The organism is Pseudomonas baltica (genome assembly GCF_031880315.1).
GTDB lineage: Bacteria > Pseudomonadota > Gammaproteobacteria > Pseudomonadales > Pseudomonadaceae > Aquipseudomonas.
The window spans coordinates 1,377,882-1,493,224 of the sequence record NZ_CP134771.1 but is presented as its reverse complement, the minus strand read 5'-3'; the positions used below and the strand labels follow the sequence as shown (position 1 = coordinate 1,493,224).

Here is a 115,343-nt window from a genome sequence, read left to right as displayed (position 1 = left end):
CTCGACCACGGTGACGTGAAACTGCCGCGGCAGACAGATGATCGCCATCATGGCGACGCCGCTCTGCACCACCATCGAGGGCCAATTGATCGTCTCTTGCCAGTAGGTCGCCAGGCGTGGGGTCAGCATGGACTGAGTGACAAGATCGCCAAAGCCATCGTACAGGCCGTAGGTGACGAAGACCCCCACAGCGATGAAGGCTATCAGCTTGATGATGGCTTCGAACGCGACGGCCAGCATCATGCCGCGGTGGTGTTCGGTGACGTCCAGCGAACGCGTGCCGAAGGCGATGGTAAACAGCGCCAGCACCAGCGACACCACCATGGCGGTGTCTTGCACGTGGATGCCGGCAGCGTCGGGGCCTTCGCCGATCAGCAGGTTGATCCCCAGGACGATGCCTTTGAGTTGCAGGGCGATATAGGGCAGCACACCCACCAGGCAGATCAGCGCCACGGCCACCGCCAGGGCGTTGGACTTGCCATAGCGCGCAGCGATGAAATCGGCAATGGAGGTGATGTTTTCCTGTTTGCTGATCAGCACCATTTTTTGCAGCACCCAGGGTGCCAGCAACATCAGCAACAAGGGGCCCAGGTAGATCGGCAGGAATGACCAGAGCTGCTCGGCGGCCTGGCCGACGGCGCCGAAAAATGTCCAGCTCGAGCAATACACGGCCAACGACAGGCTGTACACCCAGGCCCGCACACGCGGGCGCAGCGGTGCACGGCGACGGTCACCGTAAGAGGCAATGGCAAGCATGACGGCCATATAGACCAGGGCGGCCGCAGCAATCAGCCCGCTGGACAGTGACATCGATCGGCTCCAGATCATGACGAAATGCAGGAGCGCTACCCTATGTAAGGGGGCTTGCTCCCGAGAGGTCCAGCCTGACACGCCCCTCAATGGCAGAGCCGGCCCCTCGGGAGCGAGCCCCCTCACCATAGGGATCCGTGTCATTTGCGCGCTCGCAGTCTGCCATGCAGCCCGCTTTTAGTCAGCGCCGACCAAGGTCGAAAGGCTGCTGTCGACCAGGCTTTGGACATGTTCCGTGGTGGCGGGCGCTTCGGCGAACAGCAGGCGAAAGAGGATCGGCGCGACGATCAGGTCGAGCAGCCGATCCGCATCGGGGGCGACCTCGTCACGGGCCCGGGCGCGGTCGATGATCGCCTGCAGCTGGCCGCGCAAGATGGTCGTGCAATAGCCCGAGCTGCAACTGCTGACGATGTCGCGGGCCATGTTGCGGCCGGGTTCGGAGTTCATCTCGTCAAGATACTGTTCGGCCCAGGCCAGCAGATCACCGCGCAGCGAGCCGGTGTCGAGCGGGCCGCTGTCCGGTTGCAGGCGCGACACCGCGACGTCGGCCAGCAAGGCGGTGAGGTCGCCCCAGCGCCGATAGATGGTCGACGGCGTGACCCCCGCGCGTGCGGCGATTTGCGGCACGGTGATGGATGCGCGATCCTGCTCGACGAGCAGTGCGCGCACGGCCGCGTGGATCGATTCCTGTACACGGGCACTGCGGCCCCCCGTGCGAATACCTTCTTTAATAGCCATGGCGTGACCTTAACACAAAGCGTTTGCTTTAAGCTCGGGAGGGGTACAGACTCCTTTAACGCAAAAATGTAGCTTTAACGGGAGGGCCTGCACATGTCCGCTGATTCCACTGCTTCATCTTCGACGACAGCGCCCCGCGGGTTTGCCGATCGTACGGCGCTGGTCTATCTGTCGTTCATTCTGGTGAGCTTTCTGGCGGCGTCCAGCGCGCCGACGCCGCTGTACCATTTGTATCAGGAAGCCTGGGGATTTTCCTCCGCGACCTTGACGTTGATATTCGCGGTATACGCCTTCAGCCTGCTGCTGGCATTGCTTACCGTAGGGTCGCTGTCCGACTACCTCGGCCGGCGGCCCGTGTTGTTGCTGGCGTTGCTCCTGGAAATTCCGGCGATGCTGCTGTTCATCTACGCCGATAGCGTTGCCTGGTTGATCGCGGCGCGCCTGCTGCAAGGGTTCGCTACCGGCATGGCCACCAGCGTGCTGGGTGCGGCCTTGATCGATTATCACCGCGACAAGGGGCCCTTGATCAACAGCCTGTCGCCCTTGATCGGCATGGCGGTGGGTGCCTTCGGCACCAGCGTGCTGCTGCAATATGCGCCGTGGCCGTTGCAGTTGTCCTACATTGCCATGCTCGGCTGCTTCGTGGTGCAGGTGCTGCTGCTCTGGCGCCTGCGCGAAAGCGTCAGCCCGCAACCTGGCGCGCTGGCTTCGTTGCGTCCGGCGCTGAGTGTGCCGCCGCAGGCGCGCCAGGCCTTGCTGCGGATGCTGCCGGTGGATGTCGCCACCTGGTCGCTGGGCGGGTTCTTTCTGTCCCTGGCGCCGTCATTGGTGCGCGCTGTCACCGGCTCGACCTCCAATCTGCTCGGCGGCGCTCTGGTGGCCACCATGACGCTCAGCGGTGCGCTGGCCATCGCGGTGATGCGCCATGGTTCGGCGCAACGCAGCCTGGTGTTGGGTGCGAGTTTTCTGGCCGCAGGTGCGGCGCTGATCCTGCTGGCCATGCACAGTGGCGGGGTGTTGCTGTTCTTTATTGGCACGGTGGTAGCGGGCGCCGGTTTCGGCAGCGGTTTTCTGGGCTCGGTGCGCAGTGTCATGCCCTTGGCCCTGGCCCATGAACGGGCAGGGCTGATGGCGACCTTTTATGTCTTGAGCTACCTGGCGTTCTGCCTGCCGGCCCTGTGCGCGGGCTTTGCCGTGCAGCATTTCGGCCTGATCGCTACCAGCGACGGTTATGCCATCGGCCTGATCTGCCTGTGCCTGCTGGCCTTGATCGGTCTGTGGCGCAAGCCGGCAGCCGCTGCGCTCGCGCAATGATTGCGATGCGGTGATGCGGCGTTTGTTGTGGCTTTTTGTGGACATCGGCAATCCAATCGATAAGGCTAAGTCGCATTTGGCCTTATTCGGCCGACCTTCGGCGCCACATAGGTACAGGGACGATGAGCCAGTCGCAATTCAGTCTGTTGGGCAAGCGGCGTTTTCTGCCGTTTTTCGTGACGCAATCGCTGGGCGCGTTCAACGATAACGTCTTCAAGCAATCGCTGATCCTCGCCATTCTCTACAAGCTCAACATCGACGGAGACCGCTCCATTTGGGTCAATCTGTGCGCGATGCTGTTCATCCTGCCGTTCTTTCTGTTTTCGGCGCTGGCCGGCCAGGTGGGCGAGAAATACCCCAAGGACCAGTTGATTCGGGTGATCAAGCTCGCCGAAATCGTGATCATGGCGGTGGGCGCCACGGGGTTCATGTTCAACCATCTGTGGATGATGCTTCTGGCGCTGTTCGCCATGGGCACCCACTCGGCGCTGTTCGGGCCGGTCAAGTATTCGATCCTGCCGCAGGCGTTACGACCCGAAGAGCTGGTCGGCGGCAACGGCCTGGTGGAAATGGGCACCTTCCTGGCGATTCTGGCCGGCACCATCAGTGCCGGCGTGATCATGTCCAATTCCCACTACGAGCCTATCGTCGGCGTGGCCATCGTCGCCATCGCCGCGCTGGGGTACCTGGCCAGCCGCGGGATTCCGCGCACGGCGGCGTCAACGCCCGGCATGCAGATCAAGTGGAACATTTTCACCCAGACCGCCGCTACCTTGCGCATGGGGCTGGGGCAGACCAAGGCGGTGTCGCGCTCGATCGTCGGCAACTCGTGGTTCTGGTTCGTCGGGGCCATCTACCTGACCCAGATTCCTGAGTATGCCAAGCAGTGGATGGATGGCGACGAAACCGTGGTGACCTTGATCCTCACGGTATTTTCGGTCGGCATCGCCCTGGGCTCGATGCTTTGCGAGCGGCTGTCCGGGCGCAAGGTGGAGATCGGCCTGGTGCCGTTCGGCGCCTTCGGCCTGACCTTCTTCGGACTGCTGCTGTGGTGGCACTCGGGCGGCTTCCCGCCTGGCGATACGGCCTTGGGCTGGACACAGGTCCTGGCGATCGGCCAGGCCTGGTGGGTGTTGTTCGATATCCTCGGCCTGGGGGTGTTCGGTGGCTTCTATATCGTGCCGCTGTATGCACTGATTCAGTCGCGAACCCCCGAGCATGAACGGGCGCGGGTGATTGCCGCCAACAACATTCTCAACGCGCTGTTCATGGTGGTGTCGGCGATTGTCTCGATCGTGCTGTTGAGCGTGGTCAAGCTGTCGATCCCGCAGCTGTTTCTTGTGGTGTCGTTGCTCAACGTGCTGGTCAGCGTGTACATCTTCCGCATCGTGCCGGAATTCACCATGCGCTTTTTGATCTGGCTGCTCGGGCATTCGATGTACCGGGTAGAGCACCGCGGCCTCGAACTGATTCCGGAGGAGGGCGCGGCGCTGCTGGTGTGCAACCATGTGTCGTTCGTCGATGCATTGCTGATCAGTGGTGCGGTGCGGCGGCCGATTCGCTTCGTGATGTATTACAAGATCTACCGGCTGCCGGTGCTCAACTTCATCTTCCGCACCGCCGGAGCAATCCCGATTGCCGGGCGCAGTGAGGACCTGGCGGTTTACGAGCAGGCGTTTGCGCGTATCCAGGCGTACCTGGCGCAGGGCGAACTGGTGTGCATCTTCCCTGAGGGCAAGCTGACGGCCGACGGCGAAATCAATGAGTTCAAGGGTGGCGTCACCACCATTCTCAAGTCCAGCCCGGTGCCGGTGATCCCCATGGCGCTGCAAGGGCTGTGGGGCAGTTTTTTCAGTCGCGACCCCAACAAGGGCGTGTTCCGTCGGCTGTGGTCGCATGTAACGGTGGTCGCGGGGCAGCCGGCGGCGGCCGATGCGCTGCTGCCCGGGCGCTTGCGCGAACAGGTACAGGTGCTGCGCGGCGACCTTCGCTAGCGACGCGCTCACAGCGTGATTCAGCGCTCCAAGAAAGCCCGCTCGGTGCGCGCCGCCATGATGAAATCATTGCGGTGCAGCCCCTTGATCGAATGGGTCCACCAGGTCACGGTGACCTTGCCCCACTCGGTCAGCAGCGCCGGGTGGTGATCTTCGGCTTCGGCCAGTTCGCCCACGGCATTGGCAAATTCCAGTGCCTGGCGAAAATTCTCGAAGCTGAAGCTCTTTTCCAGTTGTTCGATACCGTATCGATTCTCTACCTGCCAGCCGGGGAGCTGACGTAGCAGGGCGGGCGACTGGGCGGCGTCGACGCGGGGGGAGTCGGTGCGGCAGGGTTCGCATCGGGCTTTGTCGAGGGTCGTCATCGGGCACTCCTGAGTGGTTGAGGTCGGCGTTGCCGACGAACGGTAGATCCATTGACCGACGATCACCGTAACGGACGAGCGGTCTATTTTGTCATCTATTCTTTACACGGTTCCCCGCATTCGCCCATCGCTCAATGCGTGCCTCATGACAATAAGGATTGGCCATGCGAATCAAGGTTCATTGCCAGAATCGAATCGGCATTCTGCGCGACATCCTCGACCTGCTGATTGCGCAGGATATCCAGGTGTCGCGTACCGAAGTCGCAGGCAATAACAACGACGTGCTGTACCTGCGCTGCCCGCAACTGACGCGCGACGGTTTGCAGGCGATATCTGCAGCGTTATCGGCTGTGGCGGGTGTGATCAGCTTGCGTAGCGTGCACCTGATGCCCAGCGAGCGCCAGCGTACCGAACTTGACACCCTGCTGGGCGCGCTGCGCGACCCGGTGCTGTCCATCGATCGCGACGGTGCCATCGTCGCCGCCAATCGTGCTGCGGTGCAAATGCTCGAAGTGCCTGTCGATCAACTGCATGGCCTGGAGCTGTCGCACTACACCGATGCTGCGCACTTGCCGGACCTGCTTGGCGCCAACGCCTCGGCGGTTCAGGGGCTGCGGATGAACGTCTGCGGTGACGCCTATCTGGCCGATATCGCCCCGCTGGACGCACCGGTCGCCGAGGAAGACAGCCTGGCCGGTGCGGTGCTGACCCTGCACCGTGCCGATCACGTGGGCGAGGGCATCTATCAGGTGCGCAAACGCGAGCTACATGGTTTCGACAGTATCTTTCACAGCTCGCGGGCCCTGACGGCGGTGGTCGAAGCGGCGCAGCGCATGGCCACGGTCGATGCACCGCTGCTGATCAGTGGCGAGCCCGGCACCGGCAAGAAACTCCTCGCCCGCGCCTGCCATTTCCTCAGTCCGCGGGCCCAGGCACCCTTCATGGTGCTCAACTGCGCCGATTTGTCGGAGCCGATGATCGACACCGAGCTGTTCGGCTACGGCCCGGCGGCGTTCGAGGGCGCGCGCAGCGATGGCCGCCTCGGGCTGTTGGAACTGGCGGCCGGCGGCAGCCTGTTGATTGACGGCGTCGGGGCGTTGAGCCCGCGCCTGCAGGCCAAATTGCTCAGCTATCTGCAGCAGGGCTGGTTCTGCCGGGTCGGCAGCGAGGAGCAGGTGGCGCTGGATGTTCGCATTATCTGTTCGACCCAGATCGATCTGGCCGCCAGCAGCGAGCTTGGCGAATTCAGCCAGGAGCTGCACCGGCGCCTCAGCGTGTTGACGCTTGATATTCCGCCCTTGCGCGACTGCATGGACGGCCTCGGCGAGCTGGAGCGGCATTTTCTGGCTCAGGCGAGCCATCAGATCGGCTGCCCGCTGCCGACGTTGTTGCCTAGCGCGCAAGACCGGTTGCGGCTCTATCACTGGCCAGGCAATGTGCGCCAGCTCGAAGACGTGCTGTTCCAGGCAGTGGCCTTGAGCGCAGGGCGCTTGATCCGCGCCGAGCATTTGCGCCTGGCGGATTTCGGCGAGCAACCGCCGCTCGGCGAGTTTTCCCTGGATGGCGACCTGGGCGAAATCGTCGGGCGCTTCGAAAAGGCCGTGCTCGAACGCCTGTATCGCGATTTCGGCACCAGTCGCTCGTTGGGCAAACGCCTGGGGGTTTCCCATACCACCATCGCCAACAAACTGCGGGCCTATGGCGTCAGCGAAGGGCATTGAACGCATTGGCCGCGGTGAACCTTTTACGCGCCCATCCCTCGCATGAATAATTGGCTACCCTTGTTTTACTACCATTGTCGAATGGCCTTTAGCGGGGATCCGGCTTACAACACGGCCATACAAAAACAACGATTGTGCTGAGGAACCTTATGATGAGTGCGGCTTCCCTTTATCCGGTTCGCCCCGACGTAGCGGCTAGTACCTTGACGGACGAAGCGACCTACAAGGCGATGTATCAGCAGTCGGTGATCAACCCCGACGGTTTCTGGCGCGAACAGGCCCAGCGTCTCGACTGGATCAAGCCCTTTACCACGGTCAAACAGACGTCCTTCGACGATCACCATGTCGATATCAAGTGGTTTGCCGACGGGACGCTCAACGTTTCCCATAATTGCCTGGACCGGCACCTCGCCGAGCGCGGCGATCAGATAGCGATCATCTGGGAGGGCGATGACCCTTCGGAACACCGCAACATCACCTACCGCGAGCTGCACGAGCAAGTCTGCAAGTTCGCCAACGCCCTGCGCGGTCAGGACGTGCACCGCGGCGACGTCGTGACTATCTACATGCCGATGATTCCCGAGGCCGTGGTGGCGATGCTGGCCTGCACGCGCATCGGCGCCATTCACTCCGTGGTATTCGGCGGCTTCTCGCCCGAGGCCCTGGCCGGGCGCATCAGCGACTGCCAGTCCAAGGTGGTGATCACCGCCGACGAAGGCCTGCGTGGCGGCAAGCGCACGGCGCTGAAGGCTAACGTCGACCTGGCGCTGACCAACCCCGACACCAAAAGTGTGCAGAAGATCATCGTCTGCAAGCGTACTGGCGGCGACATCGCCTGGCACCAGCATCGTGACATCTGGTACGAAGACCTGATGAAGGTCGCTTCCAGTCATTGCCTGCCCAAGGAGATGGGCGCCGAAGAGCCGCTGTTCATCCTTTACACCTCCGGGTCCACCGGCAAGCCAAAAGGCGTGCTGCACACCACTGGGGGCTATCTGGTGTATGCCGCGCTGACCCACGAGCGGGTGTTCGACTACAAGCCTGGCGACATCTATTGGTGCACCGCCGATGTGGGCTGGGTCACTGGCCACAGCTACATCGTCTACGGGCCGCTGGCAAACGGCGCCACCACCTTGCTGTTCGAAGGCGTGCCCAACTACCCGGACATCACACGGCTGTCGAAAATCATCGACAAGCACAAGGTCAACATCCTCTACACCGCCCCTACGGCGATCCGCGCCATGATGGCGGAGGGCACCAAGGCGGTCGAAGGTGCAGACGGTTCGAGCCTGCGCCTGCTCGGCTCAGTGGGTGAGCCCATCAACCCCGAGGCCTGGAACTGGTACTACAACACCATCGGCAAGCAGCATTGCCCGATCGTCGACACCTGGTGGCAGACCGAAACCGGCGGCATTCTCATCAGCCCGCTGCCGGGTGCAACAGGCCTCAAGCCGGGCTCGGCGACCAAGCCGTTCTTCGGCGTGGTGCCGGCGCTGGTCGACAACCTGGGTAACATCATCGAAGGCGCCAACGAAGGCAATCTGGTGATCCTCGACTCCTGGCCGGGTCAGTCGCGCACGCTGTATGGCGATCACGACCGTTTCGTCGACACCTATTTCAAGACCTTCCGCGGCATGTACTTCACCGGCGACGGTGCGCGGCGCGATGAGGATGGCTACTACTGGATCACCGGGCGGGTCGACGACGTGCTCAACGTGTCCGGGCACCGCATGGGCACGGCCGAGATCGAAAGCGCCATGGTCGCCCATCCGAAAGTGGCCGAGGCGGCGGTGGTGGGCGTGCCCCATGACCTGAAAGGCCAGGGCATTTATGTCTACGTCACTCTCAACGGCGGCGAAGAGCCCAGCGAGGCCTTACGCCTCGAACTGAAGAACTGGGTGCGTAAGGAGATCGGTCCGATCGCTTCGCCGGATGTCATCCAGTGGGCGCCGGGCCTGCCCAAGACCCGTTCGGGCAAGATCATGCGCCGTATCTTGCGCAAGATAGCCACCGGGGAATACGACGCGCTCGGCGATATCTCCACCTTGGCCGATCCGGGGGTGGTACAGCACCTGATCGAGACGCACAGGACCATGAAAGTCGCTTGACTTCGGTCCCAGTGGGAGCGGGCTCTGCCCACGAAGCCTTTGATTCGCGTTGTTGCGACTGCGGTCTTCGCGGGCATGCGCCGCTCCCACTGGGTTTTTGGTGATTTCAGAATATCCGTTTTTAGTCAACTCCCGCTCGGCGCCAACTTGGTGCATCTATAACTACTTGTCGCATTGAAGAAATATCGGCCGGCCATCGGTCGTTAAAATGCGCGTCAATTGTCGACCCTGATCGACCACCGATTTCATTCTTTGTCGTATCCCCTCGCATACTGGGTTCGCCCCCATTCTGCTTTTTACTGCCCGCTTTCGTTGGAGTCTTCACCTATGAAGAAGCTCGCCCTGTTTGGTGCCCTGGCATTGTCCGTGCTGTCGATGTCGGCCTTCGCCGATGAAAAACCGCTGAAGATCGGTATCGAGGCTGCTTATCCTCCGTTTGCGTCCAAGGCTCCGGATGGCAGCATCGTCGGCTTCGACTACGACATCGGCAACGCCCTGTGCGCCGAGATGAAGGTCAAGTGCACTTGGGTCGAGCAACCGTTCGATGGCCTGATCCCGGCGCTCAAAGTGCGCAAGATCGACGCCATCCTGTCGTCCATGTCGATCACCGACGAGCGCAAGCAATCGGTGGACTTCACCAACAAGTACTACAACACCCCGGCGCGCCTGGTGATGAAGCAGGGCACCACGGTCAGCGACAGCATGGCCGAGCTCAAGGGCAAGGTCATCGGCGTGCAGCGTGGTTCGATCCACGAACGTTTCGCCACCGAAGTGCTGCAGCCGCTGGGTGTCGAGGTCAAGCCCTACAGCTCGCAGAACGAAATCTACCTGGACGTCAGCGCCGGTCGCCTCGACGGTACCCTGGCTGACGCCACGCTGCTGCAGGACGGTTTCCTCAACACCGACGCCGGCAAAGGCTACGCTTTCACCGGTCCGGCGTTCACCGACGCCAAGTACTTCGGTGACGGCATCGGCATCGCTGTGCGCAAAGGCGACCAGGCTGACCTCGACCGCTTGAACGCTGCCATCACCGCGATCCGCGCCAACGGCACCTACAAGAAGATCCAGGACAAGTACTTCGACTTCGATATCTACGGGCAATAACCATATCGCATGCAGGCCCCCTCGCTACAGGGGCTGTAATGGTGTGCGCTGCGGGCTTTGGCGTGGTGCACGCCATTGTTCGTTTTGCTGAAGAACATTCTGCTGGAGAACATTTCGATGACCAATGGCTTTTGCCTGTGCTGAGCGGTTACGGTGCCGTCATTCTCGACGGAGCATGGCTGACGCTGGAGCTGGCTTTGTGTTCGATGGCGCTGGCCATCGCCCTGGGGCTGATCAGCGTCGCCATGCGCCTGTCGCCGGTGCGCTGGGTGGCATGGTTGGGCGACCTGTATTCGACGGTGATCCGCGGCATCCCCGACCTGGTGTTGATACTGCTGATCTTCTACGGCGGCCAGGTGCTGCTCAATACCGTCGCGCCGCTGTTGGGGCATGACGACTACATCGACCTCGATCCGCTGGTGTCGGGCATCTTCACCTTGGGTTTCATTTTTGGCGCCTACCTGTCCGAGACCTTCCGCGGCGCGTTCATGGCCATCCCCAAGGGCCAGGCCGAAGCGGGTATCGCCTATGGCATGAGTCGGCTGAAGGTGTTCTTCCGGGTGCTGGTGCCGCAGATGATTCGCCTGGCGATCCCGGGGTTCACCAATAACTGGCTGGTGCTTACCAAGGCTACGGCGCTGGTGTCGGTAGTCGGCCTGCAAGACATGATGTTCAAGGCCAAGCAGGCCGGTGACGCTACCGGCAAGCCCTTTACCTTCTACCTTGCCGTGGCGGGCATGTACCTGGTGCTGACCAGCGTGTCGCTGCTGGTGCTGCGCTGGGTCGAGCGCCGCTATTCGGTGGGCGTGCGGATGGCCGATCTGTGAGGGGGTTGCTGTGATATTCGATTACCACGTGGTCTGGGCCAACCTGCCACTGTACTTCTGGGGCATGCTCGAAACCCTCAAGCTGCTGGGCATTTCGCTGTTTTTCGGCTTGCTGGCGGCCTTGCCGCTGGCGCTGATGCGGGTCTCGAAGAACCGCCTGATCAACTGGCCGGCGTGGTTCTACACCTACGTGATCCGCGGCACGCCGATGCTGGTGCAGTTGTTTCTGATCTACTACGGTCTGTCGCAGTTTGCCGCCGTGCGCGAGAGCCTGTTCTGGCCGCTGCTCAAGAGCGCGACCTTCTGCGCCTGCCTGGCGTTTGCGATCAATACCAGTGCCTACACCGCCGAGATCATTGCAGGCAGCCTGCGCGCCACGCCGCCGGGCGAGATCGAGGCCGCCCGCGCCATGGGCATGTCGCCGCGCCAGCTGTATCGGCGCATCCTGCTGCCCTCGGCCTTGCGCCGGGCGCTGCCGCAATACAGCAACGAGGTAATCATGATGCTGCAGACCACCAGTCTGGCGTCCATCGTTACCCTTATGGATATCACCGGTGCTGCGCAGACGGTCTACGCCAAGTATTACTTCCCGTTCGAGGCGTACATCACCGCCGGGGCGTTCTATCTGTGCCTGACCTTCATCCTTGTCCGCCTGTTCAAGCGCGCCGAGCGCCGCTGGCTGGGCTACATGGCGCCGCGTCACTGAGCCTTTTTCGTCACAGGCGCCCGAGCGCCGATTGAGACCGCTGAATATGTACAAACTCGAAGTCCAGGACCTGCACAAACGCTACGGCAGCCACGAGGTGCTCAAAGGCGTGTCGCTGGCCGCCAAGGCCGGCGATGTCATCAGCATCATCGGCTCCAGCGGTTCGGGCAAGAGTACTTTCCTGCGCTGCATCAACCTGCTTGAGCAACCCCATGCCGGGCGTATCCTGCTCAATGACGAAGAGCTGGCGCTGGTGCCTGGCAAGGACGGCGCGCTGCGGGCTGCCGACCCCAAGCAGCTGCAACGCTTGCGTTCGCGGCTGGCCATGGTGTTCCAGCATTTCAACCTGTGGTCGCACATGACCGCCCTCGAAAACGTCATTGAAGTGCCGATGCACGTGCTCGGCATGAGCAAGCGCGAGGCGCTCGAAAAGGCCGAGCATTATCTCGCCAAGGTTGGCGTCGGGCACCGCAAGGATGCCTATCCCGGCCACATGTCCGGTGGCGAGCAGCAGCGGGTGGCGATCGCCCGGGCGCTGGCGGTGGAACCCGAGGTGATGCTGTTCGACGAGCCCACTTCAGCGCTCGATCCCGAGCTGGTCGGCGACGTACTCAAGGTCATGAAAGGCCTGGCCCTGGAAGGCCGGACCATGGTGGTGGTCACGCACGAGATGGGCTTTGCTCGAGAAGTGTCCAATCAGCTGATTTTTCTCCATCAGGGCCGTATCGAGGAGCAGGGCGATCCACGTCAGGTGTTGAGCAATCCGCAGTCCGAACGTTTGCAGCAGTTTCTATCCGGCAGCCTCAAATAGGCCGGATCGAGCATTGATACAGTTCGCCGCTGCCACCGGGCGAAGAAACAAGGCATGCTGCGTACCTCGCGGTTTGACCGGATGGATTTCCAGGGTGCCCAGGCATCCGGTCAGCGACATTGAACAGGTTTCGGACCGTATCCCATGACAGCCCAACGAATTGGTTTTCTGATCTGGCCCAGCGCCAAGGCCCTGACTTTGGCCCTGGCCGAAGAAGCCTTGCGCGTCGCCCAGCGGGTGCATCCGGATGTCAGCTACGAGCTGTTGTTCCTGCAGGCCGAAACGCCGATTGAGGGCGGTGCCTGGCGCTTGCCGGGCGAGCCGTGGGCGGGGCGCCTGGAGGGTTGCAGCAAGCTGTTCCTGTTGGCGGACGAACCACCGGCAGCCCTGAGTGGCGCCCTGAGCAGCGCGCTCAAGCAGCTTGTGCGCAGTGGTTGTGTCATCGGCGGGCTGTCGGCCGGGGTCTATCCGCTGGCGCAACTGGGGCTGCTGGACGGCTATCGGGCGGCGGTGCACTGGCGCTGGCAAGATGATTTCGCCGAGCGCTACCCCAAGGTCATCGCGACCAGCCACTTGTTCGACTGGGACCGCGACCGCATGACCGCCTGTGGCGGGCTGTCGGTGCTCGACCTGTTGCTGGCGGTGCTGGCCCGTGATCACGGCGCCGAGCTTGCCGGTGCGGTGTCGGAAGAACTGGTGGTCGAGCGTATCCGCGAGGGCGGTGAGCGCCAACGCATTCCGCTGCAGAATCGCCTGGGCTCCAGCCATCCCAAGCTGACCCAGGCCGTGTTGCTGATGGAAGCCAACATCGAAGAGCCGCTGACCACCGACGAGATCGCCCAGCACGTGTGCGTGTCGCGACGCCAGCTGGAGCGGATCTTCAAGCAGTACCTCAATCGCGTCCCCAGCCAGTACTACCTGGAGCTGCGCCTGAACAAGGCCCGGCAGATGCTCATGCAGACCAGCAAATCGATCATTCAGATCGGCCTGTCCTGCGGCTTCTCGTCGGGGCCGCACTTCTCCAGCGCCTATCGCAACTTCTTCGGCGCCACGCCCCGCGAAGACCGCAACCAGCGGCGCAGCAGCAGCCCGTTCGAGCTATCCCCGGTGTCTGCCGAGCGCGGCTAAAGGCTCCCAGGCGTCCCCCGTGGCAACGTCGGCTGAACAGCCGTGCCATTCGGCCTCACAGCGTTTAAACTGCGCTTTTGTGACGGTATATGTCGCATCGTCGACAACCTCTTTGCAGGCCGGGTGTGCCGCTATAAGAAGTTGTCGCTTGGCGGCAAGGCCCGCTCGCGTGCAGTCCTTACAATCCTTTTACCGCCTGCCGTCCTCGGCCGGCGTTTCTCTCCAGGAGACTCTGATGTCCGTTGAGCATGCTCAGGTGCAACGCGCCGATTTCGACCAGGTAATGGTTCCCAACTATGCACCGGCCGGGTTCATCCCCGTACGTGGCGCGGGCTCTCGAGTCTGGGACCAAGCTGGGCGCGAGCTCATCGACTTCTCCGGCGGCATCGCCGTCAACGTGCTGGGCCACGCCCATCCGGCGCTGGTCGGCGCACTGACCGAGCAGGCCAACAAGTTGTGGCACGTGTCCAATGTGTTCACCAACGAGCCGGCCCTGCGCCTCGCCAAAAAACTGGTCGACGCCACCTTCGCCGAGCGCGTGTTCTTCTGCAACTCCGGCGCCGAAGCCAACGAGGCCGCCTTCAAGCTGGCCCGCCGCGTGGCCAGCGACAATTATGGTGCCGAGAAGTACGAGATCATCGCCGCCACCAACAGCTTCCACGGCCGCACCCTGTTCACCGTCAGCGTGGGCGGCCAGCCCAAGTATTCCGACGGTTTCGGTCCGAAAATCACCGGCATCACCCATGTGCCTTACAACGACCTGGCTGCCCTCGAGGCCGCCGTATCCGACAAGACCTGCGCCGTCGTGCTGGAGCCGATCCAGGGCGAGGGCGGCGTCTTGCCGGCCGACAAAGCCTACCTTGAAGGTGCCCGCGCGCTGTGCGATCAGTTCAATGCACTGTTGGTATTCGACGAAGTGCAAAGCGGCATGGGGCGTAGCGGCGAGCTGTTCACCTACATCAACTATGGCGTGACTCCGGACATCCTCTCCAGCGCCAAGAGCCTGGGTGGCGGATTCCCCATGGGCGCCATGCTGACTACCGAAAAACTGGCCAAGCACTTCTCCGTGGGCGTGCACGGGACCACCTACGGTGGCAATGCCTTGGCCTGCGCGGTGGGCGAGGCAGTGATGGACGTCATCAATACACCTGAAGTGCGTGCCGGTGTTCGCGCCAAGCACACGCGCTTCGTGACCCGCCTGCAAGCCATCGGTGAAAAGTACGGCGTTTTCAGCGAGGTCCGTGGTATGGGGCTGTTGCTGGGCTGTGTGCTGACCGATGCCTGGAAAGGCCGGGCCAAGGATTTCTTCAACGCTGCCGAACAGCAGAACCTGATGATCCTGCAAGCAGGCCCCGACGTCGTGCGCTTCGCCCCGAGCCTGGTGATCGAAGACGCCGACATCGACGAAGGCCTGGATCGTTTCGAGCGTGCCGTCGTACAGCTTACCCGGGCCTGATCAAGGCCGATCAACGGCAGCAGGCATCCCTTGCTGCCTGTTCAAGATTCAATGACAGGAGTGACACCCATGCTGGTCATGCGCCCCGCGCAAACGGCTGATCTGGACGAGGTCAAGCGTCTGGCTGCCGACAGCCCCATCGGTGTTACTTCGCTGCCGGACGATATCGAGCGCCTGGGCGACAAGATCGCCGCATCGGAAGCGTCGTTTGCCGCCGAAGTCAGCTTCAATGGCGAAGAAAGCTATTTCTTCGTCCTTGAAGACACCGCCAGCGGGCGTCTGGTGGGCTGTTCGGCCATCGTCGCTTCGGCGGGGTATTCCGAGCCCTTCTACAGTTTTCGTAACGAGACCTTCGTGCACGCGTCTCGCGAGCTGAAGATCCACAACAAGATTCATGTGTTGTCGCAGTGCCACGACCTCACCGGCAACAGCCTGCTGACCAGTTTCTATGTGATCCCCGATCTGGTGGGCACGCCCTGGTCGGAGCTCAACTCGCGTGGGCGTCTGTTGTTCGTTGCCAGCCATCCCGAGCGCTTCGCCGATTCGGTGGTCACCGAAATCGTCGGCTACAGCGACGAGCACGGCGAATCACCGTTCTGGGATGCCATCGGGCGCAATTTCTTCGACCTCAATTACGCTGCTGCCGAGCGCCTGTGCGGGCTCAAGAGCCGGACCTTTCTCGCTGAGTTGATGCCCCATTACCCCATCTACGTACCGTTGTTGCCCGATGCCGCTCAGGAGGCTATGGGCCAGGTGCATCCGCGGGCGCAGATCACCTTCGATATCCTGATGCGAGAAGGCTTCGAGACGGACCACTACATCGATATCTTCGATGGCGGTCCGACCCTGCACGCGCGCGTCTCGAGCATTCGCTCCATTGCCCAGAGTCGTGTGGTGCCGGTCAAGATCGAAGAAGGCCGGCGCAGTGGGCGCCAATATCTGGTTTCCAACGGCCAGTTGCAGGATTACCGCGCCGTGTTGCTGGAACTCGACTGGGTGCCGGGCAAGCCTGTGGCGCTCGATCTGGCCGCCGCCGAAGCGTTGGGTGTCGGAGAGGGCGTGAGCGTGCGCCTGGTAGCGGTCTGACAGGCATCACGCCTGCCCTAGTGTGTCATTGGTTGAGTGTCGCGGCGGTCGGTTGACCGGCGCTGAGGAGATAGCATGATCGTTCGTCCCGTACGCAGCAGCGATTTACCAGCCCTGCTCGAACTGGCCCGCGGAACCGGGGCCGGGCTGACCACGCTGCCGGCGAATGAGGAGCGGCTGACCCATCGCGTGACCTGGGCCGAGAGGACCTTTCTGGGCGAGGCCGGGCGTGGCGATGCCGATTACCTGTTCGTGCTTGAGGACGACGATGGCAGCGTGGTTGGCATCTCGGCCATCGCTGGCGCGGTGGGCCTGCGCGAGCCCTGGTACAACTATAGGGTCGGCTTGACGGTCAGCGCCTCCCAGGAGCTGAACATCTATCGCGAAATCCCGACCCTGTTCCTCGCCAACGACCTGACCGGCAACTCCGAACTGTGCTCGCTGTTCCTGCGTGAAGACCAGCGCAAGGGCCTCAATGGCCGACTGCTGGCCAAGGCGCGCCTGCTGTTCATCGCCGAGTTCCCGCAGCTGTTCGGGCGCAAGGTGATCGCCGAGATGCGCGGCATGTCCGACAGTGCTGGCCGCTCACCGTTCTGGGAGAGCCTGGGGTGGCATTTCTTCAAGATGGAATTCAGCCAGGCGGATTACCTCAACGGCGTCGGCAATCGAGCCTTCATTGCCGAGCTGATGCCCAAGTTCCCACTGTATACCTGCTTCCTCTCGCCGGCCGCGCGGGAGGTCATCGGCCAGGTCCATACCGACACCGAGCCGGCCCTGTCGATGCTCAAGGGCGAAGGGTTCAGCTATCAGGGCTATGTCGACATCTTCGACGCCGGTCCGGCGCTGGAATGCGAAACCGCACGTATCCGTGCCGTGCACGACAGCCAGGTGCTGGTGCTGGCCATCGGTACGCCCGGTGATGACGCGCCGGTGTACCTGATGCACAACCGCAAGCGTGAAGAGTGCCGTGTGGCTGCCGCTCCTGCCCGTGTCGCCGCCGGCACGCTGGTGGTCGACCCGTTGACCGCCAAGCGCCTGCGCATGAGTCCGGGGGATTCGGTGCGGGCCGTCGCCATGTCGAGTCACAAGCCCGGGGAGGCAGGACTATGAGCACGCTTTACGTTGCGGGTCATTGGCTGGACGGTCAGGGTGAGGTGATGCAGTCGCTCAACCCGGTCAGCCAGCAAAGTGTCTGGACGGGCCAGGCCGCTTCGGCCGCCCAGGTGACTCAGGCGGTCCAGGCCGCGCGCGAGGCATTCCCGGCCTGGGCGAGCCTGGCCCTGAGCCAGCGTATCGGCGTGCTTGAAGCCTTTGCCGCGAGCCTCAAGCTGCACGCTCAGTCCCTGGCCCACTGCATCGGTGAAGAAACCGGCAAGCCACTCTGGGAGGCGTCCACCGAAGTCGCCAGCATGATCAACAAGGTCGGCATCTCCATTCAGAGTTACCGCGAGCGCACGGGTGAGAAAAGCGCGCCACTGGCGGATGCCAATGCAGTTTTGCGGCACAAGCCCCATGGCGTGGTGGCGGTGTTCGGACCTTACAATTTCCCCGGTCACCTGCCGAACGGTCATATCGTCCCGGCGTTGCTGGCGGGCAACACGGTGATATTCAAGCCCAGCGAACAGACGCCGAAAGTCGCCGAAATGACCCTGCGCTGCTGGATCGAGGCCGGGCTGCCGGCGGGTGTGCTGAACCTCCTGCAAGGCGGCCGCGACACCGGCATCGCCCTGGCTGCGGAGCCTGGGCTCGATGGAGTGTTTTTCACCGGGTCCAGCGGTACCGGCAACGCCTTGCACCGTCAGTTCGCCGGCCGCCCGGACAAGATCCTGGCGCTGGAGATGGGCGGCAACAACCCGCTGGTGGTCGAGCAGGTTGCCGATCTCGATGCGGCGGTCTACGCCATTATCCAATCAGCGTTCATTTCCGCCGGCCAGCGCTGCACGTGTGCGCGCCGCCTCATCGTCCCCGAGGGGGCCTGGGGCGATCGTCTGCTTGAGCGCTTGATCGAGGTCAGCAGCCAGCTGCAGGTGGGCGCCTATGACCAGGATCCACCGCCGTTCATGGGCTCGGTGATCTCCCTGGACGCTGCGCAGTCGCTGCTCGACGCCCAGGCGCAGTTGCTGGCAAAGGGAGCACTGGCGCTATTGGCCATGACCCAACCTGACCCGCAATCCGCATTGCTGACCCCCGGTTTGCTGGACGTGACGGCAGTCGCCGATCGCCCCGACGAAGAACTGTTCGGGCCGCTGCTGCAGGTGATTCGCTACCACCGTTTTGAAGACGCGCTGATCGAGGCCAACGCCACTCAGTACGGGCTGGCGGCGGGACTGCTGTCGGACTCGGCCGATCGTTACCAGCAGTTCTGGCTGCACAGCCGCGCCGGTATCGTCAACTGGAACAAACAGCTGACGGGCGCGGCCAGTACCGCACCGTTCGGCGGCGTCGGCGCTTCTGGCAACCATCGCGCCAGCGCCTGGTATGCGGCGGATTACTGCGCCTACCCGGTGGCATCGCTGGAGGTCGATACCCTCAGTCTGCCAGTCAGCCTGTCGCCGGGGATTACCTTGTGAGCACCGTTGCCGGGGGCAAGCCCCCTTGCTACATGACGCACGCAAAAATCTGTAGCGAGGGGGCTTGCCCCCTAGAGACCAAGATCACCGTGGCTGGAGAGTTGCGCCGATGAAAGCGTTTGAAGTCAATTTTGATGGTCTGGTCGGCCCGACCCACAACTACGGTGGGCTGTCGTACGGCAACGTCGCTTCCCAGGGTAACAGTCAGTTGGCGTCCAATCCGCGGGAAGCGGCGCGCCAGGGCCTGGCCAAGATGAAAGCGCTGATGGAGCTGGGTTTTGTCCAAGGGGTGCTGGCCCCGCAGGAGCGCCCGGACGTCGCCGGGCTGCGTGCGTTGGGCTTTACCGGGAGTGACAGTCAGGTGATCGAGCGGGCCGCGCGCGATGCCATGCCCTTGCTCATCGCCAGCGCTTCGGCGTCCAGCATGTGGGTGGCCAATGCCGCCACGGTCAGCCCCAGCGCCGACACGAGTGATGGCCGCGTCCATTTCACGGCGGCCAACCTCAACTGCAAATACCATCGCAGCATCGAGCACCCGACCACCAGTCGGGTGCTGGCATCGATGTTCAACGACCCCGCGCATTTCGTTCATCACGCCGCCTTGCCAGCGGTTGCGCAGTTCGGAGACGAAGGCGCGGCCAACCATACGCGCTTCTGTCGCCACTACGGTGAACCGGGCGTCGAGTTTTTCGTGTATGGCCGTAGCGCCTTCGACACCCGCTACGCGGCGCCGCAGAAGTATCCCGCGCGCCAGACCCTCGAAGCGTCCCAGGCGGTAGCGCGGTTGCACGGCCTGAGCGATGACGGCGTGGTGTTCGCCCAGCAGAATCCAGCGGTCATCGATCAAGGCGTGTTTCATAATGACGTGATTGCGGTGGGTAATGGCGAGTTGCTGTTCCATCACCAGGACGCCTTTCTCGACACGCCAGCGCTGATCGCCGAACTGCACGCTAAACTGGCAAGGCGTGGTGGCGAGTTCCAGGCCATCAGCGTGCCGCGGGCCGATGTTTCGGTGGAAGATGCGGTGCGTTCCTATCTGTTCAACAGTCAGTTGCTGTCGCGAGCCGATGGTTCGATGCTGTTGATCGTACCGCAGGAGTGCAATAACAACCCGCGGGTCTGGGCGTATCTGCAGCAGTTGACGCAGTCGGGTGGTCCGATCGGCGAGGTCAAGGTCTTCGATCTCAAGCAGAGTATGCAAAACGGCGGCGGCCCGGCCTGCCTGCGCTTGCGGGTGGCGCTCAACGAACAGGAACTGGCAGCGGTCAACCCAGGGGTTATCATGACCGCGCCGTTGTACGACACACTGACGCAGTGGGTCGACCGGCATTATCGCGACCGCCTGGGCGAAAGCGACATGGCCGATCCGCAATTATTGAACGAGTGCCGTACGGCACTGGATGAACTGACCGGGATCCTGAATCTGGGTGCGGTTTATCCATTCCAACTCAACTGAGAGAACACAACGATGTCCGACGCCCTGCAACTGATCCTTGAAGATACCGATGGCACCCAGCTGGAAACCTCCTGCACCCGCTTCGCGGTGATCTGGCAAGGCAAGGAAGTGTGGATTCAGCAGGATGGCCGTGGGCAATTGCTCATCGGTGTCGATGTGGAAGAAGGCGACGCCGAATTTGCCAATCTGCTGCTTCGCCCGCTGGCGACCAACCTGGTCAGCCTGCAGCTGGAAATGGAACCCGCCGATGCTGGCGACGAAGATGACGGCCACGTACACGGCCCCGACTGCGGTCACACCCACTAAGGACATCGGCCTATGCTCGCGCTCGGCAAGCTGCTCGAACTGACTCTGGCGGGCCGTGAGCCCGCCGAGAAGATCCAGTTGACCCAAGGCGGCGTGCGTCTGCGCTGGATGGGAGAGGGTGCGCTCGAAGTGCGGCCTCCGGAGGGCCAGGACAACGGCATGGACCTGCTGCTGTCGGCCGGCATCCACGGCAACGAGACCGCGCCGATCGAGCTGCTCGACGAGCTGCTGCACGAGGTGGCTCGCGGCGATCTCAAGGTGCGGGCGCGGGTGCTGTTCCTGTTCGGCAACCCCGAAGCGATTCGTCGTGGCGAGCGCTACCTGAAGCATGACGTCAACCGCATGTTCAATGGTCGCCATGAACAGTACAGCGGCAACGAAGCCCTGCGCGCCCACGAGCTGGAACGGCTGGCGTCGGCTTTTTTCAGCGTGCCCGAGCGCACGCGTCTGCATTACGACTTGCACACTGCCATACGAGGCTCGCGCATCGAGCAGTTCGCCCTGTATCCATTTCGCCAGGACTGCGAGCCATCGCGGCTCGAACTGGCGCGCCTGAGCGAGGCCGGCATGCAGGCGGTGTTGCTGCAGAACAAGACGTCCATCACCTTCAGTGCCTATACCCGCGAACAGCTGGCGGCCGAGGCGTTCACCCTGGAGCTCGGCAAGGCCCGGCCTTTCGGCCAGAATCAGCAAGTGGATCTGAGTCGCCTGCGCATCAAGCTGAGCGAGTTGATTGCCGGCACCGAAGTGCCGCAGGCGGACGCTCTGAATGGCTTGCAGCTGTTTCGGGTGTCACGGGAAATCATCAAGTACACGGATGCGTTCCAATTGCACCTGGCGGCGAGCGTGGAGAATTTTACGGAACTGGAGCAGGGCATGCTGTTGGCGGACGATGGCCCGGGCAAGCGCTGGAAGGTCGAGGAGCAGGGCGCGAGGATCATTTTCCCTAATCCAAAGGTTGCCAACGGCTTGCGCGCCGGCATCCTGGTGGTGCCCCATTCGTTATAACGGTGGGAGCGGGCTCTGCCCGCAAGTGTTGTATATCGTGCAATGCAAACCTGCTCGATACACCACCGGCAATGCCGGCCTCTTCGCCAGCAGAGCTCGCTCCCCCAGGGAATGTATTGCTCGTTAAACCGCGATCTTCTGCTGCGGCTGCAAGCGGCGCAGCGTGCGCACTTTGTGCAGGGTATCGGCGCAGGTCTTGGCCGCTTCGATGCCTTTGTGCAGGAAGTGATTGAAGAAGTAGGTGTGGTGCTGCTCGCCATCATGGAAGTGGTGCGGGGTCAGTACCACCGAGAACACCGGGACTTCGGTTTCCAGCTGCACTTGCATCAGCGCGCTGACCACGGTCTGCGCCACGAATTCGTGACGATAGATACCGCCGTCCACCACCAGTGCTGCACCGATCACGCCGGCATAGCGGCCGCTCTGGGCCAGCAGCTTGGCGTGCAGGGGGATTTCGAACGCGCCACCGACTTCAAAGAAATCGATATCGGATTCCTGATAGCCCAGGCGGCCCATTTCCTCGACGAAACCTTTACGGCTCTGATCGACGATATCCTTGTGCCAGCAAGCCTGGACAAAGGCGATACGTTCGTTGGGGTGGCTTTTGCTATCGATTGCTGTGGGTTGCATCTACGTCGACTCCTGTTTAATAAAAAAACAGGGCATGGATCGAAGGGGATTTCGTGGCAGGCCAGCCAAGGCAAAATATGCGCGTGGTCGACCCGGTTGCCCATCCCGTTCTCTCTTCATCCGGACTATGACCGTCGGCCCCGGAATCACACCGGGTCTGCTGACCTTGACCGCCACGGGGGCCGCCAAGCGCTCGCGGGCTAGACGCGTTGCGCGTCATTACCGCCGGTGGGGAATCGCACCCCGCCCTGAGAACGTTGCCGTCATCGATTGACGGCGGAGATTTTTTAACACACTTTTTTGAGAAGTGCATCGTTCGCCAGCTAATCATTTTTATCGGCACGCTGCTCGAAAATGCATAAGCCACGAACCATGCGGCCCCTGCAGCGAGGAGGCTTGCCCCCGACAGGCCTATCAGCTACACCCATGTGACTGATCTGTCGAATTGACGGCAAGCCCCCTCGCTACAGAACCTTGGGCGTCATCTGGTAGATTTGATGGTCCGAATAGTACAAACACACTGTACCGCGGCCTCAGGGCCTATATAATGCGGCCCTTTGCCGTCGCAATGTCGATGACGCCTGTGGCTGCCGTCTCCGTGGAAGAACCTAATGAAAAGCGCAGAAATCCGTGAAGCCTTCCTTCGTTTTTTCGAAGAACAAGGCCATACCCGAGTCGCCTCCAGCTCCCTGATTCCGGGCAACGACCCGACCCTGCTGTTCACCAACGCAGGCATGAACCAATTCAAGGATTGCTTCCTGGGCCAGGAAAAACGTGCCTACACCCGCGCCGTCACCAGCCAGAAGTGCGTGCGCGCGGGCGGCAAGCACAACGACCTGGAAAACGTCGGTTACACCGCTCGCCACCATACGTTCTTCGAAATGCTGGGCAACTTCAGCTTCGGTGACTATTTCAAGCGCGATGCCATTACCTATGCCTGGACCTTCCTGACCGGCGTGCTCAAGCTGCCCCAGGACAAACTCTGGGTGACTGTCTACGCCAGCGACGACGAGGCGTACGACATCTGGACCAAGGAAATCGGCGTACCCGCCGAGCGCATGGTCCGTATCGGCGACAACAAGGGCGCGCCGTACGCCTCGGACAACTTCTGGACCATGGGCGATACCGGCCCGTGTGGCCCGTGCACCGAGATCTTCTTCGATCACGGCGCCGACATCTGGGGCGGCCCACCCGGTTCGCCTGAAGAAGACGGCGACCGTTACATCGAAATCTGGAATAACGTGTTCATGCAGTTCAACCGCACCGCCGATGGCGTCCTGCACCCGCTGCCGGCTCCTTCGGTCGACACCGGCATGGGCCTGGAGCGTGTCAGTGCGGTACTGCAGCACGTCAACTCGAACTACGAGATCGACCTGTTCAAGAGCCTGCTGGACGCCGCGGCCAAGGCCATCGGTTGCAGCAACGAAGGCCAGGCCTCGCTCAAAGTGGTGGCCGACCACATCCGCTCGTGCGGTTTCCTGATCGCCGACGGCGTGCTGCCGTCCAACGAAGGCCGTGGCTACGTGCTGCGCCGCATCATCCGTCGCGCCTGCCGCCACGGTAACAAGCTGGGCGCCAACGGCAGCTTCTTCTATCAGATCGTCGCGGCCCTGGTCGCCGAGATGGGCGAAGCCTTCCCCGAGCTCAAGGCCCAGCAAGCGCACATCGAGCGCGTGCTCAAAGCCGAAGAAGAGCAGTTCGCCAAGACGCTGGAGCAGGGCCTGAAGATCCTCGAAGTGGACCTGGCCAACCTCAAGGGCTCGGTGGTACCGGGCGACGTGGTGTTCAAACTGTACGACACCTACGGTTTTCCGATGGACCTCACCGGCGACATCGCCCGCGAGCGCAACCTGACCCTCGATGAAGCCGGTTTCGAACGCGAGATGCAGGCCCAGCGCGAGCGTGCCCGTTCCGCCAGCGCCTTCGGCATGGACTACAACAGCCTGGTGAAGGTAGACACCCCGACCCTGTTCAACGGCTACGCCACCCACAGCGAAGAAGCCAAGGTCGTTGCTCTCTATAAAGAAGGCGTGGCGGTCCAGCAGTTGGCCGAAGGCGAGGAGGGCGTGGTGATTCTCGATACCACGCCGTTCTACGCTGAATCCGGCGGCCAGGTCGGTGACCGCGGCTACCTGCAGAGCAATGCTGGGCGTTTCGACGTGCGTGACACCACCAAGACCGGCGGCGCATTCCTGCACCACGGTATTGTGGTGCTGGGCGCCCTCAAGGTCGGCCAGAGCTTCACGGCCACTGTCGATGCCACCGTGCAGCAGGCTACATCGCTCAACCACTCCGCCACGCACTTGCTGCATGCCGCGCTGCGCCTGGTGCTGGGCGATCATGTGCAACAGAAAGGCTCGCTGGTCGACAGCGTGCGCCTGCGTTTCGACTTCAGCCATTTCGAGTCGATCAAGCCGGAGCAGATCAAAGCGCTGGAAGACATCGTCAACGAGCAGATCCGCAAGAACACCCCGGTGGCCACTGAAGAGATGGACATCGAAAGCGCCAGGAAGAAGGGCGCCATGGCGCTGTTTGGCGAGAAATACGGCGACACCGTGCGCGTGCTGACCATGGGCGGCGATTTCTCCGTCGAGCTGTGCGGCGGTATCCACGCCAAGCGCACCGGCGATATCGGCCTGTTCAAGATCATCAGCGAAGGCGGCGTGGCTTCTGGCGTACGCCGTATCGAAGCGGTCACCGGCGCTGGTGCTCTCGCCTACCTGAATGCCGGTGAAGAGCAGCTCAAGGAAGTCGCGCAGCTGGTCAAGGGCAGCCGCGACAACCTGATCGACAAGCTCTCGGCGGTGCTCGAACGCAACCGATTGCTGGAGAAACAACTCGAGCAATTGCAGGCCAAGGCGGCCAGTGCGGCGGGCGATGACCTGTCGGGTTCGGCGGTCGAGGTCAAGGGCGTCAAGGTCCTCGCCGCGCGCGTCGACGGCCAGGACGGCAAGGCGCTGCTCGCGCTGGTCGACCAACTGAAGAACAAGCTCGGTCAAGGTGTGATCCTGCTCGGTGGCGTGCACGACGACAAGGTCGTGCTGGTGGCCGGCGTGACCAAGGAGCTCACCGCCAGGCTCAAGGCCGGCGACTTGATGAAGCAGGCCGCAGCAGCGGTGGGCGGCAAGGGCGGTGGTCGTCCGGACATGGCTCAGGGCGGTGGTGTGGATGCAGCGGCACTGGACGGTGCGCTGGCGCTGACCGTTCCATTCGTCGAGCAAGGTCTCTGAGTCACGGCAACGGAGCCTGTTGCCAATCAACAGGCTTTGGCTTTAGCGCATTTGAATGTTTAATGGGCGCCCTTCACGGGCTTGAGGCGGCTTGAAATGGCTTTGATCGTACAAAAATTTGGCGGCACCTCGGTGGGCTCGATCGAGCGCATCGAACAGGTGGCCGACAAGGTCAAGAAATTCCGCGAAGCGGGCAATGATTTGGTGATCGTGCTGTCGGCAATGAGCGGCGAAACCAACCGCCTGATCGATCTGGCCAAACAGATCAGTGATCAGCCGGTGACCCGCGAACTCGACGTGATCATCTCCACCGGCGAGCAGGTGACCATCGCCTTGCTGGCCATGGCGCTGATCAAGCGTGGCGTGCCGGCGGTATCCTATACCGGCGCACAGGTGCGCATCCTCACCGACAGCGCGCACAGCAAGGCGCGCATCCTGCAGATCGACGATCAGAAGATCCGCAACGACCTCAAGGAAGGTCGCGTGGTTGTGGTCGCCGGTTTCCAGGGCGTCGACGAGCACGGCAACATCACCACCCTCGGGCGGGGCGGTTCGGACACTACCGGCGTGGCCCTGGCGGCAGCGCTCAAGGCGGACGAATGCCAGATCTACACTGACGTCGACGGGGTCTACACCACCGATCCACGCGTGGTGTCCCAGGCTCAGCGCCTGGACAAGATCACCTTCGAGGAAATGCTCGAGATGGCCAGCCTGGGCTCCAAGGTCCTGCAGATCCGGGCCGTAGAGTTCGCTGGCAAGTACAACGTTCCGCTGCGCGTTCTGCACAGCTTCAAGGAGGGTCCGGGTACCCTCATTACCATTGATGAAGAGGAAACCATGGAGCAGCCGATCATTTCCGGCATCGCTTTCAATCGCGATGAAGCCAAGCTGACCATCCGTGGCGTGCCAGACACCCCCGGCGTGGCCTTCAAGATTCTCGGGCCGATCAGCGGCGCCAATATCGAAGTCGATATGATCGTGCAGAATGTCGCGCACGATAACACCACCGACTTCACCTTCACCGTGCACCGCAACGATTACCAGGCGGCGCTGCAGGTGCTGGAAAACACCGCTGTGGAGCTCGCTGCACGCAAGGTGGTGGGCGATACCAAGATCGCCAAGGTCTCGATCGTCGGCGTCGGCATGCGCTCCCACGCCGGTGTGGCCAGCCGCATGTTCGAAGCCCTGGCCAAGGACAACATCAACATCCAGATGATCTCGACGTCGGAGATCAAGGTGTCGGTGGTGATCGAAGAGAAGTACCTGGAGCTGGCTGTGCGCGCCTTGCACACCGCTTTCGAGCTGGATGCTCCCCGCCAGGGCGAGTAAGCCTCGAAGTGTCCAAGGGCGCGGTCTGACCGCGCCCTTCGTCTATCTGTCGTTCGTGAATGTGATGTGAGGAGAAAGGTATGCTGATTCTGACCCGTCGGTGTGCAGAAACGCTGGTAGTCGGGGATGGAGAAATCACTGTGACCGTGCTCGGCGTCAAGGGCAATCAGGTGCGAATTGGCGTCAATGCGCCCAAGGAAGTCTCGGTTCATCGCGAGGAAATCTACCGACGAATCCAGAACGAGAAGGACCCGGAACCAAGTCTTTAATTTTTATCGATTTTTATGTTTGCAAAGCGGAAGAAAGCTGGTTAATATACGCCCCGTGTTGCGGAGAGCTGGCCGAGTGGCCGAAGGCGCTCCCCTGCTAAGGGAGTACACCTCAAAAGGGTGTCGGGGGTTCGAATCCCCCGTTCTCCGCCATTATTTGCGTAGTACGTTGTAATCTGGCTTTATCGGTAAGTTGTTGAAATTACTAGAAAAAAGCGATTGACACACAGATTTGACGGCCTATAATGCGCGGCAACAAATGCACTCGTAGCTCAGCTGGATAGAGTACTCGGCTACGAACCGAGCGGTCACAGGTTCGAATCCTGTCGAGTGCACCATTTAAGAGGTTGTTTCAGTCCTGTTATCAGGATGTCGAACCAGCTTCTGCTTCAACCAGAGGTGATCTGGTCTACCAAGCGCCACCTGCACTCGTAGCTCAGCTGGATAGAGTACTCGGCTACGAACCGAGCGGTCACAGGTTCGAATCCTGTCGAGTGCACCATAAAACAGAAAGCCCGCTTTTTAAGCGGGCTTTTTGCCGTCTGACGTTTGGGTTTTTATCCCCAGGTCACCGCTCTCGCTACAGGGTTAGCGATTGGGCAGATATTTCTGCGGCGCCTTCTTACGCTTGGTTTTCGCCTCTTCCTTTTTCGCCGCTGGTTTTTTCTCGATTGTCTTATCCGTTGGCACATGGGGTTGAATGCGACGTGCTCCGCTGTCGTCAGCTTTGCTCGGAGTGCGCGCTACCTTGGGTGTGAAGCTCTTCACCGGGGTGCGCGGCGGCTGGGCAGTGGTGCTGCGCCTCGGTGGCTGCTGCGCCATCAGGGCATGCCCGGCAGGGCAGTTGGACGCTGTGTAGGTGATTTCGCCATCGGGACCCTGGCAGTGTTGTACCCACTGCGCTGAAGCGCTGAGCGGCAAGCTGGAAAGGGCGATACAGGCAGACAACGCGAGAGCCAGGCAGGTAGGTGAGGGCACGGCGACGATCCTCCTTGATCGGGTACCACTTACAGCCTAGTGAAACGTCAGTCCCCTGGCGCGGTCAGTTCTTTACCGGATGCTTCGCCGGATGGCGCTGTTCACCGGACGCCGAGATTTATATTGCAACCAATTGTTATGGCCTGATTTTTTTGCTCTCAAAATTTTACAAGGTGTGTATCATTGCGCCCGTCAGCCCCGCCGGGGCTTGTGGACTACCTCCATGGACTTACCCAGTAGTTACTTACTAAAGCGTTATCACAATCACGAAACGACTGATTGATCTCCTGGCGTGCTCCACTGCTGGGAGTGGAGTATGCCTATGACCGAATACGAAGCAAAAAAATCACAGGAAAGCCTGCAGGATCGCCTCGCTCAAGTGACCGAGCTTCTGCATCGCCAGCGTGTGGTTGAAGACCTGACGCACCGCCAGGAAGGCGCGCATCAGGAGCTGGTAAAAGATCTCGTACATCGCCAGAACATCGTCGAGCTGCAACGCAAACTCGATGACCTGCACTCCGCCGACGTTGCTTATATCCTCGAAGCCTTGCCCCTGGAAGATCGCTTGGAGATCTGGCAGCTGGTCAAGGTCGAGCGCGACGGCGACATTCTGTTGGAAGTGTCCGACTCCGTTCGGGAGACCCTGATCGCCGATATGGACGATCACGAGATTCTCGCCGCAGCCCGTGAGATGGACCCCGACGAACTCGCTGATCTCGCACCTGAACTGCCGCGCGACGTCGTTCACGAATTGATGGAAACCCTCGACGCCCAACAGCGTGAACGCGTGCGTTCGGCGTTGAGCTATGACGAGGATCAAGTCGGCGCACTGATGGACTTCGAGATGGTCACCATCCGTGAAGACGTCAGCCTCGAAGTGGTACTGCGTTACCTGCGTCGACTCAAGGAGCTGCCGGGCCATACCGACAAGCTCTTTGTGGTCGATCAGGAAGGCGTGCTCAAAGGCGTGTTGCCAATCAAGCGTTTGCTCGTCAACGATCCTGACAAGCAGGTGGTCGACGTCATGGCCAGCGACCCGGTCAGCTTCCATCCGGACGACGAATCCTATAGTGCCGCCCAGGCCTTCGAGCGCTACGATTTGATTTCCGCGCCGGTGGTGGATAAGGGTGGTCGCCTTATCGGTCGATTGACCATCGACGAAATGGTCGACGTGATCCGTGAAGAGGGCGAGAGCGAAATGCTCAACATGGCCGGTCTGCGCGAAGAGGAAGATATCTTCGCATCGGTCTGGCGTTCGCTGCGCAACCGTTGGTCGTGGTTGGCCGTCAATCTGGTTACCGCGTTCATCGCCTCGCGGGTCATCGGCTTGTTCGAAGGCTCGATCGAGAAACTCGTGGCCTTGGCGGCATTGATGCCGATCGTTGCCGGTATCGGCGGCAACTCCGGCAACCAGACGATCACCATGATCGTGCGGGCCATGGCGCTGGACCAGATCACTCCCGCCAGCACCAAGCGGTTACTGCGCAAGGAAGTCACGGTCTCGTTGTGCAACGGCATTATCTGGGGGGGAGTGATCGGTGTGGTCGCCTACCTGCTTTACGGCAGCTGGTCGCTCGGAGTGGTGATGACCGCTGCCATGACCCTCAATCTGCTGTTGGCGGCGACCATGGGCGTGGTCATTCCGATGGGGCTGGAAAAGTTCGGACGTGACCCGGCCATGGGCTCGAGTGTGATGATCACCGCGGTCACCGACAGTGGGGGGTTCTTCATCTTCCTGGGCCTGGCGACCTTGTTCCTGATGTAACCCCTCGCCACGGCAATTCTAGCGCCCACAAAAAAGCCAGCATTCAAGCTGGCTTTTTTGTGGCGGTCGAATCAGTCCGCGTCGGCAGACATCTCGGCGTCGTGCGCAATCAGCGCAACCAATGCATTCTGTTGACGGTGGGAGAGTTGACGGAATCGCTGAAGCAGTTCGCGCTCGTGCAGCGACAGCTCGGGGCTGTCCAGGCGCATGCTCAACTCATCGCCCAAGGCGCCTTCCTGAATGAGGCTTTGCTCGAGACGTGCAATGATTTCCGAGTTCATGCTGCGGTGGTGATTACGAGCTACTTCAGCAATGCGCTCGCGCATTCCGTCGGGTAAGCGAACGACGAATTTGTCAGCGGTGCGGCTTGAGTAAATAGCCTGTTTCATTGGGCGCATATAGTTGACCGATTTAGTTCAGGGGAGCGGTTCTCGAAAAATTAGCCGCAAGCTGGGGTTACGACAGCCTTTTAGACTAATTGTTCAACCCGAATTGTTTAAGAGGCGGCTATCATGCCTCAACCGTGCCTCAAGGTCGCCATTTCCTTGGCGCCAATTCTGTGACAAATATTGACCTGAATAACGGCGTTATGCCAGTACCATTTGTAAAAAATGTGCACTGGTTTTGAAACTGCATACCGTTACCGCTCATCCACCAGCACTACATAGCCGTTGCGGGGTGGTCCAGACCACAGCGCGACTGCGCAACCTTGGATAACACCCCTTCAGTAAGCATAGTGGCATTTAGACTATTTGCTACGATTGGCCCCAAGAGGCAGACGAAATGCAAGCTAGACTGATTTACTTGATGGGACCCTCCGGCGCCGGCAAGGACAGCGTGATCGATGCGGCCAGGGGCCGCTTGGCGACCATCCCCGTCGATGTCGTACGTCGGGTGATTACTCGTTCAGCAGAGTCCATCGGCGAACAGGCGCTAGGCGTCAGTGACGAGCGCTTTGCCGCCATGCAGCATGCCGGGGATTTTGCCATGAATTGGCGGGCAAATGGCCACGATTATGGTATCCCTGAAGACATAAATCTCTGGCTGGCTCAGGGGCGTCACGTCTTGATCAACGGTTCGCGAGATTATCTGCCAGAAGCTCAGCGCCGGTATCCCGACCTTCTCCCTGTACTTGTCAGTGTCAGCAGCGATGTGTTGCGCCAGCGTCTACTGCTGCGGGGGCGGGAGAGCCTTGAGGAAATCGAGCGGCGGCTGCAGCGTAACGATCGACTACGCACTCAGGCGCAGCAATGGCAGGGGCGCGGGGCTGCGCAGGTTCTGGATAATTCAGGCACTCTGGAGCAGGCGGTCGCGGATTTGATGGCGCTCCTGAGTCGCCACGGGATCAGCGCAGCAGGGGATCGAACTTGATTCGCCGGCCCTTGATCAGCGCCAACAGAAATAGCACCGCAAACAGCACCGTCGCGGCCCCCATTGCCTGACTCGCTGCGCTTGCGGTCAGCGGCAGGAGCATGGCAGCGCTGAAGCTGGCAAGTGCCGCTAGCAACAGCAGCAGGGCAGATTTGGACATGATGTCTTTCCTCGATCAGAAGGTGAAGCGTTCGGGGCTATGCGCTGGCACTGGTTGTTCGTTGCTGTCGATCGCCGAGCGATCCGAGGCCAGAAACGCCGCCTGACCCTGCCGAGCATTCATCACCGCCCATTGCGCTACCGGATGCGCCACCAGTTGCTCGGTCTGCACATTGATCAGCGCCGGGTCCTGAGCGTTCGAGTGCGCATGCACTTGAAAGGACACCAGTGCGACTACCGCCAGGGCGTTGAGAATGTAGAGGGCTGTGTTCATGGGGAGCGATCTCCTTGGCGGCAAGGTGGTCTGAAGACTTTTATTGAACTTATACAGAGCATGCTTCGTGCCAAGCCTTTGATGTCTTTTTTATCCTTGAAAATCAGTAACTTATGAAAATTCTGAGAGTGCTGCGGCCTGCATTCTGCAATATGCACGATGGATTGCATTGCAATTTGCATGATGACCCTGAAGGGGCCGTGCCCAAGCGCTGTCGAGCCTCGAAATAAATGGGGTGTAACGGACGGTGTGTAGGAGATCTCCTACAAGCAAAAAAGACGCGAGGCGCATGACAAAGTGATCGTTCGCCGGTACCATGCACGCCGTCCGTCGCGTCGTGCGCCATGCTCGACCTGTCAGCGCTTTGCGTCCTTCGCTTTGCGTCCTTGTAGTTCAACGGATAGAACGGGGCCCTCCTAAGGCTCAGATGCAGGTTCGATTCCTGCCGGGGACACATCCTTCTTAGCGCCAACCGCAGCGCGAATCTTAATTGCCACATCTCTATCGTCGACCTGCGCAAGCTGCTCGATATCGACAGTAGTCTTACAGCCCGTAAGGCACGGGGCGATGAACTGCACTATTGCGGCTCCAGGGATGACTCTGCTCAGATGCGTATCCGGCAGCAATGCGCCGTCTTGAAAAAACGTGCCGAAAACGGCGGCAAGGTGCTGGATGAGTTTCCGGACTGAGACGGACCAGAAGCCACCGATTCAACCACCGGCGCGCAAGGACCGGTACCATTGCGCATAAGGCGTGTTGTGGACCTGATACCGGTTGAAGTCTGGGCTGCCGTCCTGCCACCACACCGGGCCTCGTTCACCCAGCGCCACCTTGGCCTTCTGCACGAGCGCGCGAGCAGCTTGCATGTCGACGGCAAGCCCCGACGCTTTCGCGGCCTTCACCGCGCGTCGAGCCGTCATCAACTCCTGGACCAGACGCTGGCGCTCAGCTTCATCCAATGCCGGGTTGGTGCACCGCCAGAGTTGATCCTTGACTACAAAGTAACGGCCATCCGGGGTAGTGGGATGCATAGCATTTGGCCCTGTCATATCAAACAGCCTTAGAATCATGGGACCCGTCATTCACCAAAAAGGCACACCTCATGATCGACCATCTTGACCATCTGGTACTGACCACCATCAACGTCGAAGCCTGCAAGGATTTCTACACCCGCATCCTCGGCATGCGCGCCGAATCCTTTGGTCAGGGTCGCTTGGCGTTCCACTTTGGCGAGCAGAAGATCAACGTCCACGTGCGCGGCCACGAGATCGATCCCAAGGCGCATCTACCAGTGCCGGGCGCTCTGGACCTGTGCTTTATCGCCAGCATCGCGCTGGAACAGGTAATCAAGCGGTTGAACGAGCACAACTGGCCGATCCTCGAAGGCCCTGTTCCTCGCACGGGGGCCACTGGCCCGATTCGTTCGGTGTATGTGCGTGATCCGGATCTGAATCTGATCGAGATTGCTGAGAAAACGCTTTAATCAACGCAGGTTCAGCGCGTCCGGCAGCCACTTCTCGAGCACATCTACCGGGTGATACCGATCACGCTGGTGCCCATATCACCCAACTGCATTGCCACCGAAGCATGCCGCGACGCTTCGGTTTTATCTTCCTGAACGGCACCTGTCGCCCTCGCGGATTTCTGACACGGTGTTCACCGTCCCCCATACACTCCTACCCCATATTCGCGCATCAATCTGCTAGCCCTCGTCGTTTTCGACGGCGTTGCCATGGATGGAAATCACCCCAGTTTGCCTCTATCACTTTTGCGAGATCGGCGCCTTGGCAATCCTCCCCACATTGGCAGTAGCGAACAAGTCTCAGTGGATCACCAGCGTCTGGATCACACGGGCGATTTTCATCCTGGGGCTGGCAATGGTGGCCGGGGGCGTGACGCTCTATCGGATGTGGCCGTTATCACCGCTCAATCTGAGCACCGCGAGCCCGGCGGTACGCGCTGATCTGCTGGCGCGCTGGAAGGCCGGCAACGTCATCGTGCTGATCCGCCACGGCGAGCGCTGCGATTATTCCACCCATCCGTGCATGGGCTCGGCCGACGGCATCACCTGGATCGGCAACGATGTCGCCGAGCGCGTCGGCGTGCAGCTTGCCAACCTCGGCGTGCACGATGCCGATATCTTCACCAGCCCCTTGCCGCGCACCACGCAGACGGCGCAGGCGCTCTTTCATCAGGCGATCACGGAGAGGGATTGGGTAGTGCGCTGTGACGTCAACATGACTGCTGATATCAAGGCGCACAAGGTGGCGGGCCGCAACATGCTGCTGGTGACCCACAGCGGATGTATCCGCCGCGTCGATGCACGGCTGGGCTTGCCCCATGCTCGGGAGGCCGAATACGCCAGCGCGTTGTTCCTGACCATCGGCACCAACGGCAAGGTCAAACTGTTGGGCAATCTAGACCCTGACGATTGGGCGCGGATGTCGAATACCCCTGCGGCCCCGGGTAATTGAAGCCGCAGGTTGGCCGACTTACAGCAAATGCCGCTGCACGGCTTCGTCCAGCGTACTGCGGGCCAAGGCTTGCACCACTTCGCGGGTATCCTGCTGGAACGGCAGGCCGACGATCAACAGTAGCTGCATCCAGGTGCGCACCGACTCGGTCTTGCGGATGCGCCCCAGCTCCTTGCCATCCTTGTCCTTGAACACGGTATCGAGGGTAAACACGTTCTTGGCCGTGGACGGGATGATAAAGAACGTCGCCCCGGTAATGATCGCCGAGGCGACGTTGTACTGCTCGTTGTTGTACAGCGTGGCTTCGACATACAGATCCGAGGCGACCTTGTCGGTGCTGACCTGGGCAAACCGCCCGGACTGGCGCAGGGTGTCGGCGACGGCAGCGTCAGCCAGGGCCGCCGGCGCGCCACCCGCAGCATTGGGCTGGCCGCCGTTGACCTGATACATCGAGGTGGTACGCACGAACGCCGTGGGTTTTTTCAGCGGGGTATTCGCGGCGAGCGGCCAGGTCTGTACGGCAGGCAGTTGGTGTTCCGAATAGGAGACGCAGCCACTGAGCAGTACGGCGCTGATCACCAGGCCGTGCTTGATCGCTTTCAACATGTCATTTCCCCGCAGTTGGCTGATTGGCCAACTTGGCTGTCGCGGTATCGAGCAGTTGTGAAACCAACAGGTTCAACTGTTTGGCACCCATGATCGGCGCCCAGTATTCACGTCCGTACAGACCGACATTGTGTTCGAACTTGATCTCGTCCTTTGCCGCTGCCAGTTCGTGGCCGTCACGGTCGACCACCACCAGGTCGCCCGCGACATCGAAGCTGTCGACGTAGATCGGACCATTGACCCAGATCCAGATAGTCAGTGTCAGGAGCGCACCCGGGATATACGCAGGATGCGGGGCGCGATGGCCCTTGAGCGAGGTCATGTTGAATTTCAGCAGTACGTCGTTATCGCCCAGGCGCGTCGGGAACTCGCTGACTTGTTTGAAGTAGCCGGCGGTCTGCACGTACTGGTTGAGCTGCGCGGTGAGCGAGCGGCCGATGGCGGTGCTTGTCGCTTCATTGATACCGGGCGCAGACACCACCACATCGGCGACTTGCGCGGTTCGCGGGCTGGTAATCGGCGCGGGATGGGGCGGCGCGCCCAATGGGCCAGTGACGTTGTAGGAAACACAGCCTGCCATCGACAGCGCGGCGAGCAAGGCGGTGGCCTTGAAGATCGTTCTCAACACAAAATATCCCTTTTAAATGGATGGAGCAGGGAAAAGTGTCGACAGCGGTCCGTAGAACTTGAGGAAAATAGTGTCGATTTCGTCGCGATTCAGGCAGGGTGGGCAGCCTGTGTTGGTCGCGTGCTCACTGTCCCGCTGCACGCGCCTGAGATTGGGCAGTTGCGCCCATCAACAATCGATTCCCTCTGGAGAGGTCTAGAAAATGGATGCACCCGATGTTCTGGTCCTGCAAGCGAGCTACAGCAACCCTCTGCATGCCAAGTCGCTCGGCTTTTTGCTCGATCAATATGCCCGTGATGTCATGGGCGGCGGGGCTGGCGTGTCACTCGACGTGCAGGAGCACCTGGCGATCGAATTGAGCAAGCGGCCGCATGCTTTCAGCGTGCTGGCGTTCGTGGCCGGTGAGCCGGTGGGCATGGTCAACTGTTTCGAGGGGTTTTCGACGTTCGCCTGCCGGCCGTTGGTCAACATTCACGATGTAGTGGTGCTGGAAGATTTTCGAGGCCAGGGCATTTCTCAGAAGATGCTCACCGAAGTCGAAAAAATCGCCCGCCAGCGAGGCTGCTGCAAGCTGACGCTGGAAGTTCTCGAAGGCAATACCGCAGCCCAGGCGGCGTATCGCAAGCTTGGCTACGCCGGGTATGAACTGGATCCGGCGATGGGCCGGGCGATGTTTTGGCAAAAAGCGTTGTAGCAGATTGTTGATCTGATCGACGCGCTTGTGATCAGCAAACAACCGAGCTTCAGGAAGCCTGCTCGGCTTCTTCACGCTTGAGGATCGCCTTCACCCGGCCTTCGATGGACTGGCGCTCTTCCTGAGTCAGGACCCCGCGATCCCACAGCTCCATCGCCGCAGAAAGAATCCAGCCATGATAGAAGGCTTTGGACAGGTCGCGTTCCTCGACTGCCAGAGCTTCCAGCAAGGCTTCGAGTTGCAAGAGTTTGCGCGCCTTGATGGCTTCGGGCGTTTCGGTGGTCATCGGATTTCCATTTGCTGAGTGAATGCTCGAAGGGAGCGTCGGCTCCCTTTTCGCGGACATCATATTACGCAGAACCGACACTCTGCGACCGGCAATGCCCGACTAATTGCCATCCGCCACCTTGCGCTCGATCTCGGCAGTCTTCTGCTCAAGCGTTTCGACGTCCTGCTCCTTGGCCTGATTGGAGGTCGGGGTGATGATCTCGTCTACCGCGCGGGTGTCCTCGTCATCGTCTTTGATATCGCGCTCGACCACATTCACTGGTTTGCCAGAGGTGTCGGTGGGCGGGGCGTCGGTCTGATGGGTTTTGAAGCTGTCGTCAGTGCTCATGGGAGTATCCTCGGTGGGTCTGATCATTGGATGAACTCAGGGCGCCGTAGTTCGAGAATTCTTCATGAGAGCACCGTGCGCAAAACAGTTGAGCAGCGCGCGGGACGCTTGCGAGTATCCGTAGCCGATATAGGGGCGGTGCCGGCAATCAGCGCTGTTGTTGTTTTGGAGTCTGATTTTCGGTGGTCGGCATCTGCGCAGCAGCCTTGCCGATATTGAGCCATGCATCTTGCAGGGCCATTAACAAAAGAGAGATAGCCATGGCGGTTTCCTTGCGATTTTTGCGGGAAGGGGTTGAGTGAAGGCAATGATGCCCGCGCACGCCTGCCAATCAAAACGAACGCCGATGATGACGATTATCGATTGCGCTGATAATTGCCCCGAGCGAGGAAGTGCAATCTCACGTCAAGCCGTCAAAAGGTGGCCCATCATCACTGCCATCGATACCTGTAATTCATGCAAATCTCATGATTCTTTGCACCTCCCGGGCGTACGCTGGTCACAACCTTGAATACTTCGGCGTAGGGAGCCTTGTGATGACCAACGTGACTCTGAGTGTTTCGTTCCCTGAGTTCGGCAGAAATTACTTTGCCCAGAACGTTGTGATGCGTAGCCACGCACCCCTGATCGAGGACGATCGTTTCGATGTGTTTCTGATTCCTGCAGCTGAAAGACATTTCAGCAATGGTGTGGTCGGTTTCCATGATCAGTTTCGCTTCCTCAGCGATGTGCTCGACGCACATATGACCCAAACCGAGACCGCTGACTCGGCCCGGCAGGCCCAGCGTCCGACACAGAGTCAGCGCCTGTAGACGGCTGCTGATCCCGCACAACGAGCGGATTCTTGCGATATGGGGCAGCAGCTTCTACAGTGTCTTGCGTGCATATGCCCCTAAAAGCAGACGACGTGGCTTTTTGTCATTTCGCAACAAGGATCTCTCTCGATGCGCATTTTGATCATTGGCGCCGGTGCCACCGGTGGCTTCTTCGGTTCTCGTCTGGCCCAAGCCGGCCGTGACGTGACCTTCCTCGTTCGCCCCAAACGCGCAGCACAGCTAGCCGAGCACGGCCTGCAGGTGCTCAGCCCATCGGGCGATACCCGTATCTCCCCGCAGTGGTTGACGGCCGATCGGCTCGATCAGCCCTTTGATGTGATCATCCTCGCCGTCAAGGCTTATGCCCTCGACAGTGCGCTGGCCGACATGGCACCAGCGGTAGGTCCGCAGACACTGGTGATGCCGCTGCTAAACGGTATGCGTCATATCGACGTTATTACCGAGCGTTTCGGTGCCGGCGTTTTGATCGGCGGGGTATGCAAGATCATCGCCGAGGTCGATAGCGAGGGGCGAATCATCCAGCGGGGGGCCATCAATCATCTGGCTTATGGCGAACTGGACGGTCAGCCTTCCGAGCGCACGGCGCGCCTGCACGAATTGCTCAGTGACGCGGGTTTCGACACCACCTTGAGCACGACGATCAAACAGGCACTGTGGGACAAGTGGGTGTTGCTGGCGTCGCTGGGGAGCATCAATGCGCTGACACGCGGCACTATCGGTGAGGTCGCAATAGCGGACGGCGGGCAGGCGTTTGCCCGACGATTGATCGATGAAGTGGTGGCGATTGTCTCGGCGGTCGGTGCAACGCCGGATCCTGCGGGACTGGCACAGGCTCGTGAGGTGCTGACGCAGAAGGACTCCCGCCAAACATCGTCTATGTACCGGGATCTATGCGCCGGTGCGCCCATCGAGGCGCAGCAGATCGTAGGCGATCTACTGCGGCGCGGTCAGGAGGCGGGTGTCGATACGCCGCTGTTGTCAGCGGCGTATGTCAACCTGCAGGTCTATCAACAACGCCTGCCAGGCTGACGGCTTCAAGCAGCCTCGAGGGCGGCGGCGATGGCTTCGTTGAATGCCGGGATATCCTTGGGGGTGCGCGAGGTGATCAGTGTCCAGCCGTTGGCCGGGCACTGTTTGACCTCTTCATCGACCCAGCCTGCCGCGTCGGCATTGACCAGGTCAGTCTTGATGCTTGGGTAGGAGGTCAGTGTCTTGCCCGCGATCACGCCTGCATTGACCAGCAGCCACGGCCCGTGGCAAATCGCGGCTACCGTCTTGCCCGCATCGGCGAATTCATTGACCAGGCGCTGGGCGTTTTCGTCCAGACGCAGGGTGTCGGCGTTGACTGTACCGCCCGGAATCACCAGTGCATCGAACTCCGAGGCGTGCAGCCCGGCGAGGGCCGCTTGCGATTCGTAGGTGCGATCCTTTTCGGTGTCCTGTACGAAGGTCTGGGTGGTGCCGCCATCACTCGAGCCGTGCGTCACCGCTGCGCCCAGCGCCCGCAGGGCCTCCATCGGCTTGACCAGTTCATCGCGTTCGATACCGGTGTTGGAGGTGATGATGAGGATCTTCTTGCCGCTGAGTCGGTTGCTCATGGTGTGGACTCCGTTTTCGGTGCTGATGAGGAAACAGGTCGCGCAGCCCCGTAAAAGACTGACGCGTTATAGATCGGAGGCCAGGGCGATTTTGAAAGTTCAGCTGGATCGGCGCGGCACCGGACGAGGGGGCGAGTGATCGCGCGCAACTGCCTGCGTGGATTTAGCGCGGTTGCGCAGCTAGTATGCGCACATTCGCCCGCCAGTCAGGACCCTCCATGTCAGCCCCAGAGGACACGGCAAGCAATGCCGCCCCCAACGCCAGCACGCCGATCATTCCCGCCCAGCGCCGCGAGCAGATCCTGCGCCAGTTGCGCAAGCAGCAGGTCCTCAGCGTGCACCAGATCATGGAAATGTTCGATTGCTCGCACATGACCGTGCGCCGCGATATCGCGCTGCTCGAGCAAGAGGGGCGGGCCTATTCGGTGACCGGCGGCGTGCGCATCGCCAGCCAGGTGCACAGCGAACCGAGTCACCAGTCCAAGGCAGTGGTCGAGCAGGCGCAGAAAGAGGCCATGGCCAAACTGGCGTCGTCGCTGCTGCATGCCGATATGACCGTCTACCTGGATGCCGGCACTTCCACGCTGGAGATCGTGCCCTACATCACGGCGCTTACCGGCATGACGGTGGTCACCAACGACTTCGGTATCGTCGAGGCCTTGGCTGATGTCCTGCATGTCGACGTGATCCACACCGGCGGCCTGCTCGATCACCCCAATCGTTCGTGCGTGGGCGGCCTGGCGGCCAGTACCTTGCGGCAGATCGCCACCGACGTGGCCTTTATGTCTACCAGTTCCTGGGACCTGCAGCGGGGGACCACCACGCCTTCGCCGCTCAAGGTCGAGGTCAAGCAGGTGGCCATGCAAGCGGCCTCGCAGACCGTGCTGGTGGCGACAAGCTCCAAATACGGCACCTTTGGCATGTACAAGATCGCGGCATTGGCGCAGTTCGATGTGATCATCACCGATGCGGCGCTGGCCGAGGCGGCGGCGGACGGGATTCGCAAGCAGGGCGTGGAGTTGATGCTGGCATAAGGGATCCGTATCGCCCTGACTCTGGTGGAGCGGGCTCTGCCCGTGAACGGGCTCGCGAATCCTATGCACGGTTGTGCGCAGAGACGCTTTCGCGGACTGAACCCGCTCCCACAGCGGACATCCGCCAGATCCAAGCCCTTAGGGGCTTTTTTTTCGCCCTGTTAACCAGTGTTAATATTTGTTAATTTGAAAAAATATCTTCACAAGATCGGATCATTGGTTCAGTATCCATTTCACCCTTCGAGGAGCTTTTTCATGAATAACAAAAACGTTGGTGTGATCGGTCTAGGCGCAATGGGCTTGGGCATCGCTCGCTCGCTGCTGCGCTCGGGTTTCAATGTGCATGCCTGTGACGTGCGCAGCACCGTGACCGAGCAATTTGCCGCCGAAGGCGGTGTCGCCTGCGCCACGCCTGCCGCCATGGCCGCGCAGTGCGAAGTGATCATCACCGTGGTAGTCAACGCCGAACAGACCGAAACCGTGCTCTATGGCGACAACGGTGCAGTCGCTGCCCTGCGCCCTGGCAGCCTGATCATCGGCTGCGCCACCGTCGCGCCGACCTTCGCCGTCGAACTGGGCAAACGCCTGGGTGAACAGAATCTGTTATATCTCGACGCGCCGATCTCCGGTGGCGCCGCCAAGGCCGCTGCAGGCGAGATGACCATGATGACCAGCGGCCCGGCCGATTCCTACGCCAAGGCCGATGCGATCCTCAGCGGCATGGCCGGCAAGGTCTACCGCCTGGGCGATGTCCACGGCCTCGGGTCGAAGGTCAAGATCATCAACCAGTTGCTGGCCGGCGTGCACATCGCTGCCAGTGCCGAGGCCATGGCCCTTGGCCTGCGTGAAGGGGTCGATGCCGACGCGCTGTACGAAGTCATCACCCACAGCGCCGGCAATTCGTGGATGTTCGAGAACCGCGTGCCGCACATCCTCAACGCCGATTACACGCCGCTGTCGGCTGTGGATATCTTCGTCAAGGACCTGGGCCTGGTGCTCGATACCGCCCGCACCAGCAAATTCCCGCTGCCGCTGTCGGCCACCGCGCACCAGATGTTCATGCAGGCCTCGAGTGCCGGATTCGGCCGCGAAGATGACTCCGCGGTGATCAAGATCTTCCCGGGCATCACCCTGCCCACCGGCAAAAAAGACGTTTGAGGAGCCTGGCATGAGCAACACTAAACCCTTGCTGGGCTGCATCGCCGACGACTTCACCGGTGCCACGGACCTGGCCAACATGCTGGTGCGCGGCGGCATGCGCACGGTGCAGAGCATCGGTATCCCCAGCGCCGAAGTGGCTGCCGGGCTGGATGCCGACGCTATCGTCATCGCCCTCAAGTCGCGCACCACGCCGGCTAGCGACGCGGTTGCCGAATCGCTGGCTGCCCTTGAATGGCTGCAAGCGCGCGGTTGCGAGCAGATCTTCTTCAAGTACTGCTCGACGTTCGACTCCACCGCCGCGGGCAATATCGGCCAGGTCAGCGAAGCGCTGCTCGGCAAGCTCGGCAGTGACTTCACCCTGGCCTGCCCGGCGTTTCCGGAAAACGGCCGGACGATCTTTCGCGGACACTTGTTCGTGCAGGATCAACTGCTCAGCGAGTCGGGCATGCAGCACCACCCATTGACGCCCATGACCGATGCCAACCTGGTGCGCGTGCTGCAATCGCAGACCACCCGCAAGGTCGGACTGTTGCGCTATGACGCGGTATCTGGCGGTGTCGAGGCGGTACAAAAGCGTATTGCCGAGCTGCGCGCCGAGGGCGTCGGCATGGCGGTGGCGGATGCATTGTCCGATGCTGATCTCTACACCCTGGGCACTGCGTGCGCGGGCTTGGCGTTGCTCACCGGTGGCTCGGGCCTGGCCCTGGGGCTGCCGGACAACTTCCGCCGTGCGGGCAAACTGCGCGACTTCGATGTCAGCGAGCTGCCGCAAGTGGCCGGCGGTGAAGTGGTGCTGGCCGGTAGCGCTTCGGTCGCCACCAACGGGCAAGTCGCCGCTTGGTTGGAAGCGGGACGTCCGGCTTATCGCATCGATCCGTTGGCACTGGCGGCTGGTAAACCGATAGTGGCCGAGGCCTTGGCATTTGCTCGGGACGCGGCGCAGACGGTACTGATCTACGCCACCAGCGCGCCGGATGAAGTCAAGGCCGTGCAGCAGCAGTTGGGCGTCGAGCGTGCCGGCGCCATGGTCGAGGAGGCGCTGGGCGAGATCGCCAGCGGCCTGCGTAAGGCTGGCGTGCGACGTTTCGTGGTGGCCGGTGGCGAAACCTCCGGCGCGGTGGTCCAGGCCTTGGGCGTGCAACTGTTGCAGATCGGCGCGCAGATCGACCCGGGCGTGCCGGCCACCCTCAGCACTACCGCCGAGCCGCTGGCGCTGGCGCTCAAGTCCGGCAATTTTGGCGGCCGCGACTTTTTCGCCAAGGCCCTCAAGCAACTGGCCGGGGGTGCGCAATGATCGACGAAAGCGCCGTACGTGAAGAAATCTGCACCGTGGGGCGCCTGCTCTACGGGCGCGGCTACACCGTCGGCAGTGCCGGCAATATCAGCGCGCGGCTGGACGACGGCTGGCTGATCACGCCCACCGACGCCTGTCTCGGGCGCCTGGAGCCGGCAGCCATCGCCAAGGTCAACCTGGCCGGGGAATGGGTCTCGGGGGATAAGCCCTCCAAGACACTGGCCCTGCATCGTCAGGTCTACGACCGCAATCCGGGCGTGGGCGGGGTGGTGCATACCCACTCCACGCATCTGGTGGCGCTGACGCTGGCGGGTGTGTGGCATGTCGACGACATTCTGCCGCCGATCACCCCGTATCAAGTGATGAAGGTCGGCCATATTCCGCTGGTGCCTTACGCCCGGCCAGGTTCGCCCAAAGTGGCCGAGCGGGTTGCCGAACTGGCCAACAGTGTTCGCGGAGTGATGCTCGAGCGCCTGGGGCCGGTGGTCTGGGAGAGTTCGGTGGCCAAGGCCTGCTACGCCCTCGAGGAGCTGGAGGAGACCGCGCGCCTGTGGCTCATGACCCAGCCACGGCCAGTGCCGCTGGACGGCGCGGCGCTGGACGAGTTGCGCGATACCTTCGGCGCCAAGTGGTAACAGTTTTTGCGACATCTGCTTCTGTGGGAGCGGGCTCTTCCCGGGATGCTTTTGGGGCGCATGGGCCAGCCTCTTCGCGAGCCTGGCTCGCTCCCACAGGGTATAGCGGTGCGTTCAGCGGTTTCACCCAGACAATAACAACAGGACATAGAGCATGACTTACCTTCATCGCATATCCGTATCACGTCCCTGCCGAACAGGAGCCCGCGCATGAGCCCGATCCTGTTGATGACCATCGCCGGTGTCGGCATCGCGTTGCTGCTGTTCCTGGTGCTCAAGTACAAGTTCCAGCCATTCGTGGCCCTGATGCTGGTCAGCATCCTGGTAGCACTGGTGGCCGGTGTTAAACCTGCCGATCTGGTAGCGACCATCGAAGGCGGCATGGGCAAGACCCTTGGCCACATCGCCATCATCATCGCCCTGGGCGCCATGATCGGGCGAATCATCGAGCTGTCCGGCGGCGCCGAGGCGCTGGCGAAAACGCTGATCGCACGCTTCGGCAACAAGCGCACGCCGCTGGCACTGACGGTTGCGGGCTTCATGGTCGGCATCCCGGTGTTCTTCGAAGTGGGGGTGATCATCCTCATGCCGCTGGCCTACGGTGTCGCTCGCGCTGCACGCAAACCGCTGCTGATCTTCGCCCTGCCGATGTGCGCGGCGCTGCTTAGCGTTCATGCCTTCCTGCCACCACACCCGGGTGCGGTCGCCGCTGCCGGGCAACTGGGCGCGGACCTGGGCCGGGTGCTGATGCTGGGCCTCCCGATCGTCGCGCTCCTGTGCATCGTCGGCTACTTCATCGCCGGGCGCATGACCCGCAAGACCTACCCGATGACCGACGATATCCGCAGCGAAGTCTACGGTCCGCACATCACCAACGAAGACCTGGTGGCCTGGGCCAACGACGACTACTCGCACACCAGCGAAGCCGCGCATGCCAAGACCCTGGGCCTCGAAGAAAGCGCCAGCAGCCTGAAAAGCAAACTGCCACCGGCGCCAGCGCCCGGCTTCGGTTTGATCATTGCTCTGATTTTGCTGCCGATCATCCTGATCCTGCTCGGGACGCTGGCGACGACCCTGCTGCCGGCCGGTTCCGGTCTGCGTGATGTGTTGACGGTATTGGGCGCGCCCTTGGTGGCGTTGTTGCTCGACACCCTGTTGTGCGCCTGGTTGCTTGGCTCGCGCCGTGGCTGGAGCCGCAGCCAGGTCTCGGACGTGATCGGCTCGGCACTGCCGGGCGTGGCCATGGTGATCCTCATTGCCGGTGCCGGCGGCGTGTTCGGCAAGGTGCTGGTGGACACCGGCATCGGTGCGGTAGTGTCCGAAGCGCTGCGCTCCACCGGCTTGCCCGTGCTGGCGTTGGGGTTCCTGTTGACCTTGCTGTTGCGTGCCGTGCAGGGTTCGACCACGGTGGCGCTGGTGACCACCGCCGGGATCCTCAGCCCGCTGATCGCGACGCTCAACCTGAGCCCCAACCACCTGGCGCTGCTGTGCCTGGCCATGGGCGGTGGCGGCCTGGCGATGTCCCATATCAACGATGCCGGTTACTGGATGTTCACTAAACTTGCGGGTCTGAACGTCGGTGACGGCTTGCGCACCTGGACCCTGCTGGTGACTCTCCTGGGTACCCTGGGCTTTTTGGTGACCCTGCTGCTCTGGCCTTTTGTCTGATTCTGCAATCACGGAGATACCATGCCTCGTTTCGCTGCCAACCTCAGCATGCTGTACACCGAACACGATTTCCTCGAGCGTTTCGCGGCTGCTGCAGCGGATGGTTTCAAGGCGGTCGAGTTCCTGTTTCCCTACGACTACAGTGCGCAGACGCTCAAACAGCTGTTGCTCGAGAATGGCCTGGAGCAGGCCCTGTTCAACGCGCCGCCCGGTGACTGGGCGGCAGGGGAGAGGGGCATCGCCTCGCTGCCGGGCCGCGAGCAGGAGTTTCGTGACGGTTTCCAGCGCGCGCTGGAGTATGCGGCGGTGCTGGGCAATGACCGGATCCACGTGATGGCAGGCCTGCTGCCGGACGAGTCAATGCGTGCCCGCCATCAGGCGGTGTACGTCGACAACCTGCGCTACGCTGCGGCGCAGGCCGCCAAGGTCGGCGTCACCGTGGTGCTGGAGCCGATCAACACCCGGGACATGCCGGGGTTTTTCCTCAATTACCAGGCTCAGGCGCAGGGTATTTGCGCCGAGATCGGCGCGGACAACATCAAGGTGCAGTTCGACTGCTATCACTGCCAGATCATGGAAGGCGACTTGAGCGTCAAGCTGCGTCGGGACATGGCTGGCATTGGCCATATCCAGATCGCCGGGGTGCCGGATCGGCATGAACCGGACTTGGGCGAGCTGAATTATCCGCAGCTGTTCGAGTTGATCGACCAGTTGGGCTATAAAGGCTGGATCGGTTGCGAATACCGTCCCAAGGGCAGCACCAGCGCAGGCCTGGGCTGGCTGCGGGCCTGGCGCGAGCGCAGCGAGCAGGCGTGATCGGCGCGTTTCACTTTCAATCCTCGGTGGCAATGGGTAGGGTTCGGGGATGTGCTATTCCCCTAAGCATGATGGTGTTCGTGCCGGTCTTTTCGCGGGCAAGCCTTGTTCCCACAGGTTTACATCTGTGAGAGCACGGCTCGCCGGCGAAAAGGCCAGCCCGTGCACCGCATACCTGCCTGATCTACCGTCGCCGAGGCCCTCATGTCGACCCTGCGTATCTTCAAGCAACACCCTGCCTATCGCGATGACATCGCCGACCTGAGCACCATCCGTCCGGTGCCGGGCCCTGGGATCGAGCAGCTCGACCCGTTCCTGTTCCTCAACCATCACGGCCCGCAGATCTACCGGCCCAACAACAACGGCCTGCCGTTTGGGCCGCATCCGCACCGTGGCTTCGAAACGGTGACCTTCATCCTCGACGGCGAGCTTTCGCACCTCGACAGCGGCGGCCATGAAAGCATCATCATGGCCGGCGGCGTGCAATGGATGACGGCCGGTGCTGGCCTGATTCACGCCGAACTGTCCCCCGAGGCGTTCAAGCGCAACGGCGGGCCGCTGGAAATCCTGCAGCTGTGGGTCAATCTGCCGGGCCGCCTGAAAATGGTCGCGCCGGCCTATACCGGTTTGCAGCGCGAGCAGATACCGGCCATTGAAGTGGACGGTGGGCGCGGGGTGGTCAATCTGATTTCTGGCGAGTTCGCCGGCCAGCGCGGGCCGATCGAGTCACTGACCCAGGTGACCATGATGACCGTGCACTTGCAGCCGGGCGCCGAGGTCCGGCTGCCGACGCCGCCGGGGCAGACGGTGTTCTTCTATACCGTCAAAGGTGAGGTGCAGGTGGAAGGCGAGGTCGCGCGCTTGCATCATCTGATCGAGCTGAACGACGGCCCGGATACCGTGACCGTGCAGGCGCAATCGGTGGCTACGCTGCTGTTCGGGCATGCCACGCCGATCAATGAACCGGTGGTCTCCCATGGGCCGTTCGTGATGAATACCCGGGCCGAGATCAATCAGGCTATCAGCGACTATCAGCAGGGGCTGTTCGGAGCAATCCCCGGGACACACTAAGGGCACAGGCGGCTCGGCACGCCTTTGGCAATTAGTTGATTTCCCGTTCACCGGGATTTGACGTGGCGGCTACCAAAATGCCGTCGTTCGACAGTGGGGCCTCTTAGCGGGCGAGCCTTGCTTCCACAGTTCGCCGGTGGACCTGGGTTCGTACTGCTGTGGGAGCAAGCCTTGCCCGCGAAGGGGCCACCAGCTTCAACACCGGCCCCTGGTTTATTGATTCAAGATTTGTAATTGCCTGGTTTATCCATAACCCGGACAGCTGCCGTTCAGTTTGCCCACGAAATAATTCCCCGTCCCCTTTCTTGCAAGGCAGCTACCGATGTCATCCAGTCTGGCCGTGCGGCCATCCCCGGCGCAGCGCCGCCAATCACTGTGGCTGGGCCTGTTGGCGCTGCTGTTGTTCGTTGTCGGCAATGTTCATCAGACGGCCATCGGTTTCGATTCGCGGTTCGTCATGTTCGCCCAGGAGATGCTGCGCAACGGCCCCAGCTTTTTCCCCACCACCTACGGGCAGCCCTACCCGGACTACTCCGCCACGTCGACGTTTTTCGTCTATCTGCTGTCGTGGCCCTTCGGCCAGGTCAACAGCCTCACCGCCTGGCTGCCCTCGGCGATCGCCAGCGCCACGGTGGTGGTGCTGATGTATCGGCTGCTGGCGCCTTATTCGCAACGCTGGGCGCTGGCCAGCCTGACGCTGATGCTGATGAGCCTGATGTTCATCAGCGAGACCCGTGCAGTATCGCTCGACCAGATGCTCGCGGCGGTGGCCTTTGCAGTGTTCTATCTGGCCTATGCCGCCGATCACTTCGCTGCCCCCCGGCGCCTGGGCTGGGTGTTGGTGCTGCTGGCGCTGGGCTTCGCCATTCGCGGACCGATCGGCCTGGTGATCCCCACCGGTATGTTGTGCGGCTATTACCTGGTCGGCGGGCAATGGCGCCGGCTGTTCACCGTCGGTTTTGCCGCCCTGGGGCTGCTGGCGATCGGTATCGCGCTGACGCTGTGGCTGGCGCGGCTCAGTGGCGGCGATGCTTTCGTCCAGGACGTGATCCGCATGCAGGTGGTGGGCCGCATCGACGGTTCCGAAGGCGCCAGCGGCCCGTTCTATTATTTCAGCAGTTCGCTGGGTAACTACGCGCCAACCTATCCCTTGGCGTTGCTGACGCTGGCCGTGCTGGCGTGCAGTCGCAAAGCGCGCAACAGCCAGGCGCTGCGTCTGGTGGCGGCGTGCTCGGTAGCGGGGCTGATCGTGCTGGTGGGCTTGTCGATCCCGTTGGCAAAAAAAGCCCGCTACGTGCTGCCGATGTTGCCGATGGCTGCCGTGGTGGCCGGATATTCGTTTCAAGCACTGGGCGGGCGGGCGCTTGCAGTATTGCGCGTGTCGATTCAGGCGCTCTGGCTGATCTTGCCGGGGGCGTTGATCGTCGGGTTATGGCTGGCGCAGCGCAAGCTGGGCGAGCCCGTCGCTTCGTTGATCTGGATCTCGGTATTGCTGGCCGTGCTGCAGATACTGGCCGTGGTAGTGCTGTCGCGCCCGCATTGGCGCAGCGCCGGAGTGGGCGGTTGCGCGGTGTTGGCGGTGTGGCTCGCGTATGTCGGTGTGGTCGAGCCGCTGCAGCATGCGCAGTACGACACCCGTGAGTTCAGTGAGGCGGTCTATCGCACAATCCAGAACGCCCCGGCGCCGCTGGTGCTGCAGGGGCTGACCAAGGACGGCAAGGCGATCAAGTTCATGGTCAATATCGATGCCGACCTGCCAGCGACCTTCAGCAGCAGCGCCGATCGGTTGCAGACGCTGCAGGGCCCGGCTTACGTCGTAGTCAGTCAGGACGATTGGCAGGCGTTGCCGGCCGACGTCAGCGGGCGATTCGAACAGGTGCTGCAGGGCCAGTTCGACAAGCAGCCTTACCTGTTGATGCACTTGGCGCAGTGAATGTAGCGAGGGGGCAAGCTCCCTCGCTACATGAAGCCGAAATCAGACCGAAGCCTGGCCCTTCCACTTGCCATGGGGAATCGGCAACTCGTGCGACTCGCCACGGCCAATCGGATAGTAAGTAAAGCCCTTGAGCTTCATGCGCTCGGCGTCGTACAGGTTGCGACCGTCGAAAATCAGTGGTGCTTTCAGGCGCTTCTGGATCATCTCGAAGTCAGGTGCCTTGAACTGTTGCCATTCGGTACAGATGATCAGCGCATCTGCCCCGCTCAAGGCGGCTTCCGGCGTGCCCATCAAGTGCAATTGAGGGTGCTCGCCGTAGATCAGTTGGGTCTGGTGCATGGCTTCAGGGTCGAAGGCGCGGACATGGGCGCCGGCCTCGAACAACGCTTCCATCAGCTCCCGGCTCGGGGCGTCGCGCATGTCGTCGGTGTTGGGCTTGAACGCCAGGCCCCAGAGGGCGAAGGTCTTGCCCTTCAGGTCGCCCTGGTAATAGGCGTTGACCCGTTCGAACAGCTTGTGTTTCTGGCGCTGGTTGATGGCTTCGACGGCCTGCAGCAGGTCGCTCGAGCAATTGGCCGCTTCGGCGCTGTGGATCAGCGCGCGCATGTCCTTGGGAAAGCATGAGCCGCCATAGCCGCAGCCAGCGTAGATGAAGTCGTAGCCGATGCGCGAGTCGGCACCGATGCCCTGGCGTACCGACTCGATGTCGGCGCCCAGGTGCTCGGCCAGTTCGGCGATCTGGTTGATGAAGCTGATCTTGGTGGCGAGCATGCAGTTGGCAGCGTACTTGGTCAGCTCGGCGCTGCGCAGGTCCATGAACATGATGCGATCGTGGTTGCGGTTGAACGGCGCGTACAGTTCGCGCATCACCTCGCGCACTTCTTCGCGCTCGCAGCCGATGACGATGCGGTCCGGGCGGCGGCAGTCGTTGACGGCCGAGCCTTCCTTGAGGAATTCCGGATTGGAGACGATATCGAAGTCCAGGCGGCGACCACTGGCCGCCAGCGCCTTGTCGATGTGCGCGCGCAGGGCGTCGCCGGTGCCCACAGGCACGGTGGATTTCTCTACCACGATCAACGGCTCGGTACGGTGCCGGGCAATGGCATCGCCCACCGAAAAGACGTATTTGAGATCGGCGGAGCCGTCGTCGCCCGACGGCGTGCCCACGGCGATGAACAACACCCGACCGTGCTCGGCCGCGAGTTTTTCATCGGTGGTGAAACGCAGGCGCTTGTTTGCCAGGTTGTCTTTGACCAGTTCGGCAAGGCCCGGCTCGAAGATGCTCACCTGGCCCTGTTCGAGCAGCTTGACCTTGGCTTCATCGACATCCATGCAGAGCACGTCATGGCCGACTTCGGCCAGAACGGTGGCTTGTACGAGGCCGACATAGCCACTACCGATTACACTGATTTTCATGCGCGGATCCTAAGGCTCGATGCGGGGTGTGCGTCTTGAGTTGATGGTCATGACGCCGAGGATGACCAAGGTCACTCCCAGGGTTTTGAAAGCGGAAAAGTCTTCGTGGAACGCCGGAACACTGGCTGCCAGCAGATAGACCAGCGCGTAGCTGATGCTCAGCAGGGAATAGGCGCGTCCCAGGGGCAGGTCCCGCAGTGCCATCAGCCAGCAGCCCATGGAGAGCGCGTAGGCGAATATGGCGCCGGCGACGATGGCCAGGTCCTGATACGACAGGGTGCTCTGGCTGAACGCCTGTAGCCACTGGCTGGGCGACGGCAGCCGCGCCATGCTCCAGCGCATCCCCAACTGGGCACTGCTGACCAGCAATACGCTGCCCATGGCAAAGCTCAACCCGCGCTGCAGGCTCATACCTGCCACCCCAGACACAATACGCCGAGCATGATCAGGCCCACGCCCAGCCAATGACGCCGGTCGATGTGCTCCTTGAACAGGAAGCGTGCAGCCAGGGTAATCAGCACGAAGTTCAAGCTCAGCATCGGGTAGGCGATGCTCACTTCCAAATGCTGCAGAACCAGCAGCCAGAGCAGCAGCCCGAAGCCCAGGCTGGCGAGCGCCAACCACAGCCAACCGCTGCTCAATTTGCCCAGCAGGCCGGGCTTGGCATGGGCGCCGCGCCAGCTCTCGACGGCATGTTTCTGGGCGATCTGGCCCAGGCAGGTGAGCAGGCAGGCGACCAGCAACAGGACGAAAATCATGACGGCGTCTGAGCATAGACAAGGATCACCAGGCCGCCTTGTTCATAGCGCTTGGCATCGCTGGGCAGGCGCTCGAGTTCATGGTCTTCACCCTCGCCCTTGACGCGCATGATCACGCCCACGGAACCGGTTTTGCGCGCATCGATGATCCATTGGCCGACGTTGTCGAGGGTAACGCGCCGGTACTGGGCGTCGGGGTAGTTGAGCCCGTAGTTGGCCTCGCCCTCGGTGTTGTAGAGGAAGATCTGCGGCTTGGCGGTATGCCACGACACGGCCGCTGCAGCCCCCAGTTCGTTGGACATCAGAGTGTGCATCTGTTTGAGCTCGGCACTGTGCCGCGCGATAAAGGCATCCGGTGTCTTGCGATTGACCACCACAGCGGGCAGTACCGCCGGGAGCACCGCCACCAGCAGCCCCATGGCCAACCCGGGTGCCATCCAGCAGCGAGCAGGCTTGAAGCTGCTGACCAGGTTAGCGGCTATCCACGCCAGTAGGACGGCGCAGATCAGCGCCACGTGCCAGGGCTCGTCGATGTAGATCGGCCGCCTGTGCTGCACGGCCGCCAGCATGCCCAGGCAGACGATACCAAGTACCGCGTTGAGTCCCGAGTTGACCCGCAAGGCGCGGTGGCGACCGGCCTCGAGTGCCGTGATCAGGCTATGCCCCATCAACAGCGCCAGCGGCAGCATGCACGGCAGGATATAGGTGGGCAGCTTGCCCTTGGCCAGGCTCAGGAAGGTCAGTGGCAGCAACAGCCACAGCGCCAGGAAGACGATGTTCGGTTGCAGGCGCTGGCGCCAGCTGTGCTCCAGTGTCATCGGCAGTAGAGCTGCCCACGGCAGGCTCGACAGCACCAGCAACGGCAGGTAGAACCACATCGGTTCGTTATGCTGGGCGTCATCGCCAGCAAAGCGCTGGATGTGTTCGTGCCAGAAGAAAAAATGCCAGAAGTCCGGCTCCTGCAGATGCACGGTGATTGCCCAAGGCAGGCAGAGCAGCACCGCGACGAGCACGGCGACCCAGCCGTAGCGCAGCAGTTCGCCGAAGCGCTTCTGCCAGATCATGTAGGGCACGCCTACCAGCACCGGCAGGGCCAGGGCCAGGAAGCCTTTGGTCATCACGCCGATGCCGCAGGTCAGGCCCACCGCTGCCCAGGCCCACAGGCGGGTGCGGCGACTGTGACTGTCGAACGCCCACCACAGGGCCATGAAGCTCAGGTTGACCCACAGGGTAAAGGGCGGATCGATATTGGTATAACCGGCCAGGCCGACGATCAGGCCAAAGCTCATGTACAGCACGGCGCAGGCCAGGCTGCGGCGCGGGTCACGCCACAGGCGCTGGGCCATGAGGTAGGTCAGCAGCACGCTGAGGCCCAGGCTGAATGCCGAGGCCACGCGCACGCCGAACAGGTTCTGACCGAACACGGCTTGCCCGGCGGCGATCATCCAATAGCCGGCCACTGGCTTTTCAAAATAGCGCAGGCCCATGAAGTGTGGCGCCGCCCAGTGGCCGGTCAGGAGCATTTCCTGGCTGGCCTGGGCATAACGGGTTTCATCGGGTGCCCACAGCCCGTGGAACGACAGGGGGATCAGGTAAAACAGAGCGCACACGAACATCAAGGAGAGAACGGCCCGTTGTCGGGTCATGGTTGTTGCACTCCCAACCAGCCTTCGCGGCCATTCAGGTGCCCGCGGCGCAGGTGGCCGACGGGTATCGAGTCGTGGGACGCCGGCAGCATGTCGCCCAGCGGCGTGAAGCGGATGCCCTGGCGTTGCGCCTGTGCCAGCAACTGGCGAAAGGCGCCAGCGTACAAGATGCCTTCGACTTCGGCATGGATGGTGTACAGGTTCAGCGCCTGGGGCTGGAAGCGTTGCAGGATCCAGGCGTTGAAGGCCTCGCTGCTGACTTGCGGCCCGACCACCTCATCGAAGGTCGGCAGATCGACGGGTATCTGTACGGTGCCCGGCTGGCCGTCGGCCAACTGCGGACGAAAGATCGAGGTCCCGCGGCAGTCGCTGTTGTAGCGAAAGTCGAAGGCCTGTTTGGCTTGCACGACACGCTCGTCGCTGCGCCAGCCGGCGGTCGCCGAGCAATCGACGGCGCGGCCGAGAATATCGCTGAGGGTATCGACCCCGAGGCGAATCTGCTCGTGCAACTGGGCATCGCTCCAGCGCCCGGCATTGGCCTGCCAGCCATGGTGGTCCCAGGCGTGCAAGCCGACTTCGTGACCGGCGTCCTGAGCCTGGCGCATCAAATGCCCCAGGTCGCGACCGATCGGTTTGCCGGGCCAGGCGGTGCCGGCCAGGAGAATATCCCAGCCGTACAGCCCGGCGGCGTTGGAGCGCAGCATCTTCCAGAGGAACTGCGGTTTGATCAGCCGCCACAGATGCCGGCCCATGTTGTCCGGGCCGACACTGAAAAAGAATGTCGCCTTGACCTGGGCCTCGGCGAGCATGTCGAGCAGTCGCGGCACCCCTTCACGGGTGCCTCGGTAGGTATCGACATCAATGCGCAAACCTGCCTGCATCAACGTTTGCCTTCTCGTTCCAGCATGGCTTCGCGCAGGAAGAAGTCGAGGGTCTTGCCGATGGTTTCGCTCAGCTCCACCGTGGGTGCCCAGTTCAGCAGGCGGCGGGCGTTGTCGATGCTCGGCTTGCGGTGCGACACGTCCTGGTAGCCGTTGCCGTAGAAGGTCTTGCTTTCGACTTCACGGAAGCCGGCGAACGGCGGGAAGTTGCCGCGCAGCGGGTGCGCTTCGAACTGACGCAGCAGCTCTTCACCCAGTTGGCGAATGCTGGCTTCGTTGTCCGGGTTGCCGATGTTGATGATCTGGTTGTTGCACACGCCGTTCTGGTTGTCGATGATCCGCGCCAGCGCCTCGATGCCGTCGGCCACGTCGGTGAAGCAGCGTTTTTGCGCGCCGCCATCGACCAAGCGGATCGGGGTTCCTTCGACCAGGTGCAGAATCAGCTGGGTAATGGCACGCGAGCTGCCGATACGGGCCGAATCCAGGCGATCGAGACGCGGGCCCATCCAGTTGAACGGGCGGAACAGAGTGAACTTCAGGCCCTTGTCGCCGTAGGCCCAGATGACCCGGTCCAGCAGCTGCTTGGAGACCGAGTAGATCCAGCGCTGCTTGTTGATCGGGCCGACGATCAGGTTGGAGGTGTCTTCGTCGAAGTTCTGGTCCTGGCACATGCCATACACTTCAGAGGTCGACGGGAAGATCACGCGCTTGTTGTACTTGACGCAGTAGCGAACGATCTTGAGGTTTTCTTCGAAGTCCAGCTCGAACACGCGCAGCGGGTTGCGGGTGTATTCGATCGGCGTGGCGATGGCCACCAGCGGCAGCACCACGTCGCACTTCTTGATGTGGTACTCGATCCATTCGGAGTGGATGCTGATGTCGCCTTCCACGAAGTGGAACCGTGGGTGGCTGCGCAGGCGCTCGATGGCGTCGGAGCCGATGTCCAGGCCAAACACTTCATAGCGTTCGTCCTGCAGCAGACGCTCGGACAAGTGGTTGCCGATGAAACCATTGACGCCCAGGATCAGCACGCGGGTCAGGCGGGTCGGACGGCGATTCTGGGTGCTGATCAGGCGCGAGCCTTCGACCAGGCCCAGTTCGTTGGCCAACTGGGCGCCACTGAGGAACAGCCCGGCGTCGCCACGCTGGCCAGCGGTGATTACCAGCGAGTCCTGGCCGCAAGCGATGCGCAGCGGGTTGACGCTGATGACCTGGCCAGGCGCAGTACCTTCGTTGCCGGCCACGACCTGGGCGTTCCACACGATCAGTTTGTTTTCGCCCACGGCGCAGAAGGCGCCCGGGTACGGCTGGGTCACGGCGCGCACGAGGTTGAACAGCTTCTCGGCGGGCTGGTTCCAGTCGATCAGGCCATCAGCGGCGGTACGGCGACCGTAATAGCTGCCCTTGCTGATGTCTTGCGGGGTTTCCTTGAGGGTGCCGGCCGCCAGTTGTGGCAGGGCATCCTTGAGCAGGGCAGCCGCGGCTTCGCGCAGCTTGCCATGCAGGGTCAGGGCGTTGTCGGTGCGCTCGATGGCGACGCGCTGTTGCGCGGCGATGTCGCCGGCATCGGCGCGCTTGACCATGCGGTGCAGGGTCACGCCGGTTTCAGTTTCGCCGTTGACCAGCACCCAGTTGGCCGGTGCGCGACCACGGTAGTGGGGCAGCAGCGAGCCATGCAGGTTGTAGGCGCCACGCGCGAATGAGCTCAGCACGTCACCATTGAGCAGGTTGCGGTAGTAGAACGAAAAACCGATGTCGGCGCCCAGCTTGCGGATACGCTCGATCCAGATCGGGTGGTTGACGTCTTCCGGCGCGTGCACGGCGATGCCTTTGACGGCGCACAGTTGTGCGACCGAACCATAGAAGGCGTTTTCCTTCGGGTCATCGGCGTGGGTGAACACTGCCGCGATGTCGTAGCCGGCGTCCAGCAAGGCTTGAATCCCGGCACAGCCGATATCGTGATAGGCAAAAACAACGGCTTTCAAAGTCATGACGCAGCCTTGGTGGTGGAGTTGGCAGAAGAAGGTTGGGTGTCGCGCTCGGGTGTCTTGGCAGGATTGCGCAGCACGCGTTCGATAAAGAAGCGTGGGCGCGCGCGCACATCGCTGTACATGCGCCCCAGGTATTCACCCAGCAAGCCCATGCCGATGAACTGGCCACCGGTGAACACGAACAGCACGGCGAACAGCACGAAGCTGCCCTCACCGGCCCAATGGGCACCGAACATCAGCCGCAGGGCGATCAGGATGAAAGCAAACAGCACACCCAGGAACGCCATGATGAAGCCGACGATACTGAGCATGCGCAGCGGCGTGGTGGTCATGCAGGTGACCAGGTCGAACATCAGGTTGACCAGGCGCATCGGGCTGTACTTGGAGTCGCCGTGCTCGCGCTCGGCGTGCTGCACCAGCACCTCGGTGGTATGGCGGGCGAAGCTGTTCGCCAGGATCGGGATGAAGGTACTGCGCTCGCGGCACGACAGCATGGCGTCGACCACCGAGCGGCGGTAGGCGCGCAACATGCAGCCGTAATCGCTCATGGCCACGCCGGTGGAGCGCTGCACGGCCTTGTTGATCAGCTTCGACGGCCAGCGGCGCAGGGCCGAGTCCTGGCGGTTGTTGCGCACGGTGGCGACCACGTCGTAGCCCAGGCGGGCCTGTTCGAGCAGGCGCGGGATCTCTTCGGGCGGGTTCTGCAGGTCGGCGTCGAGGGTGATCACCAGGTCGCCCTTGGACTCTTCGAAACCGGCCATGATGGCGGCGTGCTGACCGTAGTTGCGGTTGAGGATCACAGCGACCACCTGGCTGCCTTCGCGCGCGGCGGCGCGCAGGAGCATTTCGGCAGATTCGTCGCGGCTGCCATCGTCGACCAGCACGATCTCGTACTCGCAGTCGAGTTGCGTGCAGGCGGCCTCGGTGCGGCGCAACAGTTCAGGCAGGCTTTGTTCTTCGTTATAGACCGGGATGACGATCGAAACGCTATTGATTGGATAAGGTCTCACGGGCGACGTCCGAGGGTTGTTTCAATGGCGCAGGCGACACGTTCGACATCGTCGAGGGTCATGTCGGGGAACAGTGGGATCGAGCACAGGCGTGCCGAGTTCCACTCGGTGGCGGGCAGCTTCACATCAGGGAAGCGCTCGCGATACCAGGTGTGCAGGTGCGTGGCGATGAAATGGATGCCGGTGCCGATGCCTTGCTCCTGCAGCCCCTTCATGAAGGCCTCGCGGTCGATGCCGCAGCGCTCGGGATCGACGCGCACGATGTACAGGTGCCAGGCATGCTGCTGGGGATAGCTGGGCAACTGCAACGATTCGATCGGCAGGTCTGCCAGGCGCTGCTGGTAGGCGCCGGCAAGCCTGGCGCGCTGAGCGTTGATGTCGTCCAGACGTTTGAGCTGCACCAGGGCAATGGCGGCGTTGATATCGGCCAGGTTGTATTTGAAGCCTGGCTCCATGACCTGCGCCTGAGGCTTGCGGCCGTGGGTCATGCGGTCGTAGGCGTCGACGCCCAGGCCATGGAACTTGAGCATGCGCACGCGATCGGCGAAGGCTTGATCGTCGCTGACGAACATCGCGCCTTCGGCACAGGTCATGTTCTTGATGGCGTGGAAGGAGAAGATCGCCGTGCCTTGCTGACCGATGCGGCGACCGCGGTACTGGGTACCGGCCGCGTGGGCCGCGTCTTCGATGACCTTGAGGCCATGGCGATCGGCCAGCGCATAGAGCGGGTCGAGGTCGAACGCCGCGCCCGCGTAATGCACGGGAATCATGGCTTTGGTGCGCGGCGTGATGGCGGCCTCGAAGGCGCTGACGTCACTCATCAATGTATCGCGGTCGACATCGATGAACACTGGCGTGGCGCCCAGCAGGCAGATCATGTTGGCGGTGGACACCCAGGTCTGCGACGGGGTGATGACTTCATCACCCGGGCCGATGCCGAGCGCCAGCAGCGCGATGTGCATGCCGCCGGTGGCCGAGGACAAGGCCACGGCATGTCGGGCGCCGACGTATTCGGCAAACTGTTGTTCGAGTTCCTGGGCCTTGGGCCCAGTGGTTATCCAGCCGGAGCGTAATACTTGCTCGACGGCGGCGATTTCCTCATCGCCCATGCTGGGGCGCGAGAAGGGCAGAAAACTTTGGCTCATGACATTCCTTCAGGCTAGGTTTTGCAGGCAACTATCGCCCATTCGCAGCAGGCTCCATGCCCAGGTAAAGCGTAGCGGTATGAGTCTGTAAATCTAGGCCAGGTCCGATTCCAGACCGGTTGCCGGATAATTCGATAGACGACAGTCCGGCTGTTGACGCGATGGTAGCTCGCTCTGCCACGGGGGGAAATAAACCTTGTGCTGAGTTTTGAAGTTGTTCAGCCACCGTTCATGTTGGGCGCAATTTAGGACCACGGCGGTACGTTTGCAGTGAAGCGCTTGTCAAAAATATGTCGACACATTTTGAATCATAATGAAGTTTGTATCAGGCGGGGCTATGTTAATTCGTTGCATTGCTTATAATTGTCTCGCTATCTAAATAATATGCCTGCTGGCCCGCTCGGACAGGCACTCAAGCGAGTCCGTTCATGTCCGACGTTCGCCCTGCGGCAATCCCCGTTGCATCACCCATCGTCAAACCTCCCCTCTGGCTGCTGGTCATGATTACCATCAGCGGCACACTCGCCATGCACATGTTCGTTCCAGCGCTGCCGGCTGCGGCGCGGGCTTTCGATGTCAGCCCGGCGGCGATGCAGATGACCATCAGCGTCTATATCCTCGGCCTGGCAGCCGGCCAGCTGGTGTACGGCCCGCTGTCCGATGGCCTGGGGCGCCGACCCATGTTGCTGTTCGGGCTGGGGCTGTATACCGCAGGCAGTCTTCTCGCATCGCTGGCCGGTGATGTTCATACCCTGATCGCGGCCCGTCTGCTGCAGGCCTTGGGCGGCTGCGCGGGGCTGGCGCTCGGGCGCGCCATGGTACGCGATACTTCGACCATCGATGACTCGGTCCGCGACCTGGCATTGCTCAATCTGATGGTCATGGCCGGGCCTGGCCTGGCGCCGCTGGTGGGCTCGCTGCTGTCGGTGCATTTCGGCTGGCGTTCGATCTTCGTGGTGCTGGGCGGCATGGGGCTGGTGACCTTGCTCTTCAGCTGGCGGCACTTGCCAGAGACCAGTCGGCCGTCTGGTGAGGTCAGCCTCAGGGCATTGCTGCGCGATTATTCGCGGCTGTTGCGTTTGCCCTCGTTTGTCGGCTACGCACTGGGCGGTGGCTGCACCACGACGTCGATGTACGGTTTTATCGCGGCGGCGCCGTTCATCTTCGTCGATGAGTTGCATCGGCCATTGCAGGAGGTGGGCTTGTACCTGGGGATGTTGATCGTCGGGATGTTCGTCGGCAATGCCCTGACACGGCGGCTGATTCGCGTCGTGCGCCTGGAGAGGTTGCTGCTGGTGGGTAACCTGATCGGCCTGGGCAGCGCGCTGACCTTGCTGGCGGTGGTGTTGCTCGGGGCGGTGAGTGTGCTCACGGTGATGATCCCGATCTGTCTGTTGACGCTTGGGGCGGGGCTGGCGAGCCCGGCGGCGATGACCAAGGCCTTGAGTGTGGACGCCCATTTGGTGGGGTCGGCGGCGGGGTTCTATGGCTTTGCGCAGATGCTGGTGGGGGTGCTGTCGACCAGCGCGGTGGGCCTGGGCCATGACCCGGCATTAGCGGCCGCGACGGTACTCAGTATTGCGGCGGTGTTGGGCTTGACGGGGTTTTGGGTGGGGGTGCGGAACGAGCGCAAGGACCGGGCTGCGGATAATCTGGCTGCCCGGCCGTAGTGGTTGGCGATCTTGCGGGCCTCTTCGCGGGCAAGCCTTGCTCCCACAATGTACAGCTCACTCGTGTGGGAGCCTTGCTGTCACAAATGTACGGCTCAGTCGTGTGGGAGCCTTGCTGCCACAAATGTGAGGCTCACTCGTGTGGGAGCAAGGCTTGCCCGCGAAGGGGCCGGCAAGCCGACCGACTATTTAGTCCGCAACGCCTCGCGCAGGTCCTTCACATCCCCGCTCGACACCGCTGGCGCAGCATTGCCCCAGCTGTTGCGTACATAGGTCAACACCGCCGCGACGTTATCATCCGACAAGTTCCAGCCGAACGCCGGCATTGCCGGCGCCGTCGGTGCGGCGTCGGTGGAGCCAGCGCGACTGCCGGACAGCACCACGCGGATCATCGACGCCGGATCGCTGCCATTGACCAGCGGCGCGCCTGCCAGTTTCGGGAACAGGCCCTCGACACCTTCACCCTTGCCGACGTGACACGCCGAGCAGCGATCGGCATAGATCGCCTTGCCGGCGACCATGGTCGGATCGTTGGCGGCCAACGCCTTCGGCGCCTCGGCGGTCTTGGGGTCATCCTTGAGGTAGACCGCCACCGCCATCAGGTCTTCGTCCTTCCAGTGCTGCGAAGAATGCTCGACCTCTTCAGCCATGGGGCCTGAAGCGATATCGAAGCGGTTGGCGCCGGTCTTCAGGTACTGGACGATGTCCTCGGCGCTCCAGCCACCGATGCCAGAGTGGGGATTGGCGGTGATGTCCGGCGCTACCCAGCCCTGCAGATTGTTGCCGCCCAGGAAGTGATCGTTGTCGTCACCGCCGATAATGCTCTTGGGCGTATGGCAGGTGCCGCAGTGCCCCAGCCCTTCGACCAGATATGCACCGCGGTTCCATTGCACGGATTTTTGCGGATTGGCCTTGAACTCGCCTTGGGTGAAGTTCAGCAGGTTCCAGCCGATCAGGCTGGTGCGGATGTTGAAAGGGAAGGGCAGCTGGTTGGTTTCCACCGGATTGTCCGACGGCTGCACGGTTTGCAGGTAGGCCCAGATCGCCATGTTGTCTTCGCGCGACACCTTGGTGTACGCGGTAAACGGCATGGCCCCGTAGAGGCGCTTGTTGCCTGGGCTATGGCCCTCGGACATGACCTTCTGGAAGTCCTCGAACGTCCAGCGGCCGATACCGTGGACCGGGTCCGGCGTGATGTTGGCGCCCAGCAGCTTGCCGAACGGCGTATCGAGTATCACCCCGCCAGAAAACAACGGCTTGTTCGGCAAGGTATGGCACGCGGTGCAGTCACCCAGGGTCGCCAGGTAGCGGCCCTTTTCCACCAGGTTGTAAGAGTCGCCGCCGGTGCCAGCATGGGCGTAACCGACCGCCAGGCCCAGCAGGCCGGCGCACAACGAAAGGGAGGTTTTCATACGCTGATCATCTCCCCAGGACGTTTGAGGTAGCGGCTGCGGATGGCATCCGCAGCCTTGAACGCCAGGGCGCACACGGTGCCGGTCGGGTTGTAGCCGGGGTTCTGCGGGAAGGCCGATGAGCCCACCACGAACAGATTCGGCACCCCCCACACCTGCAGGTGCTTGTTCACCGAGCTGGTGGCCGGATCGGCGCCCATGATGAAACCGCCGACGATGTGCGAGGACTGATACGGCGCGCTGTCCCAATGGCCTTGCTGGCTTTTCACGACCATTTCGCGCGGATTCATGCTCTTGGCGATTTCCGCGACCTTGCCGATGCAGTATTTGGCCATCTTGCGATCGTTTTCCGGGAAGTCGAAGGTGATGCGCAGCAGCGGACGGCCATGGGGGTCGACGTAGTTCGGGTCCAGCGACAGGTAGTTGGTGCGCACCGAGTAACTGCTGGCCTCGCAACCGATGGACATGGTGCTGAGGTAGTTCTTGACCGTGGCCTGCTTCCATTTCGCGCCCCAGGCCGGGGTGCCTGGCGGAACCGGTCGCGAGTCGATGGGCGCGGCGCCGATCGGTGTCACGCGGGTACTGCCGCCACCCATGAAGCCGAGGCCGGAGTGGTCGAAGTTGTCGTTGTTGAACTCGTCGATGCCCATACCGATGGCGCCACCACCGATGAAGGGGTTGAAGTTCTTGTCATCGAAGAACATCTGCACGCTGTTGGCGGTCTGGTACGCGTAGTTGCGCCCGGTGGTGCCGGTGTTGCTGACCGGATCGTAGGGCTTGCCGACCCCGGACAGCAACATCAGCCGCACGTTTTCGAAGATGAACGCCGAGATCACCACCAGGTCCGCCGGCTGCTCGAATTCATCGCCATTGGCATCCACATAGATGATCCCGGTGGCCTTGGTGCCCGTGCTGTCCATCGTCACCTTGAGCACTTCGGCGTTGGTCACCGCGGTGAAGTTGGGCTTGCGGATCAGTGCGGGCAACACCGTGGTAATGGCGCTGGCCTTGGAGTAGTTGGCGCAGCCGTAGTTGGTGCAGAAGCCGCAATAGGTGCATGGCCCCATCTTCACGCCAAGGGAGTTGGTGTAAGGCTGCGAGACCAGCGCCGAGGGCACCGGGAACGGCTTGTAGCCCATGTTGCGGGCCGCCTCGGCGAACAGGGTCGGGGCGTAGGTCTGCAGGGTGGGCGGATTAGGGTATTCGGCCGAGCGGGCGCCTTCGAAGGTGTTGCCGCCCTCGATGATCTGGCCCTTGATATTGCCGGCCTTGCCGGACACGCCTGCCAAGCGGTCGAACGCGGCGTAGTAGGGCTCCATTTCTTCCCAGTCGGTGCCCCAGTCCTGCAGGGTCAATTCAGTTGGCAGCTCCTTGCCGTAACGCTCGGTGAGGTGGCTGTGCAGGCGAAATTCGTGGGGCTGGAAGCGAAAGGCGATGCCGGCCCAGTGGTTGCCGGCACCGCCGGTACCGTTGCCGGGGTGGAACGAGCCCCAGGTGCGCATCGGCAAGGCGGTTTCGCTGGCGCTGTTGCGCATCGTGCAGGTGTTCTGCTTGGTGCGCAGCATCAACTCCTGGCGGCGGTTGTAGCGCAGTTCGTCGGCCGCCGAGGCAAGGTTGAAGTCGCTGGCGGTATCGCGCCAGGGGCCGCGTTCGAAGCCGATGACGTTCAGGCCGGTGTCGGCCAGTTCGTTGGCGATGATGGATCCGGCCCAGCCGAGCCCGACAACCACGATGTCAGTGGAAGGTAGTTTCTTGGCCATGCGGATTAACCCTTCTTGTTCCAGGCGGAGCTGCCGATGATGGAGAGCGGCACCAGATCGAGTTTCTGGTTGTGCTGGCCGATGTAGTCGCGGTAGTCGTAGCGGGCACCGGGAAAGCCGATCATCTTCCAGGACACCATTTCACGGTTGCCGCCGTAGATCGGGTCGGCGAAAAAGCCTTCCATGGTGTTGCCGAGCACTTGCTGGAAAAACAGCTTGCTGTCGACGCCATCGAATTGCGCCGTGCCGTTCTCCAATGCGGCCAGGACCTGATCGCGCTGTTCGGCGGACAGGCCGCTGAAGGGTTTCTGGAACTGCGCCTGGCAATATTTACCCAGCGCGGCGAGGCCCAGGTTGTAGCGCTCGCGCGGGTTGAGCGGCGACTGGTCGCCTTGGGTCGGCGTGCCTTTTTCGAACGGACCTTCGCGGTACAAGCGGGCAAAAGTGCCGTATTCGCCGGCCAGCTGGCGGTCGATGAACACCGCGCAACCGGCGTCCTTGCCGCTGACGCTGAGGTCGTCGGCCGGGATCAGGCGTTCGACGATGGCTTCGACTTCTCGGCCCTGTTCAGCGCTGAAGAATTGCCAGCCTGGAGTGTCGTAGTGCTGAGGGCCGTTGTGGTCGAAGGGGATCCATTGCGGTACGCCCACCAGGGTCGCGGCCTTGGCGCTGGCCGCGGCGCCCACGGCGACGGTGGTGGCGGAGGTAAACAGCAGTTGCCTGCGGGTCACTCCCTTGTTGGGCTTGTCGGTCATGCAGGGCTCCTGCAGCAGACGTCAGCGAGCGATCCGCAATGGATGCGCGCAGTGAGGCCTGTTGCGTGGTGATCACGGTTGTACCTTGTCTACGCAAGGCGAAGTGCTGCTTGGGGGCAGGTGCGACTTTTGGTAGCGCGCGCGTTGGGTTTGTTTCGTGAAATAATAAGGCGCGTGCAAGATAAGTCATCTATATGACTGCCCGGTTTTCAGCTTAGACATATTTTGACGTATTCGCGCCAGGCATTCGGTAACAGGCTCTTGCGTGGAGTGTAACAATCGCTCTGGGTCCTGGGTGTGAGCGGTGGTGCTGCGGACCCCGTCGCCGCCGAAGAGGTCGGTCCCCCGCGCCAATCGCGAAGCCTGGCGATGTCGGCGCGCCGCTTGATCTTTGTCCAGTGCAATGCGATTTTGTCGAGGCAGCCATCCCGGCGTGTTCTCACAAGGATCGAGTCATGACGACCGCTTGCCCGCGCTCCCTCGCCGAGCGCCTGACGGGCATTGATGAAATCGAATGTATCACCCCCGATCTCAATGGCGTGCCCCGCGGCAAGGTCATGACCGCCGAGGGCTTTGAGCAAGGGCGCCGCCTGCAATTGGCGCGGGGGGTACTCCTGCAATGCATCATGGGCGGCTACCCGGCCGCCGAATTCTACGGCGCGGATGATGGCGACCTGGCTCTGGTGCCTGATCTGACCCAGCTCTATCGACTGCCCTGGAGCGATCAGCCGCGTGCGCTGGCGATCTGCGATGCCGAAGAGCTCGATGGTCAGCCCTCGTGCTTGTCCACACGCGGCCAGCTCAAGGCCGTGATCGCCCGCTATGCAGCCCAGGGATTGGCGCCGGTGGTGGCCACCGAGCTCGAGTTCTACGTGTTCGATCGGCATCGCGATCCCCAGCAGCCCTTCTTGCCGCCCAAGGGTCTGGACGGGCGTCGCGAAGACGGTGCCAGCGCCTTCAGTGTCAGCTCCAACAATGGCCTGAGGCCGTTTTTCAGTGAGGTCTATCGCTGCATGGCGGCCTTGGGCCTGCCACGCGATACCTTTATGCACGAGATGGGTGTCAGCCAGTTCGAGATCAATCTGCTGCACGGCGACCCGTTGCTGCTGGCCGATCAGACGCTGCTGTTCAAGCACCTGCTCAAGGAGGTCGGCCTCAAGCACGGCTTGATGGTGGTGTGCATGGCCAAGCCGTTGGCGCATACCGCGGGCAGTTCGATGCATATTCACCAGAGCCTGATCGCCCTGGACAGCGGTCGCAACGTGTTCAGTGATACGGCCGGGGAGCCGACGGCGATGTTTCGTCACTTCATCGGCGGCCAACAGGCGGCTATGGCTGACTTCACCGCGTTGCTGGCGCCGAACGTCAACTCCTACCACCGCTTCATTCATCCCTACGCCTCGCCGAACAACGCGTGCTGGTCGCTGGACAACCGCGCGGCGGGCCTGCGTATTCCGGCCAGTTCGCCGGCGGCGCGGCGGGTCGAGAACCGTCTGCCTGGCGCCGATGCCAATCCCTACCTGGCCATTGCCGCGAGTCTGGCGGCCGGCTTGCATGGCATCGAGCGCAGGCTGGAGCCGAGTGCGCCGGTGCAGGGCGAAATGACTGTGCCGGATAATTTGTCGCTGCCTTGTACCTTGCACGCTGCATTGGAGCGTCTGACACGCAGCGAGCTTGCCAAGGAACTGTTCGGCAAGGAGTTCATCGAAGGCTTTGGTGCGAGCAAGCAGCTCGAACTGATCAGCTTTTTCAACGAGATTACCCCCTGGGAGCGCCGTGTACTGGCGGCCCACGCTTAGCAGGAGGGGATGTCGCGGCTTTAGCGGTTTGACCGGTGTTCGTGTTGGCGAGCATCCGGTCTTTTGTTGTTTCCATCACCTCAAGGAGCCGCTCGGAACGCCGATGCGCCAGATCTGGAAAAATTTTCGCGCGCTGTATTTCGCCGCCCTGATGATGTTGATCGGTTCGGGCCTGCTCAGCACTTACCTGGGCTTGCGCCTGGCGGCCGAGCATGTCGACGGTATATGGGTGGGCGCCTTGATGGCGGCCAACTATTTCGGCTTGGCTCTGGGGGGCAAGATCGGTCACCGGCTGATTGCCCGGGTCGGGCATATACGTGCCTACGCCGCCTGCGCGGGTATCGTCGCTGCGGCGGTGTTGGGCCACGGGCTGGTGGATTATCTGCCGGCCTGGATCATTCTGCGGGTGATCGTCGGCCTCGGCATGATGTGCCAGTACATGGTCATCGAGAGCTGGCTCAATGAGCAGGCCGAAGCGCGCCAGCGTGGGCTGGTGTTCAGCGGCTACATGATCGCCTCCTACCTGGGTTTGACGCTGGGGCAGTTGATCCTGGTGATCCACCCGGGGCTGGGCAACGAACTGCTGATGCTGGTGGCGCTGTGCTTCACCCTGTGCCTGGTGCCGGTGGCGCTGATCCGCGGCATTCACCCTTCACCGCTGCATCCGGCGCCCATGGAGCCGCGGTTCTTCATGCAGCGGGTGCCGCAGTCGCTGACCACGGTGCTGACGGCGGGCCTGATCATTGGTTCGTTCTATGGTCTGGCACCGCTGTACGCCACGCAGCAAGGCATGAGTACCGAGCAGGTCGGGCTGTTCATGGGGAGTTGCATTTTCGCCGGGCTGGTTGTGCAGTGGCCGCTGGGCTGGCTTTCGGATCGCTATGATCGACCGCTGTTGATTCGCTGCATGGCAGTGGGGGTCGTGCTGGCCTCGGTGCCATTGGCCGTGTGGGGGAGGGCGCCGGTAGAAGTGATGTTTGTTGCGGGCTTTGTCGTGTCCTTGCTGCAGTTCTGCCTGTATCCGTTGGCGGTGGCATTCGCCAACGACCATGTCGAGGGCGAGCGGCGGGTTTCACTCACCGCCATGCTGCTGGTGACCTACGGTGTCGGCGCCTGTATCGGGCCGCTGCTGGCGGGGGTGCTGATGAACTACTTCGGCAGTCAGATGCTTTACGTGTTCTTCGGCTTTTTTGCCCTGTTGCTGGTGGTCCTGATCCGACCCAAGGCGGTCACCAATCTGCACGTGGTGGACGACGCGCCTCTGCATCACGTGGCCATGCCGGACAACATGACCAGCTCGCCTTTGGTGGCGGCATTGGATCCGCGGGTCGATGAGCAAGTGGTGCAGGATCAGATGCAGGATGAACCAGCCAAGACGTGATGACGTCGCGAGGGGGGCTTGCCCGCGAAAGATGTATCAGGCCCTGACAAGGGGCCTGGTGCAGTTTTTCCGGGGGGAAGGGGCGAGCCCCCTCGCTACAGGTGCGTCTCAGAAATCGTCTTTGTCGAACCGTCGCGCTTCGCGCTGCAGCTGGAAGACGAAGTTCTCGACATTGCGCAGGGTCGCCGCAGAGATGTTGTGAAAGCGTACGCCGGCGAAGGTGATGCCCAGGCTTTCCTCGTAATGCAAGTGCCGCAGTTCCACCGCAGTGGTGAGCCTGGTGTATGGCGTGGGCAGGTGCGCGGTGTAGCGCTCGTAGATCTGGCCCAGTTGCAGCGCTTCGCTGTGGTCGCCGTCGAAACGCAGCTTGCAGCCGGTCGCGGAGATATCCAGCAGCTTGCCCCTGAGCGAATTCTTGAGCTTGTCGCCGGCGAGTTCGACGTCCACCAGGGCAGTCAGCTTGAGGGCGGCACGAAAGGCGTTGCGGCGCTGGTGATAGAGGACTTCGCGGGGCATGTCGCCGCGGTAGCTGCGGCCGTTATCTGCGCTGTCGACCACGGTCATCATGCTGTGGCATTCCCAGGCGATACGTATCCCGTCGTGGAAGCCTTCGACCCGGAACGGTTCGCCCGCCTGCAGGTACTTTTCGCCATCGCGCGGGATCATTTCGTCCAGGGCCATGGTGGAATTTTTATGATCGACGTCGACCAGAAAAGTCTGGAAGCGCTGGGCACGATCGGCAAAGGTGATGGTCAACGGATCGTGGGATTTTTCCAGGGCGCGCAGATTCGACGCAATTTCCAGTGGTGTGGTGAGCACCTTCGGCGGCTGCGGAGCGTCTTCGGCGTTTGAGACGTTGAACACGGTGCTTGTATCTCCAGGCAAAATCGACATCCAGTGGCTGGCATTCTGCCAGCTTGTTGCGCCTCTTGATAGAGGGTGCTTACGCCTGGCTGAGCGGTCGTTGCTTGGCCAGCCGGGAGGTCGATCCGCGGGCATCGTACAACGAGGGGGCTTCGCCGCCCATGAGGATACGAATCTGCGTGGCGGTGGTGTTCTGCTGGTGCGTGATCGAGCGGCCATTGAGGTCGTTGATCGACTGGCAGTCGAGCAGCAGGCTGCTCAGCAAATCGCTGCGTTGCAGCAGATGAGCGCCTTGGGGAGAGCTGTCAGCGTAGTTCTTCAGGCCTTCGCGATCAGCTGCGAAACCCATGGCGGCCAATACCTGACTGCGCTTGCGTCCGCGCTGCTCGAGCTGGACGACCAAAGACTGCTTCTTCGCCAGGATGGTTTCTAGCAACTGCATGTCCCGCCCGAACAGGGCGTTGGATTCGACCCGCAACAGCTCGAGTAGCTGGGTTGCCGGGGCGATGTCGTCTTCGATCAATTGCAGCAAGGTCGTGTCGTGCATGGCTGGCTCTGGAGTGAGATAACGTCCTGAAGCCCGGCGAGGTCGGTCGGCCTGGCCTTAAGCTTCGAAATTCAGCAGTTTGCTGGCTACGCGCTTGCTGTCGACCTGGTAGCTGCCGTCGGCAATGGCTGACTTCAGCTCCGCTACGCGGGCACTGTTGACAGTTGGTTGATCGCGCAGGCTATCGCTGATCTGTTGCAATTTTTGAGCCTCGTCACTGAGATGAACAGCTTCGCCGCTCGTCGCAGTGGTCTTGCTCACTGCAGTCGTTGCGTCAACTGCGGTGGTGTCCTTGGTGCCACTGGTGCGTGTCGTGCTTTGCACCGGTGAGTTGCCGTTCAGTCGGCTCAGGTCGATCGCCATGGGGTAAACCTCGTTGGTATGTGGGCGCTTGCCTTGTTTTCGACCCCTGTACGAATAACTTTAGGGTAAATACTGAAAAAAAAGCACAAGGCCCGCTGCGGAGTCTGTTCTCCACGGTGTAGTACACACAGTGTAAGAAAAGCTGCTCCGTACCGCCAGCGTCTACATCGAGACTTCAACCTCGCCCGGGCCGGTGATCCTGGCCTTGATGACCCGTTGCGAGTTCAAGTTGCGCACCGGGATCTGCTGGCTCATGGCACCCTTGGCCAGCGCCTCGCCGGGCATGCGCACCGCCAAGGCACCGGTTCTGGCGATGATCACCACATGGTCACCTTTGTTCACCACCTCCGGCTGTTCGATCATTACCGCCGATAACACCTGGTCGGCTACCGTCTGTCGGGTCAACTTGTAGCCTACCGCCTGATCCAGCGCTGTCAGATAGCCTTGAGTCAGCAGGCCGACATCGCGTTCACGCATGACAAGGTCCGGAGCGCCCAGTACCGTATCGCGCGTCAGGGGACGGGTGGTCATCACCACATCCCTGAACAATTTCACCTGTGCCGGCACGAAAACCGTCCAGGGCGTAGCGGTGTCGCAGCGTACCCGCACACTGACCCGACCCAGTGGCGCGCCTGGGCTGGCCATGGTTGCCGTCAATTGTTCGGCGCACTTGGGCATCCGTAGACGTGGATCGATATCGTTGACCGTCACCTCATAACGACCTTCGGTTTGTGCCGTGGCCAGATAATCTTCTACCGTGAACTCAAGAAAACCCTGTGTTGCACCGATAAGCTCTTCAGGTGACGTAAATTCTTCGGCATTGACGTTGCAAAGTGCGAGTGAACAAGTCGCTGCCAGGATCACTGGCAAGCTGCGTATCATGCGTCGGGAATATGTCGTAATGGCATTCATGTAAGGTTAATAGCAAGGCGCGTGCCGACTTCGTGTCGAACGAGCGTGAAGGAGTCTGAACAATGGCTGGTGTAATGGATTCAGTGAACCAGCGCACCCAACTGGTAGGGCAGAATCGTCTCGAGCTGCTGTTGTTCCGGCTCAACGGTGACCAGCTTTACGGGATCAACGTCTTCAAGGTGCGCGAGGTGCTGCAATGCCCCAAGCTCACCCTGATGCCGAGGTCCAATCCAGTGGTGCGCGGGGTCGCCAATATTCGCGGTGCGACCATCCCGATTCTCGACCTGGCCTTGGCCACGGGCGGCAAGAGTCTGGAAGGCGTGGCCAATCCGTTCGTGATCATCACCGAGTACAACCTGAAGATTCAGGGGTTCCTGGTGCACTCGGTCGAACGCATCGTCAACATGAACTGGGAAGAGATCCATCCGCCACCCAAGGGTACCGGTCGCGACCATTACCTGACGGCCGTGACGCGGGTCGACAACAAGCTGGTCGAAATCATCGACGTGGAGAAGATCCTCGCCGAGGTGGCGCCGATGTCCGAGTCGATTTCCGTCGGCGTGGTGGATGCCGCGACCCAGGTCAAGGCCACTACGCTGCGCGTGCTGACGGTCGACGATTCGTCGGTGGCGCGCAAGCAGGTCACCCGTTGCCTGCAGACGGTGGGCGTGGAGGTGGTCGCTCTGAACGACGGTCGGCAGGCGCTCGACTACTTGCGCAAGCTGGTGGACGAGGGCAAGAAGCCTGAAGAAGAGTTCCTGATGATGATTTCCGACATCGAAATGCCGGAAATGGACGGCTACACCCTCACAGCCGAAGTCCGCGCGGATTCGCGCATGCAGAAACTGCACATCGTCCTGCATACTTCCCTGTCGGGTGTGTTTAATCAGGCTATGGTCAAGAAGGTCGGTGCCGACGATTTCCTGGCCAAGTTCCGGCCTGACGATCTGGCATCCCGAGTCGTGGAACGCATCAAGCTTCACGAATAATGTCCACGAATAACGGCCCGGGGTTCGCCCCGGCCGAATAAACGATTTAAAGAGGCGGTACCTGTGTCGACGGCTAATGCGGATTTTGATCAGTTCCGAGTATTCCTGGAGAAAGCCTGTGGCATTCTGTTGGGTGACAACAAGCAGTATCTGGTCTCCAGCCGTCTCAACAAGCTCATGGAACAGCAGGGCATCAAGACGCTGACCGAGCTGGTGCAGCGCGTCACTGCGCAGCCACGCAGCGGTCTGCGCGAGTTGGTGGTGGATGCCATGACCACCAACGAAACCCTGTGGTTTCGCGATACCTATCCTTTTGAAGTGATGAAGAACAAGGTGATTCCGGAGGCCATCAAGGCTGCGCCGGGGGCACGCTTGCGGGTCTGGTCGGCGGCGTGTTCGTCGGGGCAGGAACCCTACTCGCTGTCGATGACTTTCGATGAATTCGAGCGCAGCAATCCAGGCCAGTTGAAAATGGGCGCGCAGATCGTCGCCACCGATCTGTCGGGCACGATGCTCACCAACTGCAAGAGCGGTGAGTACGACAGCCTGGCACTGGGGCGCGGCTTGTCGCCGGATCGTCTGCAGCGCTACTTCGATCCCAAGGGCGGTGGTCGCTACGCGATCAAGGCGCCGATTCGCAGTCGCGTGGAGTTTCGCTCGTTCAACCTGCTGGACAGTTATGCCAGCCTGGGCAAGTTCGATATCGTCTTTTGCCGCAACGTGCTGATCTACTTTTCCGCGCAGGTGAAAAAGGACATCCTCATGCGTATCCATGGCACCCTCAAGCCGGGCGGCTATCTGTTTCTGGGGGCCAGCGAGGCGCTCAATGGCTTGCCGGATCATTACCAGATGGTCCAGTGCAGTCCGGGGATCATCTACCAGGCTAAATGACCCACCGCATCACCCCCCCCTGTGGGAGCCCGATTGCGCATCAGGCGGCGAAGCTGTTAAAGGCTTCGCCGCCTGACGCGCAATCGGGCTCCCACAAATGTTTTCAGGTAGCAGTAAAAATGGCGTCAAAACTGACGCGGGCATTGCCGCTTTGCCGTCACGTGGCGGAATCGGATTGCCGCTTTTCTGGCATTGCCGCCCTCATTGCCGTACTGGCGATCTGCTCTAACCCCTCTAGATCAAGCCTTTCCAGACTTTATGAAAGTTGGCACAGGCATTGCTATATCTCTGACAAGAGAATCAGCTCTGCCGCGAAGGGTTTCAGACATGAGCATCAGTTTCGACAAAGCGCTCGGCATCAGCGAACAGGCATTGAAGTTCAGGGCCCAGCGCGCCGAGGTCCTGGCCAACAACATCGCCAACGCCGATACCCCGAACTACAAGGCTCGGGATCTGGACTTCGCCGCTGTCCTCAAGCAGCAGAGCGATACCACCAGCAATGGCGCCTTCAGCCTGGAAACCACCGACGCCCGTCATATCGACGCTTCCGGCGTCAACAGTGGTGGCGATCCGGCGCTGATGTACCGCATTTCGACTCAACCGTCGCTGGACCAGAACACCGTCGACTCGCAGATCGAGCAATCGAACTACGCGCAGAACTCGGTGGACTTTCAGGCCAGCTTCACTTTGTTAAACAGTAAATTCAAAGGGCTGATCTCGGCCCTGCGCGGGGATTAAGCCATGTCTCTAGCCAGCGTTTTCAACATTGCCGGTACTGGCATGAGTGCTCAGACCACTCGCCTGAATACCGTCGCCAGTAACATCGCCAACGCCGAGACCGTCTCGTCGAGCATCGACAAGACCTACCGTGCGCGCCACCCCGTATTCGCCACCATGTTCCAGAACGCTCAGGGCAACGGCGACAGCGGTTCGCTGTTCGCCGACTCCGACTCGTCGGGCGCCGGTGTGCAGGTATCGGGTGTGGTCGAAGATCAGAGCAACCTGGAAGCGCGCTACGAGCCCAGCTCGCCGGCCGCCAACAAGGATGGCTATGTGTATTACCCGAACGTGAACGTGGTTGAAGAGATGGCGGACATGATTTCCGCCAGCCGCTCCTTCCAGACCAATGCGGACATTATGAACACCGCGAAAACCATGATGCAGAAGGTCCTGACCCTCGGTCAGTGATAGGGGCGCAAAAGCATGACGACGACTTCAACCACGGCAACTGGCGCCGCCGCACTGGCCCAGTACCAAGCGACTACCAGCACCACCGACCCGTCTACCGGCACCGCCGGCAGCGCGTTGGGCAAAGATGCGTTCCTGCAATTGCTGGTCACCCAGCTCAAGAATCAGGACCCGCTCAGCCCTACGGACAACACTCAGTTCGTGTCGCAGATGGCCCAGTTCAGCAGCCTTGAAAGCATGCAGAACCTCAACACCACGGTCGACAGCCTGGCCACCACCTACCAATCGTCGCAGGCGCTGCAAGCCTCCTCGCTGGTCGGTCGCTCGGTGGTCGTGGCAAGCGACACGGCCGTGCTCGATCCCACCAAGGGCATCACCGGTACGGTGGCCGTCACCGGTGCCAGCACCGCGACGACCGTGGGTGTGTACGACAGCACCGGCAGCCTGGTCGATACCATCGATCTGGGTGTCCAGTCCACCGGCAACTCCGCCTTTACCTGGGATGGCCTCAACTCCTCGGGTGTTGCCGAGCCTGCCGGTAACTACAGCTTCAAGGCCACGACGACCCTCGATGGTGTCGCTACGGCTGCAACGACGTACCTGCCTGCCACGGTCAGCAGTGTGACCATGGCAACCACCAGTGGTGGTGAAATGACCCTTAATCTCGCTGGGGGCAGCAGCGTGGCCCTCTCGAAAGTCCAGACGATCGCCAATTAACGGCCGGCTCACCGCCGCAGGAGTAGCAGCATGTCTTTCAATATCGGTCTCAGCGGTCTGGCGGCAGCCAACAAAGCGCTGGATGTAACAGGCAACAACATCGCCAACGTCGCCACCACTGGCTTCAAGGCGTCGCGCACGGAATTCGCCGACCAGTATGCCGCCTCGATCAAGGCCACGGCAGGTAGCACCACCGTCGGCAGCGGCGTGCAGACCCAATCAGTGGCACAGTTGTTCAACCAGGGCAACATCAGCACCACCGACCAGAGCCTCGACCTGGCCATCAACGGTGACGGTTTCTTTACCATGAGCGACAACGGCACCAAGGTCTACACCCGTGCCGGTGCGTTTTCCAGCGACAAGTCGGGCTACATCGTCGACAGCTCGGGCGCCAACCTGCAAGGCTACTCGGTGGATGCCAACGGCACCCTGCAGACGGGTGTGCTCAGCAATCTGAAGATTGATACCTCGAACCTCAGCCCCAAGCCCACGTCGACCATGTCCGAGACGCTGAACCTCAACTCCAGCGCGGCGACGCCGACCGTGACCCCGTTCGACGCCACTAACGTCAACAGCTACAACTTTACCTACAACACCGAAATCTTCGACAGCCAGGGTAACTCGCACCAGCTGAACCAGTATTTCGCCAAGGATTCCAGCAACAACTGGACCATGTACACCACGGTCGATGGTCGCAACCCGACCGACCCGACCAATACCACCACTGGTACCGATCCGCTGGTCAACCCGATCAGCTTCACGTCCTCGGGTGCGTTGGATACCGCCAACATCACCACGCCGGTTTCGCCTGCCGCGGCTGGCCTGAGCGTGGTCAACGGTGTGTTCAGCCTGGCTAACTGGAGCCCTGCCACGCAGAATGCCGCCGGTACTTGGGTCAGCAACGGTTCGACTGCGTCAGCGGCTATCACCCTGGACATGACCTCCGTCACCCAGTACAACGCGACGTCGGCCGTTACCGCCAAGACGCAAGACGGCTACGCCACCGGCGAGCTGTCGAGCCTGAGCGTGGACTCCTCCGGTTCGCTGTTCGCCACCTTCACCAACGGCCAGAGCAAGACCATCGGCCAGGTGGCAATCGCCAACTTCGCCAACGTCCAGGGCCTGACGCCGATCGGCGGCACCAAGTGGAAAGAGTCGTACGCGTCGGGCGTGCCGGTCATCGGTACGCCGGAAACCGGGACCTTGGGCAGCATCCAGTCCAACGCGCTGGAAGACTCCAACGTCGACCTGACCTCGGAGCTGGTCAACCTGATCAAGGAACAAAGCAACTATCAGGCGAACGCCAAGACTATCTCGACTCAAAGCACCATCATGCAGACGCTGATCCAGTCGGTGTAATCGACCCGCTCTGAAAACCCTGCGGGAGCGACCCCGGTCGCTCCCGCAATGGGATTTGCACTGCCTCGTATAACGCGTCAAAAAAACCGACGGCGGTAGTTTGCCGCTCCTGGCAACAGGGCGCCGTATTTCCGTCTTGATACAGCTCACCATTCCCTCGCTCCAATGCGCAATCCTTCTAAATCAAGGCTTGTAGCGGTCTTTTCAAAGTTGGCCCACTAATTGCTCTAGCACTGTTATCGATTCGCTAACCGGCAGTCGCCCGTCACCGGAGATACAGTGTGGACAAATTACTTTATGTAGCCATGACCGGCGCCAGCCAGAACGCGCTCGCGCAGAAGGTGCACGCCAACAACCTGGCCAACGTTTCCACCAATGGCTTCCAGCGCGATCTGGAGCAGGCGCGTTCGATGCCGGTATTCGGCGACACCTTTCCCTCGCGCGCCTATGCCATGACCGAGCGCCCGGCGACCGATTTTCAGCCCGGCGCCATGATCGAAACAGGCCGTGACCTCGACATTGCCGTCAGCGGCAGTGGCGGTGATGGCTGGATCGCGGTGCAGACCCCGGATGGCAAGGAAGCCTATACCCGCTCGGCGAGCCTCAACATCGATGCCCTGGGCGTGTTGCGCACCGGCAGCGGCTTGCCGGTCATGGGCAACGGCGGGCCGATTGCGGTGCCGCCGGATGAGAAGATCGAGATCGGCAGCGACGGCACCATCAGCGTCCGCGGCATGGGGCAGTCGCCTCAGGCCTTGGCGCAGGTAGACCGCATCAAGCTGGTCAAACCCGACCTCAAGAACATGACCAAGGGTGTCGATGGCCTGATCCATACCGCTGACGGCAAGGCTGCCCCGGTGAATGCCGACGTGCAAGTGACGTCCGGCTTTCTGGAGGCGAGCAACGTCAACGCCGTGGAAGAGATGACGTCGGTGCTGGAGCTTTCGAAGCAATTTGAAATGCACATCAAAATGATGTCCACGGCCAAGGAAGATGACCAGGCCATGGCCCGCGTTTTGCAATCTTAAGAATTATCTGAAACCCGCGCCGACGAACCGGCGCCCGAGGAGACGAATACCATGCTTCCAGCACTTTGGGTCAGCAAGACCGGCCTTCAAGCCCAGGACTTGAACCTCACTACCATTTCCAACAACCTGGCCAACGTATCGACCACGGGCTTCAAACGTGATCGCGCCGAATTCCAGGATCTGCTGTACCAGATCAAACGCCAGCCAGGCGCTCAGTCCACCGCAGACACCGAGCTGCCATCGGGCCTGCAGGTCGGTACCGGTGTGCGCATCGTCGGCACGCAGAAGAACTTCACCGCAGGTTCCCTGCAAACCACCGATCAGCCGCTGGACCTGGCCGTCAACGGTCACGGTTTCTTCCAGATCACCCAGCCGGACGGCACCACCGCCTACACCCGCGACGGCACCTTCCACCTGGATTCCACTGGCCAGATCGTCACTTCCAGCGGCATGGCGTTGAACCCGGCCATCGTCGTGCCTAGCGATGCCCAGACCTTCACCGTCGGCACCGACGGCACCGTGTCGGTCACCGTGCCTGGCAGCGCCGCCGCTCAGGTCATCGGCAACCTGCAGATCGCCGACTTCGTCAACCCGGGCGGTTTGCAGTCCATAGGAAGCAACTTGTACCTGGAAACCGCTTCCAGTGGTGCACCGCAAGCCGGTACGCCTGGCCTCAATGGCCTGGGCACGACGCTGCAGAACACCCTGGAAAACTCCAACGTCAGCACCGTGGAAGAACTGGTGAACATGATCACCACCCAGCGTGCCTACGAGATGAACTCCAAAGTGATCTCCACCGCCGACTCCATGCTGCAGTACGTCACGCAGAACCTGTAAGGCGTTAGTCAATCTGTTCAAACCACTGTCCGTCTGTTGGCGCCCAGGCGCCTGTTACACCGTGAGGTCGAAAGTCATGAGTCGTTTGTTCGTTACCGTCATCGCCTTGAGTGGAATCACTTTGCTCGCTGGCTGCATGGGCCCTCAGCCCAAGCCAAACGACCCGTACTACGCCCCGGTGTTGCCACGCACACCATTGCCGGCAGCGGCCAACAACGGCTCGATCTACCAGGCCGGGTTCGAGCAGAACATGTACGGCGACCGCAAGGCGTTCCGGATCGGTGACATCATCACCATCACCCTGAACGAGAAGACCGCCGCCAGTAAAACGGCGAACTCCAAGATCGCCAAGACCAGCGCCACCACCATGGGTATCACTTCGCTGTTCGGCAGCGGTGTGCATTCGGGCGACGCCAACCTCAATGCCGGCTACAGCGGCGACCGCGCCACCAACGGCAACAGCCAGGCAGCGCAGGGCAACAGCCTGACCGGCTCGGTCACGGTGACCGTTGCCGACGTCTTGCCCAACGGCATCCTGGCCGTGCGCGGCGAGAAATGGATGACCCTGAACACCGGTGAAGAACTCGTGCGAATCGCTGGCATGATCCGTGCAGATGACATAGCAACCGACAATACAGTGTCGTCGAATCGGGTAGCCGATGCGCGGATCACGTACTCGGGAACCGGCTCCTTTGCCGACGCGAGCCAGACTGGATGGCTGGATCGCTTCTTCCTTAGCCCGTATTGGCCCTTCTGAGTGCGCCTGACCATGCTCAAACTCAAACACCTGATTGCGGCGACGATGTTGTTGTCCATGGCCTTCAGCGTTCAAGCCGAACGCCTGAAGGACATCGCCAGCATTTCGGGCGTACGTACCAACCAGTTGATCGGCTACGGTCTGGTGGTGGGGCTCGATGGTACGGGTGACCAGACCACGCAAACGCCGTTCACCCTGCAGACGTTCAACAACATGCTCGCCCAGTTCGGCATCAAGGTGCCGTCGGGCTCGGGCACCGTGCAGCTGAAAAACGTCGCGGCGGTGTCGATCTTTGCCGATCTGCCGGCGTTCTCCAAACCCGGTCAGGCCATCGACATTACCGTGTCGTCCATCGGTAACTCCAAGAGCCTGCGCGGCGGCAGCCTGTTGATGACTCCGCTCAAGGGGATCGACGGCAACGTCTACGCCGTCGCTCAGGGCAACCTGGTGGTGGGCGGCTTCGACGCCGAAGGCCGCGATGGTTCGAAGATCACCGTCAACGTGCCGTCGTCGGGGCGGATTCCTGGCGGTGCCACGGTCGAGCGTTCGGTACCGAGCGGTTTCAACCAGGGCAACAGCCTGACCTTGAACCTCAACCGCTCCGACTTCACCACCGCCAAGCATATCGTTGACACCATCAACAACATGCTCGGCCCTGGCGTGGCTCAGGCCATCGATGGCGGTTCGGTGCGCGTCACTGCGCCGCTCGATCCCAACCAGCGGGTCGACTACCTGTCGGTGCTCGAGAACCTCGAGATCGATCCTGGTCAGGCGGTCGCCAAAGTCATCATCAACTCGCGCACCGGTACTATCGTGATCGGCCAGAACGTCAAGGTTTCGCCCGCTGCGGTCACGCACGGCAGCCTGACCGTGACCATCACCGAAGACCCGATCGTCAGCCAGCCTGGCGCCTTGTCCAACGGCACCACGGCTGTCGTGCCGCGCTCCAAGGTCAGTGCCCAGCAGGAAGCCAAACCGATGTTCAAGTTCGGCCCGGGCACGACCCTGGACGAGATCGTACGGGCGGTGAATCAGGTGGGCGCAGCGCCCAGCGACCTGATGGCCATTCTTGAAGCCTTGAAACAGGCCGGCGCCTTGCAGGCCGACCTGATCGTCATTTGAGGTAAGCGACCATGGACATGCCTAAAGGGGGAGTTTCCGCCCCTGCCGATAGCGGCGCCTACACCGACCTCAATCGTCTGAACAACCTCAAGATTGGCGATCGCGACAGCGACGCCAACCTCAAGAAGGTCGCTCAGGAATTCGAGTCGCTGTTCGTCGGCGAGATGCTCAAGTCCATGCGTTCCGCCAACGATGTGCTGGCCAAGGACAACCCGCTCAACACCGAGACCGTCAAACAGTACCAGTCCATGTACGACCAGCAGCTCGCCGTGACCATGTCGCGCCAGGGCGGCATCGGCCTGCAGGACGTGCTGATGCGGCAATTGTCGAAGACCAAGGACGTGGGCCACAGCGCTGGCAACAACCCGTTCCAGCGTCCTGGCAGCAACGGCACGCCCCTGGGGGCGGTGCACAGCAGCGCCGCCGACAGCACTGCCAGCACCTCGGTCAGCGGCGCCAACCTCATGGCCAAGCTCAACGAGCGGCGCCTGTCGTTGCCGAGCAAACTGTCCGATCGCTTGCTGGCGGGCATCGTCCCGTCGGCTTCCGGCGATGGCACCACCGACGCCAGCCGTAACCGGTTGCACCCTGAAGGCACGGCACATTCCAACGTCCTGCTGGCGGGCCGGAGCCAGGTCGCCACAGCCACCGCTGCAGTCGCCAGCACCAGCGACGCCACCGGCACCGATGGCGGCAACGGCGACTGGACCCAGGATCCGACCTTGCCGATCATCAAGGCGCAGGAAACCCGCCGCGTGCAGATTCCGTTGGCGCCTGGCAAAAGTGCGTTCGCCTCGCGTGACGAATTTATCGACACCATGCTGCCGATGGCGCAAGAAGCCGCAGCACGTATCGGCGTCGATCCCAAGATCCTGGTGGCCCAGGCCGCGCTGGAAACCGGCTTCGGCAAATCGGTGATGCGTGCCGAAGACGGCACCAGCAGCCACAACCTGTTCGGCATCAAGGCGTCCGGCAACTGGCAGGGCGAGCAAGCGCGGGCGATCACCAGCGAGTTCCGCAATGGCGCGATGGTCAAGGAAACGGCGCAGTTCCGCTCGTACTCCTCGTATGCCGACAGTTTCCACGATCTGGTCAGCCTGTTGCAGAACAACGATCGCTATAAAGGTGTGGTGAATGCGGCCGATAACCCGGAACAGTTTGTAAAAGAGCTGCAGAAAGCCGGCTACGCCACCGACCCGGACTATGCCTCGAAGATTTCCCAGATTGCCAAGCAGATGAAGAGCTACCAGAACTACGCAATGGGTAGTTCCTCCACGACTTTATAAGGGCTGAACCATGTCGCTGATCAACATCGGGCTCTCGTCGCTCAATGCCAACACCGCAGCGCTGAACACCATCAGTAACAACATTGCCAACGTTGATACTGACGGCTATTCGCGCCAACAAACGGTGACCACGTCGTCCGCCCTGCAGAATATCGGCGTAGGCTACATTGGTACTGGTACGACGCTGTCCGATGTTCGTCGCATCTACAACAGCTTCCTCGATACCCAGGTACAGACCACCACCGCCCTGGCGGCCGATGCCACTGCGTACTCGACCCAGGCGTCGAGCACCGACGCCCTGCTGTCGGATGACAGCACCGGCATCTCCACCACCCTGGCGTCGTTCTTTACTCAGTTGCAGGCCGTGTCGACCACTGCCAACGATGCCTCGTCGCGTGCCTCGTTGCTGACCTCCGCGAAAGCGTTGACGGCTCGGTTCAACTCGGTCGCCTCGCAATTGGCTGCTCAGAACACCGACGTCAACAGCCAGCTCGCCAGCACCGCCAGCAAGGTCAACGACCTCGCGGCCAGCATTGCCAAGCTCAACACCCAGATCACTCAGGCGAACAACGGCGGCAGCCCCAACAGCCTGCTCGACTCGCGCAACGAAGCCGTGCGCCAGCTCAACGAGCTGGTGGGCGCCAAGGTCATCGACAACAACGGCAGCTACGATGTCTACATCGGCAATGGCCAGACCCTGGTCAGCGGCAGCACGGTCAACACGCTGACGACCGTACCGAGCACCACCGATGCGACGCAGATGAGCCTGCAGCTCAACTATTCGCAATACAGCACCGACGTCACCTCGGTGATCAGCGGCGGCAGCATCGGCGGTCTGCTGCGTTATCGTTCCGACGTGCTGACGCCTGCCACCAACGAGCTGGGGCGTATCGCCCTGACCATGGCCGACACGGTCAATAGCCAACTGGCACAAGGCGTCGACAGCTACGGCAACTTCGGCAGCGCCCTTTACAGTGACATCAACAGCGATGCGCAAGTGACCCAGCGCAGTATCGGCGCCACGACGAACAAGGGTTCCAGCAACTTCAACGTCAGCATCAGCGACACCAGCAAACTGACGGCCAACGACTACCAGGTGACCTTCACCGACGCGACCCACTACTCCGTCAGCAAACTGCCGGACGGCACCGCCATGGGCAGCTACAGCACCGCCGACAAACCCGAAATCGACGGCTTTCAGCTGTCGCTCAACGGTACCAGCGTGCAGGCCGGTGACACCTTCAAGATCACCCCGACCCGCTCAGCGGCCACGGCCATTACCACGGTCATGACCGACTCCAAGACGCTCGCTGCTGCGGGTGCCTTGACCGTCAATGCCGGGGCCAGCAACAGTGGTTCAGGCTCGGTCACCCAGCCAGCCCTGAGCTCGGTGCTCGACGACGGTTCGAGCGCCGACCTGCAGGCCGGCATCAAGAATTCCTCGCCGGTCAAGCTGGTGTTCGGGGCGACGGCCACCGACGGTACGCAAAGCTACAAGGTCTACACCGCCGCAGGCACCGAGATCACCAGCGCCGCTGGCAGCATCGTGCCTGGCCAGAACAACGCATTGAGCATCACCATCCCGCTGCTGGACTCGAGCGGCGCCGCCATTGCCGGCAAAAGCTACAGCTTTGCGATGACCGTGTCGGGCACCCCAGCCAGCAACGATACCTACACCGTGTCGATGACCGCCGCCGGCTCCTCGGACAACCGCAACGCCATCACCACCCTGGCGCTGCAGACCAAGGCCACCATCGGTACCGCCGACGGCAACGGCGTGAGCCTGTCCGATGCCAACGCATCCTTGGTATCCAGTGTCGGTGCCAAGGCGGCCCAGGGCACCAGCGACGTGACCGCGACCACCGCGGTATTGACTCAGGCCACCACTTCGCGGGATTCGGTATCGGGGGTCAACCTCGACGAAGAAACCGCCAACCTGGTCAAGTATCAGCAGTACTACACCGCCTCTTCGCAGATCATCAAGGCGGCCCAGACCATGTTCGATACCTTGATCAACAACCTTTAAGGAGCGCTGACGTATGCGTATTTCCACCAGTCAATACTACGAAACCAGCGCTGCCAACTATTCCCGCACCTACGGCAACGTGGTTGCATCCGGCGAAGAGGCCAGCAGCGGCATCAAGGTCAATACCGCCGCCGATGATCCGGTCGGTGCCGCGCGCCTGCTGCAACTGGGCCAGCAGAGCTCCATGCTGACGCAGTACAAGAGCAACATGACCGCCGCCACGACCACCATGACGGCTTCGGAAACTGCGCTCACCAGTATTACCAATGCACTGCAGCGCGCCCGCGAACTGGCGCTATCGGCCAGCAACGCCACCTATACCGACGCTGACCGCCAGGCCAACGCCGAGGAGCTGTCGCAGATCCAGTCTCAAGTGCTTGGCTTGATGAACAGCCAGGATGCAAGCGGTAACTATCTGTTCTCGGGTTCCAAATCATCGACGCCGCCCTACACCGTGAACGCCGATGGTTCGTACAGCTATAACGGCGATCAGACCTCGACGAACGTCGCTATCGGCCAAGGCTTGTCCATCGCCACCAACACCACCGGTTGGGATGCTTTCGAGCAGGCGACCAATACCACCCGTACCAGCACCACGCCGAGCGTCAGTGACGGCAAGGTCACGCTCTCGGGCGGTATCGTCTCGAACAGCGCTACCTACAGCTCTTCGTTCACCAGTGGCGCGCCCTATACCATCAGCTACACCAGCGCCACGCAGCTGAAAATCACCGACAACACCGGTACAGACAGGACCTCGGAACTGACGGCCAATGGCGTGGTGTCGGCCAGTACCGCAGCGGATCAGACCGTCAGTTTTCGCGGTGTCGACCTGACCCTCAACGTCAACCTTGCCACCGGTGATGACGCCTCGACTGTGTTGACCGGTCGCAGCTTCACTTTTGCGGCCACGCCGGACACCTTCAACACCGCACGGGTCAGCACCAACACCTCAACGTCGCAGATTACCTCCGCCATCACTGGCGCTTCCGATTCGACTGCGTCCGCGGCCACCCAGGCGGCCGATGCGGTTGCCTACACCAGCAAGTTCCCTGCGAACGGTGCGGTGGTGAAGGTCACCGGCACCACGCCGACGACTACCGTGGCGTTGTATGCGTCGCCTTTGACTGCCAACAGTCAGCCGATCGACAGCCAGACACTCACGGGTGGCTCGGTGACCCTCGCCGGCGTCAAGTTCAGTATCAGCGGTACGCCGGCCACCGGCGATCAGTTCACGGTGCAGTCCAATACCCATACCAATCAGAACATTCTCAACACCTTGAACGATCTGAGAACTGCGCTGATGACGCCGACTGACGGCGACGCCGTGGCGACCCAGAAGCTCAACGCTCAGCTGCAATCGGCCATCGGCAACCTGGCTTCCGGCAGCGATCAGGTCAGTACGGCGCTCAGCTCGATTGGTGCTCGGGGCCAGGCGGTGGATGCACAGTCGACCACCAACACCACGCTGACCACCAACAACGACACCAACCAGTCGGCCATCCGCAATTCCGATCCGGCCGAAGTCATGACGCGCTTGACCTTGCAGCAGACCATGCTCTCGGCGGCGCAACTGGCGTTCAGCCGTATCTCGCAGCTTGGCCTGTTCAACAAGCTCTAAGCTACACTCGCTACCTGTAACCGCGGGGCAGGTGCCCCGCGGTCATCCCTTCTGTAGCGTCCGCGCTTGTCACGTTGTCGCCGGACGCCTGCCGCGTGAGAGCGTTCATAGTGTCTTCAGTCCCGCTGATCAGCATCGTCATTCCCGCTTCCAATCCGGATTTCTTCGCGATGGCGTTGCAGGATGCGCTGGCGCAGACCTACCCCCATCTGGAAGTGATCGTCTGCGACGATTCGCGAGGGCAGTGAAATCCAGGCCGCTTGCGAAGCTCAAGGGCTCAACAGCCAGGTGCCGATCCGCTACCACCGCAACTCGCAAACCCTGGGCCTGGCGGGCAATCTGCAGCGCGGGCTGGATGACGCGCAGGGCGAGCTGGTCAAGTTCCTCTGCGATGACGACCGTCTGTACACCGAGTGCGTGCGCCGTCAGGCTGCCGCCATGCTGGACAACACCGACGTCAACCTGGTGCTCGCGCAGCGTTATTTCTGCGATCGCGATGAGATCCGCCTGCCCGCACGCATGGCCAATGTGGGCATTGCTCCGACTACCGCACTGTTTCTGGGATCGGACATGCTCGGCATGCTCGATACGTATCCGGCCAACTTTCTCGGTTGCTTCAGCAGCGCGTTGTTCCGTCGTGTCGATTTGCAGGCATTGCTGCCCGCGCTCACCCAGCCAGGGCATTGTTTCGAGGCATTGCTGGATCTGGCGTTGTTCGCTTGCCTGCTGGGCCGCGGCAACATGGTGTATATCAACGACATCCTCACGGTTGAACGCCTGCACCCGCAGCGCTTGAGTCGGCGCCAATCGATCATTGATGGAATGGAGCGCGAGCGTGGCTGGTTGGGTCAGATGCTCAAAGAGCGCAGCAGCGAGCCGCCGCAAAAAGGCTATGTGCGCTATGTGCCGCTGGAACAGGCCGAGCAGTCGCCCCGTGAATGGGAGGAGTTGGGCCTCAACCATGCGCTGATCCGCAAAGTCGGGCAACAGGCCTTCCATGTCGGCTTGGCCAGCGAAAGTTTTGCCGAGCTCTACCAGGATTGGCTCGGCTGCAGGACACTGAGCCCGGCCCACCTGGAGCTGTTGCCGGATGTGGTCGCCAGTTGGCCGCAGCGTCCGCGCATCGTGCCGGTGATCGTCAACTCCTTGGGTAACAGTGCCGGGGTGGAGATCAGCCTGCGCAGCCTGGCCGAACAACATTACCCGCCTGAGCTGATTCTGGTGCTGAGCGCCGACTGTGTCGCGCCGCAGTTGGAGGAAAAAGTCTTTACCCTGCCGTTGCAGGACGACGTCAACGCCCAGATCAACCAATTGCTGCCGCAGCTGGACGGCGCCGACTGGATCTACCTGCTGCGCAGCGGCGATCGCTTGACCGCGCCGGCGTTGTTTCTGCTCGCTCAACGCATCAGCCAAAGTGCTGACTTGCAGTGCCTCTATAGCGATGAAGGTGCGCTGCGCGATGGCGAATCCCGGGACCCGGTGTTCAAGCCCGACTTCAACCTGGACATGTTGCGCAGCTATCCCTACGTCGGGCGCAACCTGGTGTTTCAGCGCCAGGCCGTGCTGGCATGCGGTGGTCTGCAGTCGTGCTTTGGCGAACTGGCGGGCATCGACATGTTGTGGCGCTTGTTCGAGTCGTCCGGCAGCCTGGCGATCGGGCATGTCGCCGAGGTGCTGGTAGAGTCGCAATATTCCCTGGCGCAGTGGCTGGCCGTGCCGCAGGTAGTCGAGCAGAACGCCCCGGTGGTCGAAGCCCACCTGCAGCGCCTGGGCATCGACTATCGGCTGCAGTCGGGCGCCGGCGTGTTGCTCACCCATATCGAATACCTGCATCCGACCCGCCCGTTGGTGTCGATCGTGATCGTCAGCAAGGATCAGCTCGCGTTGGTGCAGCGCTGTGTCGAATGCCTGCTCGGCAATACCGGTTACGGCCACTTCGAGGTGGTGCTGGTCAATAACGCCAGCGTCTCGGCCGATGCTCGGGCCTGGTTTGCGGGCATGGCGCAATTGGGTGGCGACAAGCTGCGCGTGCTCGATTGTGCATCGACCCTGACCCCTGCGGCAGCCTTCAATGCGGGCGCAGCGCAGGCCCGTGGTGAGTTCGTGTTGTTTTACAGCCCGTACCTGGTGGCGACCCAGCAGGACTGGCTTGAGCAGATGGTGCAACTGGCGCAGCGCCCGGAGGTGGCCATTGTCGGCCCCCGCCTGGTTCGCCCGGATGGCGCCATTGAACAGGCGGGCCTGGTGCTGGGGATGAAAGGCGGCTGGGGCACGCCGTTTTTCTCGGTTGCGGCCGACGCGCCGGGGTACATGCAGCGTTTGCAGATCACCCAGAACTACAGCGCTGTGGGCATCGACTGCCTGATGGTGAGCAAATCGATATTCGATGAGCTGGATGGGTTCAATACCACCCATTTCGCCAGTCTGGGGCACGACGTGGACCTGTGCCTGCGCATCGCCGAGCAGGGCCTGCTGACCGTCTGGACGCCTTATGCGCAGCTGGCGATCGGCGCCCGCAAGGCGTTCAACGACACGGCCGAGGCTCAGCAATTGGCCGGTAGCCACCTGCTTGACCGCTGGCTGCCGTCTATCGCCCGGGACCCGGCCTACAACCCCAGCCTGAGCCTGGACGGCGCCAGTTTCGTCCTTGAACCCGGCAAACGTAACGACTGGTACCCCTTCACTCATCGGCCATTGCCGACCGTGCTGGGCCTACCGATAAACACCACGGCCGTCGCCCACTACCGGGTGGTGCAGCCGCTCGAGGAATTGGAAGCGGCAGGGCGTATTGTCAGCCGCGTAGCCTATGAAACCCCGACGCTGGTGCAAATCGAACGGTCGCGTCCGGATGTGGTGATCCTGCAGGGCCGGTATTTCGAGAACGCCATTCGCGAGGCTGTCGATTTCAAGCGCTACTTCAACAGCCGGTTGATCTTCGAACTCGATGATCTGGTCACCAACGTTCCGAAAAAGAACGACCATGCGCGAGATCTGCCGCCCACGGTGGCCGACAGCATCCAGAAAGTGATCGCCCTGTGTGACCGGGTCGTGGTGTCGACCGAGCCACTGGCCGACGCGCTGGCGGGGATGCATCAGGATATCCGCGTGGTGCCGAACATGTTGGCGACCGACCTATGGAGCAATCTGCACAGCAAGCGGCGCACTTCGCGCAAGCCTCGGGTGGGTTGGGGCGGCGGCACCAGCCACCGCGGCGACCTGGAGTTGATTGCCGATGTCGTGCGTCTGCTGGCGGACGAAGTCGAATGGGTATTCTTTGGCATGTGCCCGGATATCCTGCGTCCCTACGTGCATGAATTCCATGGCGTGATCGGTCTGAGTGTCTATCCGGCCAAGCTCGCCAGTCTCAACCTGGACCTGGCCTTGGCACCGCTGGAGTTTCACCCGTTCAACGACTGCAAGAGCAACTTGCGCCTGCTGGAATACGGCGCCTGTGGCTACCCGGTGATCTGCAGCAACACCGCGGCCTATGGCGGTTATCTGCCGTGCACGCGAGTGCTGACCAACTCCACCGCAGAATGGCTGGAGGCGATTCGCATGCACCTCGCCGATCCCGAGGCCAGCTACCGCATGGGCGACGAGCTCAAGCGCACGGTGATGCGCGACTACATGCTGCGCGCCGATAACGTCCAGCATTGGGCGTCGGCATGGCTGGGTGACTGACCGCTAGACGGCCCGTAAGGGGGCAAGCCCCTTGCGGCATGCGGGCCACGCGTCGCCGTGGCTGGCATGCTTCATGCAAATCCCCCCGATAGCGTCATAAATCCGCTCTTTGCGATGCAGTGGTTCCCGACCGCGACGTATCACTGGCAGTCGTCGAATCCTCTTTGTCCCGTCACAGCCGTCTGTCCGTCTAAGGAAAGGTCATGCCAAATCTGCCAGTCTCCGAACATTCGCCGGCATTGCATGGGCGGCTTACGCTCGTGCTGCTTACGCATAATCGTCCGGCCTTTGTGCGACGCGCGCTGCAGTACTACGCCGCGCTCGATTGCCAGGTGCTGGTAGTAGATTCGTCGACCACGTCCAATGCCGAGATCGCCGGTCAGTTTCCTGACGCTGACTACCACTACGTCCCGCAATTCTCTTACCGAGCCCTGGCCGCCAAACTCAAATATGCCGTGCAGCAGGTCGAGACGCCGTTCATGGTGTTTGCGGCAGATGACGACTTTGCCTTGCACGATGGCCTCGCCAGCGCATTGACATTCCTCGAGCAGCATCCGGACTACGGGCTGTGCCACGGTTATTCGCTCATGTACCAGGCGCAGGCCGACGCGGTGTCCTATTACCGCCGCGACCGCAAGGTGCAGGAAGACTACGCCTACGACTCGGGCCGGGCACGTGCACTGGCCTACATGGGCCAATACCTGCCGACCCTGTACGCAGTGACCCGCACTGGGCTTATCCGCGACTGGCTGGCCCAGGTTGCAGATGACATCAGCTTCGAGTGGCTGGAAATCAGCCAGGTATTCTGGCTGCTGGCCAGCGCCAAGGCGCGGGTGTTGCCAATTCCCTATGTGGTACGCGAGCTCAATTATTTGCAGTCCGAGCATGGCAGTGACGTGCTCGGCGTGCTGCGTCGACCGGACCAGACATCGGTGGCGGCGCGCGAGGCATTTGCCGAGCGGCTCGCCAACGTGCCAAGTTTTGCCGAGCACGACCCTGCGCAACGCCACGGCGCAGTGCTCGACTGCTTCGATGCGATGAGCGAATGCCTGAGCAGCGGCCGTTCGTTGGGCTTGGAGCTGATCGTCGAATCGCGCTGGAAAGACGCGTTCAAGCCGCCGCAGCGCCTGTTCGAACCTACCCAATACGTGGAAATGCCGTTCTACAATCAGGCGTTTTTCGATCAGCTTACCGCCATCGAGTTTCTGATCCACGCAAAGCCGGCGGGGCGCCTGCAGCTCGCGCAACTGGAAGGGGTCTGGACCCGCCAGGAGATGCTGCTCAAGGGACATGCCAACGACGTTGCCGAAACCGTCATCGAGCGTCTGTGGAAGGCCATGGATTACAGCGTGTTCAACCGTCGCGTGGTCGAGCAACTGGTCCTGCGCCTGAGCGAGGTGGATGAAACCGAAGCATGCGAGTTGCTTCAAGCCTGGGCCGAGCGTCTGCACAGTGTGGACATCCGCGACAACCTCGAGACCTTCGCGAGCATGCCTTCCGGCCGCCTGATGAGCTGGCTCGAGGCGCGCAGCCCGGCGCCCGCGCAGGGCCAGGCGATCACCCAGTACCTGCAAAGCCAGGCCGCTACGCCGCAGATCGGCATCTTGCTGCTTGACCTCGATAACGACATGGAGAAGCTGCAGGTCACCCTCGATAGCCTCGTCGAAGGTCATTACACCGCGTTCAAGATCACCGTCTTCACGACCGGCGAGCCGCCGGTGGCGACGACCGTGCTCAACACCTTGCATTTCGTCAAGGTGACCAAGGCGCTGTACATCGACAAGCTCAATCAGATCGCTCGGCAATCGTCCTGCGATTGGCTGATCCTGGCCGAGGTGGGTGACCAGTTCACTACCGCTGGCCTGGCCCGTGCGGCGCTGGAGCTGCTCAAGGCGCCCGAGTGCCGGGCGGTAGCCGCCGACGAAATTCACCGCCAGCACGACGGTTCGCTCAAGGCCGTGTTCCGGCCGGGGTTCAACCTTGACCTGCTGCAAAGCGTGCCGGCGCTCATGGCTCGCCATTGGCTGATCCGTCGCGACGTGCTGGTCGGGGCAGGCGGCTACTCGGCCAACTTCAGCCAGGCGCTGGAGTTCGACTTGCTGCTGCGCATCATCGAGACCGGCGGCATGGGCTGGCTGGCCCACCTCGACGAACCGTTGCTGATCTGCAGTGCAGTGCCGCTCGAAGAGAACGTTCACGAGCGCCAGACGCTGATTCGCCACCTCACTACCCGTGGCTACCAGGCCGCCGTGACCAGCGAGTCCCCAGGCACCTATCGCATCGATTATCGCCATAGCGCGCGGCCACTGGTCAGTGTGATTCTGCCGTGCCAGGACAACCTCGCGCAGTTGCAGGCCACGCTTGAAAGCCTGCGCCTGCGCACCCGCTACAACCGCTATGAGGTCCTGGTGGTGGACAACGCCTCGCAGGGCCCTGACATGCTCCATTGGCTGGACCACAACACCCAGCCTGCCGGGCGCGTGCGGGTACTCAAGAGCGAGCAGCCGATCAGCCTGGCGGCGCTGTACAACGCTGCCAGCCAGCAGGCCCAGGGCGAGTTTCTGGTGCTGCTCGACAGCGCTGCCGAGGTCGTCAACCCGAACTGGATCGAGTCATTGCTCAACCATGCCTTGCGCCCGGAAGTGGGGGTGGTCGGCGCCAAGCTGATCGACGCCAGCGGCCAGGTGACGCAGGCCGGGCTGATCCTCAGCCAACGCGCAGGCGTATTGCCGGCCTTCAGCGGTGCCGCCAACGGTGACCATGGCTACCTGCAACGCCTGATCGTCGACCAGAACTACTCGGCCGTATCGGCCACCTGCCTGATGATCGGCAAGGCGCTGTTCGAGTCGGTGGGGGGGCTGGAAGACAATCTGTTCGCCAGCGCCTTGAGCGATGTCGATCTGTGCCTGAAAGTCAGCCAGGCCGGCCAGTTGATCGTGTGGACACCCTACGTGCAGGTCGTGTACCCGGGCAGCGTCGCGCAACCGGCGCAGACTTTGTTCTCGCTGCAGCGCAAATGGCCGGGCAATTTTGCCCATGACCTTGCCTACAATCAGAACCTGTCCCAGCTCGGCGGCTCGTTCGCCTTGGGTGACGCCGCCGCCATCGACTGGGCGCCGCTGCTGGGCTGAGCCCGCAGCGCGCAGAGGATCACGCCATGTTCAACGACAAATCGATTTTCATCAGCGGTGGCACCGGCTCGTTCGGGCGCAACTTCATCCGCCGCCTGCTGGAGCAATATCAGCCACGCCGGGTGGTGGTGTTCTCCCGCGACGAGCTCAAGCAGTATGAAATGCAGCAGGTGTTCAACGCGCCCTGCATGCGCTATTTCATTGGTGATGTGCGCGACGCTGAGCGCTTGCGCATGGCCATGCGCGGCATCGATTACGTGGTCCATGCCGCGGCGCTCAAGCAGGTGCCGGCGGCGGAGTACAACCCCACCGAGTGCATCCGTACCAACGTCAATGGCGCCGAAAACATCATCAACGCAGCCATCGACAACGGCGTCAAGAAGGTCATTGCACTGTCCACCGACAAGGCCGCCAGCCCGATCAACCTGTACGGCGCGACCAAGCTGCTGTCGGACAAACTGTTCGTCGCCGCCAACAATATCGCCGGTGCGCAGGAGACGCGTTTCTCGGTGGTGCGCTATGGCAACGTCGCCGGTTCCCGTGGTTCGGTTGTACCGTTTTTCAGCAAGCTGGTGGCCGAGGGCGCCAAGGACCTGCCGATCACCGATGCGCGCATGACTCGCTTCTGGATCACCCTCGACCATGGCGTGCAGTTCGTGCTCGACAACTTTGCGCGCATGCATGGCGGCGAGATTTTCGTGCCGAAGATTCCGTCCATTCGCATCGTCGATCTGGCCAGCGCCATGGCGCCCGGCTTGCCTCATCAGCTGGTGGGGATTCGTCCGGGCGAGAAGCTGCACGAGTTGATGGTGCCGACGGACGATGCGCGCATGACGCTGGAGTTCAAGGATCACTACACCATCCAGCCGTCGATTCGCTTCACCCAGGCTGACCTCGACTTCGCCGTCGACGGGTTGGGCGAGCGCGGTGCGCCCGTGGCGGAGGATTTCGAGTACAGCTCCGACACCAACAGCGAGTTCCTCGACGTGGCGCAGATCGCCCGGCTGCACGGCGAATTGCAGGCATGATCCCTTACGGCCGGCAGAGCCTGGACGCGGCGGATATCGACGCCGTGCTCGAGGTGCTGCATTCGGACTGGCTCACCCAGGGCCCGACACTTGCACGCTTCGAGGCCGCCGTGGCCGAGCGCTGTCAGGCGCAGCACGCGGTGGCGGTCTGCAATGCCACAGCGGCTTTGCACATCGCCTGCCTAGCTGCCGGTCTGGGCCCGGGCGACCGCCTGTGGACCAGCCCCAATACCTTTCTGGCATCGGCCAACTGCGCCCGGTACTGCGGCGCCTCAGTGGATTTCGTCGACATCGACGCCCACACCTGGAACCTCGACGCCCATCGGCTGGCGGCCAAACTGGCGCAGGCCGAAGCGGAAGGGACCTTGCCCAAGGTGGTGGTGGCGGTGGCCTTCGCCGGCCAGAGCTGCGACATGCAGGCCATCGCCGCGTTGGCCGAGCGCTACGGGTTTATCCTCATCGAAGATGCCGCCCACGCGTTGGGCGCCGACTACGCTGGCCGGCCGGTGGGCTGCGGTGCTTTCGCGGCCATGACGGTGTTCAGTTTTCACCCGGTGAAAATTATCACCACGGGGGAGGGCGGTATGGTCCTCACCAACGACGCGCAACTGGCCGCCAAGCTGCAGCGCCTGCGCAGCCATGGCATGACCCGCGACCCGGAGCAAATGGACGAAGCCAGCCACGGCCCTTGGTATTACCAGCAGGTCGAGCTGGGCTTCAATTACCGCATGACCGACATCCAGGCCGCGCTGGGGCTCTCGCAACTAGGCAAACTCGATGCCTTTATCGCCCGCCGCCGCTATCTGGCCGAGCGCTATGGGCAACTGCTGGCGGATTTGCCCTTGACCCTGCCGAGCGCTCAAGCCGAGGCGCAATCGGCCTGGCATCTGTACGTGGTGCGGTTGCAGACCGAGCGCCTGTCGGTCAGCCATCGGCAGGTGTTCGAAGGCCTGCGGGCCGGGGGGATCGGCGTCAATCTGCATTACATTCCGGTGCACCTGCAGCCCTATTACCGCGAGCAGGGTTTTGCCGCCGGGGATTTCCCCGAGGCCGAGCACTACTACACCCAAGCCATCAGCCTGCCGATGTTCCCGGCGCTGACCGATGACCAGCAGGATCAAGTGGTCGAGCAGCTGCGCCAACAACTGGAGCGGCGTTCGTGAGCACGGTGGCGATCATTCCGGCGCGCGGTGGTAGTCAGCGTATCCCGCGCAAGAACATCAAGCTGTTCAATGGCGAACCGATGATCGCCCATTCGATTCGTACGGCAAGGGCCAGCGGCGTGTTCGACCAGGTGGTGGTCAGTACCGATGACGCCGAAATCGCCGAGGTTGCCCGCGCCTGGGGGGCCGAGGTGCCGTTCAGGCGTCCGGCGGCGCTGGCGGATCATTTCACCGGTACCTCGGCAGTCATCGAACACGCCCTGCGGGCACTGCGCGACAGCGGCCATGATCACGACCTGGCGTGTTGCATCTATGCCACCGCGCCGTTGCTGCAGGGCCGGTTTCTGCGCGACGGGCTGGCGCTGTTGCAGGCCAATGCCCAGGCGTCCTATGTGTTTTCGGTGTGCAACTTTCCGTTCCCGGTGCAGCGCGCCTTGACCCTCGATCCGCTTGGCCGGTTGACCGCGTTGTACCCCGAGTTTGGCCAGGTTCGTTCGCAGGATCTGGCGCCGGCCTATCAGGACGCCGGGCAGTTCTACTGGGGCCGCAGCGAGGCCTGGCTGCGTGGCGATGTGGTGTTCTCCGACCTCAGCCTGCCACTGATTTTGCCCCGGCATTTGGTCCAGGATATCGATACCGTCGAAGACTGGACCCGTGCCGAGTATCTCTACGCGGCCCTGCAGGCCAACGGCGAACTGCAGCCGTGAACGTGTTGATGCGGGTCGACGCCTCGACGCTCATCGGCAGTGGCCATGTGGCGCGCTGCCTGACACTGGCCAAGGCCCTGCAAGGCTTGGGCGCGCAGGTGAGCTTTGCCTGCCGCCGCCTGGCCGGTGACCTGAGCGCGCAGATCGCCGCGCAGGGCTGGCCGGTTTACCGGTTGGCGGTGGAGGCGCCTGACGATGGAGCTCAAGCGCGAAACGCGGCGAACATCGAAGCCTTGCTGCCTTGGCAGCCGGACATCGCCGCGCTGGCCGGGCAGCTGCCGCCGGGCACGTGCTTCGACTGGATCGTGGTCGACCATTACGGCCTCGATCGGCACTGGGAAGTGGCGGCGCGGCTGTGGGCGGCGCAGATCATGGCAATCGACGACCTTGCCAATCGCGCGCACGAGGTCGACCTGCTGCTGGACCAGAACTTCAACGCCAGCACGCAGCGTTATGCGCCCTGGCTCGAAGGGCGCTGTCGCACGTTGCTGGGCCCGGAGTATGCCCTTTTGCGAGAGGAGTTCGAACGTGATGCGCGGCCTGTGCGCCAAGTGGTGGAGCGGGTGGTGGTCAACTTCGGCGGTATGGACGCCGCCGGCCAGACGCTCAAGGCGCTTCAGGCGTTGATGGGGTTCGCAGGGCAGCAGGTGACATTTGTGGCCGGACTGAGCAACCCCCATTGGGCTGAGTTGCAGGCCTTGGTCGAGCAGCGGCCGCAGTGGCAGTTGCTGGCCTACAGCGCCGATTTCGGCCAGTTGATGGCCGCTGCCGATCTGTTCATCGGTGCGGCGGGCGGGACCACCTGGGAGCGCGCCGCGCTGGGCTTGCCGACCCTGTGCATGGCCGTCGCCGCCAATCAGCAAGACAACGCCCAAGCGCTCGCCGCGGCCGGCGTGCATCGTTATCTGGGGCCCTGCGCGCAGGTGTCGGTGGCGGCATTGGCCGAGGCGATTGGAGAACTGCTGGCTAACGTTGAAGCGCGCCAGCGCTATGCCCGGCTTTCGCGGCAACTGGTCGACGGTCGAGGCGCAAGGCGGGTCGCCGCCGCCTTGGGCGGGCTGCCTGGCAGTTGAAGGCCTCGGTCGGGTAACCATTTACCCTCAAGGCTTATAGTTAAAACCTGTGTATTAAAGGAGCGGCCATGACCAGTTTCAAGATCGGCTCGCGCGATATCGGCCTGGCGTCAGCGCCTTTTATCATCGCCGAAATGAGCGGCAACCATAACCAGTCGCTGGACACCGCGCTGGCGATAGTCGACGCCGCCGCGCATGCGGGCGCCCATGCGCTCAAATTGCAGACCTACACCGCCGATACCATGACCCTGGACATGGACGAAGGTGAGTTTCGCATCAGCGACCCGGACAGCCTGTGGGCAGATACCTCGCTGTACGCGCTGTACCAGCAGGCGCATACCCCGTGGGAATGGCACGGGCCGATCTTCGCGCGCGCGAAGTCCCACGGCATGTTGGCGTTTTCCTCGCCGTTCGATGAAACCGCCGTGGATTTCCTCGAAAGCCTCGAGGTGCCTGCCTACAAGATCGCCAGCTTCGAGAATACCGACTTGCCGTTGATACGGAGGGTGGCCGCGACCGGCAAGCCGATGATCATCTCCACCGGCATGGCCAGCGTCGCCGAGCTGGATGAAAGCGTGCGTGCGGCGCGGGCAGCGGGCTGTCGTGACCTGTTGCTGCTCAAGTGCACCAGCACCTATCCGGCTCAGCCACTCAATACCCACTTGCGCACGATTCCCCATCTGCGCGAGCTGTTTGGGTGCGAGGTCGGATTGTCGGATCACACCATGGGCGTGGGCGCGGCCGTTGCCGCGGTAGCGTTGGGCGCGACGGTGGTAGAAAAACACTTCACCCTGAGCCGAGCAGCCGGCGGCGTCGATGCCAGCTTCTCGCTGGAACCGGCCGAAATGCACAGCCTGGTGGTCGAAACCGAGCGCGCGTGGCAGGCGTTGGGCCGGGTGCATTACGGCCCGACGACTGCCGAGCAGAAGTCTCTGGTTTACCGCCGCTCCCTCTATGTAGTTCGCGATATGGCCGCTGGCGAGGCGTTCAGTGCCGACAATCTGCGGGCCATTCGACCGGGCCTTGGCCTGCCGCCCAAGCACTTCGACAGCCTGATGGGGCGTCGCGCCCGCCATTCGCTCAAGCGCGGTACGGCGCTGGATTGGCCGATGGTGGACTGACCGCCTCATCCATACAGGGAGATAGCCCATGCAGTTTTTACCCTTGCTGGACGCTGACGCCGACGTTCAGGCGCGTGTGCGGCAGCTGAGGAATCAGCCGGACGTGCGCAGGTACATGTACACCTCCCATGAAATCGGCGAGGTCGAACATCAGGCCTGGCTCGATTCATTGAGGGGCAACGCGCGCCAGTCGGTGTTTGTGGTCATGCTCGACGAGCAGCCCATCGGCATCGTCTCGCTGAACGCTATCAGTGCCACGCAAAAGACCGCCGACTGGGCGTTCTACCTGGACCCGCAGGTGCAGGGCAAGGGCTTTGGCAGCCTCGTGGAATTCTGGCTGCTCGATCATGCTTTCGATGGCGCGGGCCTCGAAAAACTCAATTGCGAAGTGCTGCACAGCAATACGGCGGTCATCGGCATGCATGAGAAGTTCGGCTTTGTACGGGAGGGGGTCCGCCGCCAGAATATCCTCAAGGACGGCAAGCGCCTTGACGTCGTGATGCTGGGTATCACTCGGGATGAGTGGCAAGCCAGGCGGCCGTCGCTCGAGCCTCTGATTCACCGTTTGCAAGGCAAAAGGTCGGCATGAGTCGACTGCGGTTTTCGGCGATTCGCCGACCCCGCGCCTGCACTCGGGAAATTTTCACGGTGGCTATCAATGTCGCGCCTGGCAAGCCGATAAGATAACCGAGATCAACAGCAACGGTAGGCGATAGAGAGCATGCAAACCTGCGTCGACAACCTGATGGAGCAGGGCGCACACGTGTTCGGGGAAATCCTCGACGTGCCTCGCACCCAGGCCCTTTACCAGGCAATGATCAAGGCCCGGGTTTTCGACGCCAGCCTGTTCATGGACGAGGCCGAGTACCTGGCGCAAGAAAACCATTTCAACGCCAACCCTACCAGGACGTTCAACTTCCTCAATCAGTTCGAGCCGCAGCTGCAATTCATCGAGCAGGATCCACGCCTGAGCGCCGTACTCGATGAACTGCTGGGCGATGACTACGAAGTCGTGGTCAAAAAAGCCGTGTGCGGAGTACCCGATGCCTGGCTGCCGGACTGGATACGGGAGAAAATCCGTGACGTCAACGTGGCCAACCTGGGCCCTTATATCAAGAAGCCCATGCGTGACATCACTTATTTTCGCGGCATCGACTTCCACCAGGACATCATCGATTGGCCCCAGGGGCGAGTGGAGCTGGACCCTTCCACCTTCATGACGCTGTATGTCTATCTGCATGACGTCACCGAACATGATTCGCCTCTGCACCTGATGCCCGGCAGTCACCGGCTAGGCGCCACGCTGTTCCCCCATCGGCTGCAACACCTGGAAGGCGACCGCTGGCTGTACAGCGATGAGCAGGGCAACAGCTTGCAATGCCGCGACCAGAAGCTGATTGGCGGCCCCGGCTATGTCGGGCTTTGGCACAATTGCGTCCTGCACGGTACTCGGCCGGTGGCCCATGAGTCGGAACGGTTTCGCCTGTCGCTGCGCTACTTGCTGGGCAAGTCCAACGGGAATAGCAAAAGGACCGCTATTGATGACATCAATTGCCTGATCAAGGGCGAGCTGACACCGATCCGCACACGACGCGACCTGGATGAAAAAGGCGTGGCGCAGATCCGTGGCAACATTATCAACAAGGGTTGAGCGCGCGTGATGGCAAATAAAAAAAACCGAACGTTGATCTTTGGCACCGGCGCCGGCGGGGTCAATTTCTATCGCAACAGCCGTGGCAGCCTCGACGTGATCGGGTTTGTGGATAACAACCGTGAAAAACAGGGGCAGGCGCTGTTCGGTAAAGTCATTTACGCGCCTGCACGCCTGAGCGAGCTGGTGTTTGATCAGATCATCATCGCCAGCGATTACTACCAGGAGATTTATCCGCAACTGGTCAATGAACTGGCGATCAGCGCAGATAAAGTCAGCGTTTTCTTTCATCACCAGACCAAGCCAGGTTTATTCCAGCGCCTGCGCTGGCGTCTTGAGCAGTTTGGCTACGTGTTGCTGTGTCGACGTCCGGGGTGGGTCTCCGATCTGCTGTACACGCATATGTTTGCTGCAAACAGCGACGTCAAACGCTTTGCCCTGCAATGGCTCGATGAGGCCGAGGCGAACAAGGTCCACGTGTTTCGCAAGGCCCAGGCGGGCAGCGTGCAGGGGCCACATGACGTCGGGCGAGAAGTGCCAGCCACCGCCATCACCGTGCCTGAAGTGGCGTTGTATCGTTTTGCCGATGGGCAGGTCCGTTCGATTTCGCGCACGGTCATCCTCCCTGCGGGACGCCTGATCAATGAGCGCGTCACCACCGCGATCATCGACAGCGCCGACTACAGCACCGGGCATCTGGTCTTCCATGGCGACGCTTTCGCCTTGGCGCGAGTGGGAACGGCCCCGGAGTATCTGGAGCGCGGGGTGCTGGTAAGCGGCGGTACCGAGACCAACTACTACCATTGGGTGCTGGAGATCATCAGCCAGCTGCAATTCGTGCGCGAGCTGCCCGGCGAATATGACGCTTATCCGCTGTTGATTTCCGAACATAGCCAGAGCATTCCTGCGATCAAGGCCATGTTGGACGCCATGGGCATTACCCGTCCGTTAGTGCTGCTCAAGAGCGTCGCTTCGTACTGCGTCGGGGACCTGTTGATGATCAGTGCGCCGAATAACGGCATCTTCAATTACAAAGGCTCGGCGCATTGCCAGCCCAACTACAATTTTTCCCGGCCTGAATCCATCGGCTTCTTGCGTGAAAAAGGCTTGTCGCTGGCGGCCGAGATTGACCGGACGGCGCTGCCCAAACGAGTGTTTCTGGGGCGCAAGGGGTTTCTGCGGCCTTACAACCAGGCTGAAATCCTGGCACGTCTCGAGCCACTGGGGTTCGAGTGCGTCTACATGGAAGAGCAGGATATCCACCATCAAGTGGCAATCATGGCCAACGCCGATATCATCGTCGGGCCAACGGGCGCGGCGTGGACCAATATCATCTTTGCCTCGCCAGGCGCCAGGGCGCTGTGCTGGATGGCTGAAGAGATCGGCGCGCTGTCGTGCTATTCCAACCTGGCTGACATTGTCGGGGTCGACATGAACTACATCCGCTATCAGGCGAATACGGTGGCTTCTCGCGAGCTTTACTACAAAGGCTATTCGATCGATGCCGAGGCCGTGGTGCGATGGCTGACAATCGGTGAAGTCGATTCCCGTCCTGGACACTCTCGATGAATATTCAGTTTTTGCAGTTGCAGACCCACGGTGACGACCGCGGCTCGTTGATCGCTCTGGAAGAAGGCAAGAACATTCCTTTTCAGGTCAAGCGTGTGTACTACATGTTCGAAACGGGGGAAGGGGTCGAGCGCGGCCATCATGCGCACAAGTCCTTGAAACAGGTCGCGGTCGCGGTGCGCGGCTCGTGCCGTTTCCTGCTCGATGACGGCAAGGAGAAAATCGACTTCCGTCTTGATAACCCTTGCCAGGGCTTGTTGATCGAGTCATTCCTGTGGCGAGTGATGTATGACTTTTCCCCCGATTGTGTGCTGATGGTGCTCGCCGATAGCCTCTATGACGAAGCCGACTATGTGCGCGATTATGCAACGTTCCAAAGCATGGTGAACCTGTGACGACAACGGCAACGACGATTCCCTTCCTTGACCTGCAGGCCATCAATCACGAATACGCGGATGAGTTGAAGGCGGCCTGTGCGCGGGTCATCGATTCGGGTTGGTACTTGATGGGCGAGGAACTGGCTGGCTTCGAGGCCGACTTTTCCGGTTATTGCGGCGTGAGCCACGCAGTGGGGGTCGCCAACGGTCTCGATGCCCTGACGCTGGTGATTCGTGCCTGGAAGGAGCAGGGCAGGCTGCGCGACGGTGATGAGGTGATCGTGCAGCACAACACCTTTATCGCCACCATTGCCGCCATCGCCGAAAACGGCCTGACGCCGGTATTGGTGGATACCGATCTGACCACTTTCAACCTGGACGTCGGTGCAGTGGCGGCGGCCATTACCGGCAAGACCCGCTTGATTGTGCCGGTGCATCTGTACGGACAACTGGCGCCGATGCCCGAGCTAATGGCGCTGGCCCGTCAGCATGGCCTGTTGGTGCTGGAAGATTGCGCCCAGGCTCACGGTGCCAGTTTGCAGGGGCGCAAGGCGGGCAGCTGGGGTGACGCCGGGGCGTTCAGTTTCTATCCGGGCAAGAACCTCGGTGCCTTGGGCGACGCAGGGGCTGTGGTGTGCGGCGACGCGGCACTGGCGACGCTGGTGCGGGCGTTGGGCAACTACGGCTCGCGGATCAAATACCAGCATGAGTACGCGGGGGTGAACAGCCGTCTGGATGAAATCCAGGCGGCTATGTTGCGGGTCAAGCTGGCCCGGCTGGACGCCGACACCGAGCGCCGTCGCGTCATTGCCGAACGTTTCAGCGCGCAGATCCGCAATCCGCTGATCAACGTGCCCAAGGTCACGGACCGTGAGGGCCATGTCTGGCATCTGTTCGTGGTCACTTGCCGCTACCGTGATGCTCTGAAGGAATACCTGACCGGCCACGGCATCCAGACCAACATTCACTACCCGCTGACCATTGCCGAGCACCCGCCATACCGGCAATTGAAGATACCGGCGCGGGCGCAAGAGGCCGCGCAGAGCCAGCAGATTCTATCGATTCCGCTGTACCACACGCTGGGCGACGCGGCGCAGGCGCGACTGATCGATACTCTGAATCGCTTCATGAACGATCGATAGGGGCCCCTCGTGGGCTTCGCCTTGCCGCGCTGTGGCATCCGCCTGCAATTGCTCCTCGTGCATTAAACCTTCGTGCAAAATGTCACAAAATACGACACAGACGTTATATTGGCGTGACCTATGGGTCACGAAGTGCATCCCATTGTCATGTTTTTGTGGGCGTTGAAGTAGCTGCGTGGCCGAATGGCCGACCCTTCGCGCCTTGGCACCGTCGGTTGCTGCCCCTTGTGAGCCGCACGGCGCCGGTATCTGTCGGCCCCTCGATCCATCCGAGGGGTGATATTCAGCGGTTTATTATTGGGAAGCCAGAATGATTGGCATAAAAAGCATAGCGAGTTACGTGCCGAAGGCCGGCGTCGATAACTACGCGCAGGGTGCCAAATTTGCCAAGGACGAAGACTTCATCCTGGGCAAGATCGGTTCGGCGTTCCTGCCACGCAAGGACGCCACGCAAGAAACCTCCGACCTGTGCGTCGAGGCCGTCAACGCCCTGTTCGCGAACAACCCGCAACTCAAGCGCGAGTCCATCGACGCGCTGATCGTCGTCACTCAGAACGGCGACGAAGAAGGCCTGCCGCACACGGCCGCGATCGTCCAGGACAAGCTAGGCTTGCCGACCCACGTCGCCGCGTTCGACATCTCCCTGGGCTGCTCGGGTTATGTCTACGGCCTCTACGCGATGAAAGGCTTCATGGAGGCCGCAGGCCTGAAGAACGGCCTGCTGATCACCGCCGACCCGTATTCGAAAATCGTCGACCCTGAAGACCGCAATACCACCATGCTGTTCGGCGATGCCGCCACGGCCACCTGGATGGGCGAAGATGCTCCCTGGCAGTTGGGCAAGGCCAAATTCGGCACCGACGGCTCCGGCGCGCCGCACCTGAAGGTCAGCGATGGCGTGTTCTTCATGAACGGTCGTCAGGTGTTCAACTTCGCCCTGCTCAAAGTGCCGGCGCATTTGCACGAATTGCTCGATGAGTCGGGTTTCAGTGCTGACGATATCGACGCCTTCTGTATCCACCAGGGCAGCGCCGCGATCGTCGACGCCGTGGCTCGCCGGTTCGAAGCTGCGCCGCCGGAGAAGTTCGTCAAGGACATGCTCGAAACCGGCAACACGGTGTCCTCCAGCGTACCGCTGCTGCTGGAAAAGCACGTGCTTGACTCCAGCTGGAAGCGCGTGGCCCTGAGCGGCTTCGGTGTCGGTCTGTCGTGGGGCTCGGCGATCATCTATCGGCCTTGAGCCACGCTCGCTCCCGCAACGCAGGGAGCCCCGCCAGCCGTGTGTCTGCGCCCAAGGTGAGTTAACCTTGGGCGCAGTCGTTTTCAGGGAACCACAGCACCATGAACGAAACATTCCAGGCTAACGGGGAGGTCCTCGAGCGCCGCTGGCCGGCGCTGTGGGCGCGGCTGCAAGGCGAGGACCTCACGGCCCTGTCGCCGCGGGTCACGGGCTGTGGTTCGACCCTGAGCATCGACGGGGTGCAGTTGACCAGCCGTTACGATCGGGTAGGCGAGGCGCGGTTGCAGGCCGACAGCCTGGCGCTCGACAGTACGGTGGTGCATCTGTACGGGACGGCGCTGGGCGATCTGCAGGGGGTCTTGCTCGAGCGTCCAGCGCTGCGGACCTTGCAGGTGTACATCGTCAACAGCGCGCTGTTCGTGATGGTTCTGGGCTTGCTCGACCAGCGCCTGTGGCTCGGCGATCCGCGGGTCGAGCTGAGCCTGGCGGGGGAGCAAGTCGAGATGGCCTTGCCGTTCTTCGCCCTGCCTGGCGAAATGGTGCTGGCCGATGATTTCAACGCACGGATGCGCGATCGCCTCGTGAGCGAGACCCACCTGGCCTTCAACAACCGCCACTTTGCGGCCGCGCAACCGCATTTGCTTCAGCGCCTGCAAGAGACCGAAACACTAGTACGCAGCGACCCCGATGTGGCCCGGTTGTTCGATACCTTGCAGGGGCGCGAGGTGCTGGTGATTGCCACCGGGCCGAGCCTTGAACAGCATTTCGCGGCGCTCAAGGCGATTGCAGCACGGGCCGAGCGGCCTTTGATCATCTGCGTCGACACGGCGTACCGGCCGCTGCGCAAGCAGGGCATCGTCCCCGACCTGGTGGTCAGCGTCGATCAGTTGATCAGTGAGCGCTATCTGCCGCCAGACGACTCCCAGGCGGTGACGCTGGTGTACCTGCCGCTGGTGCCGGCGGATGTCCTGCAGCGCTGGCAGGGCCCACGCTATGCAGGCTATTCCGCCAGCCCACTGTTCGACGCGATGCGCCAGCGCCTGCCTCGCGGCAGCTTGCATACCGCAGGCAGCGTGTTGCATCCGGCCGTGGACCTGGCGGTGAAGATGGGCGCCCGACGGATCACCCTGTTCGGCGCCGACTTTGCCTTTCCCCATGACAAGACCCACGCCGGCTGGCTCGACAGCGAACTGGGCCCGTCGGTGAAGGCCGCGCGTTACTGGTTGCACGATGGCCACGGCCAGCGGGTCAAGACCCAGCTCAACTTTCGCAGTTACCTGCTGGAGCTGGAGCGCTTCATCGCCCGTCATCCGCAGGTGCAGTTCTTCAATACCAGTCGGGACGGCGCGCTGATCGCCGGGACGCACTACCACCCGGAGTTCGTGGCATGAGTGTCGATCTCGCCTTTGAGCATCAGGTACGCGAGTGTGCAGCACTGTTTCGCCTTGGGCGCGATGTGGAAGCGGCGCTGCGGATGGTTGAAATCTTCGACGGTTTGATCAAAGCGCTGGTGGGCTGCCCGCCTGACGTGGCCCGGCAATGCCCCGTGGTGTTGAATGCATTATTACAGGCACAAGAGCGTCAAGATTGGTTGGGACTGGCCGATACCTTGGAAGTAGATCTGCTGCAACTGTTGGCGCAGGAAGAGGCGTAAGCCTCGGAGTGTGACGCGGTTCACAGGGCAACGGATCGTCGTGAAAGCTTTTTTGGCGTCAAAGTTTGTTCGGGGCCTTGATTTACACGGGTTCTGGCAAAAACGGCAAAAAAACTTTGAAAAAGGGCTCAAGCAAACGCCCACCACGACGATAACTATTACGAAGGTTCTCTAGGCCACACCGGCTGTAGCCAGGGCCGGACCAGTACCCAAACCACGAGGAATTCATTATGTTAGGCGTAAACACCAACGTTGCATCTTTGGCCGTTCAAAACAACCTGAACAAAGCTTCCGATGCTCTGACCACCTCCATGACTCGTCTGTCTTCTGGCCTGAAAATCAACAGCGCAAAAGATGACGCCGCCGGCCTGCAGATCGCTACCAAGGAAACTAGCCAGATTCGTGGCCAGACCGTAGCAATCAAGAACGCCAACGACGGTATCTCGATGGCTCAGACCGCTGAAGGCGCTCTGCAAGAATCGACTTCGATCCTGCAGCGTATGCGTGAACTGGCCGTGCAGTCTGCGAACGACTCGAACAGCTCCAGCGACCGCGTTGCACTGAACGCTGAATTCACCCAGATGTCGGCTGAATTGACCCGTATCTCGTCGTCGACCAACCTCAACGGCAAAAACCTGCTGGACGGTTCGGCTGGCACCATGAACCTGCAAGTCGGTTCGAACACCGGTTCGGCCAACACCATTACCTTGACTCTGAGCACCAGCTTCGACGCCAACACCCTGGGTGTCGGCAGCAGCATCTCGATCACTGGTACTGGCGGTACTACTGGTAGTGCTCCAGCGAACACCTCCGCTGCGATCACCGCTATCGACGCCGCTCTGCAGACCATCAACTCCACTCGTGCAAACCTGGGTGCTTCGCAAAACCGTCTGACCAGCACCATCTCCAACTTGCAAAACGTGAACCAGAACGCAACTGCTGCACTGGGTCGTATTCAGGATACCGACTTCGCTTCGGAAACTGCTAACCTGACCAAACAGCAAACCCTGCAGCAAGCTTCTACCGCAGTACTGGCACAGGCTAACCAACTGCCATCCGCTGTACTGAAACTGCTCCAGTAAGACTGTTTAAAGCTTAGGCTTCGGCGGGAGAGGGCGCTCAGCGTGCTCTCTCGCTTTTTTTCTTTTGGAGGTCCTGCAAATGGACGTGAACGTCAAGCTCAATACTGCTTATACACCAGCGACACAGCCTTCGAGCGAAACCACCGGTACGGCCGACAAGCTTGTATCGACTGTCGTCACTGGGGCCTCTACCGACTCCGCGGATCCGTCCGTGAACGCTGCGAATGTTCAGTCTGCCGTCAAGGCGATCGACCAGTACATCAAGGCTTCCGAGCGTGACCTGGAGTTTTCTATTGATCAGGTGCATGGCATTGCGATCGTCAAGGTGGTGTCCACCGAGACGGGCGAGGTCATTCGTCAGATGCCGACTGAAGAAGCGCTCAAGCTGGCCGATAACATGAGCAAGCAAGGTAGCGTGCTGTTCAACGGCAAAGTCTGAGAACTGGCACGCAACGTGTTTTCACGCTGATACGCAGGCGTGCGCAGGTCGAAAGACCGGCGATAATTCTAGGAGATCCACATGACGAGTCCTATTACCACATCCACGGGCCTGGGCTCGGGTCTGGATATCAACTCGATCGTGACCGCTCTTGTCGACTCGGACAAGCTGGCGGCGCAGACGCAGATCACGACTGGCACCACGCAGAACACCGCGAGCATTTCGGCTGTCGGCACGCTCAAGAGTGCCATGGCTGCGTATCAAACCGCTTTGACCACCCTGGGCAGTACCACTACTCCGGCTTTCAACGCGTTTGCCGCGACGTCATCGAGCAGCACAATTACTGCGACGGCGGACAACACTGCCGTGGCCGGTAGTTACAGCATTGAAGTGTCAAAGCTGGCGACCGCATCGAAAATAGCCAGCGCGTCGTTCTCTGGCGGTTCAGCCAGTGCTATTTCGAGTGGTACCTTGCAGATCAGTCAAAATGGCACTAACTACAGCGTGGCGGTCGGTTCCGGCGCAACTCTGCAGACCGTGCGTGACTCGATCAACAGCTCGCTGCAGTCCAAAGGCATTACTGCCAACATCATCACCGACACCAGTGGTTCGCGGTTGGTATTGACCTCCTCGACCACAGGGGCGGGCAACGACCTGACCATGAGCGGGATCCCCGAGCTGACGGTGGATGGCACCACTGCGTTCTCCAGTTCCAGCTCGGCGGGTGGATACATCACCCAGGGCGGGGACGCCACCCTGACGGTCGATGGCTTGTCCGTGACCAGCTCCAGCAATACCGTCAGCAGTGCGATCGGCGGCATCAGCATGACGTTGACGGCAACCAACGTCGGCAATCCGGCGACCGTTACCGTGGCCACCAACACCTCCGGGCTGCAATCCTCGCTTCAGTCGTTTGTGACCGCCTACAACACGCTGCTCACGGCGGTGAATTCGCTGACGGCCACCACGACCGATACTGACGGCAACGTAGTCAGTGGTGCGTTGACAGGCGATTCGCTCCCGCGCTCGTTGAAGGCCGCGTTGAGCAGTGTGCTGACGACGCCTAGTACGACGTCAGGGAGCCTGACGGTGCTGTCGCAGCTGGGTATCACCACTGACTTCACCACTGGCCAGCTGAAATTCGACAGCACCGCGTTCAGCACTGCCATGACCGATAAGGGGCTGGGCAGCAAGGTGCAGGCGATGTTCTCCGGTACCAACGGTGTCGTTGCAAAAATGACCGCAGTATTGACTCCATATACGCAGACAGGCGGCATTCTTGATCAGCGCAGCACTCAGCTGAACAAGACCAAGTCGGACCTGGCCGACAAGCAGACCGCATTGGACCTGCACGTCGAATCGTTCACGGCAACCCTCACGGCCAAGTACAACGCCATGGACACCCTGGTAGGTCAGATGAAAGCGCAGGCCACCAGCATCACGTCGTTCTTCGATAGCTTGAACGCTTCGAAATCCTGATGTCGTTCAGCAAAAGCCCGGCCATGTGCAGACATGTGCCGGGCTTTTGACTTTTTGGCTAAAGTATTGTCGCTTTGCGTCGATACAGAGAATATACAAGTCACTTCAGTTGTGGTGAGGCAAGCAAATGAACCCGATGCGAGCTCTTCGGCAATACCAGAACGTCACTGCTCAGGCGCAGACTTCCGAGGCCAGTCCTCATCGCCTGGTGCAAATGTTGATGCAAGGCGTGCTCGATCGCCTGGCCCAGGCCAAGGGCGCCATCGCACGCAAGGACGTGCCCGGCAAAGGCCTGGCGATCACTCGTGCCGTCGCGCTGATCGGCGGCCTGCGTGAAGGCCTGGACATGACCAACTCGGCCAAAGAGCTGGCTCGTGTCGATGCCCTCTACACCTACATGATGACGCGCTTGACTGAAGCCAATATCAAGACCGATCCCAAGATCATCGACGAAGTCGCTGGCCTGATGATCACGGTCAAGGAAGGTTGGGATGCCATCGCTCCTGTCGCATAGTCCGGTGTTCAAGATGCCTGACAGTCCGCAAGCCCCTGAGGTCTCCGCCATGTCGGTTGCAATGCAGCGTATCGAAGAAACCCGCGAAGCGATGGAGGGCGCGCTGGAGCGTCGTGACTGGTCGACTATCGCCCAGCTTGATCTCGCTTGCCGCGATTGCGTCGACGCGTTGACGGGGGCACCCGACCTCAAGGCGCATGAGGGTGAAATACGTAACAGTCTGGAAAAACTGCTTTTTGTCTACAAAACCGTGATCGACGCCGCGACGGGCGAACGTCAAGCCTTGTTTGACGAGGTCATGCAGATTCGCCAAGCGAACAACGCGGCGAAGGTATACCATCTGTTCGGCTAGTCGTGTTTGAAAGTGGGTACTAAAGTCGCCATAAATTTGACTATGACCATTTTTTTGACTTTACTAGTGGCTGTTGGCAAGGTTCAGTCGTCAAAGAGCTGAACCGGCCTCCAAATACGTCGAGCTAGCCCCTTCTGGGCGTCGAGTTGACTAGGGAAGTTGCTATTGCATGTGGCGTGAAACCAAAATCCTGCTGATCGATGACGATAACGTCCGTCGGCGCGACCTCGCGGTCATTCTTAATTTCCTCGGCGAAGACAACCTGTCCTGCTCCAGTCAGGATTGGCAGCATTCGGTCGAAGGGCTGGGCTCCAGTCGTGAGGTCCTGTGCGTACTGATCGGCGCGGTGACCGCTCCGGGCGGCTTGCAGGCCCTGGTCAAGACCTTGGGCACGTGGGATGAATTCCTCCCGGTGCTCCTGCTGTCGGATGTCTCGCCGGCCGAATTGCCTGACGACCAGCGTCGCCGCGTCCTCTCCAGCCTTGAAATGCCGCCCAGCTACAGCAAGCTGCTGGACTCCCTGCACCGCGCCCAGGTCTATCGCGAGATGTACGACCAGGCCCGTGAGCGTGGACGTCAGCGCGAGCCCAATCTGTTCCGCAGCCTGGTCGGCACCAGCCGTGCCATCCAGCATGTACGGCAGATGATGCAGCAAGTGGCCGATACCGACGCCAGCGTGCTGATCCTCGGCGAGTCCGGCACCGGCAAGGAAGTGGTCGCGCGCAACTTGCACTACCATTCCAAGCGCCGCGATGCGCCATTCGTGCCGGTCAACTGCGGGGCGATCCCGGCAGAGCTGCTCGAGAGCGAACTGTTCGGCCACGAGAAGGGCGCATTCACCGGCGCCATCACTAGCCGCGCCGGGCGGTTCGAGCTGGCCAACGGCGGGACGCTGTTCCTCGACGAAATTGGCGATATGCCGCTGCCGATGCAGGTCAAGCTGCTGCGTGTACTGCAGGAGCGTACCTTCGAGCGTGTAGGCAGCAACAAGACCCAGAGCATCGATGTACGGATCATTGCCGCGACCCACAAGAACCTCGAGAGCATGATCGAGGTCGGGACCTTCCGCGAAGACCTGTATTACCGACTCAACGTATTCCCCATCGAGATGGCCCCGCTGCGCGAGCGCGTCGAGGACATCCCGTTGCTGATGAACGAACTGATTTCGCGCATGGAACACGAAAAGCGCGGTTCGATTCGCTTCAACTCCGCGGCGATCATGTCGCTGTGCCGTCATGGCTGGCCGGGCAATGTCCGGGAACTGGCCAACCTGGTGGAACGCATGGCGATCATGCATCCCTATGGTGTGATCGGCGTTGCCGAGTTGCCGAAGAAATTCCGCTACGTCGACGACGAAGACGAGCAACTCGTCGACAGCCTGCGCAGCGACCTCGAAGAACGCGTGGCCATCAACGGTCACACCCCGGACTTCGCCTCCAGCGCCATGCTGCCGCCTGAAGGCCTGGACCTCAAGGACTACCTCGGTGGCCTCGAGCAAGGTCTGATCCAGCAAGCGCTGGACGACGCCAATGGCATCGTTGCCCGGGCTGCCGAACGCTTGCGTATCCGCCGTACCACATTGGTGGAAAAAATGCGCAAATACGGCATGAGTCGCGGTAACGGTGAAGGCGACGATCAGTCGGAGGATTGACGCCAGACTTGCAGACCACCGGTAGCGATAGCGGACCGGTGGTCATGCAAGGTTTTATTGCCCCTCTCCAACGTCTTTCTGGCGCCCCTACAAGCACCTGATTTCATTGGGAATTTCTGCTTTGTAAGCTGTTTGATGCAAAGCAGTTTGCGAACCCTGTCACAGTCCAAATGTTCCGGCACGGCTATTGCTATGTCTCAAGGACGATACCGTTTTTGACGGTGAGCCCACATGAGAGAGCAAGATGTCCCAGGCCGCCCCCATGTCTTCGACCCCGCCAGCTGGCTTCACAGCCACCGCCATTTCTGACCCGCAGGCTGCCGAACGGCCGAGCCTGGAGCAGGCGTTTGCGCTGTTCAACCAGGTGTCCAGCCAGCTCAGCGAGTCCTACAGCCTGCTCGAAACCCGGGTCGCTGAACTCAAGGGCGAGCTGGCGGTGGTGAGTGCTCAGCGCATGGCCGAACTGGCGGAGAAAGAAGTCATCGCCAACCGCTTGCAGAGTCTGCTTAACCTGCTGCCGGGGGGCGTGATCGTCATCGATTCCCACGGCCAGGTACGCGAGGCCAATCCGGCGGCGGCCGACTTGCTTGGGGAGCCCCTGGAGGGCGAATTGTGGCGCAATGTGATCAGTCGCTGCTTCTCGCCACGCGAGGATGACGGTCACGAGATCTCCCTCAAGGATGGTCGGCGGCTGTCGATCGCCACCCGTTCGCTGGACGCCGAACCGGGTCAGTTGGTGCTGCTCAACGACCTGACGGAAACCCGCCGCCTGCAGGGCGAACTGGCCCGCCACGAGCGGCTGTCCTCGCTGGGGCGCATGGTCGCATCGCTCGCGCACCAGATCCGCACGCCGCTGTCGGCGGCACTGCTGTACGCCAGCCACCTCACCGAACAGATCCTGCCGGCCGAGACCCAGCAGCGCTTTGCCGGGCGACTCAAGGAGCGCCTGCACGAACTCGAGCACCAGGTGCGTGACATGTTGGTGTTCGCCCGTGGCGAGTTGCCGCTCAACGACCGTTTGACGCCGGATGCGCTGTTCGACGCGTTGCAAGAGGCTGCTCATGTTCAGCTCGAGGGCCAGCAAGTACGTTGGCAGTGCGACACTGTGCAGGGCGAGTTGCTGTGCAACCGCGATACGCTGGTCGGCACCGTGCTCAACCTGATCGAAAACGCGGTGCAGGCCAGTGGCGGCCAGGCGCGGATCAAGGTGCACCTGTATCGACGCGCCAATACCTTGCGCCTGTGCGTCACCGACAGCGGTAGCGGCATCGATGCAAAGACCCTGGCGCGTCTGGGCGAACCCTTCTTTACTACCAAGACGACTGGCACCGGCCTCGGGCTGGCAGTCGTCAAGGCCGTGGCGCGTGCGCACCAAGGCGAGTTGCAACTGCGCTCGCGTCCCGGCCGCGGCACCCGCGCCATGGTGACGCTGCCGCTGTTCGCCACTCAGGAGTAAGGTCGATGCAAGCCACAGGCCAGAGAGAAATCAAGGTATTGCTGGTCGAGGATGACCGCGCCCTGCGCGAAGCCCTCGGCGATACCCTCGAACTGGGCGGCTGCGCCTACCGCGCCGTGAGCTGCGCGGAGGACGCCTTGCAGGCGGTGACCCGCGAAGCGTTCGGGTTGGTGATCAGTGACGTCAACATGCCCGGCATGGATGGCCATCAACTGTTGGCACGTCTGCGTGCCTTGCAGCCGCAATTGCCGGTACTGTTGATGACGGCCCATGGCGCCGTCGAGCGTGCGGTCGACGCCATGCGCCAAGGGGCGGCGGATTATCTGGTGAAGCCGTTCGAGCCTCGCACATTGCTCGATCTGGTGGCGCGCCACGCCTTGGGCAGCGTGCAAAATAACGACGGTGACGGTCCGGTGGCGCAAGAGCCGGCCAGCGCACAATTGCTCGAACTGGCAGCACGCGTCGCCCGCAGCGATTCGACCGTGTTGATTTCCGGCGAATCCGGTACCGGCAAGGAAGTGCTGGCCCGCTACATTCATCTACAATCGGGGCGCGCCACTCAGCCATTTGTAGCGATCAACTGTGCAGCCATCCCCGATAACATGCTCGAGGCCACCTTGTTCGGCCACGAGAAAGGTTCGTTCACGGGCGCCATTGCCGCCCAGGCGGGCAAATTCGAGCAAGCGGACGGCGGTACCCTGTTGCTCGACGAGATTTCCGAAATGCCCCTGGGCCTGCAGGCCAAGCTGCTGCGGGTGCTGCAAGAGCGGGAAGTGGAACGAGTGGGTGGGCGCAAGCCGATTACCCTCGACATCCGCGTGATTGCCACCACCAACCGTGATCTGGCCGGGGAAGTGGCGGCCGGGCGTTTTCGCGAAGACCTTTACTATCGTCTGTCGGTTTTCCCCTTGGCGTGGAAGCCCTTGCGCGAGCGGACCGCCGATATTCTGCCGCTGGCCGAGCGGCTGCTGGCCAAGCACGTCAATAAAATGAAGCACGCGCCCGTGCGGCTGTGCGAGGACGCTGAAGACTGCCTGGTCAGTTACGCCTGGCCCGGCAATGTGCGCGAACTGGACAACGCCATTCAACGTGCGTTGATCCTGCAACAGGGCGGCATCATCCGCGCCGAGGACTTCTGCCTGGCGGGGCCTATCGGCAGTGTCCACCTGCCGCCGGTCGGGGCCCCTGCCTTGTTGCGCGCTCCCAATGTTTCAATCCCGACAAGCAAGGCGGAAGATGAACCTCAGGCCCTCAGCGGCCTGGGTGACGATCTGCGGCGGCGCGAATTCGAGGTCATCATCGATACCCTGCGCACCGAACGCGGACGGCGCAAGGAGGCGGCCGAGCGCCTGGGTATCAGCCCCCGTACCCTGCGTTACAAACTGGCGCAGATGCGCGACGCGGGCATGGACGTCGAGGCGTTTTTGTTCGCTAGCTAACGATTCGTATCGAATTTGTATCGCTGTTCTGGAGAGCTGGCACCCTTGTTGCTACCTCTACTGACAGACGCTGTACCAGTGTCAAAAAATTGCGGACCGGCAAAGAGAGATGTCCATGAGCCAAGGTATTGAATTCAACCGTTTGATGATGGACATGCGTGCCATGCAGGCCGAAGCCATGGGTTCGTCGGCCAAGGCTGCGACGGCTGTGCCGGAAGTCACTGGCAGCAGCTTCGCCGATCTGCTCGGCAATGCCGTGGGCAAGGTCAACGAAACGCAGCAGGCTTCGAATCAGCTGTCCAACGCCTTCGAGATCGGCAAGAGCGGTGTGGACATCACCGACGTCATGATTTCGTCGCAGAAAGCCCAGGTTTCCTTCCAGGCGCTCACGCAAGTGCGCAATAAACTGGTCCAAGCTTACCAAGACATCATGCAGATGCCGGTCTGAGGACGAATTGAGTCATGGCTGAAGCAGTGGATAACGTACCGGCAAAAGCAGGCGGCGCAGGGGGCAAGAGTTCCCTGCCGGGCCTGAATTTCCTGGATAACATCACCAAGATGCCGGTGCTCCGGCAGGTCGGCCTGTTGGTCGGGCTGGCTGCCAGTGTGGCCATCGGTTTTGCCGTGGTCCTGTGGTCGCAACAGCCGGATTATCGTCCGCTGGTTGGCAGTCTGGCGGGTATGGACACCAAGCAGGTGATGGACACCCTGGCTACCGCCAATATCAGCTACAACATCGAGCCGACCTCCGGTGCCTTGCTGGTCAAGGCCGAGGACCTGTCCCGAGCACGTCTGGCGCTGGCGTCCGCCGGCGTAGTACAGGGCGATGGCAACGTCGGTTTCGAAATTCTCGACAAGGACCAGGGCCTGGGCACCAGCCAGTTCATGGAGGCGACGCGTTACCGTCGCGGCCTCGAAGGCGAATTGGCGCGCACCATTTCCAGCCTCAACGGCATCCGCGCCGCACGCGTGCACCTGGCGATTCCGAAAAGCTCGGTGTTCGTGCGTGACGAGCGCAAGCCGACCGCCTCGGTATTGGTGGAGATGTACGGCGGCCGCACCCTCGATCCTGGTCAGGTAATGGCGATCGTCAATCTGGTCGCTACCAGCATCCCTGAAATGGACAAGTCCGGCGTGACCGTGGTCGATCAGAAGGGCAACCTGTTGTCCGACCAAGGCGGCAGCTCCGAGTTGGCCATGGCTGGCAAGCAATTCGACTATACCCGGCGTATGGAAGGCATGCTGACTCAACGTGTGCAGAGCATTCTGGCGCCGGTATTGGGCAACGATCGCTACAAGGCGGAAGTCTCGGCCATGGTCGACTTCAGCGCCGTGGAATCGACTTCCGAACAGTTCAATCCCGATCAACCGGCACTGCGCAGCGAGCAATCAACCACCGAGCAGCGTTCCAGCAGCAGCGGCCCATCGGGTGTGCCGGGTGCCTTGAGCAACCAGCCGCCAGCCCCTGCGACTGCTCCGCAAACCACGGCAGGCGGGGCGGCGGGCGCTGCCACCGCGATTCAGCCTGGGCAACCGCTGGTGGACGCCAACGGCCAGCAGATCATGGACCCGGCCACAGGCCAGCCGATGCTCGCGCCGTATCCGGCTGACAAGCGTCAGCAGTCGACCAAGAACTTCGAGCTCGACCGTTCCATCAGCCACACCCGTCAGCAGCAGGGTCGCTTGCAGCGCCTGTCGGTGGCGGTGGTGGTGGACGATCAGGCCAAGGTCAACGCCGCCAATGGCGAAGTCACCCACACGCCGTGGAGCGCCGAAGATCTGGCGCGCTTCACACGCCTGGTGCAAGACGCGGTGGGTTTCGATGCCAGCCGTGGCGACAGCGTGACGGTGATTAACTCGGCATTCGCACCCGATACCGGTGAAGTGATCCCGAGCATTCCGTTCTACTCGCAGCCCTGGTTCTGGGATGTGGTCAAGCAGGCCCTGGGTGTGCTGTTCATCCTGGTGCTGGTGTTCGGCGTACTGCGCCCGGTGCTCAACAACATCACCGGTGGTGGCAAGGGCGGCAAGGGCCTGGCGGCCTCCGGTGGTGACGGCGCGATGATGGGCGCCGGCATGGCCGGTGGCGGCTTTGCGGGTGGCATGATGGGTGATGTGGCCGACGATCGCGTCAGCCTTGGCGGGCCGCAGAGCATCTTGCTACCAAGCCCTAGCGAAGGTTATGACGCGCAGTTGAATGCAATCAAAAGTCTGGTGGCCGAAGATCCGGGCCGTGTGGCCCAGGTCGTGAAAGAGTGGATTAACGCCGATGAGTAGCAATCAGGCCATAGTTGCCCCCAAACTGACCAAGGTCGACAAGGCCGCCATTCTCCTCCTTTCGCTGGGTGAAACCGACGCGGCCCAAGTGTTGCGGCACATGGGCCCGAAGGAAGTGCAACGAGTGGGCGTGGCCATGGCGCAGATGCGCAACGTGCACCGCGAACAGGTCGAGCAGGTGATGACCGAGTTCGTCGCCAGCGTGGGCGACCAGACCAGCCTCGGCGTCGGCTCGGACACCTACATCCGCAAGATGCTCACTTCGGCATTGGGCGAAGACAAGGCCAACGGTCTGATCGACCGCATCCTGCTGGGTGGCAACACCAGCGGCCTGGACAGCCTCAAGTGGATGGAGCCGCGTGCCGTGGCTGACGTCATCCGTTTCGAGCACCCACAGATTCAAGCCATCGTGGTCGCGTATCTCGACCCTGATCAGGCGGGCGAGGTGCTCGGGCACTTCGACCACAAGGTGCGTCTGGATATCATCCTGCGGGTGTCGTCGCTCAACACTGTGCAACCTGCGGCCCTGAAAGAACTCAACACGATCCTCGAGAAGCAGTTCGCCGGCAACTCGACCACGTCCCGGACCACGCTGGGCGGTATCAAGCGCGCGGCCGATATCATGAACTTCCTCGACAGTTCGGTCGAAGGCCAGCTCATGGATTCGATCCGCGAAGTGGACGAGGATCTGTCCGGTCAGATCGAAGACCTGATGTTCGTCTTCAACAACCTCAAGGACGTCGACGACCGCGGCATCCAGGCGCTGCTGCGCGAGGTGTCTTCGGACGTACTGGTGGTGGCGCTCAAGGGTGCCGACGACGGGGTCAAGGAAAAGATTTTCAAGAACATGTCCAAGCGTGCCTCGGAACTGCTGCGCGACGACCTCGAGGCCAAAGGCCCGGTACGCGTCAGCGACGTCGAAACCGCGCAGAAGGAAATCCTCACCATCGCCCGCCGCATGGCCGAAGCCGGCGAGATCGTGCTGGGTGGCAAAGGCGGCGAGGAAATGATCTGATCGGTGGCTCCACCGTTGTGGAAGCGGGCTTGCGCGTCCGGCGGCGAAGCGCTCAAAAGGCCTGCGGCCCTGGCCACCGGACGCGCAAGTCCGCTCCCACAGGTTTCGCTTTCATCGGGCCCTAATCGAGCATCAGGATATAAGCATGTCGCGCCCCACCAATGAAACCGCCAGTGAACTGATCCGCGCAGAAGACCTGCGCGGGGTCGATGTCTGGTCACTGCCCAGTTTTGACCCCGAATTGCCCGAGCCAGAACCTGAGCCCGTGGTGATCGAGGAGATCGAAGAAGTCCCCCTCGATGAAGTCCAGCCGCTGACCCTCGAAGAACTCGAAAGCATCCGCCAGGAGGCCTACAACGAGGGCTTCGCGGTGGGTGAACGCGAGGGTTTTCACAGCACCCAGATCAAGGTTCGCCAAGAGGCCGAGGTCGCCCTTGCGGCCAAACTGGCCACGCTCGAACAAGTCATGGTGCACCTGTTCTTGCCAATCGCCGAGCAGGACGCCCAGATCGAGAAGTCCATGGTGGAGCTGGTCGGGCACATTGCCCGCGAAGTCATCCAGCGCGAACTCACTATCGACTCCAGCCAGATCGAAACAGTACTGCGAGAGTCGCTGAAGTTGCTGCCCATGGGGGCCAACAATGTGCGGATCTTCGTCAATCCTCAGGACTTCGTGCAGGTCAAGGCGCTGCGCGAGCGCCATGAAGAAACCTGGCGGATCCTCGAAGACCCGGCGCTGCTGCCCGGCGGCTGCCGCGTCGAGACCGAGCACAGCCGTATCGACGCCGCTATCGAGACGCGCATCACCCAGGCCATCGCCATGATGTTCGGGCAATTGCACGAGCAGGGCATGCACCCTGCCGAGTCGGATACCGATGTCGACCTTGGCGCAGTGGAGGCCCAGCATTTGCAGCACCAGGCGCAAGTCAAGGCGGCCGCAGCCCAGGCTCGACAGGCGCCCGTCGCCGAGCCTGTGGCTGACCCCGAGCCGGGGCACGCGCCCGAACCCGACAGCGAGCTGAGCGTGGCGCAGCCCGGAGCGGAATCCGACGCTGACGCTGAGTTGGCCGCCGATCTTGCGCAGCTTGAAGTCGAGCTGGACGACCCCGTCGACGACGAGCCGCCGACCCGATCCAAGGCCAGGGCCAAAGACAAACCGCCGGAGCCGAGCGATGCATCTTAATCGCACCAGCTTCGTCAAGCGCCTGTCGAGTTATCCACAGGCCATCGATCTGCCACGCCAGCCAGTCGTCGAAGGACGGCTGCTGCGCATGGTCGGCCTGACCCTTGAAGCCGAGGGCCTGCGGGCCGCCATGGGCAGCCGTTGTCGAGTGATCAACGACGTCAGTTACGACGCCGTCGAGGTCGAGGCCGAGGTCATGGGCTTTTCCGGC

Annotated in this window: 106 protein-coding genes, 4 tRNA genes, 2 pseudogenes and 1 riboswitch (2 of these 113 cut by a window edge); of the genes and pseudogenes, 83 read left to right on the top strand and 29 right to left on the bottom strand. The window is 61.6% G+C overall.

Features of this window, described 5'->3' with window-relative positions; all coding sequences use genetic code 11:
- A protein-coding gene (locus REH34_RS06530; protein WP_311971149.1) for a NahK/ErcS family hybrid sensor histidine kinase/response regulator crosses the window boundary here: on the bottom strand, positions 1–810 show its beginning. The gene continues 2,661 nt to the left of window position 1, outside the view; the window shows 810 of its 3,471 coding nt (coding positions 1–810); the start codon lies at positions 808–810; the stop codon falls past the left edge of the window.
- Between the two features lie 177 nt (positions 811–987).
- A complete protein-coding gene (locus REH34_RS06525) occupies positions 988–1,548 on the bottom strand; it encodes a TetR/AcrR family transcriptional regulator (protein WP_226505845.1) in 561 nt (186 codons plus the stop codon).
- Between the two features lie 93 nt (positions 1,549–1,641).
- Between REH34_RS06525 and REH34_RS06520 the strand changes: the two genes are divergently transcribed.
- Together REH34_RS06520 and REH34_RS06515 are read left to right on the top strand one after the other, a co-directional pair.
- Positions 1,642–2,862, top strand: a complete 1,221-nt coding sequence (locus REH34_RS06520; protein ID WP_311971148.1) for an MFS transporter — start codon at positions 1,642–1,644, stop codon at positions 2,860–2,862.
- Positions 2,863–2,984: 122 nt separating this feature from the next.
- Positions 2,985–4,856, top strand: coding sequence for an MFS transporter (locus tag REH34_RS06515; protein WP_311971147.1), 1,872 nt, complete (start codon positions 2,985–2,987; stop codon positions 4,854–4,856).
- A 20-nt stretch (positions 4,857–4,876) separates the two neighbouring features.
- Here the strand turns inward: REH34_RS06515 and REH34_RS06510 are convergent, their stop codons facing one another.
- Positions 4,877–5,221, bottom strand: coding sequence for a 4a-hydroxytetrahydrobiopterin dehydratase (locus tag REH34_RS06510; protein WP_311971146.1), 345 nt, complete (start codon positions 5,219–5,221; stop codon positions 4,877–4,879).
- A gap of 164 nt (positions 5,222–5,385) precedes the next feature.
- Here REH34_RS06510 and REH34_RS06505 point away from each other — a divergent pair, with 164 nt between their 5' ends.
- The 14 genes from REH34_RS06505 (at position 5,386) to astE (ending at position 21,508) form a co-directional block, all read left to right on the top strand.
- Positions 5,386–6,942, top strand: a complete 1,557-nt coding sequence (locus REH34_RS06505) for a sigma 54-interacting transcriptional regulator (protein ID WP_311971145.1) — start codon at positions 5,386–5,388, stop codon at positions 6,940–6,942.
- A 152-nt stretch (positions 6,943–7,094) separates the two neighbouring features.
- Positions 7,095–9,050 (top strand): acetate--CoA ligase, encoded by a 1,956-nt coding sequence (gene acs, locus REH34_RS06500; protein WP_311971144.1) that lies wholly within the window; start codon positions 7,095–7,097, stop codon positions 9,048–9,050.
- A 327-nt stretch (positions 9,051–9,377) separates the two neighbouring features.
- Positions 9,378–10,154, top strand: a complete 777-nt coding sequence (locus REH34_RS06495) for an ABC transporter substrate-binding protein (protein WP_226505839.1) — start codon at positions 9,378–9,380, stop codon at positions 10,152–10,154.
- Between the two features lie 137 nt (positions 10,155–10,291).
- The gene (locus REH34_RS06490) at positions 10,292–10,981 is read left to right on the top strand and encodes an ABC transporter permease (RefSeq protein ID WP_226505838.1); all 690 of its coding nucleotides are present in this window, start codon (positions 10,292–10,294) and stop codon (positions 10,979–10,981) included.
- 10 nt (positions 10,982–10,991) lie between these two features.
- Entirely contained in the window at positions 10,992–11,687 is a 696-nt protein-coding gene (locus REH34_RS06485) for an ABC transporter permease (RefSeq protein WP_226505837.1), read from the top strand.
- A gap of 46 nt (positions 11,688–11,733) precedes the next feature.
- On the top strand, positions 11,734–12,498 hold the full coding sequence (locus tag REH34_RS06480) for an ATP-binding cassette domain-containing protein (protein ID WP_311971142.1): 765 nt from the start codon (positions 11,734–11,736) through the stop codon (positions 12,496–12,498).
- Between the two features lie 144 nt (positions 12,499–12,642).
- Positions 12,643–13,626: a transcriptional regulator ArgR gene (argR, locus tag REH34_RS06475; protein ID WP_311971141.1), complete on the top strand. Its 984-nt coding sequence runs from the start codon at positions 12,643–12,645 to the stop codon at positions 13,624–13,626.
- A 235-nt stretch (positions 13,627–13,861) separates the two neighbouring features.
- Positions 13,862–15,082 (top strand): aspartate aminotransferase family protein, encoded by a 1,221-nt coding sequence (locus REH34_RS06470; protein ID WP_311971139.1) that lies wholly within the window; start codon positions 13,862–13,864, stop codon positions 15,080–15,082.
- Positions 15,083–15,151: 69 nt separating this feature from the next.
- Entirely contained in the window at positions 15,152–16,168 is a 1,017-nt protein-coding gene (gene aruF, locus REH34_RS06465) for an arginine/ornithine succinyltransferase subunit alpha (protein WP_226505833.1), read from the top strand.
- A 75-nt stretch (positions 16,169–16,243) separates the two neighbouring features.
- The gene (gene astA, locus REH34_RS06460; RefSeq protein WP_311971138.1) at positions 16,244–17,278 is read left to right on the top strand and encodes an arginine N-succinyltransferase; all 1,035 of its coding nucleotides are present in this window, start codon (positions 16,244–16,246) and stop codon (positions 17,276–17,278) included.
- Entirely contained in the window at positions 17,275–18,738 is a 1,464-nt protein-coding gene (astD, locus tag REH34_RS06455) for a succinylglutamate-semialdehyde dehydrogenase (RefSeq protein ID WP_311971137.1), read from the top strand. Before astA ends, astD begins: the two co-directional genes overlap by 4 nt.
- A 109-nt stretch (positions 18,739–18,847) precedes the next feature.
- Positions 18,848–20,194, top strand: coding sequence for an N-succinylarginine dihydrolase (gene astB, locus REH34_RS06450; protein ID WP_311971136.1), 1,347 nt, complete (start codon positions 18,848–18,850; stop codon positions 20,192–20,194).
- Positions 20,195–20,206: 12 nt separating this feature from the next.
- The gene (locus REH34_RS06445; RefSeq protein ID WP_226505829.1) at positions 20,207–20,500 is read left to right on the top strand and encodes a topoisomerase II; all 294 of its coding nucleotides are present in this window, start codon (positions 20,207–20,209) and stop codon (positions 20,498–20,500) included.
- Positions 20,501–20,512: 12 nt separating this feature from the next.
- Entirely contained in the window at positions 20,513–21,508 is a 996-nt protein-coding gene (astE, locus tag REH34_RS06440) for a succinylglutamate desuccinylase (protein ID WP_311971135.1), read from the top strand.
- Positions 21,509–21,631: 123 nt separating this feature from the next.
- Here the strand turns inward: astE and REH34_RS06435 are convergent, their stop codons facing one another.
- Entirely contained in the window at positions 21,632–22,138 is a 507-nt protein-coding gene (locus tag REH34_RS06435; protein WP_311971134.1) for a 6,7-dimethyl-8-ribityllumazine synthase, read from the bottom strand.
- 103 nt (positions 22,139–22,241) lie between these two features.
- Positions 22,242–22,398: riboswitch (FMN riboswitch) on the bottom strand.
- A gap of 351 nt (positions 22,399–22,749) precedes the next feature.
- On the opposite strand from REH34_RS06435, the gene alaS reads away from it, so the two are divergent.
- The 6 genes from alaS (at position 22,750) to REH34_RS06405 (ending at position 27,468) form a co-directional block, all read left to right on the top strand.
- Entirely contained in the window at positions 22,750–25,368 is a 2,619-nt protein-coding gene (gene alaS, locus REH34_RS06430; protein ID WP_226505826.1) for an alanine--tRNA ligase, read from the top strand.
- A 96-nt stretch (positions 25,369–25,464) separates the two neighbouring features.
- A complete protein-coding gene (locus REH34_RS06425) occupies positions 25,465–26,697 on the top strand; it encodes an aspartate kinase (RefSeq protein WP_226505825.1) in 1,233 nt (410 codons plus the stop codon).
- Between the two features lie 80 nt (positions 26,698–26,777).
- Positions 26,778–26,966: a carbon storage regulator CsrA gene (gene csrA, locus REH34_RS06420; protein WP_226505824.1), complete on the top strand. Its 189-nt coding sequence runs from the start codon at positions 26,778–26,780 to the stop codon at positions 26,964–26,966.
- A 62-nt stretch (positions 26,967–27,028) separates the two neighbouring features.
- Positions 27,029–27,119, top strand: a tRNA-Ser gene (locus REH34_RS06415).
- Between the two features lie 108 nt (positions 27,120–27,227).
- Positions 27,228–27,304 (top strand) — tRNA-Arg (locus REH34_RS06410).
- Positions 27,305–27,391: 87 nt separating this feature from the next.
- Positions 27,392–27,468 (top strand) — tRNA-Arg (locus REH34_RS06405).
- A gap of 86 nt (positions 27,469–27,554) precedes the next feature.
- Here REH34_RS06405 and REH34_RS06400 read toward each other — a convergent pair.
- A complete protein-coding gene (locus tag REH34_RS06400) occupies positions 27,555–27,788 on the bottom strand; it encodes a hypothetical protein (protein WP_311971133.1) in 234 nt (77 codons plus the stop codon).
- Between the two features lie 478 nt (positions 27,789–28,266).
- Here REH34_RS06400 and mgtE point away from each other — a divergent pair, with 478 nt between their 5' ends.
- Positions 28,267–29,709: a magnesium transporter gene (gene mgtE / locus REH34_RS06395; RefSeq protein WP_311971132.1), complete on the top strand. Its 1,443-nt coding sequence runs from the start codon at positions 28,267–28,269 to the stop codon at positions 29,707–29,709.
- A gap of 71 nt (positions 29,710–29,780) precedes the next feature.
- Here mgtE and REH34_RS06390 read toward each other — a convergent pair whose 3' ends face one another.
- Positions 29,781–30,107: an Arc family DNA-binding protein gene (locus tag REH34_RS06390; RefSeq protein ID WP_226505821.1), complete on the bottom strand. Its 327-nt coding sequence runs from the start codon at positions 30,105–30,107 to the stop codon at positions 29,781–29,783.
- Positions 30,108–30,492: 385 nt separating this feature from the next.
- Between REH34_RS06390 and phnN the strand changes: the two genes are divergently transcribed.
- On the top strand, positions 30,493–31,080 hold the full coding sequence (gene phnN / locus REH34_RS06385; protein ID WP_311971131.1) for a phosphonate metabolism protein/1,5-bisphosphokinase (PRPP-forming) PhnN: 588 nt from the start codon (positions 30,493–30,495) through the stop codon (positions 31,078–31,080).
- Here phnN and REH34_RS06380 read toward each other — a convergent pair.
- Together REH34_RS06380 and REH34_RS06375 are read right to left on the bottom strand one after the other, a co-directional pair.
- Positions 31,055–31,240 (bottom strand): PA3371 family protein, encoded by a 186-nt coding sequence (locus tag REH34_RS06380; RefSeq protein ID WP_311971130.1) that lies wholly within the window; start codon positions 31,238–31,240, stop codon positions 31,055–31,057. The two genes, phnN and REH34_RS06380, sit on opposite strands and share 26 nt — an antisense overlap.
- A 15-nt stretch (positions 31,241–31,255) precedes the next feature.
- On the bottom strand, positions 31,256–31,513 hold the full coding sequence (locus REH34_RS06375) for a hypothetical protein (protein WP_226505818.1): 258 nt from the start codon (positions 31,511–31,513) through the stop codon (positions 31,256–31,258).
- Positions 31,514–31,895: 382 nt separating this feature from the next.
- Here REH34_RS06375 and REH34_RS06370 point away from each other — a divergent pair.
- Together REH34_RS06370 and REH34_RS30145 are read left to right on the top strand one after the other, a co-directional pair.
- A tRNA-Arg gene (locus REH34_RS06370) sits at positions 31,896–31,967 on the top strand.
- Position 31,968: 1 nt separating this feature from the next.
- Positions 31,969–32,202: a DUF3597 family protein gene (locus tag REH34_RS30145; protein ID WP_409373315.1), complete on the top strand. Its 234-nt coding sequence runs from the start codon at positions 31,969–31,971 to the stop codon at positions 32,200–32,202.
- Between the two features lie 21 nt (positions 32,203–32,223).
- Here REH34_RS30145 and REH34_RS06365 read toward each other — a convergent pair whose 3' ends face one another.
- The gene (locus tag REH34_RS06365) at positions 32,224–32,544 is read right to left on the bottom strand and encodes a hypothetical protein (RefSeq protein ID WP_311971129.1); all 321 of its coding nucleotides are present in this window, start codon (positions 32,542–32,544) and stop codon (positions 32,224–32,226) included.
- A 71-nt stretch (positions 32,545–32,615) separates the two neighbouring features.
- Between REH34_RS06365 and REH34_RS06360 the strand changes: the two genes are divergently transcribed.
- Both REH34_RS06360 and REH34_RS06355 read left to right on the top strand, forming a co-directional pair.
- Positions 32,616–32,996 (top strand): VOC family protein, encoded by a 381-nt coding sequence (locus REH34_RS06360; RefSeq protein WP_311971128.1) that lies wholly within the window; start codon positions 32,616–32,618, stop codon positions 32,994–32,996.
- A 253-nt stretch (positions 32,997–33,249) separates the two neighbouring features.
- Positions 33,250–33,987: a histidine phosphatase family protein gene (locus REH34_RS06355; RefSeq protein ID WP_311971127.1), complete on the top strand. Its 738-nt coding sequence runs from the start codon at positions 33,250–33,252 to the stop codon at positions 33,985–33,987.
- Between the two features lie 18 nt (positions 33,988–34,005).
- Here the strand turns inward: REH34_RS06355 and REH34_RS06350 are convergent, their stop codons facing one another.
- Positions 34,006–34,593 (bottom strand): hypothetical protein, encoded by a 588-nt coding sequence (locus REH34_RS06350; protein ID WP_226505814.1) that lies wholly within the window; start codon positions 34,591–34,593, stop codon positions 34,006–34,008.
- Position 34,594: 1 nt separating this feature from the next.
- Positions 34,595–35,173 (bottom strand): hypothetical protein, encoded by a 579-nt coding sequence (locus REH34_RS06345; RefSeq protein ID WP_409373314.1) that lies wholly within the window; start codon positions 35,171–35,173, stop codon positions 34,595–34,597.
- Between the two features lie 250 nt (positions 35,174–35,423).
- On the opposite strand from REH34_RS06345, the gene REH34_RS06340 reads away from it, so the two are divergent.
- Positions 35,424–35,915, top strand: coding sequence for an N-acetyltransferase (locus REH34_RS06340; RefSeq protein WP_226505812.1), 492 nt, complete (start codon positions 35,424–35,426; stop codon positions 35,913–35,915).
- A 49-nt stretch (positions 35,916–35,964) separates the two neighbouring features.
- Here REH34_RS06340 and REH34_RS06335 read toward each other — a convergent pair whose 3' ends face one another.
- Entirely contained in the window at positions 35,965–36,201 is a 237-nt protein-coding gene (locus REH34_RS06335; protein WP_226505811.1) for a hypothetical protein, read from the bottom strand.
- A gap of 102 nt (positions 36,202–36,303) precedes the next feature.
- Positions 36,304–36,531, bottom strand: a complete 228-nt coding sequence (locus tag REH34_RS06330) for a hypothetical protein (protein ID WP_226505810.1) — start codon at positions 36,529–36,531, stop codon at positions 36,304–36,306.
- Between the two features lie 536 nt (positions 36,532–37,067).
- Between REH34_RS06330 and REH34_RS06325 the strand changes: the two genes are divergently transcribed.
- Positions 37,068–37,343 carry a hypothetical protein gene (locus tag REH34_RS06325; protein WP_409373254.1) on the top strand — a complete coding sequence of 92 codons (276 nt, stop codon included), beginning with the start codon at positions 37,068–37,070 and terminating at the stop codon, positions 37,341–37,343.
- A 132-nt stretch (positions 37,344–37,475) separates the two neighbouring features.
- Positions 37,476–38,396: a ketopantoate reductase family protein gene (locus REH34_RS06320; protein ID WP_311971124.1), complete on the top strand. Its 921-nt coding sequence runs from the start codon at positions 37,476–37,478 to the stop codon at positions 38,394–38,396.
- A 5-nt stretch (positions 38,397–38,401) separates the two neighbouring features.
- Here the strand turns inward: REH34_RS06320 and REH34_RS06315 are convergent, their stop codons facing one another.
- On the bottom strand, positions 38,402–38,965 hold the full coding sequence (locus REH34_RS06315; protein ID WP_226505807.1) for a type 1 glutamine amidotransferase domain-containing protein: 564 nt from the start codon (positions 38,963–38,965) through the stop codon (positions 38,402–38,404).
- A gap of 218 nt (positions 38,966–39,183) precedes the next feature.
- On the opposite strand from REH34_RS06315, the gene REH34_RS06310 reads away from it, so the two are divergent.
- The 8 genes from REH34_RS06310 (at position 39,184) to REH34_RS06275 (ending at position 48,577) form a co-directional block, all read left to right on the top strand.
- On the top strand, positions 39,184–39,999 hold the full coding sequence (locus REH34_RS06310) for a DeoR/GlpR family DNA-binding transcription regulator (protein WP_311971123.1): 816 nt from the start codon (positions 39,184–39,186) through the stop codon (positions 39,997–39,999).
- 255 nt (positions 40,000–40,254) lie between these two features.
- Positions 40,255–41,157: an L-threonate dehydrogenase gene (gene ltnD, locus REH34_RS06305; protein WP_311971122.1), complete on the top strand. Its 903-nt coding sequence runs from the start codon at positions 40,255–40,257 to the stop codon at positions 41,155–41,157.
- Between the two features lie 10 nt (positions 41,158–41,167).
- On the top strand, positions 41,168–42,454 hold the full coding sequence (otnK, locus tag REH34_RS06300; RefSeq protein ID WP_311971121.1) for a 3-oxo-tetronate kinase: 1,287 nt from the start codon (positions 41,168–41,170) through the stop codon (positions 42,452–42,454).
- A complete protein-coding gene (locus REH34_RS06295) occupies positions 42,451–43,089 on the top strand; it encodes an aldolase (RefSeq protein WP_226505803.1) in 639 nt (212 codons plus the stop codon). The genes otnK and REH34_RS06295 overlap by 4 nt, the downstream gene beginning before the upstream one ends.
- Before the next feature lie 210 nt (positions 43,090–43,299).
- A complete protein-coding gene (locus REH34_RS06290) occupies positions 43,300–44,757 on the top strand; it encodes an SLC13 family permease (protein WP_226505802.1) in 1,458 nt (485 codons plus the stop codon).
- A gap of 21 nt (positions 44,758–44,778) precedes the next feature.
- Positions 44,779–45,573: a 2-oxo-tetronate isomerase gene (gene otnI / locus REH34_RS06285; RefSeq protein WP_311971120.1), complete on the top strand. Its 795-nt coding sequence runs from the start codon at positions 44,779–44,781 to the stop codon at positions 45,571–45,573.
- Between the two features lie 204 nt (positions 45,574–45,777).
- Positions 45,778–46,644, top strand: coding sequence for a pirin family protein (locus tag REH34_RS06280; protein WP_311971119.1), 867 nt, complete (start codon positions 45,778–45,780; stop codon positions 46,642–46,644).
- Between the two features lie 322 nt (positions 46,645–46,966).
- Positions 46,967–48,577: a glycosyltransferase family 39 protein gene (locus REH34_RS06275; RefSeq protein ID WP_311971118.1), complete on the top strand. Its 1,611-nt coding sequence runs from the start codon at positions 46,967–46,969 to the stop codon at positions 48,575–48,577.
- 42 nt (positions 48,578–48,619) lie between these two features.
- Here REH34_RS06275 and REH34_RS06270 read toward each other — a convergent pair whose 3' ends face one another.
- Genes REH34_RS06270 through arnB form a run of 8 tightly spaced genes read right to left on the bottom strand, consistent with a single transcriptional unit; the run spans position 48,620 to position 57,427 of the window.
- Positions 48,620–49,996, bottom strand: coding sequence for a UDP-glucose/GDP-mannose dehydrogenase family protein (locus REH34_RS06270; RefSeq protein WP_226505798.1), 1,377 nt, complete (start codon positions 49,994–49,996; stop codon positions 48,620–48,622).
- 9 nt (positions 49,997–50,005) lie between these two features.
- Positions 50,006–50,407 (bottom strand): 4-amino-4-deoxy-L-arabinose-phosphoundecaprenol flippase subunit ArnF, encoded by a 402-nt coding sequence (gene arnF / locus REH34_RS06265; RefSeq protein WP_311971117.1) that lies wholly within the window; start codon positions 50,405–50,407, stop codon positions 50,006–50,008.
- Entirely contained in the window at positions 50,404–50,754 is a 351-nt protein-coding gene (gene arnE / locus REH34_RS06260) for a 4-amino-4-deoxy-L-arabinose-phosphoundecaprenol flippase subunit ArnE (protein ID WP_311971116.1), read from the bottom strand. Before arnE ends, arnF begins: the two co-directional genes overlap by 4 nt.
- Positions 50,751–52,400, bottom strand: a complete 1,650-nt coding sequence (gene arnT, locus REH34_RS06255; RefSeq protein WP_311971115.1) for a lipid IV(A) 4-amino-4-deoxy-L-arabinosyltransferase — start codon at positions 52,398–52,400, stop codon at positions 50,751–50,753. Before arnT ends, arnE begins: the two co-directional genes overlap by 4 nt.
- Positions 52,397–53,281: a 4-deoxy-4-formamido-L-arabinose-phosphoundecaprenol deformylase gene (gene arnD, locus REH34_RS06250; protein ID WP_311971114.1), complete on the bottom strand. Its 885-nt coding sequence runs from the start codon at positions 53,279–53,281 to the stop codon at positions 52,397–52,399. Before arnD ends, arnT begins: the two co-directional genes overlap by 4 nt.
- The gene (gene arnA, locus REH34_RS06245) at positions 53,281–55,272 is read right to left on the bottom strand and encodes a bifunctional UDP-4-amino-4-deoxy-L-arabinose formyltransferase/UDP-glucuronic acid oxidase ArnA (protein WP_311971113.1); all 1,992 of its coding nucleotides are present in this window, start codon (positions 55,270–55,272) and stop codon (positions 53,281–53,283) included. Before arnA ends, arnD begins: the two co-directional genes overlap by 1 nt.
- Complete coding sequence (gene arnC, locus REH34_RS06240) at positions 55,269–56,282, bottom strand: undecaprenyl-phosphate 4-deoxy-4-formamido-L-arabinose transferase (protein WP_226505792.1); 1,014 nt, start codon at positions 56,280–56,282, stop codon at positions 55,269–55,271. Before arnC ends, arnA begins: the two co-directional genes overlap by 4 nt.
- Positions 56,279–57,427 (bottom strand): UDP-4-amino-4-deoxy-L-arabinose aminotransferase, encoded by a 1,149-nt coding sequence (gene arnB / locus REH34_RS06235; RefSeq protein WP_311971112.1) that lies wholly within the window; start codon positions 57,425–57,427, stop codon positions 56,279–56,281. The genes arnC and arnB overlap by 4 nt, the downstream gene beginning before the upstream one ends.
- A gap of 428 nt (positions 57,428–57,855) precedes the next feature.
- On the opposite strand from arnB, the gene REH34_RS06230 reads away from it, so the two are divergent.
- Positions 57,856–59,097, top strand: coding sequence for a multidrug effflux MFS transporter (locus tag REH34_RS06230; RefSeq protein ID WP_311971111.1), 1,242 nt, complete (start codon positions 57,856–57,858; stop codon positions 59,095–59,097).
- 185 nt (positions 59,098–59,282) lie between these two features.
- Here the strand turns inward: REH34_RS06230 and REH34_RS06225 are convergent, their stop codons facing one another.
- From REH34_RS06225 to REH34_RS06215, 3 genes are read right to left on the bottom strand one after another with little or no spacing between them, the layout of a single operon-like run.
- Positions 59,283–60,509: a cytochrome c gene (locus REH34_RS06225; protein WP_311971110.1), complete on the bottom strand. Its 1,227-nt coding sequence runs from the start codon at positions 60,507–60,509 to the stop codon at positions 59,283–59,285.
- On the bottom strand, positions 60,506–62,269 hold the full coding sequence (locus tag REH34_RS06220) for a GMC family oxidoreductase (RefSeq protein WP_311971109.1): 1,764 nt from the start codon (positions 62,267–62,269) through the stop codon (positions 60,506–60,508). Before REH34_RS06220 ends, REH34_RS06225 begins: the two co-directional genes overlap by 4 nt.
- Before the next feature lie 5 nt (positions 62,270–62,274).
- Positions 62,275–63,024, bottom strand: coding sequence for a gluconate 2-dehydrogenase subunit 3 family protein (locus REH34_RS06215; protein WP_226505787.1), 750 nt, complete (start codon positions 63,022–63,024; stop codon positions 62,275–62,277).
- A 557-nt stretch (positions 63,025–63,581) separates the two neighbouring features.
- On the opposite strand from REH34_RS06215, the gene REH34_RS06210 reads away from it, so the two are divergent.
- Both REH34_RS06210 and REH34_RS06205 read left to right on the top strand, forming a co-directional pair.
- Positions 63,582–64,823 (top strand): glutamine synthetase family protein, encoded by a 1,242-nt coding sequence (locus tag REH34_RS06210; RefSeq protein WP_311972053.1) that lies wholly within the window; start codon positions 63,582–63,584, stop codon positions 64,821–64,823.
- A 103-nt stretch (positions 64,824–64,926) separates the two neighbouring features.
- The gene (locus REH34_RS06205) at positions 64,927–66,204 is read left to right on the top strand and encodes an MFS transporter (RefSeq protein WP_409373253.1); all 1,278 of its coding nucleotides are present in this window, start codon (positions 64,927–64,929) and stop codon (positions 66,202–66,204) included.
- Between the two features lie 108 nt (positions 66,205–66,312).
- Here REH34_RS06205 and REH34_RS06200 read toward each other — a convergent pair whose 3' ends face one another.
- From REH34_RS06200 to flgA, 4 genes are all read right to left on the bottom strand, one after another.
- Complete coding sequence (locus REH34_RS06200) at positions 66,313–67,098, bottom strand: flagellar regulator YcgR PilZN domain-containing protein (protein ID WP_311971108.1); 786 nt, start codon at positions 67,096–67,098, stop codon at positions 66,313–66,315.
- Between the two features lie 49 nt (positions 67,099–67,147).
- The gene (locus REH34_RS06195) at positions 67,148–67,615 is read right to left on the bottom strand and encodes a flagella synthesis protein FlgN (protein ID WP_226505784.1); all 468 of its coding nucleotides are present in this window, start codon (positions 67,613–67,615) and stop codon (positions 67,148–67,150) included.
- Between the two features lie 57 nt (positions 67,616–67,672).
- A complete protein-coding gene (gene flgM / locus REH34_RS06190; protein ID WP_311971107.1) occupies positions 67,673–67,978 on the bottom strand; it encodes a flagellar biosynthesis anti-sigma factor FlgM in 306 nt (101 codons plus the stop codon).
- Between the two features lie 162 nt (positions 67,979–68,140).
- A complete protein-coding gene (gene flgA / locus REH34_RS06185; protein WP_226505782.1) occupies positions 68,141–68,890 on the bottom strand; it encodes a flagellar basal body P-ring formation chaperone FlgA in 750 nt (249 codons plus the stop codon).
- Positions 68,891–68,952: 62 nt separating this feature from the next.
- On the opposite strand from flgA, the gene REH34_RS06180 reads away from it, so the two are divergent.
- From REH34_RS06180 to fliI, 41 genes and pseudogenes are all read left to right on the top strand, one after another.
- Positions 68,953–69,879, top strand: a complete 927-nt coding sequence (locus REH34_RS06180; RefSeq protein ID WP_226505781.1) for a chemotaxis protein CheV — start codon at positions 68,953–68,955, stop codon at positions 69,877–69,879.
- Positions 69,880–69,942: 63 nt separating this feature from the next.
- A complete protein-coding gene (gene cheR, locus REH34_RS06175) occupies positions 69,943–70,770 on the top strand; it encodes a protein-glutamate O-methyltransferase CheR (protein WP_311971106.1) in 828 nt (275 codons plus the stop codon).
- A gap of 327 nt (positions 70,771–71,097) precedes the next feature.
- A complete protein-coding gene (gene flgB / locus REH34_RS06170; RefSeq protein WP_226505779.1) occupies positions 71,098–71,508 on the top strand; it encodes a flagellar basal body rod protein FlgB in 411 nt (136 codons plus the stop codon).
- A gap of 3 nt (positions 71,509–71,511) precedes the next feature.
- Positions 71,512–71,958: a flagellar basal body rod protein FlgC gene (gene flgC, locus REH34_RS06165; protein WP_311971105.1), complete on the top strand. Its 447-nt coding sequence runs from the start codon at positions 71,512–71,514 to the stop codon at positions 71,956–71,958.
- 15 nt (positions 71,959–71,973) lie between these two features.
- Positions 71,974–72,675 (top strand): flagellar hook assembly protein FlgD, encoded by a 702-nt coding sequence (locus REH34_RS06160; RefSeq protein WP_311971104.1) that lies wholly within the window; start codon positions 71,974–71,976, stop codon positions 72,673–72,675.
- Positions 72,676–72,705: 30 nt separating this feature from the next.
- Entirely contained in the window at positions 72,706–74,034 is a 1,329-nt protein-coding gene (gene flgE / locus REH34_RS06155) for a flagellar hook protein FlgE (RefSeq protein WP_311971103.1), read from the top strand.
- 281 nt (positions 74,035–74,315) lie between these two features.
- Positions 74,316–75,062, top strand: a complete 747-nt coding sequence (locus REH34_RS06150) for a flagellar basal body rod protein FlgF (RefSeq protein WP_226505775.1) — start codon at positions 74,316–74,318, stop codon at positions 75,060–75,062.
- Positions 75,063–75,113: 51 nt separating this feature from the next.
- Positions 75,114–75,899: a flagellar basal-body rod protein FlgG gene (gene flgG, locus REH34_RS06145; protein ID WP_311971102.1), complete on the top strand. Its 786-nt coding sequence runs from the start codon at positions 75,114–75,116 to the stop codon at positions 75,897–75,899.
- Between the two features lie 76 nt (positions 75,900–75,975).
- Complete coding sequence (gene flgH, locus REH34_RS06140; protein WP_226505773.1) at positions 75,976–76,656, top strand: flagellar basal body L-ring protein FlgH; 681 nt, start codon at positions 75,976–75,978, stop codon at positions 76,654–76,656.
- 12 nt (positions 76,657–76,668) lie between these two features.
- A complete protein-coding gene (locus REH34_RS06135) occupies positions 76,669–77,778 on the top strand; it encodes a flagellar basal body P-ring protein FlgI (RefSeq protein ID WP_311971101.1) in 1,110 nt (369 codons plus the stop codon).
- A gap of 11 nt (positions 77,779–77,789) precedes the next feature.
- Positions 77,790–79,064, top strand: a complete 1,275-nt coding sequence (gene flgJ, locus REH34_RS06130) for a flagellar assembly peptidoglycan hydrolase FlgJ (protein ID WP_311971100.1) — start codon at positions 77,790–77,792, stop codon at positions 79,062–79,064.
- 10 nt (positions 79,065–79,074) lie between these two features.
- Entirely contained in the window at positions 79,075–81,090 is a 2,016-nt protein-coding gene (flgK, locus tag REH34_RS06125) for a flagellar hook-associated protein FlgK (RefSeq protein WP_311971099.1), read from the top strand.
- A gap of 13 nt (positions 81,091–81,103) precedes the next feature.
- Positions 81,104–82,708: a flagellar hook-associated protein 3 gene (locus REH34_RS06120; RefSeq protein WP_311971098.1), complete on the top strand. Its 1,605-nt coding sequence runs from the start codon at positions 81,104–81,106 to the stop codon at positions 82,706–82,708.
- A gap of 110 nt (positions 82,709–82,818) precedes the next feature.
- Positions 82,819–86,389, top strand: a pseudogene (locus REH34_RS06115) (glycosyltransferase).
- A 203-nt stretch (positions 86,390–86,592) separates the two neighbouring features.
- Positions 86,593–89,520, top strand: coding sequence for a TIGR00180 family glycosyltransferase (locus tag REH34_RS06110; RefSeq protein ID WP_311971097.1), 2,928 nt, complete (start codon positions 86,593–86,595; stop codon positions 89,518–89,520).
- A 26-nt stretch (positions 89,521–89,546) separates the two neighbouring features.
- A complete protein-coding gene (gene pseB / locus REH34_RS06105) occupies positions 89,547–90,548 on the top strand; it encodes a UDP-N-acetylglucosamine 4,6-dehydratase (inverting) (protein ID WP_311971096.1) in 1,002 nt (333 codons plus the stop codon).
- Positions 90,545–91,711, top strand: a complete 1,167-nt coding sequence (gene pseC / locus REH34_RS06100) for a UDP-4-amino-4,6-dideoxy-N-acetyl-beta-L-altrosamine transaminase (RefSeq protein ID WP_226505765.1) — start codon at positions 90,545–90,547, stop codon at positions 91,709–91,711. Before pseB ends, pseC begins: the two co-directional genes overlap by 4 nt.
- Entirely contained in the window at positions 91,708–92,418 is a 711-nt protein-coding gene (pseF, locus tag REH34_RS06095; protein WP_311971095.1) for a pseudaminic acid cytidylyltransferase, read from the top strand. The genes pseC and pseF overlap by 4 nt, the downstream gene beginning before the upstream one ends.
- Positions 92,415–93,491 (top strand): UDP-2,4-diacetamido-2,4,6-trideoxy-beta-L-altropyranose hydrolase, encoded by a 1,077-nt coding sequence (gene pseG, locus REH34_RS06090; RefSeq protein ID WP_311971094.1) that lies wholly within the window; start codon positions 92,415–92,417, stop codon positions 93,489–93,491. Before pseF ends, pseG begins: the two co-directional genes overlap by 4 nt.
- Before the next feature lie 68 nt (positions 93,492–93,559).
- Positions 93,560–94,612, top strand: a complete 1,053-nt coding sequence (gene pseI / locus REH34_RS06085) for a pseudaminic acid synthase (RefSeq protein WP_226505762.1) — start codon at positions 93,560–93,562, stop codon at positions 94,610–94,612.
- Positions 94,613–94,640: 28 nt separating this feature from the next.
- Complete coding sequence (gene pseH / locus REH34_RS06080; protein ID WP_226505761.1) at positions 94,641–95,201, top strand: UDP-4-amino-4,6-dideoxy-N-acetyl-beta-L-altrosamine N-acetyltransferase; 561 nt, start codon at positions 94,641–94,643, stop codon at positions 95,199–95,201.
- A 132-nt stretch (positions 95,202–95,333) separates the two neighbouring features.
- A complete protein-coding gene (locus REH34_RS06075) occupies positions 95,334–96,263 on the top strand; it encodes a phytanoyl-CoA dioxygenase family protein (RefSeq protein ID WP_311971093.1) in 930 nt (309 codons plus the stop codon).
- A 9-nt stretch (positions 96,264–96,272) separates the two neighbouring features.
- Positions 96,273–97,832 carry a glycosyltransferase 61 family protein gene (locus REH34_RS06070; RefSeq protein WP_311971092.1) on the top strand — a complete coding sequence of 520 codons (1,560 nt, stop codon included), beginning with the start codon at positions 96,273–96,275 and terminating at the stop codon, positions 97,830–97,832.
- Complete coding sequence (locus tag REH34_RS06065; RefSeq protein WP_226505758.1) at positions 97,829–98,227, top strand: FdtA/QdtA family cupin domain-containing protein; 399 nt, start codon at positions 97,829–97,831, stop codon at positions 98,225–98,227. The genes REH34_RS06070 and REH34_RS06065 overlap by 4 nt, the downstream gene beginning before the upstream one ends.
- Positions 98,224–99,351, top strand: coding sequence for a DegT/DnrJ/EryC1/StrS family aminotransferase (locus REH34_RS06060; protein ID WP_311971091.1), 1,128 nt, complete (start codon positions 98,224–98,226; stop codon positions 99,349–99,351). The genes REH34_RS06065 and REH34_RS06060 overlap by 4 nt, the downstream gene beginning before the upstream one ends.
- Before the next feature lie 310 nt (positions 99,352–99,661).
- Positions 99,662–100,591 carry a ketoacyl-ACP synthase III gene (locus REH34_RS06055; RefSeq protein WP_226505756.1) on the top strand — a complete coding sequence of 310 codons (930 nt, stop codon included), beginning with the start codon at positions 99,662–99,664 and terminating at the stop codon, positions 100,589–100,591.
- A gap of 101 nt (positions 100,592–100,692) precedes the next feature.
- Positions 100,693–101,982 (top strand): 6-hydroxymethylpterin diphosphokinase MptE-like protein, encoded by a 1,290-nt coding sequence (locus tag REH34_RS06050; protein WP_311971090.1) that lies wholly within the window; start codon positions 100,693–100,695, stop codon positions 101,980–101,982.
- The gene (locus tag REH34_RS06045) at positions 101,979–102,245 is read left to right on the top strand and encodes a hypothetical protein (RefSeq protein ID WP_226505754.1); all 267 of its coding nucleotides are present in this window, start codon (positions 101,979–101,981) and stop codon (positions 102,243–102,245) included. The genes REH34_RS06050 and REH34_RS06045 overlap by 4 nt, the downstream gene beginning before the upstream one ends.
- Before the next feature lie 227 nt (positions 102,246–102,472).
- Positions 102,473–103,327, top strand: a complete 855-nt coding sequence (locus REH34_RS06040) for a flagellin domain-containing protein (protein ID WP_226505975.1) — start codon at positions 102,473–102,475, stop codon at positions 103,325–103,327.
- A 79-nt stretch (positions 103,328–103,406) separates the two neighbouring features.
- Positions 103,407–103,766, top strand: coding sequence for a flagellar protein FlaG (locus tag REH34_RS06035; RefSeq protein WP_226505753.1), 360 nt, complete (start codon positions 103,407–103,409; stop codon positions 103,764–103,766).
- Between the two features lie 81 nt (positions 103,767–103,847).
- Positions 103,848–105,245 carry a flagellar filament capping protein FliD gene (gene fliD, locus REH34_RS06030; RefSeq protein WP_311971089.1) on the top strand — a complete coding sequence of 466 codons (1,398 nt, stop codon included), beginning with the start codon at positions 103,848–103,850 and terminating at the stop codon, positions 105,243–105,245.
- Positions 105,246–105,372: 127 nt separating this feature from the next.
- On the top strand, positions 105,373–105,759 hold the full coding sequence (gene fliS / locus REH34_RS06025; RefSeq protein WP_311971088.1) for a flagellar export chaperone FliS: 387 nt from the start codon (positions 105,373–105,375) through the stop codon (positions 105,757–105,759).
- A 49-nt stretch (positions 105,760–105,808) separates the two neighbouring features.
- Positions 105,809–106,111, top strand: a complete 303-nt coding sequence (locus REH34_RS06020) for a flagellar protein FliT (RefSeq protein ID WP_226505974.1) — start codon at positions 105,809–105,811, stop codon at positions 106,109–106,111.
- Between the two features lie 169 nt (positions 106,112–106,280).
- Positions 106,281–107,762, top strand: coding sequence for a sigma-54 dependent transcriptional regulator (locus REH34_RS06015; RefSeq protein ID WP_226505750.1), 1,482 nt, complete (start codon positions 106,281–106,283; stop codon positions 107,760–107,762).
- A 244-nt stretch (positions 107,763–108,006) separates the two neighbouring features.
- Positions 108,007–109,218: an ATP-binding protein gene (locus tag REH34_RS06010; protein ID WP_311971086.1), complete on the top strand. Its 1,212-nt coding sequence runs from the start codon at positions 108,007–108,009 to the stop codon at positions 109,216–109,218.
- A 5-nt stretch (positions 109,219–109,223) separates the two neighbouring features.
- The gene (locus tag REH34_RS06005) at positions 109,224–110,657 is read left to right on the top strand and encodes a sigma-54 dependent transcriptional regulator (protein WP_311971085.1); all 1,434 of its coding nucleotides are present in this window, start codon (positions 109,224–109,226) and stop codon (positions 110,655–110,657) included.
- Positions 110,658–110,772: 115 nt separating this feature from the next.
- Positions 110,773–111,105, top strand: coding sequence for a flagellar hook-basal body complex protein FliE (gene fliE, locus REH34_RS06000; protein ID WP_311971084.1), 333 nt, complete (start codon positions 110,773–110,775; stop codon positions 111,103–111,105).
- 14 nt (positions 111,106–111,119) lie between these two features.
- On the top strand, positions 111,120–112,934 hold the full coding sequence (gene fliF / locus REH34_RS05995; protein WP_226505746.1) for a flagellar basal-body MS-ring/collar protein FliF: 1,815 nt from the start codon (positions 111,120–111,122) through the stop codon (positions 112,932–112,934).
- Positions 112,927–113,949: a flagellar motor switch protein FliG gene (gene fliG / locus REH34_RS05990; RefSeq protein ID WP_226505745.1), complete on the top strand. Its 1,023-nt coding sequence runs from the start codon at positions 112,927–112,929 to the stop codon at positions 113,947–113,949. The genes fliF and fliG overlap by 8 nt, the downstream gene beginning before the upstream one ends.
- A 145-nt stretch (positions 113,950–114,094) precedes the next feature.
- A pseudogene (gene fliH, locus REH34_RS05985) lies at positions 114,095–114,835 on the top strand (flagellar assembly protein FliH); the annotation flags it as partial.
- Between the two features lie 286 nt (positions 114,836–115,121).
- Positions 115,122–115,343: the 5' end (the start) of a flagellar protein export ATPase FliI gene (gene fliI / locus REH34_RS05980; RefSeq protein WP_226505744.1), read on the top strand. 1,137 nt of this gene lie beyond the right edge of the window; the window shows 222 of its 1,359 coding nt (coding positions 1–222); it begins with the start codon at positions 115,122–115,124; its stop codon lies off the right edge, out of view.

Coding starts and splice junctions, on each gene's coding strand:
- REH34_RS06525 (WP_226505845.1), bottom strand. CDS start 1,548: ATGGCTATTAAAGAAGGTATTCGCACGGGGGGCCGCAGTGCCCGTGTA.
- REH34_RS06520 (WP_311971148.1), top strand. CDS start 1,642: ATGTCCGCTGATTCCACTGCTTCATCTTCGACGACAGCGCCCCGCGGG.
- REH34_RS06515 (WP_311971147.1), top strand. CDS start 2,985: ATGAGCCAGTCGCAATTCAGTCTGTTGGGCAAGCGGCGTTTTCTGCCG.
- REH34_RS06510 (WP_311971146.1), bottom strand. CDS start 5,221: ATGACGACCCTCGACAAAGCCCGATGCGAACCCTGCCGCACCGACTCC.
- REH34_RS06505 (WP_311971145.1), top strand. CDS start 5,386: ATGCGAATCAAGGTTCATTGCCAGAATCGAATCGGCATTCTGCGCGAC.
- acs (WP_311971144.1), top strand. CDS start 7,095: ATGAGTGCGGCTTCCCTTTATCCGGTTCGCCCCGACGTAGCGGCTAGT.
- REH34_RS06495 (WP_226505839.1), top strand. CDS start 9,378: ATGAAGAAGCTCGCCCTGTTTGGTGCCCTGGCATTGTCCGTGCTGTCG.
- REH34_RS06480 (WP_311971142.1), top strand. CDS start 11,734: ATGTACAAACTCGAAGTCCAGGACCTGCACAAACGCTACGGCAGCCAC.
- argR (WP_311971141.1), top strand. CDS start 12,643: ATGACAGCCCAACGAATTGGTTTTCTGATCTGGCCCAGCGCCAAGGCC.
- REH34_RS06470 (WP_311971139.1), top strand. CDS start 13,862: ATGTCCGTTGAGCATGCTCAGGTGCAACGCGCCGATTTCGACCAGGTA.
- aruF (WP_226505833.1), top strand. CDS start 15,152: ATGCTGGTCATGCGCCCCGCGCAAACGGCTGATCTGGACGAGGTCAAG.
- astA (WP_311971138.1), top strand. CDS start 16,244: ATGATCGTTCGTCCCGTACGCAGCAGCGATTTACCAGCCCTGCTCGAA.
- astD (WP_311971137.1), top strand. CDS start 17,275: ATGAGCACGCTTTACGTTGCGGGTCATTGGCTGGACGGTCAGGGTGAG.
- astB (WP_311971136.1), top strand. CDS start 18,848: ATGAAAGCGTTTGAAGTCAATTTTGATGGTCTGGTCGGCCCGACCCAC.
- REH34_RS06445 (WP_226505829.1), top strand. CDS start 20,207: ATGTCCGACGCCCTGCAACTGATCCTTGAAGATACCGATGGCACCCAG.
- astE (WP_311971135.1), top strand. CDS start 20,513: ATGCTCGCGCTCGGCAAGCTGCTCGAACTGACTCTGGCGGGCCGTGAG.
- REH34_RS06435 (WP_311971134.1), bottom strand. CDS start 22,138: ATGCAACCCACAGCAATCGATAGCAAAAGCCACCCCAACGAACGTATC.
- alaS (WP_226505826.1), top strand. CDS start 22,750: ATGAAAAGCGCAGAAATCCGTGAAGCCTTCCTTCGTTTTTTCGAAGAA.
- REH34_RS06425 (WP_226505825.1), top strand. CDS start 25,465: ATGGCTTTGATCGTACAAAAATTTGGCGGCACCTCGGTGGGCTCGATC.
- csrA (WP_226505824.1), top strand. CDS start 26,778: ATGCTGATTCTGACCCGTCGGTGTGCAGAAACGCTGGTAGTCGGGGAT.
- REH34_RS06400 (WP_311971133.1), bottom strand. CDS start 27,788: ATGGCGCAGCAGCCACCGAGGCGCAGCACCACTGCCCAGCCGCCGCGC.
- mgtE (WP_311971132.1), top strand. CDS start 28,267: ATGACCGAATACGAAGCAAAAAAATCACAGGAAAGCCTGCAGGATCGC.
- REH34_RS06390 (WP_226505821.1), bottom strand. CDS start 30,107: ATGCGCCCAATGAAACAGGCTATTTACTCAAGCCGCACCGCTGACAAA.
- phnN (WP_311971131.1), top strand. CDS start 30,493: ATGCAAGCTAGACTGATTTACTTGATGGGACCCTCCGGCGCCGGCAAG.
- REH34_RS06380 (WP_311971130.1), bottom strand. CDS start 31,240: ATGTCCAAATCTGCCCTGCTGCTGTTGCTAGCGGCACTTGCCAGCTTC.
- REH34_RS06375 (WP_226505818.1), bottom strand. CDS start 31,513: ATGAACACAGCCCTCTACATTCTCAACGCCCTGGCGGTAGTCGCACTG.
- REH34_RS06365 (WP_311971129.1), bottom strand. CDS start 32,544: ATGCATCCCACTACCCCGGATGGCCGTTACTTTGTAGTCAAGGATCAA.
- REH34_RS06360 (WP_311971128.1), top strand. CDS start 32,616: ATGATCGACCATCTTGACCATCTGGTACTGACCACCATCAACGTCGAA.
- REH34_RS06355 (WP_311971127.1), top strand. CDS start 33,250: ATGGAAATCACCCCAGTTTGCCTCTATCACTTTTGCGAGATCGGCGCC.
- REH34_RS06350 (WP_226505814.1), bottom strand. CDS start 34,593: ATGTTGAAAGCGATCAAGCACGGCCTGGTGATCAGCGCCGTACTGCTC.
- REH34_RS06345 (WP_409373314.1), bottom strand. CDS start 35,173: ATGGCAGGCTGTGTTTCCTACAACGTCACTGGCCCATTGGGCGCGCCG.
- REH34_RS06340 (WP_226505812.1), top strand. CDS start 35,424: ATGGATGCACCCGATGTTCTGGTCCTGCAAGCGAGCTACAGCAACCCT.
- REH34_RS06335 (WP_226505811.1), bottom strand. CDS start 36,201: ATGACCACCGAAACGCCCGAAGCCATCAAGGCGCGCAAACTCTTGCAA.
- REH34_RS06330 (WP_226505810.1), bottom strand. CDS start 36,531: ATGAGCACTGACGACAGCTTCAAAACCCATCAGACCGACGCCCCGCCC.
- REH34_RS06325 (WP_409373254.1), top strand. CDS start 37,068: ATGACCAACGTGACTCTGAGTGTTTCGTTCCCTGAGTTCGGCAGAAAT.
- REH34_RS06320 (WP_311971124.1), top strand. CDS start 37,476: ATGCGCATTTTGATCATTGGCGCCGGTGCCACCGGTGGCTTCTTCGGT.
- REH34_RS06315 (WP_226505807.1), bottom strand. CDS start 38,965: ATGAGCAACCGACTCAGCGGCAAGAAGATCCTCATCATCACCTCCAAC.
- REH34_RS06310 (WP_311971123.1), top strand. CDS start 39,184: ATGTCAGCCCCAGAGGACACGGCAAGCAATGCCGCCCCCAACGCCAGC.
- ltnD (WP_311971122.1), top strand. CDS start 40,255: ATGAATAACAAAAACGTTGGTGTGATCGGTCTAGGCGCAATGGGCTTG.
- otnK (WP_311971121.1), top strand. CDS start 41,168: ATGAGCAACACTAAACCCTTGCTGGGCTGCATCGCCGACGACTTCACC.
- REH34_RS06295 (WP_226505803.1), top strand. CDS start 42,451: ATGATCGACGAAAGCGCCGTACGTGAAGAAATCTGCACCGTGGGGCGC.
- REH34_RS06290 (WP_226505802.1), top strand. CDS start 43,300: ATGAGCCCGATCCTGTTGATGACCATCGCCGGTGTCGGCATCGCGTTG.
- otnI (WP_311971120.1), top strand. CDS start 44,779: ATGCCTCGTTTCGCTGCCAACCTCAGCATGCTGTACACCGAACACGAT.
- REH34_RS06280 (WP_311971119.1), top strand. CDS start 45,778: ATGTCGACCCTGCGTATCTTCAAGCAACACCCTGCCTATCGCGATGAC.
- REH34_RS06275 (WP_311971118.1), top strand. CDS start 46,967: ATGTCATCCAGTCTGGCCGTGCGGCCATCCCCGGCGCAGCGCCGCCAA.
- REH34_RS06270 (WP_226505798.1), bottom strand. CDS start 49,996: ATGAAAATCAGTGTAATCGGTAGTGGCTATGTCGGCCTCGTACAAGCC.
- arnF (WP_311971117.1), bottom strand. CDS start 50,407: ATGAGCCTGCAGCGCGGGTTGAGCTTTGCCATGGGCAGCGTATTGCTG.
- arnE (WP_311971116.1), bottom strand. CDS start 50,754: ATGATTTTCGTCCTGTTGCTGGTCGCCTGCCTGCTCACCTGCCTGGGC.
- arnT (WP_311971115.1), bottom strand. CDS start 52,400: ATGACCCGACAACGGGCCGTTCTCTCCTTGATGTTCGTGTGCGCTCTG.
- arnD (WP_311971114.1), bottom strand. CDS start 53,281: ATGCAGGCAGGTTTGCGCATTGATGTCGATACCTACCGAGGCACCCGT.
- arnA (WP_311971113.1), bottom strand. CDS start 55,272: ATGACTTTGAAAGCCGTTGTTTTTGCCTATCACGATATCGGCTGTGCC.
- arnB (WP_311971112.1), bottom strand. CDS start 57,427: ATGAGCCAAAGTTTTCTGCCCTTCTCGCGCCCCAGCATGGGCGATGAG.
- REH34_RS06230 (WP_311971111.1), top strand. CDS start 57,856: ATGTCCGACGTTCGCCCTGCGGCAATCCCCGTTGCATCACCCATCGTC.
- REH34_RS06225 (WP_311971110.1), bottom strand. CDS start 60,509: ATGAAAACCTCCCTTTCGTTGTGCGCCGGCCTGCTGGGCCTGGCGGTC.
- REH34_RS06220 (WP_311971109.1), bottom strand. CDS start 62,269: ATGGCCAAGAAACTACCTTCCACTGACATCGTGGTTGTCGGGCTCGGC.
- REH34_RS06215 (WP_226505787.1), bottom strand. CDS start 63,024: ATGACCGACAAGCCCAACAAGGGAGTGACCCGCAGGCAACTGCTGTTT.
- REH34_RS06210 (WP_311972053.1), top strand. CDS start 63,582: ATGACCGCCGAGGGCTTTGAGCAAGGGCGCCGCCTGCAATTGGCGCGG.
- REH34_RS06205 (WP_409373253.1), top strand. CDS start 64,927: ATGCGCCAGATCTGGAAAAATTTTCGCGCGCTGTATTTCGCCGCCCTG.
- REH34_RS06200 (WP_311971108.1), bottom strand. CDS start 67,098: ATGTCGATTTTGCCTGGAGATACAAGCACCGTGTTCAACGTCTCAAAC.
- REH34_RS06195 (WP_226505784.1), bottom strand. CDS start 67,615: ATGCACGACACGACCTTGCTGCAATTGATCGAAGACGACATCGCCCCG.
- flgM (WP_311971107.1), bottom strand. CDS start 67,978: ATGGCGATCGACCTGAGCCGACTGAACGGCAACTCACCGGTGCAAAGC.
- flgA (WP_226505782.1), bottom strand. CDS start 68,890: ATGAATGCCATTACGACATATTCCCGACGCATGATACGCAGCTTGCCA.
- REH34_RS06180 (WP_226505781.1), top strand. CDS start 68,953: ATGGCTGGTGTAATGGATTCAGTGAACCAGCGCACCCAACTGGTAGGG.
- flgB (WP_226505779.1), top strand. CDS start 71,098: ATGAGCATCAGTTTCGACAAAGCGCTCGGCATCAGCGAACAGGCATTG.
- flgC (WP_311971105.1), top strand. CDS start 71,512: ATGTCTCTAGCCAGCGTTTTCAACATTGCCGGTACTGGCATGAGTGCT.
- REH34_RS06160 (WP_311971104.1), top strand. CDS start 71,974: ATGACGACGACTTCAACCACGGCAACTGGCGCCGCCGCACTGGCCCAG.
- flgE (WP_311971103.1), top strand. CDS start 72,706: ATGTCTTTCAATATCGGTCTCAGCGGTCTGGCGGCAGCCAACAAAGCG.
- flgG (WP_311971102.1), top strand. CDS start 75,114: ATGCTTCCAGCACTTTGGGTCAGCAAGACCGGCCTTCAAGCCCAGGAC.
- flgH (WP_226505773.1), top strand. CDS start 75,976: ATGAGTCGTTTGTTCGTTACCGTCATCGCCTTGAGTGGAATCACTTTG.
- REH34_RS06135 (WP_311971101.1), top strand. CDS start 76,669: ATGCTCAAACTCAAACACCTGATTGCGGCGACGATGTTGTTGTCCATG.
- flgJ (WP_311971100.1), top strand. CDS start 77,790: ATGGACATGCCTAAAGGGGGAGTTTCCGCCCCTGCCGATAGCGGCGCC.
- flgK (WP_311971099.1), top strand. CDS start 79,075: ATGTCGCTGATCAACATCGGGCTCTCGTCGCTCAATGCCAACACCGCA.
- REH34_RS06120 (WP_311971098.1), top strand. CDS start 81,104: ATGCGTATTTCCACCAGTCAATACTACGAAACCAGCGCTGCCAACTAT.
- REH34_RS06110 (WP_311971097.1), top strand. CDS start 86,593: ATGCCAAATCTGCCAGTCTCCGAACATTCGCCGGCATTGCATGGGCGG.
- pseB (WP_311971096.1), top strand. CDS start 89,547: ATGTTCAACGACAAATCGATTTTCATCAGCGGTGGCACCGGCTCGTTC.
- pseC (WP_226505765.1), top strand. CDS start 90,545: ATGATCCCTTACGGCCGGCAGAGCCTGGACGCGGCGGATATCGACGCC.
- pseI (WP_226505762.1), top strand. CDS start 93,560: ATGACCAGTTTCAAGATCGGCTCGCGCGATATCGGCCTGGCGTCAGCG.
- pseH (WP_226505761.1), top strand. CDS start 94,641: ATGCAGTTTTTACCCTTGCTGGACGCTGACGCCGACGTTCAGGCGCGT.
- REH34_RS06075 (WP_311971093.1), top strand. CDS start 95,334: ATGCAAACCTGCGTCGACAACCTGATGGAGCAGGGCGCACACGTGTTC.
- REH34_RS06070 (WP_311971092.1), top strand. CDS start 96,273: ATGGCAAATAAAAAAAACCGAACGTTGATCTTTGGCACCGGCGCCGGC.
- REH34_RS06065 (WP_226505758.1), top strand. CDS start 97,829: ATGAATATTCAGTTTTTGCAGTTGCAGACCCACGGTGACGACCGCGGC.
- REH34_RS06055 (WP_226505756.1), top strand. CDS start 99,662: ATGATTGGCATAAAAAGCATAGCGAGTTACGTGCCGAAGGCCGGCGTC.
- REH34_RS06050 (WP_311971090.1), top strand. CDS start 100,693: ATGAACGAAACATTCCAGGCTAACGGGGAGGTCCTCGAGCGCCGCTGG.
- REH34_RS06045 (WP_226505754.1), top strand. CDS start 101,979: ATGAGTGTCGATCTCGCCTTTGAGCATCAGGTACGCGAGTGTGCAGCA.
- REH34_RS06035 (WP_226505753.1), top strand. CDS start 103,407: ATGGACGTGAACGTCAAGCTCAATACTGCTTATACACCAGCGACACAG.
- fliD (WP_311971089.1), top strand. CDS start 103,848: ATGACGAGTCCTATTACCACATCCACGGGCCTGGGCTCGGGTCTGGAT.
- fliS (WP_311971088.1), top strand. CDS start 105,373: ATGAACCCGATGCGAGCTCTTCGGCAATACCAGAACGTCACTGCTCAG.
- REH34_RS06020 (WP_226505974.1), top strand. CDS start 105,809: ATGTCGGTTGCAATGCAGCGTATCGAAGAAACCCGCGAAGCGATGGAG.
- REH34_RS06015 (WP_226505750.1), top strand. CDS start 106,281: ATGTGGCGTGAAACCAAAATCCTGCTGATCGATGACGATAACGTCCGT.
- REH34_RS06010 (WP_311971086.1), top strand. CDS start 108,007: ATGTCCCAGGCCGCCCCCATGTCTTCGACCCCGCCAGCTGGCTTCACA.
- REH34_RS06005 (WP_311971085.1), top strand. CDS start 109,224: ATGCAAGCCACAGGCCAGAGAGAAATCAAGGTATTGCTGGTCGAGGAT.
- fliE (WP_311971084.1), top strand. CDS start 110,773: ATGAGCCAAGGTATTGAATTCAACCGTTTGATGATGGACATGCGTGCC.
- fliF (WP_226505746.1), top strand. CDS start 111,120: ATGGCTGAAGCAGTGGATAACGTACCGGCAAAAGCAGGCGGCGCAGGG.
- fliG (WP_226505745.1), top strand. CDS start 112,927: ATGAGTAGCAATCAGGCCATAGTTGCCCCCAAACTGACCAAGGTCGAC.